Origin of the sequence: Bacillus pumilus (genome assembly GCF_900186955.1) — a bacterium.
In the GTDB taxonomy this organism is placed as follows: Bacteria; Bacillota; Bacilli; order Bacillales; family Bacillaceae; genus Bacillus; species Bacillus pumilus.
The window spans coordinates 171,132-286,474 of sequence record NZ_LT906438.1; the positions used below are offsets into that span (position 1 = coordinate 171,132).

Sequence of the window (115,343 nt, forward strand, 5' to 3'; positions counted from 1 at the left end):
AAGTGCTGAAAGCATCTAAGCATGAAGCCCCCCTCAAGATGAGATTTCCCATTCCGCAAGGAAGTAAGATCCCTGAAAGATGATCAGGTTGATAGGTCTGAGGTGGAAGCGTGGTGACACGTGGAGCTGACAGATACTAATAGATCGAGGACTTAACCTATATTCTAATGTGAAGTTTGAACATTGTTATCTAGTTTTGAGAGAACATTCTCTCCATCAGGTTTGGTGGCGATAGCGAAGAGGTCACACCCGTTCCCATACCGAACACGGAAGTTAAGCTCTTCAGCGCCGATGGTAGTTGGGGGTCTCCCCCTGTGAGAGTAGGACGCCGCCAAGCTTTTTGTTTATATCCTTCCAATGGAAGAAGTTACTTTATCATTCCGCAGTAGCTCAGTGGTAGAGCTATCGGCTGTTAACCGATCGGTCGTAGGTTCGAGTCCTACCTGCGGAGCCATGCTTCCATAGCTCAGTAGGTAGAGCACTTCCATGGTAAGGAAGAGGTCAGCGGTTCGAGCCCGCTTGGAAGCTTTCCTCTAAATGTTAATCTGACAAGGTTTCTCGATGATGAGAAGGCTTTTTTTTATGTCCTTTTTTAATTGCTTGAGGACAAATTAGGGGCCAATTATCGAATTTGCAATAAGTTTGTTATAGCTTCCGCATGACCTAAACGCTGAGAGACAGATTTGATATTAAACCCAGGTATTTTGCCGATTTGATTTATTAGCATAGCAGCATGAGTATGATGCATATCATGCAAATGAATTTTCTTATATCGTGCCTTTTTGCGAATCGCTCCCACCATGTATTTAAATTTGAAAAGGTAGTTGAGAACGCATAATGCTAATTCGTTCAGCTGATGACAGAGCAAGGCATTCCATTGGCCAAGGTTGTGCCACATAAGAGATGGAACGGATCGAAGACAAAAGCAGCTCTTCAAAAAGCATTGAAAAAATGAAAAAAGTAAAGCCCCTGACCATAGAGAACAGGGGCTTTTTGATGTTTATTTTTCATCGTTTGAAAATGCGTGAAGCTGCAATTCTTTTGCATTTGCAACTTTCATTGTTCTTCTTTTGAAGTGCAGTCCCAGCAAGTGGTAATGCTTTAGTGTTCCAAATCGGTGCTAACGCAACTCAACAAATTTCAGTTCATATTGATAAAATGAGTACAGATGCATTGGGAGTTAAAGATGCTAATGGGATTGTAGCGAATCAAGCTATTAAAGACATCGATGTAAGAAGAGAAACATGATTAGTGTAAAACCGTGTGGAAACAACACTTTTTCACATGCCCTAAAAACACTCGATAAAGTAACAGAGAAAAGAAAAAGGATTTTGAGAGAAGGATTCAGGATAGATTGAAGGTCAGACTCTTTATCCTGCGTACCAGTGTTTCCAGCTTGAACCACTAGTTCACGTACACGTTGAAGGATTGAGTGAGTTTCAGTCAATGCACCTTCCGCCCCTTTATATAGGGGTTTTTTTGTTTGTCTTTATTCAGTTCGATGTTTCATTTTATTGATCGTTCTAAAAGACGCTTCATCCAAGTGTTCATCAGGGAAAGATCTCCAGCGATAGAACGTGTAAAGGGAAAGTTTCAAGCAGCTGGCGTACAAGTAGACGTAGTTGGAATGGATATACAAAGTCGAAATCTTGTGAAACAGGTGAATGGTTCTTCATAAGTTTTTTCTGTTTGTTACAATAGAAAGGGTAGAAAGTGAAGGATGGAGGTGGCCGGCATGCTTGTGCGTTTGAACCAAGTGCTCGGCCGGATGATGCCGCTTATTACGCCTATTAGTGTGCTACTTGGTGTTTTATTGGCAGCCTATTTAAAAGATTTTACGTTTATAGTGCCTTGGGTATTTGCCATTATGACATTTTCAGGGAGCTTGTCATCTACTTTTTCAGCTTTAAAGCATACGGTGATGCATCCATTGCCTTTAATTTTATCGTTTATGATTTTGCATGTGCTGATGCCTCTTTATGCTTGGTCAGCGGGGCATTTGATATTTGCGGGCGATTCTATGACGATCACCGGTTTGACTCTTGCGATGGTGATTCCAACAGGTGTGTCTAGTTTAATATGGGCGGCGATGTATAAAGGGAATGTCGGTTTAACGTTATCTATCATTTTAATTGATACATTGCTTTCGCCATTGATTGTGCCAGTAAGCTTGTCACTCTTCGTCGGTACACAGGTCCATATGGACATGGTTGCGATCATGAAAGGGCTGTTTGGTATGGTGGTGCTGCCCTCTATTTTAGGGATGCTCGTTCGTCAGTATGCAAAGCCATCGGTGACGAAAACAATGAGTCAGACCCTGGCTCCTTTTTCAAAATTAGGCTTGTTTGTTGTCGTATCGATTAACAGTTCTGTTGTCGCCCCATATTTGCGTGAACTGGATGCTGCATTTTTTAGCAAAGCAGCGACTGTCTTTTTCATTGCGATGAGTGGGTATGCTTTTGCGTGGTTGATTGGAAAGGTGATGAAATGTACTCAAGGGGAAATTGTGGCCATTGTGTATACGGGCGGCATGAGAAATATTAGTGCTGGGGCTGTGCTTGCTATTAGCTTTTTCCCGCCTGCTGTTGCTGTCCCTGTTGTGATTGGCATGCTGTTTCAGCAAGTACTTGCTGCCTTGTTTGGTTTTTTACTCAATCGATTTGAGCTGAAGGCACCTGCTGTGACTAAATCTTTATCATGAAAAGACCTCCATCTCATAGGATGGAGGTCTTTTTGCGAATTAATAGATGAGATATTTCTTCCGTTTCTTTTCGAACGATTTGAGGTCGTGATGATAGCGTTTCATGATGTGTTTGACAGAAGTACCTTGATTGATTTCTTCTTTGATCCAACCATTCCCGATGAGTTTATCAAAGCTGCCTGTTTGAAGGAACTCAAAGTCTTTTGGATATAAATCATGTATGGCTTTGATGATGGATAACCCTGTTTTTACCGCTTCGAATGAAGAGCGGTCTGTGACGTATAGCTGCACACCGTGTGATAGCTTCCCTGCATGTTTAGAAAAAGTGGGGGTGAATGATACGGGTCTAAATTTCACACCCTTTAGTTTTAATTGATTTAGATGATCTGCTAGCTCATTGCTATTGATATACGGAGCGCCAATGAGCTCGAACGGTTTTGTTGTTCCTCTGCCTTCAGAGACATTTGTGCCTTCAATTAATCCTGTGGCGGGATATACAAAGGTACTATCCACTGTTGGCATGTTAGGTGAAGGAAGGACGAACGGCAGCTTCGTGTCATCAAACGTCATGGAACGCTTCCAATTTTTCATTTTGATGACTGTGACATCAGCATTGATATGAAACTCTTTGTTAAAAAATGTTGCTAGTTCACCAGTGGTCATCCCATGTCTTAATGGTATTGGATAGAGCCCTACAAATGAAGCGTGCTCAGGTTCTAGGACAGGGCCTTCTACTTTTAGTCCGCCAATAGGGTTTGGACGGTCTAGGACAACAAAGGGAATGTTGTTTTCTTTAGCGGCCTCCATCGCATAGGCCATCGTGTAAATATAGGTGTAATAACGAGTGCCAACATCTTGGATATCAAACAGCAAGACATCTACATTTTTGAGCATGTCAGGCGTTGGTTTTCTTGTTTTTCCATAGAGGGAGTAAACAGGAAGACCTGTTTTTTCATCGGTATAGGATTCGACGCCTTCTCCTGCTTGTGCATCGCCGCGCACACCATGTTCAGGTCCATATAGAGCAGTAAGCTTAATATTTGGATGCTCAAATAGGAGATCGACACTGCTTTTCATATTTGCATCAATACCAGTTGGGTTCGTAATGAGGCCGACCCTTTTCCCTTTTAACCATGAAAGGTTGCCTGAGAGTAGTGTTTCAATCCCTGTTTTGACTGCTGCTTTTTTCCCTTTTGTATCTGTTCGTTCTTGGTTTGCGGGGGAGGCGGCGGTCAATGTGCTCATAATGAAAATGCTTGCGAGTATGAAGCTTGCTGTTTTTTTCAAGAGAATCCCTCCTATTTGATCTGTTTCCCTTTCAAGTTGAGTCCATAGCCGAATGGATACAGGGTTTGATTTGGATGAGTGACAGATGGGATATCTACAGGCAGTTTGCCTTTAGGTGATGCAGTGCCAAATATGACTTCTAACCCAGCAGGAATATTTGGCTGGTTGAATTGTCCGTTTGAGTAGCCCTTAAAACCGTAAACAGCTAGTAAGGCATCCGCCTCCTCAAAATTTGCAGCATCGTAAGGGTTTCTTAGGCTCATGATGACCATTTTTTTCTTTTGTGCTGCAGCTTCTTTCATGACAGCACGCGGGAAAGCAGTAGCCCATTTTTTCGGGTCCTGTACATTGTCATCAATCACACCATCATTCACAGCTGGGTCATTTTGGACAACGTATGAGCCGGTAATCACATAGTCAGCATCTTGTATGAGTCTGGCTGTTTCTTTGTTGAAAGTCTTATCTGCAAAAGCAAATGATTGGATACGTACAGGTTTGATCTTTTTTTGTTTGATCAGAGAATCAATTGTGACAGACATGGCTTTTGTTTGATCTTCGTAAGGTGCCATGACCAAGATTTTATCATTCTTTTTAGGCTTGAAGGGTAGGGTCTTATCGTTGTTTTTAAGCAGGGTGATCCCTTCACGCGCCATTTTTTGTTCTGCTTTCCGGTGCGATTTTTTCCCAACGACTTGAGTGGCTTTTTTGATTTTTTTCTCAAGGGTGATAGGTTTTTTGGAAGAAATGATGCCTCGTTTGATCTTCAATTCAAGAATTTTTTCAACAGATTCGTTGATTTGAGACATCGGAATTTCTTTCTTTACAATTGCCTGTTTTACAGCATTGAACACATTCTCAAGGTTTTTCTCAGTTTTAAGAGAGGTGACTGGTGCTGGCATGAGGGCGATGTCGACGCCAGCCTTAATGGCCATCACTACGGCTTCTTCCTGTCCGAAGTTATCTGCAATCGCTTTCATATTTAGGGCGTCTGTTACGACAACTCCTTGAAAGCCCATCTCTTCTTTTAATAAGTGTGTGATGACTTTTTTCGATAAGGTAGCTGGAACCATGATGTCCTCGCCATCTTTTTTGCTTTTATATGTTGTATCATCAATGGCAGGAAATTGAACATGAGCGGTCATGACCATATCCGCACCAGCGTTGATCGCTTGTTGAAACGGATACAGCTCCACCTTTTTAAGACGATCTAGGTCATGTTCTACGAGCGGCAAGCCGTAGTGACTATCGACAGCTGTATCACCATGTCCTGGGAAATGCTTGAGTGTCGAAATAGTCTTCTCCTTTTGAAGTCCCTTCATGGTTTGAAGGCCAAGCCTAGTGACAAGAGCAGGATCAGAGCTAAAGGAACGGACACCAATGACGGGGTTGTTTGGGTTATTATTCACATCTAGCACAGGAGAGAAGTTTGTATTGATCCCTAGTACGTTTAATTCTTTGCCGATGATTTTACCTGTGTCGTATGCATTTTTCTTGCTTCTAGAGGCACCAATCGACATATTTCCTGGGAAATGTGTTCCCTTTTGTAATCTTGTGACGATTCCACCTTCTTGATCAATTGAAATGAGTAATGGAATCTTTGGTGATGCTTTTTGAAATTCATGGGTGAGTTTGACGGTTTGTTTCGTATCAACGACATTCTCCGCAAATAAGATGACACCGCCTAGATGATATTTTTCTACAAGATGGGATACTTCTTTATTCATCTTTGTTAAGCCTGTAGGTGCGGATTCATCTTTTGTTTGCCAATTACGAAAGTCTGGCATAAGCATTTGACCTATCTTTTCATCCAAAGACATGTTTTGTACCATTTGTTTGGCGGTTGAAAGAGGGGCAGAGCTAACCTTTTCCGTTGGAATGGAAGAGGTTAGCAGAGCTAAAACCAAAGCAGCGGGGAAAAGTGCTTTTAACATCGAATTCCTCCTTTTACTTAAAAGATTCGTAGATTGCGGTCATGATGCTTCCATAAGTGCCAGTTGGGAAAAGGTCACCTTCAAATTGATTTGGGTTGGTTTCAGGTGAAACGACAGGCGAATGTTTCTTATTTGTCAGCAAGACGATACCTAAATTATGTTTTGGATCAATCAATGTCATCGTTCCGGTCCAGCCAGTATGTCCATAGGCTTCGTTACTTGCATATTTTCCAAACATCCATTCCATGTCAGTATGACCGTTTTTTCGCCAGCCTAGCCCGTATGTTGGGTTTGTATCAGAAGAGGCTGTAAAGAGATCGATAGAAGCTTGATCAAAGATGGTTGTTTTTCCATAGCCTCCTTTGTTCAGCATGAGCTGGAGCAGCACGGCCATGTCTGATATGTTAGAGAAAAGTCCAGCATGACCAGAGATACCTGCCATTGAGTAATATGCTTTTTCATCGTGGACTTCGCCTAGCAGGGTGTATCTGCGAATGTTTTCAAAATCAATGACACCATCTCGCGAATTACCTAAACGTTCGGTTGCTGCAAAATGCTTCGGTTTAAATCCTTTTTGCAGTGGATTGAACATTGTGTGTTTGAGACCTAGCGGCCGATAGATTGTCGACTCTACATATTGATCAAGAGGCATACCTGTTTTTTTCTCAATGATCATGCCTAACAGCATGTAATCAATGTCACTATAAATGTGCTGGGTGCCTGGTTTGTATTGCAGAGGCACCTTCGGCAGCCATTTCATCGTTGTCTTTCTATCTTGAGAATAAAAGGTGCCGGCTGCTTCTTTGCTATAAAATAAGACACTGGAAGGGAGTCCGGCAGAATGGGTCAGAAGATCTTTTACATGGAGCTGGTCTTTGCCGGTTACCTTTGCATTTGGTTCATCTTTAAAATCTGGCAGGATGGCTTGTATTTTTTCGTTCACATCCAGTTTTTTCTCGTAGACAAGCTTTTGCAGGGCATAGTTCGTCGCATACATTTTGGTGTTGGATGCTAAGTCGAACAGTGTATTCTTTTTCATTTTCTTATAGGATTTGAGTTCGGTTGTGCCTTCGTATTTTTGCCTGTAGCCATAGGCTTTTTGATGGACGATTTTTCCGTCTTTGATAATGATGAGTGCGGCTCCTGGAAATCCTGCTTTGATATCGTTTTGAATCATGTGATCAACCTTCCTAAGCTGCCTAGAAGAAAAACTAACTTGTTCCGGTCGTTTTGCCTTTTTTAAGACGGGATATTCTTCAGGTGCTGTTTTAGACAAAGACGATACAGGATGGGAGCTAGTTGCAAATGTTTGTGCTGGTAATCCAAGGAGCATGAGCAGACTTGTTATTAAGAGAAAGTATTTCTTCAAGAGTTAGACCTCCTATTGCTTATTTTCCTCAAATTCAACAGCCATATCATCATGAAAACCAAATAAGTATGTGAAAATAAATCCAGCGACATAAGCAATAAAGAGTCCGATTAAGTAAAGAAGCATTTGATGTGTGTGAACAATAAAGGTTAATGGGAGACCTGATACACCAATCGCCTTCGTTGCAATTTGGAAGTAGGCTTGAAATGCACCGCCGATTCCAGCGCCAAGACAAGCGGTGAGAAATGGTCGTCCCAGCGGGAGTGTCACACCAAAAATGAGTGGTTCACCAATGCCAAGCATCCCTGAAGGAAGTCCACCCGCGATGGCTCTTTTGAGTTTTTTCTTTTTTGTCTTCATATAAATGGCGAATGCCGCACCTACCTGTCCTGCACCGCCCATAGCGAGAATCGGCAAAAGCGGGTCATCTCCTATGGAATTGATGAGTTCCATATGAATCGGTGTCAGTCCTTGGTGAAGTCCTGTTACAACAAGTGGAAGGAAGGTTGCACCAAGAATAAATCCAGCGAAGATTCCGCCCATATTTAATAGATAAGTTAATCCTGAGGTAATGGCATCCGATATAAATCCGCCGACTGGCATGAAGACAACGTACGTAAAAATGCCTGTAATGAGTAGTGTGATGGTTGGTGTGACGATGATATCAAGTGATTGCGGGACGAATCGTCTGATTCTTGTTTCCACAAGCGCCATAAAGATGGCAGCTAGAAGAACACCAATAAGCCCGCCTCTGCCTGGTAGAATATTTGTGCCAAATAACATAATATCTGCGGAGGCTGGATTAATAATGAGGATACCAGCTAATGCGCCTAATGCAGGAGAGCCTCCGAACTCCTTTGCGGCATTTGTTCCAACTAATATACCGAGATAAGCGAACAAGCCTGAACCAATAACGGTTAAAATGATCGCTGCTTGAGACTTTCCATCAAGCCAGCCCGCTTGCACGATTGCTTTTGTAATCCCTGTAATAAGACCTGATGCAACGAGTGCTGGAATGATAGGTATAAAAATGCTGGCAATTCGTCGCAAGAACAGCTTGAACGGTGTGCGGTTTTTTGTGAAATGGCTTGCTTGTTTTTCTGTGCTTCGTTGTTTAAATCATACGAGCCAGAGGCATTTAGCAGTTGTTCAAATGCACTTGATACTTGGTTGACAACACCAGTACCTAAGATAATTTGTAGCGTTTCTGCCTCAACGACTCCAATGACGCCATCGAGTTCTTTGATTTCATTGATCTGAACTTGTTCATTGTCAATCGGTGTAATTCGGAGACGCGTCATACAATGTGTATGGGAAGAGATGTTTTCAGAACCACCACAGAGAGAAAGAATGTCTTTCGCCAACTGCTGATATTTCGTTTGATGACTCATGTTGAATCCCCCTTTGATTTTCGTTTCATGGAGCGGATGGCATGTCTTGTTTTGTCAATATATTGCGCTGTCTCTTCATATTGATGGGAAGCTAAGCTGAGGAACAAGACATCAATTAAGTAGAGCTGTGCCATTCTAGAGGAAGTGGCTGCACTGCGAAAAGGTGCTTCATTGGAACCGGACGTCGATAGGTGAACGTCACATAAGGCAGAAACGCTTGTTTGACCTGGATGTGTCAATGCAATGGTTTTCACTCCATTGTCTTTTGCGAGCTGAAGGGCTTGAATGATGTCTAACGTTTCTCCTGAAAAGGATATACCGAACACGATGTCATTCTTTCCTGCATTTGCGATGACCGTTGATGCGATGTGCATGTCAGTGAAGGCAGTCGCTGCATAATTGATTCTGAGAAATTTCTGCTGGGCATCCGCTGCGACGATGCCAGATGCACCGACGCCGATAAAATGGATTTGGTTTGCATGCAGCAGTAATTGAACAGCCTCTTCTAATGCCTCTGCATTTAAAATAGAAGCGGTGTCCTTAATCGATTGAATCGAGTTTCCTGCTGTTTTTTTGTCTGTGTTTGTTTGGAGCATGACGATGGCAGTTTTGACTTCTAAGTCTGCCGCTTCAAGCGTTTTCACGGCTTGTTCGTAGGGAGCGTTTGTCACATGTTGAATGATGGTGATGGCGCGTTCTTTTAATTTATGATTGCTGACTTTTACATCAACCATCAGGTTTTCATATACTTTTCCTTGTCTGATCATGACAGAGGTGGAAAGCATATTTAAAATCATTTTATGAGCGGATGCGGCTTTCATTCGTGTTGACCCGGTGATGGCTTCAGGTCCTACAATGACTTCAATGGCGCAGTCTGCCAGTTCGCTAATTTTTGCTTGTTCATTACAGCTGAGGGCTACTGTTTTTGCGCCGATGGATTTAGCGTAGTTTAAAGCGCCGATGATGTAGGGTGTCCTACCGCTGGCGGCGATACCGACGACTGTATCTTTTGATGTCAGGTGAATGTGTACTAAATCCTGTTTGCCCGCTTCTTCACTGTCTTCCACATCTTCGGCAGCATGTGAAAAAGCAGCGTCTCCGCCTGCCATGATGCCGACAATCACATCAGGTGAGACGCTATAGGTAGGGGGACATTCGACAGCATCCATCACGCCAAGTCTGCCGCTTGTCCCGGCTCCTAAATAAACGAGTCTGCCCCCATTTGAGATGGATTCATAGGCGAAGTCACTTGCTGTTTTGACATGTGGTAGGACACGGTTGACTGCTTGAGCGACCTTCATATCTTCTTCATTAATCATTTGGAGCATTTCGAGTGGATCTGCTTGTGATATTCCCATTGTGTTAGGATTTCTTGATTCTGTTGTCAAAGAACGCAATTGAGATGGCTGCATGCGACATTCCTCCTTATTTCTTCATTTTCAGTATATTCAGTATGATATGAAATTTCAACATTATATTTAAATATTGAAATTATATTTCAATTAAAAAGTAGTGCTATTTGAAGGTAAATAGTTAGAAAATAAAAAAAATAAAAATCCCCTTTACAAAAGGGGGACAACCTGTATATAATAACTTTTGTCAGCTTCAAGGAAACAGTCAAACTTGACAAATTGGCCCGTTGGTCAAGCGGTTAAGACACCGCCCTTTCACGGCGGTAACACGGGTTCGAATCCCGTACGGGTCACCATAATGTGGAGGATTAGCTCAGCTGGGAGAGCATCTGCCTTACAAGCAGAGGGTCGGCGGTTCGAGCCCGTCATCCTCCACCATATGCCGGTGTAGCTCAACTGGTAGAGCAACTGACTTGTAATCAGTAGGTTGGGGGTTCAAGTCCTCTTGCCGGCACTGTTTTTACTTTATCAATTCCATATGTGGAGGGGTAGCGAAGTGGCTAAACGCGGCGGACTGTAAATCCGCTCCCTCCGGGTTCGGCGGTTCGAATCCGCCCCCCTCCACCATTTTTGGGCTATAGCCAAGCGGTAAGGCAACGGACTTTGACTCCGTCATGCGTTGGTTCGAATCCAGCTAGCCCAGTTAAGACACCTTTTTCAAAAAGGTGTCTTTTTTTTATGTGAGTAGGCAGAATGTATAACTATTCAAAATATTGTTGAGTTGAGTCAGGAGGCATCAAGAAAGTAAAATATAAGCATGAACAGAAAGGGGATGTACATATGGGAGATCAAAAGAAAGTCACGCTTGTCGGCGTTCCAATGGATTTGGGTCAAATGAGAAGGGGCGTCGACATGGGACCGAGTGCGATTCGGTGTGCAGGCGTAAAAGAAAAATTGGAATCGCTTTCATTTGATGTGGAGGATCTCGGAGATATTCCGGTTGAACAAAGAGATGATGAAAAAGGTTTATATACAAGTGAAAAGCTAAAAAATTTAACGGAGAATGCTGGTGCGAATCAGCTGCTGGCTGAGAAGGTTGACAGTATTGTGCAATCAGGTTCATTCCCGCTCATTTTAGGCGGTGATCACAGCATTGCCATTGGCACACTTGCTGGTGTATCCAAGCATTATGAAAACTTAGGTGTCATTTGGTATGATGCTCACGGTGATTTAAATACAGAGGAAACCTCTCCTTCTGGAAATATACATGGTATGCCGCTTGCAGTCAGTCTTGGCCTTGGGCATGCTGATTTGACGAACATTGGTGGTTATTCTCCAAAATTGAAGCCTGAGAATGTTGTTTTAATTGGTGCTCGATCCTTAGATGAAGGAGAGCGGGCATTAATTAGAGAGAAAGGCGTTAAAGTGTATACGATGCATGAAATAGATCGTTTAGGGATGACAAGGGTGATGGAGGAAGCCATTTCTTATTTAAAGGAAAGAACGGATGGTGTCCACCTGTCGCTTGATTTAGATGGATTAGATCCAGCTGAGTGTCCAGGTGTAGGAACTCCTGTGGCAGGCGGCATCAGTTACCGTGAGAGTCATCTAGCCATGGAGCTTTTAGAGGAAGCGGGTATTTTGACTTCAGCTGAATTTGTTGAGGTGAATCCGGTTTTGGATGAAAAAAATAAAACAGCCGAGGCAGCTGTTGCGTTGATTGGATCATTAATGGGCGAAAAGCTATTGTAGAGCGGGACTTGTTCCCGTTCTTTTTTGTTTTGGATAAATTTAAGGATATATTAAGGTTTTTACTGGTGGATATACGTAACACGCTGTCAAAAATTTGTTACACTATTTTTTAGAGGAGAATGAAACCTTTTGGAAAGAGGTTCGTATACATAAAGACCGGTGAAGGCAGAGGTTGAATATACTATGGACACAATGATTAAAAAGAGAATTAAGCAATTGAAAAAAGGCGACCAGAACGCATTTGCAGACATCGTAGACCTGTATAAAGACAAAATTTATCAGCTGTGCTACCGTATGCTTGGGAATGCACACGAAGCAGAGGATATTGCACAGGAGGCGTTTATTCGTGCCTATGTGAATATTGAAAGCTTTGATGTGAATCGTAAGTTTTCTACGTGGCTGTACCGCATTGCAACCAACCTGACCATCGATCGTATTCGCAAAAAAAAGCCGGATTATTATTTAGATGCAGAGGTGGCAGGAACAGAAGGATTGAATATGTATTCTCAAATTGCTGCTGATGGCATTTTGCCAGAGGAAGAGGTGGTGTCTCTTGAATTATCGAGTACCATTCAGCAAAAAATTCTAAGATTACCCGATAAATATCGTTCGGTCATCGTATTAAAGTATATTGATGAACTCTCGTTAAAAGAAATTAGTGAGATTTTAAATATACCTGTTGGTACGGTGAAAACGAGAATACACAGGGGTAGAGAGGCTCTCCGGAAACAGTTGAGAGACCTTTGAGTGAGGTGATTTTGATGAGCTGTCAGGAAAAAATCGTCCTGCTTATGCATCAGTATTTAGACGGGGACATTGAGCCCCAAGACGAAAAAGAATTAAAAAGCCATCTGCAATCGTGTGAGGAGTGCCGTACTCATTTTCAACAAATTGAGAAATCCATCGCGCTTGTGCAGAGTACATCTCATATAGAAGCACCGACTGATTTCACTGCAAAGGTGATGGCAGGTCTTCCAAAGGAAAAAAAGCGTGTGTCGGTTCAAAGATGGATCAAAGCTCATCCGCTGATGGTGGCCGCTGCCCTCTTTCTCATTTTGATGGGAGGCAGTCTGTTTACAAGCTGGAATACGGATCATAATTTCAGTGTGTCGAAGCAGCCGAATCTCGTCGTTGTAAATGATACAGTGACCGTACCTAAAGGGGAAACCGTAAAAGGTGATGTCACTGTCAAAAATGGCAAGCTGATTGTAGAAGGCAAGGTTGATGGAAATGTCACCGTCGTCAATGGGGAACAGCTGACTGCTTCTGCCGGACAAGTCACTGGTCAAATTAATGAAATTAATGAAGTGTTTGATTGGATTTGGTACAAAATGAAATCTACAGTACAAAATGTGATGCGGGTCATTGGACCAGAGGAGCAAAAGTAATTATACGGGTCGAGAGCAGTCTCTTTAGGGACTGCTCTTTTTCTATATTATAGGTCAGAATGTATGCGAGCTAGCAGGCCAGCCATATATGGCAACTGTTTTCCTTGCTGAAACAAAATGTGATATAATAGCCACGCTATGTATTTACACATAGGCTCTTTTTTTATCAAAAATGCATCAAACGAAGAATAACTGAAAATTCTGGAGGACGAGGAAATGGCTTTAGGGGATATTCCTATTTTGCAGTACCTCGGTAATGCTGTTGATATTCTCGTTGTTTGGTATGTGATATATAAATTAATGATGGTCATCCGCGGAACAAAAGCGGTTCAGCTTTTAAAGGGAATTGTGGTCATTGTTCTCGTCAGGATGGGAAGTGCGTATCTCGGTCTTAACACACTTCAATGGCTGATGGATCAAGCGATTACGTGGGGATTCCTTGCGATCATTATTATTTTTCAGCCAGAGCTAAGGAGAGCGCTTGAGCAGCTTGGGCGCGGCCGTTTCTTCTCAAGAAGCGGGACACCTGTAGAGGAACAGCAGCAGAAAACGATCGAGGCAATTACAAAAGCAATTAACTATATGGCAAAACGCAGAATCGGCGCGCTGCTGACAATTGAGCGTGATACTGGGATGAATGATTACATAGAGACTGGAATTCCTTTGAATGCAAAGGTGAGTTCAGAGCTGCTCATTAATATTTTCATTCCAAATACACCACTTCATGACGGTGCTGTCATTATGAAGCGTGATGAGATTGCAGCTGCCGCTTGTTATTTACCGCTGTCAGAAAGTCCTTTTATCTCTAAGGAACTAGGGACGCGTCACCGGGCGGCAGTCGGAATTAGCGAAGTGACAGACAGCTTGACCGTCATCGTTTCTGAGGAGACAGGCGGCATTTCTGTCGCGAGAAATGGTGATCTCCACCGAGAATTGACAGAAGAAGCGCTTGAAGAAATGCTGATTGCTGAATTTAGTAAGAACAGCAAAGATGCTTCCTCGACCAAATGGTATTGGAGGGGCAAGAAAAATGGATAAGATTTTGAATAATCGCTGGGCCGTAAAGCTTTTTGCATTGGTCTTCGCTTTATTGCTGTATGGTGCAGTCAATTCAGCGCAAGCGCCCACGCCGAAAAAAATCGGTGAATCCTTTTTCCCAACATCGACGACAGATGAAGCGACCTTAACCGATATTCCTGTTAAAGCGTATTATGATGACGAGAAGTATGTCGTCACTGGTGTGCCGCAAACAGTCAATGTGACGATTAAAGGGTCAACGAGTGCTGTGAAAACAGCAAGACAAACAAAGAACTTCGAAATATATGCAGATATGCAGAATTTATCCACAGGTACTCATAAAGTGGAGCTGAAGGCAAGAGATGTATCAAAAGGACTCACGCTATCGATCAATCCATCTGTGACGACGGTGACGATACAAGAAAAAACAACAGCAGAATTTCCTGTTGAAACCGAATTTTATAATCAAAATAAAATCAAAGACGGCTATTCACCTGAACAGCCTATTGTGAATCCGAAAAAAGTCACAGTCACAGGTTCAAAAGACGTGATCGACAAAATTTCTGTCATTAAAGCATTTGTGAACCTAGAGGATGTCGATCAGCAAATTGAAAAGGAAGCGAAGCTCACTGTGTATGATAGCAGCGGGAATGAGCTGCCAGTCGAATTGAGTCCGTCTGTTGTGAATATTACAGTTCCCATCTCAAGTCCAAGCAAAAAGGTTCCGTTTAAAATAGAGCGGACTGGCAGTTTGCCGGATGGGATCAGTATCTCAAGTATTGAGACAAGCCCGAGTGAGGTCACAGTGTACGGCTCTCAAAAAGTGCTGGATTCGCTTGATTTTATTGATGGCGTCAAGCTGGACCTAAGCAAAATCAAAGATGATACGGAGATTGATGCCGACATTCCCCTGCCAGATGGTGTGAAAAAGGTATCGCCCGAAACGGTGAAGATCAAAGTGAAGGTTGCTACAGCTCAAGAAAAAAAGATCGATAATGTACCAATCTCTGTCGTAGGTCTAAGCAAAGATCTCACCTCTGATTTTGTGAGCCCATCTTCTGGACGGCTTACGTTAACAGCAAAGGGATCAAAGAGTGCGATTGATAAACTAAAGGCTTCAGATGTTGAAGCCTATATCAATGTCGGGGACTTGAACGAAGGAACACATGAGGTCACAATTCAAGTGAACGGTCCTCAAAATGTGACGTGGACATTATCGAGATCAAAGGTCAAAGTGAAATTGACTTCTACTGAAACAGAAGATCAGCCAGCGTCTACAAATGATCAGAAGAAGCCATCTTCTGATGACGATGATCAGGAAGAGAAGAGCAAAGAAGAATCCACGCAAGATAAAGCGAAGAAAGAATCAAGTCAAAGACAGCGGATCAAAGAAGATAAAAAAGAGGACGAAGCGGCCTCTTGAATGGTAAAAAAGGAGCGATTGAAACATGGGCAAGTACTTTGGAACTGATGGTGTAAGGGGTGTGGCGAATAGCGAATTAACGCCAGAGCTCGCATTTAAAATTGGGAGATTTGGCGGCTATGTGCTCACGAAGGATAAAGAACGTCCAAAGGTACTCGTTGGGCGAGACACACGTGTATCCGGTCATATGTTAGAAGGAGCGCTCGTTGCAGGCTTACTTTCAATTGGGGCTGAAGTAATGCGTCTGGGTGTGATCTCAACACCTGGAGTGTCTTATTTAACGAAAGCAATGGACGCAGAAGCGGGTGTCATGATCTCTGCTTCTCACAATCCAGTTCAAGATAACGGAATTAAATTCTTCGGCGGTGACGGCTTTAAGCTGTCTGATGAACAGGAGAATGAAATTGAGCAGCTGATGGATCAGCCGGTCGATCAATTGCCACGCCCAGTTGGAGCGGATCTTGGAACAGTAAATGACTACTTTGAAGGCGGTCAGAAATACTTGCAATTCTTGAAGCAGACAGCAGACGAGGATTTCACAGGTATTCACGTGGCGCTTGACTGTGCACACGGTGCAACCTCTTCTCTAGCGACACATTTATTTGCGGATTTAGATGCGGATGTGTCCACAATGGGAACATCACCAAACGGATTGAATATCAATGATGGTGTAGGCTCAACTCATCCAGAGGCGCTTTCTGCTTTTATGAAGGAGAAGGGTGCAGATATTGGTCTTGCGTTTGATGGTGACGGTGACCGTCTGATTGCTGTCGATGAAAAAGGTGATATTGTAGACGGCGATCAAATTATGTACATATGTGCACGTTATTTGAAGGGCGAAGGTCGATTAAAGGATGACACGGTCGTCTCTACGGTCATGAGTAACCTAGGTTTCTATAAAGCGCTCGAGAAACAAGGCATTAAGAGCATCCAAACCGCTGTTGGTGACCGCTATGTGGTTGAAGCGATGAAAAAGGATGGGTATAATGTCGGCGGTGAGCAATCAGGCCACTTGATTTTCCTTGATTACAATACGACAGGTGATGGCATGCTTTCTGCAATCATGCTTGTCAACACACTCAAAGCTACAGGAAAAACATTGTCAGAGCTTGCGGCTGAAATGGAGAAATTCCCGCAGCTTCTAGTGAATGTGAAAGTGTCTGATAAATATAAAGTAGAAGAAAATGAAAAGGTAAAAGCAGTGATTCAAGAGGTTGAAAAAGAGATGAACGGTGACGGCCGTATTCTTGTTCGTCCATCTGGAACAGAGCCGCTTGTACGTGTCATGGCAGAGGCGAAAACAAAAGAGCTATGTGATGATTATGTGACTCGAATTACGGCTGTTGTGAAGGAAGAAATGGGTATTGAGTAATAGATATCAAAGCAAATCGCTAGCAGCGGTTTGCTTTTTTTCGAATAAACGTCATAAATGGATGGTTTTGTACGAATCTTATAGGCGAGGGCAATTTACTGTGTCTTCATACATAGGAGAGCACATCAAAGGTAGAACGTGACAAGCCTCATCGCATATAGTGTAAGGAGGTCTCACTTTCTTGAAAGGGATCACCGGCTAAATTGTGATTGACGGAGGTCAGACCTTATAGTACAATCATCCTTGTGTTACTGGATTTTTTATTCTATCAGGAAAGGCAGGGTAGATGTTCAGAAACTCTCTTATAATTATAGCGCCCGAACTAAGCGATCGGACGAAAGATGCTTAGTTGACGAGGATGGAGGTTATCGAATTTTCGGCGGATGCCTCCCGGCTGATCAAAAAAGAGATCACAGCCGTAAGTGTTTCTTTAAAGCAAAGAGGTGACTCTTTGTACAAAGGGAATACACATGATCTCCCAAATTAAACATGTAGAGAGGGACGAAGAAATGTCCCTTCTATTTTAGTAGGCTTTCTTTGTCCCTTTCACATGAACGGGAGGAAGAATATTTATGTGTGGAATCGTAGGTTATATTGGTCAGAATGATGCGAAGGAAATCTTATTAAAGGGTTTAGAAAAGCTTGAGTACCGCGGGTATGACTCAGCAGGTATCGCTGTGGCAAACGAAGAAGGCGTGCACGTGTTCAAAGAAAAAGGACGTATCGCTGAGCTTCGTGAAGTTGTTGATGCAAACGTAGCATCTTCAGCTGGAATCGGACATACACGCTGGGCAACACACGGTGTACCAAGCCATCTAAACGCGCATCCGCATCAAAGTGCTTCTGGCCGTTTTACGCTTGTTCATAACGGTGTCATCGAGAACTATGTACAATTGACACGTGAATATTTACAAGACGTCACACTAAAAAGCGACACAGATACAGAGGTTGTTGTTCAAGTCATCGAACAATTTGTAAGCAGAGGTCTTGATACAGAGGAAGCTTTCCGTCAAACGCTTCTTCAACTAAAAGGCTCTTACGCAATTGCCCTTTTCGATAACGAAAACAAAGAAACAATCTATGTGGCGAAAAACAAAAGCCCATTATTGGTTGGTTTCGGAGAAGATTTCAACGTTGTAGCTTCTGACGCAATGGCGATGCTTCAAGTAACAAACGAATATGCGGAATTAATGGATAAAGAAATGGTCATTGTCACAAAAGACGAGGTGATCATCAAAAACCTTGACGGTGATATCATGACACGTCCTTCTTATATCGCTGAGCTAGACGCAAGCGACATCGAGAAAGGCACATATCCTCACTACATGTTAAAAGAAACGGATGAGCAGCCGCTTGTTATGCGCAAAATCATCCAAGAATATCAAGACGAAAACGGCAAGCTGTCAGTCGCTGGCGATATCGCAAGCGCAGTAGCAGAAGCAGACCGCATTTACATTGTGGCTTGTGGAACGAGCTACCATGCAGGACTTGTCGGTAAACAATACATTGAAGACTGGGCGAAAGTACCTGTAGAAGTCCATGTAGCAAGTGAATTCTCTTACAACATGCCGCTTCTATCGAAAAAACCGTTGTTCATCTTCCTTTCTCAATCTGGGGAGACTGCGGACAGCCGTGCTGTACTTGTTCAAGTCAAAGAGCTTGGTCATAAAGCATTAACGATCACAAACGTACCAGGATCTACGCTTTCTCGTGAAGCGGACTTCACATTGCTTCTTCATGCAGGACCTGAAATCGCAGTGGCTTCAACAAAAGCTTACACAGCGCAAATCGCTGTTCTTGCGATTCTTGCATCTGTTGCAGCTGAATTAAATGGTCAATCTCTTGACTTCGACCTTGTGAAAGAGCTTGGAATTGTAGCAAACGCAATGGAAGCCCTTGTCGATCAAAAGGATGAAATGGAACAAATCGCTCGTGACTTCTTCACAGTGACACGTAACGCATTCTTTATCGGAAGAGGACTTGACTACTATGTGTGCCTTGAAGGTTCACTAAAACTAAAAGAGATCTCTTACATCCAAGCAGAAGGCTTTGCTGGCGGAGAACTCAAACACGGCACCATTGCTTTAATTGAAGAAGGCACACCGGTCATTGCCCTTGCAACGCAAGAGCACGTGAACCTCAGCATTCGCGGTAACGTCAAAGAAGTCGTTGCACGCGGCGCAAACCCATGTGTCATCTCACTAAAAGGCTTAGAAGACGAAGGCGACCGTTTCGTCCTTCCAGCTGTACATCCAGCACTTGCACCACTTGCATCTGTTGTTCCATTACAGCTAATCGCTTACTACGCAGCACTTCACCGCGGGTGTGATGTGGATAAACCACGTAACCTTGCGAAGAGTGTGACGGTGGAGTAGGTTTAAATAAAATCGGATTTTTTATACCCCTTTAGATATAATTGTCTAAAGGGGTATTTTTGTGTCTAAAGAACTAAATAAAATGAAAGATAGATTCGATAAGATCGTACATGTTTAAGGGAGCGGAATCATTATGAGTGAATATTTAAAAAAGGAGAAAAGGGGAATTATTTTTTTCTTGATTGTTTATATCGCATTGTTTATAAGTTCTTATTTGTTGATTGGTGGTCCTGCCACGGTCGAAGGACCGATTTGTGTATTTCTAGGATTCTGTTTCGTTCAATTTCATAAATATAGATCTTTCAAAAAAGATGCAGGTAATAAAAAGGGAATAGGCATACTAAGAGAGCGGCACCTAGAGAAGGCAATACAGCTTGAATATTTAAAAAAGAAAGAGAGAAGAGCACATGACCAAACATAAAATTTACACAATGAGTTTTGCAAAAGTATATCCTCTCTATATCGCAAAGGCAGAGAGAAAGGGAAAAACGAAAGCTGAAGTCGATACGATTATTTGTTGGTTAACAGGCTACAGTCCAGAAGAGCTTGAGGAACAGGTGGACAAACAGACAGACGTTGAAACTTTTTTTCTGAGGCTCCTGAGCTTCATCCTTCCCGCAATTTAATCAAAGGAGTCATCTGTGGTGTTCGAGTAGAGGACATTGAGGAAGAAACTATGAAAAACATTCGATATCTAGATAAGCTGATTGATGAGTTAGCAAAAGGAAAGACGATAGAAAAGATTTTGCGGGATTCTTCTTGAATATCACAAGCAAGCCCAGTGAACAACCTTCACTGGGCTTTTTTTTATATTTATAGACCATTCGACCAATAAAAATAAAATCCATTTGAACGAATTCTCTCTCCATGTCGTCAAAAGAAGTGATATCAAAACAAATTGGTGTTTGAAAAGGGAGTGGTGTGGATGGATATGAAGATGATTTTACCTCTCATTTTGCTGCAAGCGATTTTAATGGTGATTGGTTTGTTTGATTTGCTGAAAAGAGATCCGTCGAGAATCAGGGGAGAAGTGAAGTGGGTTTGGGCTTTGGTGATTGTGTTTGTGGCGAGTGCCGGTCCTATTGCGTATTTCATTTTTGGTCGTAAACAATCTTAGTAGGGGGGATTTGCTTGAATATGCTGGAGTGTCATGAGCTGACGAAATCGTATGGCCCGAATGAAGTTTTAAAAAATGTCTCGTTTTCTGTTGGGGAGGTTGGATGTGTCGGCTTTTTAGGAGCCAATGGTGCGGGGAAGACAACGACGATTCGGATTTTGACGGGGCTTGCTCGTCCTACGTCTGGCGTCGTGAAGGTGGCGGGTTTGGATGTGACAAAAGACATGGATGACATTAGTCATGTGATTGGCTGTTGTCCGCAGCAGCCTGCATTTTATCAGGATATGACGGGGCAGGAGTGGATGCATTGGGTTGGCGGGTTATTTCAATTAGAGAAAAACATCATTCGATCCAAAACAGAGGAGCTGTTGAAGCTTTGCCGGATATATGAGGCGAAGGATCGTGCCATTGGCAGCTATAGCGGAGGGATGAAGCAAAGGCTTGCCATTGCGCAGGCACTTATCAACAGCCCGAAGGTTCTGATCTTGGATGAGCCTGTGTCTGCACTTGATCCAATGGGAAGGAAAGATGTCCTGACTTTGATTGAGCGTCTAAAGCATGAGATGTTGATCTTTATGTCGACCCATATTTTAGACGACATTGAACGAGTGGCGGATCATATTATCATGATCAACAGTGGAAAAATTGAGATGTCCTCTTCGATGAAACAGATCAAAGAAGACTATATCCAGCCAGTGATTGAATTTCAATTAGAACAACAGAATACGAAACTAGTGGCTTTGTTAAAGGAGCGGGATTGGGTGGAGGAATGCATTGAAACAGGAGACGCTTATCAGGTGCGAGTCAACGATCAACAAATGGCATTGAAGGAGCTGCCTCGTCTCATCACTGAAGCTGGCGGTGTTCTCCTCCATTATCGACTATCTAAGCTGACGCTTGAAGATATTTTCATGAAGGTTGTGACGGCGTGATGATGTTTAAAAAGGAATTTAGGGAGTTATTCACTAGTTATAAAATGTTATTTGTGCCGATTATTTTTACGATTTTAATGATCACACAGCCTATTACGCTTAAAATGCTGCCGGATCTTTTGTCGAAATCAGCGAATCTACCTGAAGGGTCCACATTTTATATACCAGAGCCTAGCGCTGGTGAGGCTTTAGCGAGTGCATTGAGTAAGTTCGATTCGCTTGGCGTTTTTATTCTCATTATGATCGTGATGGGGACGATCGCAGGAGAGCGTGCCTCTGGGGTGACGGCGATGATTATGGTGAAACCGATCAGTCGATTGAGTTACTATGTCTCGAAAATATGCGCCTATGCTTGTTTGACCTTGTTTAGTTTGGTGGTTGCGGTGCTTGCCTCCGTTTATTATGTGGACATCCAATTTGGGCATCTGGATTGGGTCAATGTGGTAAAAGGAACGCTTCTTTATTACCCCAATTTATTGCTGATTGTGGTATCGACCATTTGTGCTTCGGCATTCTTTACGCGTTCCGTCACAGCTGGCGGTGTATCGCTTTTGATCAACCTTATTCTATTTACCGTTCCTTCATTTTATGAGGATACATTAGGGAAGTTTGCGCCTAAAGGCGTGACAAGTGCGGCCGAGGAGATGATTCATAGAGGGACTTATTCGGATCAGGCGCTTACAAGCTTGCTAGGTGTATCGGTATTGATCAGTTTCTTTTTTCTCATCGGATGGTTTCTTTTTAGAAAACAAGAATTATAGCAGGCGGTTGCGATTGTTTCTTCAGGTTTACTATGAGCATAAAAATCTGAATACCGTTGAAAGTTTGATATGATGATAAAAATTGACTGTATTTTCAGAAAAGGAGTTTTTATCAATGAAAACATCACGTAATCCGGAGGCCATTCACCCGCCAGTTGCACCCTACACTCATCAAATAGAAACAACAGGACCACAGCGGTGGTTAACCCTATCAGGTCAAGTGGGGATGGAGGCTGATGGAACCATCCCAGAGAGTTCGTTGGAGCAGCTCGAATTAGCATTAGAAAATGTGAAACGAAACGTAGAAGCGGCAGACATGGCGGTAGAGGACATCACGAAACTAGTATTTTATCTCGTAGGAGAGTTCGATGCGGAGAGCAGAAAACGAATCATGGGGCAGTTTTTAGGTGATCATCTGCCTTGTATGACGATGATTTATGTGGTGGCATTGGCTTCACCTGCTCTTAAGGTAGAGGTGGATACTTGGGCGTGTCAGGAGATTTAATAGGTAAAAGATTGGGTGATTGATGCTCAATCTTTTTTTGTTTTGTGAAATTTTAAGGGTTCTTGTTGAATAAATTATCTTTAACTTGATATTCTTTATATGGTAATATCAGGGTGGATATCGAGCGATCTCATTACATTTACATGTCATCGTAAAAAACATTCAATTAGTTAGCAAGTATCAGGGAGGATAGAGTGTTGTTTCAATCAAACAAAGAATTAAAAAGAAACGCCATTTTTTTCGCAGGGATTGGAGCGGTTTTGTGATTTTAATGATATTGAAATGGTTTTCGATTTCTGCAGACTGGGAGCTGACGTTGATTTTTTGGGGATTGGGGATTTTGTTTTATTTGAAACGTGTGACGCGGAAAGAAGAAAGTCATCATTCATCAATTCATTCGTATGAAACCTAGAATGTATATTCTAGGTTTTTTTATTAAATTTACCTTAAAACGTATGTTTTTACATGGGTGTAGAGACCAATTTTTTAAAAGTGTGGTAGGATAAATATGCTTTTATATTTTCCGAAGGAGCTGTCGTGTTGAAGGGGTCTAGGGTTGAGTTAATTGATAGTTTGCGTGGTTTTAGTTTATTAGGTATTTTGATCGTGAATATGCTTATTTTTCAATATGATTATGATTTTGAGAAAATGTTTGATTCGAGTTTTTGGGGGCAGGAATTTGGCGTTTATGTAACGGAAATTTTGTTCCAGGGGTCGTTTTATCCGATTTTCTCCTTTTTGTTTGGATATTCTTTTATCAAGCTGATTGAATCTACGAAAGCTAAGGGACTCAATACGAATGCCATTGTCGTCCGCCGAGGTTTTGGTCTGATTGTGCTTGGAATGCTGCATTACATCTTTATTTGGAATGGTGACATTCTTCTTTATTATGGAGCTTGTATGCTTTTCTTGATGATGTTTATGAGCAGCCGGATCAAAACAATGCTGATTTGGTCGGGTGTGTTAGGTGCATTGTCATTGGTGGTTTTGCCATATCTGATGACCTTTGTTTATGGAAATGATGATTTGTTAACTGATGTGTATGCGAAGGGTGCATACGGTGATATTTTATTGAGCCGGATTACGATTGAAGACGATATGATGATTGTGACCATTATTATGGCGATCGTGACCATTACGCTGATGCCAATCCTAGGTTTTCTATTCGGTACGATCATGGTGGGTCCATTTGCACTGCTTGGCATGGCTATTGGGAAAAAAGGTCATTTGACAGAAGTAGATCGAGGCATGGCTTATCGTAAAGGCTGGGTTGGGATGATTATCATCGGGCTCGCCTTAAAATGTGCGACGTTCATTGATGCTCCTTGGAGTGAAATGGTGATGACGTTAGGTGCCTATGTTCTGACGATCGGTTATATTCAAGCCTTTATTGTTTTTTACTATTCAAAGGCTGCTCAAGGGTTGAAACGTCTGCTTGCAGGGCTTGGCCGTTTGTCCCTTTCAAATTATTTGGCGCAGTCGATCATTTGTACAACGATTTTCTATTCTTATGGACTTGGTCTATTTGGACAAATGGGATCAATGTTTGGACTGCTGCTCGCTGTCGGACTGTATACAGCACAGCTGTTCATCAGCTATCTCTATTTGAAAAAATGGAGAAGAGGTCCGGTGGAGTGGATGATGGGAAAATGGGTGTATTGGAGAAAAATTTTGTTGGGGAAGGCCGCATAGCTGAAAAGCTGTGCGGTTTTTTAGTTGAGTTGCAATCAAAAAATGGTTGATTATTCTTTCAATGTGTATATAATGTATATATAGTGTATATACAATATTTCGTTCCAAACACTAGTACAGAAAAAAAGAGGTTTTTATATGCAAATTACGATTTCAAACCACTCTAAGGAGCCCATCTATGAGCAAATTACGAATCAAATTAAATCGATGATTTTAACGGGTGAGCTGGCGGAAGGCGCGGCACTACCGTCTATTCGAAAGCTGGCGAAGGATTTGCAAATCAGCGTCATCACAACAAAGCGGGCATATGAAGAGTTAGAGAAGGCAGGATTTATTTATTCGATTGTCGGTAAGGGATCATTTGTTGCCGAGCAAAACCTAGAGGTCATGAGAGAGAAGAAATTGAAGGTGATTGAGGAACAGCTTGGAGCAGTTGTTACAAACGGCAAGGAATTAGGCTTATCTTTTGATGAATTGCAGCAGTTATTAAAGTTCTTGTATGAGGAGTGAGATGAGTGGAGCACGTGATTGAATTCAAAGGAGTATCAAAACGATTCAAGGACTTTTCTGTTCAGAATCTTGATTTACAGGTCAAAAAAGGCTTTGTTACAGGGTTTATTGGAGAAAATGGCGCTGGTAAGTCGACTACGATTAAAATGATTATGAATTTATTAAAACCAGATTCGGGTGAGATTAAAATCTTCGGATTAGATTACCGCACCCATGAAAAAGAGATTAAGGAACGAATCGGCTTTGTTTACGATGCTAACGTTTTTTTCCCAGGATTGAATTTAAAGGACATTAAACGAATTGTGGCACCTGCCTATAAACGCTGGGATGACCAGCTTTTTTATCAATATATTGAACAGTTTGGTCTGCCGTTGAATAAAGCGATCAAAACATTTTCAAAAGGGATGCAGATGAAGGCGTCACTTGCGATTGCGCTGTCGCATCATGCCGAGCTGATTATCATGGATGAACCAACTGCTGGGTTGGATCCGGTCTTTAGAAGAGAGCTGCTCGGCACGTTACAAGAATTGATGATTGATGGAAATCGAACGATCTTTTTCTCGACGCATATGACGACTGATTTAGATCGCATTGCGGATTATATTGCGTTTATACAAAATGGAAGATTGGTCTTTCAACAGTCGATTCATGAGGTGGCGGAGAATTATGCGCTGGTGAAGGGGAGCCTGGATTTATTGGATCGAGACACAGAAAAGGCGTTTATCCATATTCAGCGTACGGCAGCCGGATTTGAAGCATTAACAGATCGGATTGATGAGGTGAAACTTATTTTTGGGGATGCTGTTGTGATTGAACCGGCGTCGCTTGAGGATATCATGTTTTATTTGAAAGGCGGGGTTGCGCATGTATCATTTAATTAAGCGTGATGTGATTTTGCAAAAGAAGCAGTTACTTATTTTTATTCCGTTTATCTTATTTTTTATTTTCATGGATGTCCATCCAGTATTGACGTTTCTAGTCGCTAGTGTCTTCATTCCATTTAACACATACGCTTATGATGAGAAGGCAGAAACGAATATTCTATTAAATTCTTTGCCTTATACACGGAATGAAATTATTGCATCTCGTTATCTTGGTGCCGTTTTTTATATGGTCATTGCGATCGGGCTGACAAGTGTTGCTTTATTTAGTTTTGGGAAGCTGTTTTCGATGACGGATATTGCTCTTGGCAGCGGGTTGTTTTTATTGTTCGCGGCGTGTACGTTTCCATTGTTTTATATCTTAAAGCCTGGTTATATCACAACGGCAGTGCTCATTGGCTTTATCCTATTATCTGCTATGGGACCGCCAGTTGTTCTCTATTTAGCAGAGCAATTCAGTGGGGTCACTGATTTTATGATGAATTTATCGATCCCTATTTTATATACGGGATCAACTGTGCTGATTATGCTCATCTACTTGCTGTCTTGGGGACTTTCTACTGCGATTTACCAGAGGAAAGTGTTCTAATTCAGATGATCACATCATTTTTAGAGAATCATTCATTTTGAGGTAAGACTTTCAAAATGGATGATTCTTATTTTTTTGCATCTGGTGAAATTGACATACAGAAGAAAAGAGGTTATTATTAATTAACATAATGTTAATAATTTTTAACATATTGTTAAATAAATCATCCTTTAAGAAAGGGATTTCAAATGGAGATTAAAAATCGAATTAAGGTATTACGGGCAGAAAGAGACTGGACACAAAAGGATTTGGCAGAGAAGTTAGGTGTGACTCGTCAAACTGTGGCAGCGATTGAAAATGGTAAATATTCTTTGTCTTTAAAATTAGCCTTTCAAATTGCTAGGACATTTGAAGTTGATTTGTATGACGTATTTCAAGAGGTCGACAAGGAGGAACCACAATGATGACGACGATCATTCTTTATTCTTTGATTATCCTTTCTATTTTAAGCACGGCCTTTCAATTTAAGAAAAACCGTGAATATAAACATGATGAACGAGGTCAATTTATTCTAGCGAAAGCAGGAAGTTTTTCTATTGTAGGTGTTGCTTTAGCTTATCTATTAGTTGTTATCATTCAATCTTTAGTCCATCAATTTTCATCTCCAACAGAATGGTTTTATATAGCGATTACTTTTATGTATGTATCAAGTGTTTGCGCAAATACAATCGGCATCATCTATTGTGAAAGAAAATATTAATTTTCATCGAGGGATGTAGGCTAGAGTTCTTCATCATGAAGGGAAGAGAAAACCAATGAAAAAAATATTGAGAATCATGCTGATCTCCATAGGCACCATTATCACGGTCATGGTTGTTTTTCTAGCTACTGTTTATTTTGTAAACCTCATTAGTAATGAACGGGAGAAGGGGAAAATAGAAGCTTATGGGCAAAAGGTCTTGGTGGATGGGAAGCAAATGAATGTGCTCATTCAAGGCGATGGGAAAGAAACGATTGTACTTCTCCCAGGCTATGGAACTGCTTCACCAGTGCTAGATTTCAAGCCTCTAGTAGATGAATTATCACCTTATTATAGAGTCGTAGTGATTGAACCATTTGGATATGGTTTAAGTGACGATACAGATAAAGTACGGACAAGTCAAAACATTGTAGATGAGATTCATGAATGTTTGCAGAAGCTTAACATTAAAAAGTATACGTTGATGGGTCATTCGATCTCTGGCATTTATGGATTAGAATATGTGAATCAATATGAAAAAGAAGTCCAAGCGTTTGTTGGAATTGACAGCAGTGTTCCTAAGCAGGAGGATGCAGATGAATTGCCAGTCTCCAGCTTACAGCTGCTTCATCAATCCGGCTTTTACAGATTGATAGTGAAAATGAATCCAGATCAACTGTTGATGCCTAAAGTGGATGATCAAACGAAAGATCAGATCAAAATGCTGACCTTTCAAAATTTCTTGAATGAAAGCCAAGCTAGTGAGGCAGAAAACTTTAGAAACAATTTTAAAAACGCTCAACGATTACATTTGCCTAAGAATCTCCCCGTTGTTTTCTATCTAGCGGATCAAACGGAGGAAGAAACACCAAGCTGGAAACCAATGCATGAAGATCTACTGAAAAATGTAGATCGCGGAAAAGTAGTTACTTTCAAAGGCGGCCATTATTTGCATCATACGAAATCGAAGGAAATCGCAGCTGATTTTAGAGAATTTTTATCTAACATCGAGAGTCACCGTTAGTAATATACCTTCCCCGCATCATCTAGTTACCCAAGTTTATCGAACAATATTTTCATTTTCTAGTGTTGAAAAATTTACAATTTGTACTTGAAGAGACCGTGTGAGCGGTCTTTTTTTTTATTCTATACAAATCTTTAAGAACAGTTTATAATGAAAAATACAAATATACATACCAACGGTCGGTATGTAAAAGGGGGCGTTTTATTTGGCCAGAAATAAATATCCAGAAAAGACAATCAAGCAAATTTTAGATGTGTCGACGAAGCTGTTTCAGGAAAAAGGATTTGAAAAGACGAGTTTGCAGGATATCATCCAAGAATTGAACATGTCTAAAGGGGCTATTTATCATCATTTTAAATCGAAGGAAGAAATATTACGTGCCGTGATGGAGAGGCAATTTCGTCGAAAGATTGATGTTTCTCAATTAGAATGAACATTCTGATTTTTATTTTTTATGTTGTTTGTTGATGAGGGGGAAGAAAAGTGGCTCAAAAGGAATTAAAGAGAGGGTTAAGTGCCCGCCATATTCAAATGATCGCACTTGGCGGCACGATTGGTGTTGGCTTATTTATGGGGTCAGCCAAGGCCATTCAATGGACAGGTCCATCGGTTCTTCTCGCGTACGCAGTATGTGGTATCTTTATCTTTTTTATTATGCGTGCGATGGGAGAAATGTTATACGTTGAACCGAGTACAGGTTCATTTGCTACATTTGGTCATCAATATATTCATCCGCTTGCGGGGTATATGACAGCTTGGAGTAACTGGTTCCAGTGGGTCATTGTCGGGATGTCGGAAATTATTGCCGTAGGCGCTTATATGAAATATTGGTTTCCAGAGCTGCCAGCGTGGATTCCAGGATTAATTGCGATGATTATTTTGGGAGCGGCCAACTTGATTTCGGTTAAATCGTTCGGTGAGTTCGAATTTTGGTTTGCAATGATCAAGATTGTGACGATTATTTTAATGATCATTGCAGGTCTAGGCATTATTTTCTTTGGATTTGGAAATGGCGGGACGCCTATTGGCTTGTCTAATCTGTGGGCGCACGGCGGGTTCTTTACAGGTGGATTTAGCGGATTCTTGTTTGCATTGTCGCTCGTCATTGCTGCCTATCAGGGTGTAGAGCTGATTGGGATTACAGCAGGTGAAGCACAAAATCCAGAAAAGACGCTGACCAATGCCATCAAAAGTATCATCTGGCGTATTTTGATTTTCTATATCGGTGCGATCTTTGTCATTGTGACAGTGTATCCTTGGGATCAGCTGAATACCCTTGGCAGTCCATTTGTGGCGACGTTTGCGAAAATTGGGATTACAGCAGCCGCTGGTATTATTAACTTTGTCGTCATTACAGCAGCGATGTCCGGCTGTAATAGTGGGATTTTCAGTGCGGGACGTATGCTTTATACATTAGGTGTGAATGGACAGGCGCCTGCTTTCTTCACCAAAATTTCAAAGAATGGTGTGCCGTATTTTGGGACATTCGCTGTGCTGATTGGTCTAGCGGTAGGAGTTGTCCTCAATTATGTTGCGCCACCAAACATTTTCGTCTATGTGTATAGTGCGAGTGTACTTCCTGGTATGGTGCCATGGTTTGTGATTTTGATTAGTCATATCGGCTTTAGAAAGGCGAAGGGATCTGCGCTTGATCAGCATCCATTCAAAATGCCGCTAGCGCCGTTTTCTAATTATCTTACAATCGGTTTCTTATTGATGGTGCTTGTATTTATGCTCATTAATCAGGATACGCGTATTTCTCTAATTGTGGCAATTGGGTTCTTGATTGTAGTAGCGCTTAGCTTTTATGTCTTTGGGATCGGGAAACGGAAGCCGATCGAAACAGCTTCTTCTGATCAAACGGTAAAATAATCAAAGGCCTTGCGGGATGGACCGCAAGGCCTTTTTTTGTTTAGAGTGAAGCTCTTACACGGTTAAAGACATCTGGAAAGTTGGTGAAAAGACCGGTGACGCCGTATTGCAGTAGACGGGTCATATCTGCTTCGTTGTTGACCGTATATGGGTGGAGGAGGAGTCCGTGGCTTCTGACCTGCTGTACGTTTTCAAGTGTCAATGCTCTAAAATTCGGTCCGACACCCACTGCATAAGATTTGATGAAATCGAGCTGATCATCTGTGATGGACGTCATTTGTGTTCTGTCTAATAGCTGTACTTTTGGAAGGCGTGGATCTAATTTCTGTAGTTTTAGCAGGCTGTCTTGACTAAAGGATTGGATAATGACCTGCCCTTTTCTTGTGTGTTTCCCGAGAAGATGATGTTTTTTTAGGGTCGCCAATAGTTTTTCTTCCATTTGCGGATAGATGTCTGGTTTTTTTGTTTCAATATAATAATTTTCTCGTTTACCGAAATAGCGCAGCACTTCATCTAATGTGAGGACTCGCTGTCCGATATAGTTGGCGTTTTGTCTGTCGGGATTGACTTCATTAAACCAAGTACCAGCATCAAGCTGTTTGATTTCGGCAAGTGTGAGGTCTTTGATCCAGCCCGTTCCGTTTGTGGTGCGGTCAACGGTTTCATCGTGCATGACGATGAGATGTCCATCCTTTGTCATTTGAAGGTCGAGTTCGAGGTAATCCGCATTCATCTTTGTGGCGAGTTTGTAAGAAGCCAGGGTATGCTCTGGTGCATACCCTGATGCTCCGCGATGTGCAACGGTTAGAATACGATCTGGAGATAAAAGATGTTCATGTGCTGATACGGTGGTCGGCACCCACGCAATAGACAGTAAAGCAAAAGAGAGCAACAAGAAAGCAAGTAATCTACTTTTCTTCATATTTTATCCTCCTTTTACGGTAACTGCCTCCATCATAAGAAATAGATGTAAAGGGCATGTTGGGCGGATATGAATCTTTTATGTGATTTTCATTAAGCTTGCTCTACGCGCTTCCCTGTATTCCAAGTCATCGCTAGGAAGACAATTGCAAGCACACAAGAACCAACCAATAAAATGAAGCCTCCTGTCCAGTCGTAATGATCCACGACGACGCCCATCATCGCATTGGCGAAGGCAGAGCCGCCAATATAACCGAAGAAGCCTGTGAGTCCAGCCGCAGTGCCAGCCGCTTTTTTAGGAGCGAGGTCAATGGCTTGAAGTCCAATGAGCATGACAGGTCCGTAAATTAAAAAGCCGATGCTGATGAGGGCAATGTTATCGACCATTGGATTGCCAGCAGGGTTTAACCAGTAAACAAGCACCGCAATTAACACCCCAGCCATAAAGAGGACGCCTGCGGGTGCACGGCGGCTTCTAAAGAATCGGTCACTAATCCAGCCGCACAATAATGTGCCTGGAATGCCTGCATATTCATAAAGAAAATATGACCAGCGTGAATGCTCTGGTGAAAAGCCCTTTGCTTCTGTTAAGTAGGTCGGCGCCCAGTCCACGACACCGTAACGGACGAAGTATACAAAGACGTTGGCAATGGCGATATACCAAAGGAATTTATTGTTGAGTACATACTTAAATAAAATCTCTTTCACTGTTAATTCTTTTTCTTGATCTTCATACTGCTGTGCCGGATAGTCATTACGATATTCCTCGATTGGCGGAAGACCAGCGGATTGCGGGGTATCCCGGACGAGAATAATGATCACGAAGGAGACGATAATGGCAATGATGGCAGGGAAGAAAAAGATGCTTTTCCACGTCGCAAACAGCACAATCCCTAAGGTGATGAGCGGTGCAAGAATTCCCCCGCCGATATTGTGAGCGACGTTCCATATGGACATTTTCGTTCCGCGTTCACTAACCGAAAACCAATGCGCCATCGTCCGTCCGCATGGCGGCCACCCCATGCCTTGGAACCAGCCGTTTAAAAACATGAATAAGAACATGATCCATACACTTGACGTCACCCATGGAAATGAGACAAATAGGATATTGATAAGGGCTGATAGAAAGAGTCCAGTGGCTAAAAAGTATCTTGGGTTACAGCGGTCTGAGATCATCCCCATGATGAATTTACTAAAGCCATAAGCGATGGAGACAGCTGCGAGTACAAAGCCTAATTCACTTTTCGTGAACCCTTCTTCCTGTAGATACGGAATAGCAAAAGCGAAATTTTTCCGCAGCAAATAGTAGCCCGCATACCCGATAAAGATGCCTAAAAAGACTTGCAGCCGTAGCCGCTTATACGTCTCGTCTGTTTTGGCATCATCGAGCCTGTCGATATGCGGAGCGGGTTTAAACCATTTGAACATAAAGATCCTCCTCTTGTCGTTGTCCGATTGACTGAAGCAAAAGTACGAGATCAGCGTTTGATCTTGTACTTTTTAAGAGACAAAAGAATTGATAACGCTTTCTTTTGTACTCCCATCATATCGGATGGAAGAGACGTTTATGATGAGGCTTTTGTCATAATTTTGGAAAAACAGTTCATCAAGTAACGAAAAAAATCCGCACAATGGCGGATTTTTTCTTAGCTGTTACAGAGACACATTAATTTTCGCAGATTTCTTTAGTTTTTCAATTTCTTTTTGTACTTCTTTCTGCTTTTCTTGAGATTCTAGCTGTTTTTTAATTTGTGATTTAACCTCTTTGTACTCTGGTGCTTTTTGCTTTTGTTTTTTCATTTCATCAGCGTATTTATCATAGTACGCTTTAACGTCCTTTTCAGAGACGGACACTGATTTGATTTCTTTGTCGACATACTGGCTGTATTTGATGCTGTCGGCAATGTCACTTTTCAGCTGATCCATGGTGAGTCCGCTTTTCTTAAGGGCTTCTTCAAATTGAGCGTTGTCTTTGAATTGTTTCTTTTCTTCTTTTAGCTGTTTATCTACCTGCTTGTCAGAGGCTTTGATGCCCTTCTTCTCAGCATCTTGCAGAATGAGCTCTTGACCTACGAGCGCATCAATGGTTTGTTTCTTGACTGCTTTTGCGCCTTCTTTAGATGTTGGATCCTGACCAGATTGCTGAAGCTGTCCTTGAATAGTCGATAAAGCGCTATTATATTCATTACCTGTGATTTTGTCTTGGTTGACGGTCGCAACGACCTTTTGATCATCGATTTTTTGTGCGTCTAATTTCTTTTGCATCTCTTCCATTTGCTTTTGCTGTTCTTTTTGGTCAGCCTGTGTTGTCTCCTTGCTTTTGGCTGAATCGTTTTGCTTATCTTGTTTGGCATCGTTTGACGAGCAGGCTGCAAGCCCAACAGATAACAAACAAGCGATGAGTGTGTATGATACCTTTTTCATCATTTTCTCTCCCTTCGGTATGAGAACATCTAGTGCGCATTCTAACCGTTTTTTAGGAAAAATAAAACCGTACAGACAATTTGTTAGCGGATTGACATGTTTTTTATCTGTTTGTCCTCATTTTGTCTTCTCATAGTCATCTTGTGACAGACTCAATCGTGGAATAATTGTTCCATCGCTTCGTCGATATTGGTGATTGGCTGGCGGCAGCTGTAGTTTTCACAAATATACACGGTGGTTTTGCCATCGATCGTTTTGTAATTTTTTGTAAAGGGCGCGAGTTTTGCTAATTCCTCCCCTGTTTCGGCAGTCAATATGATATCAAATGGCATGAAGCGTTTTTGAAGCGCCTGTAAAAGCTGTTCTTTTTGAGGGTCGCCGTTTTTTCCGAGAATGATGATTTCTCTTTTCGTTGCATATTGAGCGAGGAGCCCTTGCAGAAACGCTGTGTGCCCGCTTGGATAGGAAGAGACATCGACATAAAAGGCTTTGAACATCTGCTCTAATGTGTCCAGCCAATCCTGACGTCCGGTCAGTCTGCTTAGCATGAGAAGCTGCTTGAGTGCGGTGCTGTTACCAGAAGGCATGGCGCCGTCGTACACTTCTTTTTCTCGAACGATGAGCGCTTCCGCATCTGATCCTGAGAAGAAAAAGCCCCCTTTTTCCTTGTCCCAAAACAGCTCAAACATGTTCTTGGCAATGGCTGTCGCTTTTTCCAGCCATGCTAATTCAAAGGTCGCTTCGTATAAAGACATATACGCTTTTAGCATATGAGCATAATCCTCGATAAAGCCTAGGTGCTTTACGTCACCTTCTCTATATCGGACCATGAGACGATCATGTTGGACGAGGTGTGTTTCTAGAAAAGACATCGCCTGTTTCGCCATACGGATGGCTTCCTCTGCACCAAATACCCTTCCTGCTTTGGCGAGAGATGAGATCATCAGTGCATTCCATGATGTGAGTACCTTGTCATCGACAAGCGGTGCGGGTCGCTGCTGTCTGACAGATTGTAAAATGTGCCGAGCCTCTTGCAGCTTAGACTGAAGCGCATGGTCATCAATCGAAAAAGAGGCTTTGATGTCATCAAAAGAGGTGGAAATGGTATGAGGGATGTTCGCCCCTTCAAAGTTCCCCTCTTCTGTGATGTGATAGATAGCGCAGAATAATGCGCCGAGGTCCTCGCCTAAATGAGTCATGATCTCATCTTTTGACCAAACGTAATATTGTCCTTCTTTCCCTTCAGAATCTGCATCTATCGCTGAATAAAAGGAGCCGCCCGGATTCATCATATCTCGCTTGATAAAGTGGATCAGGCGGTGGACAAGCTTTTCGTATTCAGGTTGTTGAGTGAGCTGATACGCTTCTGTGTAAGCTTCCATCAGCAAGGCGTTATCATACAGCATTTTTTCAAAATGAGGCACAAGCCATTTTTCGTCTGTTGAATAACGAGAAAAACCTGAACCGACATGGTCGTATATACCGCCATTTGCCATTCCATCTAACGTTTTCATGACTGCATATAGCGCATTTTCCTGCCCAGTCCATTCGTAATAGCGCATCAAGAATGAAAGCATATGAGGTGCAGGAAATTTTGGCGCGGAGCCGAATCCGCCGTGCAGCGTATCAAAGCTGCTCATGAGCTGATAATAGGCTTTGTGGATCGCCTCTTGAGTGAGCGTACTTTCTGTCTGCCCTGCTGCTTTGATTCGTAGATTATTTGTCGCCTTCTCTGCCAATGATTCGATATGATCGCGGTCGTTGTGATATGCGTCCCGCAACTGTGTCAGTGCCTCGATGAAGCCAGGACGCCCGTAAGCACTTCTCTTTGGAAAATACGTCCCCGCATAAAAAGGCTTTTGATCAGGCGTGACAAACACATTGAGCGGCCAGCCGCCTTGCCCCGTCATCATCTGACAAACAGACATATACATCGAGTCGATATCTGGACGCTCCTCACGATCGACTTTGATTGAAATGAAATGCTCATTTAAGATGTCAGCGACTTGTTGATCTTCAAAGCTTTCGTGTGCCATGACATGGCACCAGTGACAAGTGGCATAACCGATGCTGACAAGCACTGGCTTATTTTCACGCTTGGCTTTGTCAAAGGCTTCTTGCCCCCACGGGTACCAGTGAACTGGGTTGTGGGCGTGCTGAAGGAGGTATGGCGATTTTTCAGTGATGAGTGGGTTGGGTGTTTGGTTGTTTGGCATGGGTCACCTGCTTTTTCATCATTAGTTTAATTTCATCTTAAATTTCTTAAGGGGTAGAGACTAAGTCAGAATTTGAGTGTATCATTTTGTTAAAATATAGGTTGCTATTTTAGAATGTGGGGAGTTCTGATGTCTAAAAAAACAATGAGCCATTTATCATTACTATGCTTTGTAATAGGTGTTCTACTTTGGGTCCCTAATTGGATATTTGGATATGGAAGCGGAATATGGTTAATGAATTATGTCTTAGGTCCAGTTGGTATTATATTAAGTATTTATGGTAGAAATTATCTTTATACGTTTTTAAACTTGCTCACGACATTTAGTTTCTTTATATTCATGTTTCTTGGGTATCTCTAATTGAGACGCGACATCTATTCGCTTATCTAATACAAAATAATGAGAACGGAGAGATGAAATGGATTATGTTTATCAGAAAAAGGAAAAGAAAAACGGTAATTGTGTTATTTCCGTTAGAGATAGATGGGAGAATTCAATTATTGAATTTGAAAAAAGCAACATCATATTGATATAGTGGTTAATTACCGTAATGATAAAACAACGAAGAATTCAATACCAATAGAGATTTTTGAAAAAGTTTACGATGATCTGCAAAGAGGTAATTGAGGGGATTTTGGTTCCTTCAACTACCTGTTACATTTATATTCGCTTTTCTATTAATAACTTCAATTGATCTTTGCTTAACCAAGGTTACGTTTCTACAATCTCTAATAACACAGCATTTTGATGTAACTTGTCAATTCTCCTCTATTTCTTCACTAACACATATTGTAGGTGTTCTAATTCAAACATAGCGATCAGTTCATCAATGTCTTTAAAAACGATATGTTTCCCAAACCGTTTTTTGCATAGGTCAATTTCTACATCCAATTGATCATCCTTTTCTTTCGTTTCGAGTTCATCTAGACAAGAATAGATTTCGATGGTTTCTCCTGTTGACAGCACTTTTTCAATGAATTGAAAAAGTGCACGAAGAGAATGAATGATTTCTAATTCATAAACAAAAGGATGCGTGAATTTGTTTCTTACCGCTTCATAGACAGGATCTAGATAATCAATGTGAATGCCTTCGAAATCCTCTTCTGTTTCAAATACTTCTATCAAAGGATCTTCTTTTTGATAGGTTTTGTGCTTTTTTTGTATTTTATCAAACAATTTGATATTGAGTTCAGAGAGTGGTTTATAGGTAGGATTTTGACCAATGGTCCCAAGCGGCAGTTCTTTGTTTGATCCAATATAATGCTGTAAAGTCATGGGTTGCCCTCTTTTCTTCAATGATTTCTTGTTCGTTGATTATTTACTTTTTATCAATAAATGGTGGAATGTGCAATTCTTTTCACATTCGTTTTCTACAAAAGAAAAGGGCAAGTCGTTTGACTAAATACCTCTTAGGGTATACTATCTGTCATAGAAAGAATAGAAAGGAGTGCTTATTCATGGAATATAATCAGCAGATGAAGAATCGTCTTCGCCGGATTGAAGGGCAGATTAAAGGGGTTCTTGCGATGATGGAGCAAGGCAAGGATTGCCGCGAGGTGGTCACGCAGCTGTCTGCATCACGTAATGCCATTGATCGGGCAATGGGTGTGATTGTGAGTACAAATCTTGAGCAATGTGTTCGTGAAAGTCTTGAACAAGGCAAGGATACGGAGGGTCTTGTGAAAGAGGCAGTTGAGCTATTGGTGAAAAGCCGGTAAGAAATTCCTCAGCCTTTGGAGGTTGACGGATTTTTTTACTTGATGTAATATACCCTTACCGGTATATGTATATATTTTTTATTTTCTATATACCCCCATAGGTAATTGTTGAAGGAGGAGCAGAATGGAAGAACAGAAAAAACGCACGACGATTGTGTTATTTAGTGGAGATTATGATAAAGCGATGGCAGCTTACATTATTGCCAATGGTGCAGCAGCCTATGATCATGAGGTGACCATTTTCCATACGTTTTGGGGGCTGAACGCCTTACGTAAGGATGAGATGGTACCGATGAAAAAAGGATTTTTAGAAAAAATGTTCGGCAAAATGATGCCGCGCGGGGCTGATCGTATGGGGCTGTCCAAGATGAACTTTGCAGGAATGGGGCCGAAAATGATCAAGCATGTGATCAAAAAGCACAACGCCATGACCTTGCCGCAGCTCATTGAGATGGCAAAGGAGCAGGATATTAACCTCGTGGCATGTACAATGACGATGGATCTTTTAGGATTACAGGAGAAAGAACTATTAGATGACATTCAATATGCCGGTGTAGCGGCATATTTAGCAGAGGCTGAAATCGGACGTGTGAATTTATTTATCTAGTGAGGTGAAGCAGGATGGTGCAGACGATTTTACTCATCATCGTAATTGGATTACTCGTGAGCCGCTTTCTGCCGGTTCGAGGTGTGAAGCAAATGGATGCAGCTCATATGAAAAAGAAGCTGAAAAGCAAAGGTCAACAGCTCATTGATGTGCGCTCTCCCAGTGAATTTCAAACAAATCATATCAAAGGCTTTCAAAACATCCCGTTGTCTCATTTGAAGAAACGAGCTTCTCAGCTTGAGAAAAATGAAGAGGTCTATGTGATATGTCAAAGCGGGATGAGAAGTATGCAGGCGGCGAAAATATTGAAGAAGCAAGGATTTACTCAGATTACAAACATCAAGGGTGGCATGAATACTTGGCATTAAATGCGCAATAAAATATACCCCCATCCCTATATGAAGGAGGATAAGACATGCAGCAACCAACTGTCATTTTAGATGCAAAAGGATTGGCATGCCCGATGCCGATTGTGAAAACAAAAAAACAAATGAATGAGCTTTTACCAGGAGACGTACTGGAAGTGCAAGCTACCGATAAAGGATCAGCAGCGGATCTAGCGGCATGGTCAAAAAGTGCCGGTCACGAATTTTTAGGAACAACAGTAGAAGGTCAGGTGCTTCATCATTTGATTCGTAAGGGCGGAGAACAAGAGAAAGAAGGGAAGTCCATGATTTCGGAAATGTCTTTGGAGACTTTTCAACAGAAAGTAAAAGAAGATCCATCTTTGTTTATTTTAGATGTGCGAGAGCTTGATGAATACGAGGCGGGGCATATTCCAGGAGCTGTTCATATTCCTCTTGGTGAGGTTGAACAACGTGCAGAGGAATTGAGCCGAGAGACGGACATTTACCTGATCTGTCATTCAGGCAGAAGAAGTGAATTAGCTGCGCAAAAGTTAAAAGAAAAAGGATTTCATCAATTGATGAATATCGTGCCAGGCATGAATAGCTGGACAGGAGCGATTGAAAAAAGGAGCTGAATGAAACATGACGGTAACAGCGATGAACGCAGAGCAGTTAACAAAAAAGATCGTGAGCAAGGAACCGCTCTTTTTGCTAGATGTGCGAAATCAAACGGATGTTCAGGATTGGAAGATCGAAGGGGAAGCAATCGTTCATATGAATGTGCCTTATTTTGATCTCCTTGAAGGAGTAGAGGGCATTTTGCATGACATTCCTCATGATCGTGAAGTGTTGGTGGTTTGTGCCAAGGAAGGCTCCTCTATCATGGTCGCGGAGATGCTGTCAGAGGCGGGTAGAACGGTCCATTATTTAGAAGGCGGCATGAAGGCGTGGAGTGAGCATCTAGAGCCAGTGAAGATCGGTGATTTAAGCGGCGGTGGAGGGCTGTATCAATTTGTGCGAATGGGCAAGGGATGTCTGTCTTATATGATCATGTCGAATGGAGAAGCCGCAATTGTAGATGCAGCTAGAATGACGGATGTTTATATTCGTTTTGCTAAAAAGCATCATGTCTCTATAACGCAAGTGTTGGATACTCATCTTCATGCAGATCATATTTCTGGCGGGAAAAAACTGGCTGAACAGACTGGTGCCAACTACTGGCTGCCGCCAAAAGATGCAGAAGAAGTGATCTTTGAGTATCACCGACTTGAAGAAGGGCAGCGCATCACGATAGGAGCGGCTACCATTGACATTCATCCCCTTTACTCACCGGGGCATACGATTGGGTCAACATCCTTTATCGTGGATCATCAATATCTTCTTTCAGGTGATATTTTGTTCGTTGATTCGATTGGAAGACCTGACCTCGCTGGAATGGCGGAGGACTGGGTAGGTGATTTGAGAGAAACACTCTATGACCGATATAGAGCACTTTCGAAAGAATTCATTGTTTTGCCAGCGCATTTCATGATCATGGATGAAGTCAATGAAGACGGAAGCGTTTGGAAGGAGCTAGGCGTTCTATTTGAAGAAAATCATGGACTGAATATTGAAGATGATGACGTATTTAGACAAATGGTCACGAAGAATCTGCCTGCACTGCCAAACGCCTATCAAGACATTCGTCAAACCAATATGGGGAAGCTGAGTCCAGATGATGAAGCGCAGCGTGAAATGGAAATTGGTCCAAACCGTTGTGCGATTCGGTAATGTCCAATAAAATAAGAAGAGAGGAACAATCAAATGACATCAGATCAAATATTAGACGTCACAGGGCTTGCATGCCCAATGCCGATTATTCGGACGAAGAAAAAAATGAATGACTTGACGGAGGGTCAAGTGTTAGAAATACATGCAACAGATAAAGGGGCTAAAGCTGACTTAGCAGCATGGGCGAAGTCAAGCGGACATGAATTGATCACGCAGACGGATGAAGGAGATGTGCTGAAGTTCTGGGTGAGAAAAGGGTCCTAAAGGATGTAGGGGTATCTGCTGAAGATCCCCTTTTCCTTTTGCAAAGGAGGAGACCAGCGTGGATTTTGCGTTTTTGATTACACTTTTTATCATCGGATGTATTGGTTCCTTCTTATCAGGAATGGTGGGGATCGGGGGATCTGTGATCAACTATCCTATGCTGCTTTATATCCCGCCACTGGTCGGTGTGATGGCACTATCGGCACACGAGGTATCAGGGATTGGCGCCATTCAAGTGCTTTTTTCGACGCTAGGTGGGGTATTGGCCTATCGTAAAAGCGGATTTTTACATCGGACTTTGATTATATATATGGGGATCAGTATATTGGCGGGCAGCTTATTAGGCAGTTATGTCTCTCACTTTATGCCAGAGAATGGGATGAATCTCGTCTATGGCTTGCTTGCGATTGTGGCTGTGATTCTTATGCTAATTCCAAAAAAGGGACAGCGTGCAGATGCAGAGGGAGAAGTCACTTTTCATAAAGGACTTGCGGCAGGTATAGCCTTTGTGATTGGCAGTGTTTCCGGGGTGCTAGGCGCGGGCGGAGCATTTATATTAGTACCGGTGATGCTGTCTATTTTAAAAATTCCTGTCCGGATGACGATTGCGTCTTCACTAGCGATTACGTTTCTATCTGCGATTGGCGCATCGACTGGAAAGATATTGACGGGTCAAGTCATGCTTCTTCCTGCGGTTGTGCTGATGCTGGCAAGTTTAATAGCCGCTCCGATTGGTGCTAAGGTCGGTCAGAAAATCAATGCCGTCTACTTGCAATGGGCACTTGCTGTGATGATTACAGCGACAGCGGTCAAAATTTGGCTGGATTTATTATAAAGAAAGGACCAGCAAACGTGTTGGTCTTTTTTATTTGACGTCATCGTGCTCGATATATGTTTCAAGGGCTGGGTGAAACTCTTTTTGATAATGAAGGTTGGGGCATGTTTTTACGACTTTGCCTTGCAGGGCATTGGACTTAGAGACTTCTAATGCTGTTTTACATTTAGGGCAGCGTTCGGCAAACAGTGAGGGCCAGCGCTTCATATATCACCACTCCAGTTAAAGTCTTAAAAACCGACTATATTAATATGAATTATAGGGGATCGTGCTGGTGAGGTCAATGGGTGTTTGGGTCTTTTTAACAAAAAAGAAGCACCGTGAAGGATGCTCAGTATGATGTGAAATTGAAGTTTCCGGCTGATAAGTATCCAGAAACAGCACGACACATAAAAAATGCTATAAAGAAGGGAGCTTCAGATGTCTGCACGATTGATAGAGAAGGTGCCGATGAAAATAGAGAAGAATCACTGAAAAACATACCAACAAAAAGAGGATATGACCGAGACGAGTTCCCTATGGCAATGTGTGAAGAAGGCGGCGCAGGAGCCGATATAGAATACATATCTCCAGCAGATAATCGAGGTGCGGGATCTTGGGTATCTCATCAACTAAGTGAATACGAAGATGGAACGGCCGTATTGTTTGTTGTTGATTAGGGTTATGAAACTTTGAATCAAGCCAAAGCGTATGTAGAATATGACTTTGCAACAATAGGTAACACAAAGAAAAAGAAATGAGGTGAATCATTTGTTTGTAGAGGTAGTAATCAATCTGTATGAAATAGGACTACTCATTCTAGGGGTATCCGCTTTAATGTTAATTAAAGCAAATGAGGAACGAAAAAGAAGCAGGGAGAGCTAGCCTGCTTTTTTATTTTGAATATTTTCTATTGCTCATTTGCTTTTAAAAGTTCTATGATGATGTCGTTTTGTTTCTCAATGTTTTGTAATCTCTTTTCGATCGTGGAACTTGAAATACAGATCACAATGAGAATCTCAATGCCCACAAATAACAAATCCCTCCTAAAGCTCAATTGGGCAATCATTTAATGTCGACTAACATTTGCAACATAGTAACATTAATTGAAATTTATAACTACTTGCGTAATTCTTGTTTGTTTCGCGTGTGAATTTCTATTATCCTTAGTGTAAAAGCGCAGAGGGAGTGTGTGTACATGACCAATGAAAAAAATACAATTACAGCGTTCCATTGTTGGAGAAGGAACGGTGAATTGAAGGTTAAACCAAGGCCTTTCAAGTGGCATATTCCCAAAAGACTAAGAGGACAGATACAACAAGGTGACATTGTCTTGGTTGAATCTCAAGACAAAAAGAAACCTGTCCTAGTAATTGACGTTTCAAGGGAAGAGCTAGAGGAAACGGGGCGCTATTACAAGCGAGTCATCAAGATGCTGGATCGAGTAGATAAAAGGGATGAACAGCCTGCAACATCAGTGCGAGTATAATAGAAATAAACCCCATTCTCATTTTAAGAATGGGGTTTATTTCTTAAAAGGCTGGTAATAATTAAAGCAATAATTGAAAAATTCAATCTTCATTTAACAAATGGTCTAACATAGCTGTACGGTTTTCTAAAAAATATTTGGTAATTTGATAATGCTCAGTCATTTCATAGCGTATTTCCTCTATTTTCTTTCCATCAAAATTTAAAATGGTTGCTTCCGGATATCCTAACAAAATTGGAGAGTGGGTAGCTATTATAAATTGAGAGTTACTCTTTGTAGAAAGGTCATGAATAATCTTCAATAATCCTAACTGCCTTGCTGGAGAAAGTGGAGATTCTGGTTCATCAAGTAAATAAAGAGCACTTTTTCCGTTAAAACGATTATTAAACAAAGATAAAAAGGATTCTCCATGAGACTGCTTATGCAGTGGTGTACCTCCGTAAGGAGCATAAACATCTTCACCGCTTTCTTGATTTAAAGTATCTAAATATGCAGCGAAGTTATAGAAAGATTCAGCTCTTAAAAAGAAACCGTTTGTTAATTTAGGTTGCCAAGATAAACGCAAATAGGAACCTAGTGTAGTCTCATCTATATTATTAGTATACAAATTATTTCTGCCACCACCATTTATATTAAAACCACAACTATCTGCAATAGACTCTAGTAAAGTTGACTTTCCTGATCCGTTTTCACCAACAAAAAATGTTACATTGTTTGTGATTTTGATTTCATCTAAATTTTTTATTACCGGAACACAAAAAGGATATTCATTATAGGACGTCACTTTATCTTTAAGAAAAGTTATTTTTTGTAAAGTTATAATTATTCACCTCTTACTTTTCAAATTATGTAATCGTCAATGAAATCACAGTGATTAATGGATATATGTTTAATTTCTCATACATTTCGGTATCAAGACAAGAAAAAGCGTCCTTTATGTTCAAAGGGAGACTATTACGAGTAGTCTCTTTTTTAATGTAAAAATTCACTCAAATTTAACATGTCAATTGATCAGATATTAAAATATCCTTAAAATTCTAGTAATGTTTACATGATCCATATTAACCATTATTATGGTAAATGTGGACCACGCTAAAAAAGGAATTGGAGGTAATAATATGAAAAAACGAAACGTTATTGTCACATCCTTGTTGTCAGCATCTGTATTATTCACTGGGTTTGGATTGGAGGGAAATGCGCAAGCGAAAGAGGTATACCCTTCTATGAACAATGAAAGAGCCAAGCAAGAAATAGAAGAAATGAAAGCAGAGGGAATGACCTCTGAACAGATTAATGAGCTTTATGAGATGAGCAAAAAGGAGTATGACTCTGTATCTACGGAAGCAAAAGCAGAAGCTATATTCGAAGAGTCGCAGAAAGATATCGATCAATACATTAAAGATGGAGTGATCGATGAGTATCTACCTAAGTACAATGAAGAGAAAGATAAGATGAATGTTAATGCAAAGTCCAAGGCATTAGGAACTAAGGGAGATGTGTTGGTTAGTTATGACTTAAATTCAGGCAGTTCTGCAATTGGCTTGGGACATGCCGCAATTGTCTCTCAAGAAAAAAAACAGACAGTAGAATCTTGGCATAAGCTTTGGAGTCCAATTAAACAGCATGGAGTCAGAAAATACAATAATACATGGGCTGCTAGAAAGAAGGTTTATGGGCTTTGGGTGAAGAAGTCTAATAACACGAAATATATTAATGCGGCTAAATATGCCGAGAAACAAGCTAAAGAGAAGAAGCCATACAATTTGAACTTCTTTGACAAGAAAACTACAAAAAAGTTCTATTGCTCTCAATTAGCTTGGAGAGCTTGGAAAAATCAAGGTCATGATATTGACCATAATAAAAAAGATTCAGTCGTGTCGCCGATGGAATTAGTTAACTCTAACAACACGAAGGTCTTTCATCATAAAAAGTAAGTTAATAAGCAGTCGGGGATTCTCCCCGATTGCTTTGCTTGTTTAAAATTAAAAGGAGATGATTGAATGAAATACTTTAAGTTGCTTTTATCAGCTTGTGCCATAGCATTAATATGTACAGCATGTTCAAAGAAAGAAGAGGTTGTGGGAGACCCTTCTAAGGGAGAATTGAGCAATATGAAAGATAGTAAATTTGCTGTAATTCATTCAAAGATGATGGATAGGGGATGCGAGATAGTAAACTATAACGATACAGGGAGTAAGCTATCAAGCGTGTCATTAAAAGACTGCGTGGGATTCACTTCGTCTACTCAGAGTGATAATAATATGTACTTCTCATCTAATAGGTCTAATTATCATGTATCGATAGATAAGAATAATGGAAAGGTAAAACATCTACAAACAAAATCACTTTCAAAATCTACAGAAGACGAGGGAGCATTTTTTATTAACTATTCGAATGGCTATGTTTTACATGATGTAAACGTTGGCTATGTAGAAGATGGATTAGCAGGAGAGTTAGTTTATTGGGAAGAAGACAGTGAAAGTAAAGAGCAACTCAAATTCAACGGAGAATTGAGGACAGCTATATTTGACAATAAAAAAATATATGCCATTTTGAACAATGATGAAAATATCATATTATCCTCTATAGACCCAAAAAGTCATAAGGATAAAAGAAAGACACTAGACGTTGACTCTGTTTTCTATCCTGAAAACAATGAATCATTAAATAATTTAAACGATAAAGAATTAATGATTGCTCTGAATGACGATGTTGATAGTAAGAAAAACTCTATTCTAATCATACTTGACAAAAAAACTCTCGATACGAAAAGAGAAATTGTAATGGATAAGGGATTCACTATCTACAAGACTCATGTAGATAAAGATAAAATCACGATAATATCCCATGAAGGAGAAGTTAAAATGTTTAACAGAGACTTCAAAGAGATATCGTCTGAAAAAATTCCACTTAATTTTAAATCAGATGACGAACGTTTAGAAGAGGTCAAGATTTTAGACGGCAAGATTTATGCATTGGTAAGAATGTTTGATAGAGATAAGGATGGAGTTATTGGCAGAATTATTGAATATAATATTGAAAGCAAAGACTCTAAAGAGATATCCCTAAAATCTGATAGGGATTGGGAAATGACAAGCTTGGAAGTTGTAAAATAACTGACGAGGAGTGTGGAGTAAATTAACTTACATTATCTTGAACCCATGAGGCTTGTGTTATTCACATTGCCATTATTGTATTTAGCTTGGGGGATTATTGGCTATGTAATCTTTAAGAAGGTTTATGTGGTTTTAACTATCACATTTATAACTTCAACCATTTTTATATTTGCCTATACTGGGTTTGACATGTCAAATATGTATTGGGTAGGGGTGGTGACTTTTTTATGCATGTGCACCTCTGTAATTACAAAAATTATTCGAGACATGTATATTCGCTATAAAAAAGCATAATCAACAAGCTTATGTCCACAAACATAAGCTTTATTTTTGTTTCATACCACTAAAATAACTCAAAATGCTTGTAATAATTAAAGTGATAACTGATGAAACTAACAAAGAAACGCTGATCGCTCCTAACCCTAAACCTTCCCATCCTCCCACAAAAAAGCTTATGAGCAATAAGATGATACTTACCAGCATTAAAACTGATGGAAATCCATACTGGAAAGATGACTTCTTTTTTTAAAAGATTAAAGAAACACCTAGTATAATAACTGTAAGGATGGTTGCAGTAGCCAGAAAGACATTTGTCTTGCCCCCTTGAAAGAAGAACCCTAATGAATAATTATATGTTTTTCAATATCGTACCACTGATTTAAGTTGTTTACAAAAGCAGTTAGTTAAAAAAACGGTTCTATGACAATGGATGTCACAGAACCGTTTCTTTGATCTTATAATGTATTTCCAGCTTCTTTCCCTACACTCGATGTAATCACTTTGTCAGCCACTTCATGTGAGACAGCAGCAGAATGAAAAATTGGTAACGCTAATGCTACAGTTACAAGCATGATGGGAACAAAAATTCTACTCTTCAACATTTAACAATTCCCCTCCTTGAATTAACGACTTTGCTTCAAGTGCTCTTTCATAAAAAACGACAGCAATTTCCAACTGCCTACTTTTATTATAGTATCGCGCAGCTTCAAAAGCTAGTTGGTACACATCTTCGTAAAGATTTTTGCTTTGTATATTGTCAAGACAACGTTTTAACTCTGTGATCGCATTTGGTGTCTTAGATTGAAAATAAAGGCAATATAAAAATTTCATTTCTTCTTCATAAATTTTGTCATTCAGTTGTTGGGCTGCCGAGACTCCTTTCTCATATGTTTCGGCTGCTGGAACAACCTGTCCTAATTTCAAGAGGGTGTATAGCTTGTTAAAATAGGCTTTTGGAACATGTGATGTTTCATTCTTTTCAAAAAGTTCACAAGAAGTATCAAAGTGGGACAGGGCATCTGTATATTTTTCTAAGTGGAAATAACACTTGCCTAAGTTAAAGATCGTAGAGGATATAAGGTATTCGTTTTTCGTCTGCTGTGCAAAAGAATGGGATTTTTCAAAGTAAGTAAGTGCATCAGCGTATTGTAGTTTAGACAGATAATTTCCAGCGATGACTGAATAACACCAGGCTATTTTTTCTTGCATTAATGGTTGCTCTGTAAATAGACTCAATGCTTTATGTGCATACATGACAGAAATTTGATACTGATCTATGTGGTAGTACACTTCTGATAATTTGTAGTAAAATTCAGCCTTTTCAGTAGGGTCTTCAATATCCAGGAGAACTTTTTCAGCAGATTTATAAGAACTGATCGCCTCGTCAAATTGCTTTTTCCTAAATTCGTGCATTCCTTTAAAAAACCAAAAATAAAAATCTAACATCTTTTCAATTTGATCTTTGTCTTCATGAAGTGATTGATCAATCTTATGTTTCTGCTCATTGATCTGAACCATATATTCATCTAATTCTCGGCTAGATAACTTAGGTTTGAGGTAACTTAGCATTAAGTCATGTCGAAAATCCAGCAGACTAAAATATAATAATACGGTTTGATTTTCTTCCATACTGTCAAAGAGTCGTTGAACATCTGCTTTTAAAAATTCTGCATCAGTTATTTGATCTTTTTTGATGGTTGAATACCATTCATTCAGTTTGATCGCCACTTCGTCATAAGTGATAGAAGCACCCATATATATTCCCCCTTCAAATTCCTATAAAACCATTTATATACAATATTTTAACATGTCTAACTATTCTAAAATCGAACATATGCGCTCTATATGTAAATTTTCGGTATACCGCAAAATCAAGCCTACTTTAAGAGGAAAATGAGTGATTCAACATCTAATTCTTTCATATAGTTCTGAGTATCTTGTTCGATCGTTTTTCTTGTATATTTATGTTTATTTGCATTCGCTTTAAGATGGGTTGAATCAGTAAAAAGGACGCGCCCTCCAACCATATCGTGATTGATGGCTTGAAGCACAATCTCGTCAAAAATATCTTGAAAAATCGTTGTATCTTTAAATCGAGTACGACGATTCCAACTAATGGTCGAGTGATGTGGAACGGGGTCATTGATGTTTAAACCTAAAAACCATCTATACGCCATGTTATAGTAAATTTCTTTTTCAAGTTGTCTTTCAGAACGGATACCGTACAGGTATCCGATAAACATCATTTTGAACAAAATAAGTGGATAAAGAGAAGGACGACCTTTATTCTCGCTATAATACGGTTTTACTTTATCTACGATAAATGAAAAATCAATGTACTGATCAATTTTACGAAGCAGGTGATCCTCTTCGACCAGTTGATCTAGCAATACAAATTCGGCTTCGTGCTGAGAAGAATTTCTAGTGTGGAACATGAGAAAAAACACCTTCCTTTAGTATGCTTTTCTCTATTATAAAACGGGGGAATGGAAACTTTAAGGGAAAAAATAAAGCTGTCGAGATTTTCTCGACAGCCTGAGCATCGTGAGGGATGCTTCTCTTTCGTTTCTATTCTCAATAAGCTTTTGCCCAGAAAACCATATCAGATGCTGGCTTTCCGCAGCAGACACATGTATCAGAGACAGATTCCTGTTCAAATGGGATACAGCGTGAGGTCGCCCCTGTTCTTTCTTTAATGTCGTTCTCACAGGCTTCTTCACCGCACCACATTGCTTTGATCAATCTGTTTTCTTCCGCAAGGATTTGCTCGATGTCTGCGATTGTGTGGGCGTGGGATGTTTTTTCATGTAATCGTTCTTTCGCCTTTTCGTACATCGTCCGTTGAATATCTTCAAGCGTGGATGTGATGGTTTGTTCAAGTGCATCTAATGTGACAGCTTGCTTTTCACCAGTGTCTCGTCTTGCGAGCATCACCTGTCCTTTTTCGATGTCCTTTGGTCCCACTTCGACACGTAGAGGAATGCCCTGCATTTCACATTCGTTGAATTTCCAGCCTGGCTGTTTATCGCTTGCATCAATGTCAGCACGTGCGATGCGGGTGAGTCGTTCTTTCAACTCGTAGGCATGATCGAGTACACCTTCTTTATGAGAGGCGATTGGCACGATCCGCACTTGGGTTGGCGCAATGTTTGGCGGAAGGACGAGTCCTCTGTCATCGCCGTGCACCATGATCATGGCACCGATGATTCTTGTGGTGAAGCCCCAAGAGGTTTGCTGGACATGCTCTAGCTTTCCTTCGCGGTTTAAGAATTCAATGCCAAATGCTTTGGCAAAGCCGTTGCCGAAGAAGTGAGAAGTGGCTGTTTGCAGCGCTTTTCCATCATGCATCAGGCTTTCAACTGTATAGGTGAAGCGGGCACCAGCGAATTTTTCCTTCTCTGTTTTTCTCCCTTTAATGACAGGAATGGCAAGGAGCTCTTCGCAAAGAGAAGCGTAGATGTGAAGCATTCTTTCTGTCTCCTCAATCGCTTCTTGCTCAGTCTCATGACATGTGTGTCCTTCCTGCCATAGGAATTCAAGCGTTCTAAGAAATGGACGTGTGGTCTTTTCCCAGCGGACGACATTCGCCCATTGGTTATAAAGCTTCGGTAAATCACGGTAGGAATGAATGATATTTTTGTAATGCTCAGCGAACAGTACTTCAGAGGTTGGTCTGACGCAGAGCCTTTCCTGTAATTCGGATTCACCGCCATGTGTGACCCACGCCACTTCAGGAGCGAAGCCTTCGATATGGTCTTTTTCCTGCTGCAGCAGACTTTCTGGGATAAAGAGCGGCATATACACATTCTCATGCCCTGTTTCTTTGATTTGGCGGTCAAGTTCGTCGCGAATATTCTCCCAGATTTTAAAGCCGTATGGCTGAATGATCATACTGCCTCTGACGCTTGAATAATCGACGAGGCGTGCCTTTGTGACAACATCTGTATACCACTGGGCAAAATCGTCTTCCATGCTTGTGATTTTTTCAACAAATTGTTTCTTTGACATTGCATATTCCTCCTTTTAAAAAACAAAAAAGCTGTGCTTTAAGTTAGGGACCATTCCTGGTGGTACCACCCTAATTTAAAGCACAGCTTTACACTCGATCATGATAACGGTATGAACCGCTGTATGAAACAGAACTAAATCGGCAGGTTCACTTGAAGATGTCAGTAGGAACTTCTCAGCACCGTTCCCTCTCTGTTAAAGGTCAATTCAAGCTACTATTCCAGATCTACGTTGATCAATGTTCGTTGATTTTTCATCAGTTTACCTGTAAATGCAGGAGAAAGCAAGTTGTACTGGGGTTTCTTTTCATGCTGTTCTGAGTGTTTTGTTTGATCGTGAATTTGCAGTCATTTCCTATTTTTATAGCTTGCCAGTTATGTAAGCATATGCTACTATATTTGAAGAAAAAATAGACTTGTATAACCTCAATAATATGGTTTGAGGGTTTCTACCAGGATCCGATAAATCCTGATTACAAAAGCGTGCTTTCCTTTTTTGTAATCAGGGTTTTTTTGTTTGTCTTCACCCTGTATCAAAAGTGAAAGCGATGATATAGAGAAGGGATGTTAGACATGAACTGGAGAGTATATTTATTAGCCGTTTCTACTTTTGCGGTTGGATTAGTTGAGCTTGTGGTCGGAGGCATTTTGCCAAGCCTTGCAGAGGATTTGAATGTATCGCTTGCGACAGCTGGGCAGCTTATCACCGTATTTGCCATTGTGTATGCCATTTCAGCACCTGTGCTGCTGACTGCCACAGCTAAAATTGAACGAAAGCGTCTTTATTTAATCGCGTTATTGGTGTTTACAATAGGGAATGTATTCACATATTTTAGTTCGACCTTTGCCCTTGTCATGATCTCTAGGGTATTGATCGCAATGAGTACAGCGCTAGTGGTGGTGTTATCATTGACGATCACTGCTAAGTTGGTGGAGCCAGCGCATCGTGCGAAGGCATTAGGTCTGATTTTTATTGGGATTAGTTCTTCACTTGTTCTCGGTGTACCGATCGGTATTTTTATTACAGAGAGCTTTGGCTGGAGAGTGATGTTTTTAGGAATCAGTATTTTATCAGCGATATCGATGGTGCTAATTTATTTCCTATTAGAGAAAATGCCTGTTGAAAAAGTGACACCTCTTAGAGAGCAAATTCGTGCTTTAGGGCATCCGAAAATTTTTAGTGCACACTTGATCAGTTTGTTTATGCTTGCAGGTCATTATATGCTTTATTCTTATTTCACTCCGTTTCTAATGGAAGTTCTGCATATGACCCCGTTCTGGATTAGTATTTGTTATTTGGTCTTCGGGCTTGCATCTATTGGCGGGAATGGGTTAGGCGGTTGGCTTAGTGACAAGCTGGGTTCAGGGAAAGCCATTTTGCTGGTGACAATTGCGTTTGCGGTTGTGTTGTTTATCATTCCTTATACAGCGGGTGTGTTTGTCCTCTTTATGATCATGGTTGTCCTATGGGGAGCTCTTAGCTGGGCATTGACGCCTGCCTTGCAGAGCTATTTGATTCAAACAGATCCTGTGACGTCTGATATTCAGCAAAGCTTAAATACATCGGCTTTGCAAATCGGTATCTCAATTGGATCAGCGGTTGGCGGTGTCCTATTTACGATGACCGGTTCATCTGTTGATCTGGCGAAGTTCGGTGCAGTGTTTGTACTGATTGCCTTTAGCTGTGCGGTGATTTCGTTGAAGAGACCACCACTTTATATGGATCGTCAGCATCGTGCTGAATAGCTGCCTCATGATAGGCAGCTTTTTTTATGTTCTATTTTACTCTATTCAAAAACAACCATTTCGCCGATTGGTTGAAAGCCGGCACGTTGGTAAATATTTTTGCCGTCCGCCGATGCTTGTAACAGGACGCGCTTCTGTTTGTTGTCTGTCTGGGTTAGAAGATAATGAAACATGTCACTGCCAAGTCCCTTTCCGCGGTGATCTGCCTTTGTGATGACATCATAAATACCGTAGCTATCGGTTGCTTCGAGTAATAAGCCTGTTGTGACCGGTTTGTGGTCTGCATATCCGACGAACATGCGAGCGCGTGATTGTATAGCTTCAAGCGAAAAACGCTGGAAATAGTTCTCTAAGGCGATAGCCTCCGGTGACTCTTTGAATAGCTCGATAAAGATATTTTTGTAATCAAGCAGTGTCTGGTCATCAAGTACTTCTTTGATTGTAAGTGGTGAAGATGTAGCTGGGTCAATGCCTTCTGTCTGTTCAAGCATCATGATGGTATTGCGTTCAACCTCTTCAAGCTGATATTTCTTTAGTAAATCAGTCCAATCAGGATGAAGCAAGCGGTGATCCACCCATGTGCTAAATAATAGTTTCTGTGACTGCAAGTATTCGATGGTTGCTTTCACTTTTTGCGGATCTTTAATTTGCGCTGATGTCGGTAATAGCAAATTGAATGTGTCTGTCGATATGTGAGTATTGGATAGTACGAAATCGTCCGTTGCGAGGAAGGTTCCGTTCACAGCTGAAGAAAACAGGTGGATCTTTTCTTCTAATTGGCGAATGGCGATGTGTTGTTCGGTTTTCATTAGCTCACCTTTTTCATCAAAAATTGGATGTCATCCCCTATGAATTATAGCAAATAAAAGAAAGAGAAGCTGTGACATCATAGATCATCTAGTAGAAAAGTACATATACCATTTTCGGGTCTTATGACCTATTATTTTTATCGCACTGACATTTCTTTTGACTCCTATCTTAATTATTAGTACCATTTTATTAACCAGTTAAGAGTGGAGGTTCAGATGGAGACTAAAGAGCAGATTGTATTAAAAGCGATTCAAGATCTGATTATTCATAGAGAAAAGAGAAGGAATGATCCAACAGATCCACTGATTACCACGACTGATACACTCAAGCAAGATTGGACACTCACACAGCTTCACATTTTATCGATGATTCAAGCCAATCCAAACGAATCAAATAATACATTTCTTTCTCAACAACTGAAACTATCAAAGCCCGCTATTACAAAAGCTGTGAAAAAACTAATCGATAAAGGCATGGTGGACTATTGCCACCGGCAAGGGGATAAAAAATCTGTCTACTATTCATTGACAGAGAAAGGCACGCAATTGGCGGCGCTGCATGATGAATTACATGAGAAAGCTGTCGCGTCCTACTTAGAATTTCTCCAGCAGTTTCATGAAGATGAATTACAAGTGATTGAGCGCTTTTTGAAGGCATGGAAAGAAAAAATATAGATTAAAAAAACCGAAACCATCGTAGAAAATGAGATGATTTCGGTTTTTTATATGGTAAAATTAACATATATTGACGTTATTCGTGATCATGTTAAAAGGGAGGGAGCTTCTTTGGGGAAAGAAATGATGGAAAATTTTAAAAAGTACGTATTCATAATGCCATTCGTGGGATTGTTTGTCAGCTTGATATTATTTGTTTATTTTTTTGGTATTGCAGGAGCTGGAGAACCGATTTGGGCTACTGCTTTGTATTGTGCTCTGCCCTTTTTGGTGAACACGATATGTTTTTTGCCATTATGTATTTATTTTAAAGTCAGAAAAAATAGTGAGGAACATTCATGATAGTGGTCAGCGCTTGTCTTGCTGGGTTGAAGGTCCGGTATAATGGTAGCCATCGATTAGATCAGCGAATCGAAGAGCTTGTGCAGGAAGGAAAGGCTGTGACAGTTTGTCCTGAACTGCTTGGCGGCTTCTCTACGCCTAGACCTCCCGCAGAAATCATTGGCGGAGATGGACATGATGTATTACGGGGACAGGCTGCTGTTGTAAATGTGCATGGAACTGATGTCACAGAGATGTATGTCAAAGGTGCGAAAACGGCGCTGGAACAGGTTCAGTCTCTGAAAGCAACAGCGGTTGTGCTAAAAGAGTATAGCCCTTCATGCGGGAGCCGAATGATTTACCAGGGAGAGTTTAATGGTAAGACAAAAGCGGGAGATGGTGTGACGTCCGCTTTGCTGAAACAGCACGGGATTCAAGTGTTCTCTGAAGAGGAGGATTGGATTTCGTTGTTTCAATAGGTGGTGCGAATAGAAGGAGGAGTTAGGTTGAAAAAGTGGATCATTGGTTTAGTTGTAGTCATTTTAATAGGAATTGGTATATATTTTATGATCAATGCCAAAACGTACTCATTTAATGATGTGGTCTCGATTGATCAAAATAAGGTGACTTCGATTCAAATTGAGCATGATCATAAACGTGTTGTTTTAGACAAGAAAGAAGACATTCAAAAGCTGTTGAAGGAACTTTCAGATGTGACAGTAAAGAAAACCAATGAAGCCACAAAAGCCACAAAAGAGTCTTATTGGATCAGGGTGTATGAGAATAAGAAGGAAACATACGGTCTGACATTCTATGATCAGGCATATTTAGAGACATATGATTTTTCTAAAAAGAAAGATCAAACAAGCGAATACCAAATCGTTGACGCCAATCAAGTCGATATAGGACAATATATCAAATAACACTAGCGAAAATTCATGCATGATCAATCGAAAATTCGGGTATAGTGCTTGGTAAGCAAAAATGAAGCGGAGGTTTGTTTGATGAGTGGATTAACAGATACAGTCACATTAGCAAACGGAGTAAAAATGCCGAAGCTAGGCTTCGGTGTATGGCAAGTAAAAGATGGGGATGAGGCTGTAAATGCAGTCACAGACGCTCTTGAAGCGGGCTACCGCAGCATTGATACAGCAGCTGCCTATCAAAATGAAGAAGGGGTAGGCAAAGCCATTCAGCAATCAGGCATCTCTCGCGATGATCTGTTTATTACGACAAAGGTGTGGAATCGTGATCAAGGCTATGAAGCAACACTTGAAGCCTTTGAAACAAGTATGAACAAGCTTGGGCTAGATGTATTAGACCTTTATTTAATTCATTGGCCGGTTGAAGGTAAATATAAAGAAACTTGGAAAGCACTAGAGAAGCTGTATAAGGATGGACGTGTTCGAGCCATCGGTGTGTGTAACTTCCATCAGCACCATTTAGATGATCTATTAGAAGAAGCAGAAGTTGTGCCAATGGTTAATCAAATCGAGCTGCATCCAAAGCTGACGCAGGAGCCTTTACGAGACTACTGCAAGGAGAAAGGGATTCATGTAGAAGCGTGGTCACCATTAGGCAGCGGGAAGCTGCTGAACCATCCTGTTCTTCAGGATATTGCGAAAAAACATGACAAATCTGTGGCTCAAGTCATTCTTCGCTGGGACTTGCAGCATGGTATTATCACCATTCCAAAATCTGTGACGAAGAGTCGAATCATCGAAAACACACAAGTCTTCGATTTCGAACTGTCCGCACATGACATGGGCGTCATCGATCAGCTTAATGAAGATGAGCGCACAGGTCCAGATCCAGATAACTTTGATTTTTAATCGAAAGGAAAGCACAGGTGGGATGCCTGTGCTTTTCTTATTGAACGATTTTATGAGGCTGATACGTTTTCAATGACTTGAATGGCATCGACAATTTGCTCTTTGGAATAGTCTCCAATCAAGCAAAAGGTTTCGTCTATACGTGCAGCATGGCTTGCCACTGTTTCTGCGGCTTCTTCCAGCTGAGCTGTGATGCCAAGCTCACGCATATTTCTAGGTAATCCGAGTGTTTCATAAAGCTCAAGTAATTCTTCTACTTCGCTCATTCGATTTTCTGCGGCAAGCTGAACAAGAATGCCATAGGCCACTTTTTGACCATGTAACATATGGTGCGTTTCCTCAATAAACGTCAATCCGTTATGGATGGCGTGGGCTCCTGCCATTCTTCCGTAGCGTCCTCCGTAGCCGCCGACCGTGCCAGCTAATGTAATAATGGTATCCGTTACATCTGCAAATGCTTGCGAAAGCTGACCCGTTTGCAAGCTGTGGACAGCTTCTTCGCTATGGGAAACAAGAATATCCCTCACGTATACCGCCTGTTTTAGTGCTGCATGCACCATGAGCGGCAAGGAATCCTTTGCATTTCGAATAATGGCTTCCGCTTCATACCATTTGGCCAGCGTATCTCCAATCCCACTTTGAAGGTAGGAAAGAGGAGACGAGAGCAAAAATGTATGATCAATGAGGGTGAGGTAGCTGGACCGCTTATGGTAATCGACTCTCATGAAATTCCCCTTTTCATCGTAAATGACGCTAAGAGGTGTAGATGCAGCACATGTCCCCGGGATGGTTGGAACCATGATCACTTCAATTTGAAGAGCCTCTGCTACTGACTTGGCGGTGTCTAAAATCGTGCCGCCTCCGATCCCGATTATCACATCTGCCTCTTGCAGTTCTTCCGCGATTCGAGTGATGGCATTGGGTGAACTGTATCCTTTGTGCTGAACAACAGGCCAATATGGCGGAAGTTTTGTGTACTGTGAAAAAGCATGAAATGAATCATATCCCGTCACGACAGCGGGCGACTGGAAGGATGGAGAAACAAGTGAATCGAGTTCATGATAAATGCCTTTTTGAGAAATAAATTGGTTTGGACCGCTTCTGACGATATCTTCTGGCTGGATCATTGCGTTCTGCTCCTTTACAACATCATATTTCATAAATCATCTCATTTTACTGAAAGTTCTGTCAAATATGAGAAGAAAGACCCTTCCGTTTTATGGAATTGAGCCGCTGTCATTGCCTTTAGGTATGTATTTCCTGTATGATAAAGAACGGTATGTTCTCATTAAATTTAAGAGGTGTTTATATATATGGAAAAACAATATCGTGTCTTACTTTACTATCAATATGTCCCCATCGAGGACCCAGAGACGTTTACAGCAGAGCATCTAGCATTCTGTAAGGAGCTTGGTTTGTTAGGTCGTATCCTTATCTCAGCAGAAGGCATAAACGGAACGGTTTCTGGTACCATTGAGCAAACGGACAAGTACATGCAAGCATTAAAGGAAGATCCGCGCTTTGCGTCTATGCCGATCAAAATTGACGAAGCAGACGGTCATGCGTTTAAAAAAATGCACGTCCGCCATCGAAATGAACTAGTGAATCTGAGCCTTGAAGATGATGTGAACCCGTTAGAATTAACAGGTAAGCATCTTAGCCCGGTTGAATTTTACGAGCAAATGCAATCACCTGATACCGTTGTGATAGATGCACGTAATGATTACGAGTTTGATGTCGGCCACTTTAGAGGGGCAGTTCGTCCTGATATTGAGACATTCCGCGAATTACCGGAGTGGATTCGTGACAATAAAGAGATTCTTGAAGGGAAAAAAATCCTGACGTATTGCACAGGCGGCGTACGCTGTGAGAAATTCTCAGGCTGGTTAAAGCGTGAAGGCTTTGAAGATGTCTCTCAGCTTGACGGCGGAATAGTCACGTATGGAAAAGATCCAGAAGTTCAAGGGAAGCTTTGGGATGGTCAATGCTATGTGTTTGATACTCGTTTAACAGTGCCCGTGAATCAAACAGAGCATGTGGTTGTCGGAAAAGATTTCTTCACTGGTGAGCCTTGCGAGCGTTATGTGAACTGTGCAAATCCTGCATGTAACCGCAAAATGATTGCAACAGAAGAAAGCGAGCATAAATATATGCGCAGCTGCAGCCATGAATGTCGTACAAGTGAACGTAACCTTTATGTGAAACAGCACAACCTGTCTGAAGAAGAAGTGCAAGAAAGACTAGCTGTGATTGAACAAGAACAAGCGATCTCACAAGGATAGAGGGAACCCCCTTTATCCTTTTTTTCTATTCATGATAGGGCTCAGAAGGAAGAGGGATTCATTTCCTCTTTCTTTTTTGTTTTGTTTTTTTCAAAATAAGGGTAAAGGTAGTTATTCAGTCTAATAGATTGCATCATTGAAAAAGCGCTTTCTTAAGAAATAAGCATGTTCGACTATTTCAGAAAATGGAGAATTGAGAGATAATAAAACAGGCGAAAAAATGAACAAAGGTAAATATTTAGTTGAAGAAATATTTGTCAATTGAATGAAAAGTGAGCTGCAATGAAAGAAAGGTGCTTACTTGGGCACATGCTTTGTAATTTAATCGAAAGGTGTTATGAACATGAATCATTTACATCGTAGAATGGGAACTTTCGCTTTAATGATGGTAGGTCTTGGCTCAATCATTGGTTCAGGATGGCTATTCGGTGCTTGGCGTGCCGCTCAAATTGCCGGCCCTGCGGCTATTTTATCCTGGTTGATTGGGATGGTTGTGATTTTATTTATCGCTTTGTCTTATAGTGAACTCGGATCGATGTTTCCAGAGGCAGGGGGAATGGTGAAATATACGCAATATTCACACGGCTCTTTTATCGGGTTTATTGCCGCTTGGGCAAACTGGATCGCCATTGTCTCCGTCATTCCGGTTGAGGCGGTGGCTTCTGTCCAGTATATGAGTTCGTGGCCTTGGGAATGGGCAAAGTGGACAAGCCATTTGGTCACAAAAGGGGTGTTGACGACAGAAGGGCTCATGGTCGCCAGTGTGCTTCTTGTGATTTACTTTCTGCTCAATTATTGGACAGTAGGGTTATTTTCAAAAGCCAATACATTCATTACCGTGTTTAAAATTGTCATTCCAGGATTAACAATTGGTGCGCTCTTATTCGTAGGTTTTCATAGTGAGAATTTTACTTCGGGAACAAGTATTGCCCCTAACGGCTGGGCGAGTGTGCTGACAGCTGTTGCGACATCAGGAATTGTGTTTGCCTTCAATGGCTTCCAAAGCCCGATTAATATGGCGGGTGAGGCGAAAAATCCAGGCCGATCAATTCCGATTGCTATTGTTGGATCCATTTTGATTGCGACTGTGATTTATGTTCTTTTACAAATCGCCTTTATCGGTGCTGTCGATCCGTCCATGATTGTGAATGGATGGGGACATTTGAATTTTAACTCGCCATTTGCTGACCTTGCCATTGCGCTTGGGATTAACTGGCTGGTTCTGATTTTATATGCAGATGCGTTTGTATCACCTTCTGGTACAGGCATTACGTATACGGCGACGACGTCTCGCATGATTTATGGAATGGAAAAAAATAAGTATATGCCAAGTGTACTTGGTCGTCTGCATCCTATTTATGGCGTGCCTCGTCCAGCGATGTTTTTTAACTTAGCCGTATCGTTTATCTTTCTGTTTTTATTTAGAGGCTGGGGTGTACTTGCGGAAATCATTTCTGTTGCAACACTTATTTCTTATTTGACAGGCCCAGTGACTGTCATGACACTGAGAAAGACAGGGACAGATTTATATCGTCCCCTTCGAATAAAAGGACTCAGCATTATTGCTCCTCTCGGCTTTGTCTTTGCGTCATTGACGCTGTATTGGGCGAGATGGCCGTTAACAGGTCAGGTGCTGTTCATTATTCTCATCGGTCTTCCGATCTATTTTTACTATCAAGCAAAAGCGAAGTGGAAAGGCTTCGGCCGCAACTTCAAGGCGGGTGCTTGGATGGTCGTGTACTTACTTGTGATGATGACGATTTCCTGCCTTGGCAGTGACAAATTCGGCGGCTATAACGTCATTCATTATGGCTGGGATATGGCTCTTATTACAGTGGTTTCTTTGCTATTTTATATGTGGGCACTCAAAAGTGGATTTGAAACAGAATTTCTAGAGGATGCGAAAAAAATTAATGATGAGCTGCGTACTTCTTCGCAAGAAGCCGCATCATCCAAAGAATAAAGAAACGGCTGCCTGAATATCATGGGCAGCCGTTTTATTTTGATAAATGTTGCATCACGTGCTGCCTTAGCCAAGTGGTGACACCGCGCAAAACGGCTGCTGTGACAAATGAGATGAGCACATACTTCCAAAGCAGATTCATGCCTTGTCCACTAAGCAAAAACACGATCCCTAGAAAAACGAGTGTGAATAGAAGCACGAATAAAAATGATGCAGACCAGAAAAAAGCCTTCACTGAAGGTCACCTCCTCGGAGTATTGTATGCAGGCAATTGAAGGATCAGACCAGCTATGACGGGGGAGAATTATGGTGAAATCTATTGCAAAAGTCAGATAAAAACACCAAGTGATTTGACAGTTGTGTTAAGATGAGAGCATATTTTGAGTGAAGATTGTGGTTCATAGACGGAGGTGTTTGGGGTTGCAGATACAAAAAGTTCTAAACAATAATGTCATTAGTGTGATAGATGAACAAGGAAAAGAAATCGTCGTCATGGGCAGAGGTATCGCGTTCCAGCGGCGACCCGGGGACCCGGTAGACGAATCGTTAATCGATAAAGTTTTCCGCCTAGAGGATCATTCCGTTCATGAGCGAATGAAAATGCTGCTTCTGGAGGTTCCGTATGATGTGGTCAAGGTAACCGAAGAAATGATTCAATATGCACATACAAAGCTGAACCGAAGATTAAACGAAAGTCTGCATGTATCACTCGCAGACCATATTCATTACGCCATCGAACGATTGAAGAAAAATCATCTCATTGAGAATTCGCTCATTTGGGAGATTAAACGCTTATACAAAGATGAATTTCTTGTGGCAAAGGACTGTCTTGAGATGATTAGAGAGCGTCTTCATATTGAACTGCCTGAGGATGAAGCAGGCTTTATTGCCATGCATATCATTAATGCAGAGCTCAATGAGGACATGAATACAACGGTCAATATTACAAAAGAAGTAAACGCCATCCTCACCATTGTGAAATATCATCTCAATATGGAATTTGATGAAGACTCACTCAACTTTTATCGTTTTCTCACACATTTACGCTTTTTCGTCCAGCGTCTGATAAACGAAACAATGCTTGTCAGCGAAGATCAGGATTTGTATCAGCTGATCAAGGTAAAATATCCGAAGGCATACGAATGTGCAAAGAAAATCGCAGAATACGTCTATCAAACCTATCACCGAGATCTCACATCAGAGGAGATGCTGTATCTATCCATTCATTTGAATCGATTGATCAAACGAGAAAAATAAAGGTAGTTTTTAAAAGAAAGCGTTGACATGAGAAAAGCTGAGTGGTACTATTTGCTCATAAACATAAAAGAATACGGTTTCACAATGATCGTCTTAGAGGATTGTGACTGTTCGGCAGGCAAAACCTAAACGTTCACTGAAAAAGCGCAATAGCAAGTTGCGACTATTTTTGGTGCCCGTTTAGGTTTTTATTTTGCCCAAAAACGTATTTTTTTGAAAAAAAGGGGGTTTTTGTATGAGTTATCGTCAATTAGCAGAAGACATTATCAAACACATTGGCACAGAGAAAAACGTTCATTCACTGGTCCATTGCGCCACTAGACTTCGCTTCACATTAAATGACCGATCAAAAGCAGACAAAGCAGCCATTGAAAAATTAAATGGCGTTGTAACTGTCATGGAAAGCGGCGGCCAATTTCAAGTAGTCATTGGCAATACCGTACCAGAGGTTTATCGAGAGATTGGGGAGTTTACAAATTTATTAGAGGATTCCACTTCTTCATCTGCAAAATCAGGTGGAGAGAGCACAAGCCTTTTCGGAAAATTCGTCGATATTGTCTCTGGTATTTTTACACCACTTCTCGGTGTCATGGCAGGTGCTGGTATTTTAAAAGGTCTACTAGGTATCTGTATCAATGCAAAATGGTTATCACCTGAAGATACGTCGTATCAAATTTTATTTGCTGCGTCTGACAGCTTGTTCTACTTCCTGCCATTACTGCTCGCATTCACTTCGGCGAGGAAGTTTAAAGCGAATCCATTTGTGGCTGTGACGATTGCTGGTGCACTCATTTACCCAACCATTCAAGAATTGTCAAAAGGCGGCGGAGATGTGACCTTCTTCGGTATTCCAGTCGTCTTAATGTCTTATACATCAACGGTTATTCCAATCATTTTGGCAGTGTTTGTCATGGGATATATCGAACGTTTCTTTAACAAAGTCATTCATGAAAGTGTCAAAAACTTTATTACTCCACTGATTTTACTTGTCACGGTTGTTCCGTTGACACTCATTGTATTCGGACCATTTGGTGTGTATGCAGGGAACGGCATTGCCGCTGTCTTGCTGAAAGTATTCTCCTTTAGTCCTACACTTGCAGGTGCTTTAATTGCGATGGCATGGCAGGTTCTTGTGATCTTCGGTATCCACTGGGGTCTAGTGCCAGTGATTTTAAATAATATTGCCGTCCATGGAAAAGATCATATCAAGCCGGCGACTGCGCCAGCTGTATTTTCACAAGCCGGTGCTTCCATCGGTGTTATGCTGAAAACAAAGAATAAAAAGCTGAAATCATTGGCTGGATCGACAGCGGTTTCTGCCGTGTTTGGGATCACAGAGCCAGCTGTATACGGGGTCACGCTTCGTTTGAAAAAACCATTTATTGCAGCCGTTATCTCTGCTGGAGTCGGCGGTGCGATCATTGGTTATTCACAAAGTATTGCGATTGCGTCAGGGCTTCCAAGTTTACTGACACTTCCGATTTTCTACGGACAAGGGTTTACAGGGTTCATCATCGGAATCTCGGTCTCATTTGTTCTATCCATCGTCTTGACTTATTTGATTGGATTTAAGGATCCAGTAGATGAAGATGAAACCCCAGCACCGGTTGCCGCACCAACAATGGAAAACGAACATGGGGTCAAAGCAGCTCATGTGAAAAGTCCTTTAAAGGGTGAGGTAATCAAGCTGGAGGAAGTACAGGATAAGGCATTCTCATCTGGTGCACTAGGAAAGGGCGCAGCCATCATTCCATCAGAAGGCAAGCTGTTTGCACCAGTATCAGGAGTCGTGACAACGGTGTTCCCAACAGGTCATGCGTACGGTCTTACTTCTGAAAGCGGAGCAGAAGTGCTCATTCACATTGGACTTGATACCGTACAATTAGGCGGTCAGCATTTTACCCCGAAGGTCGTACAGGGGCAAACCATTACTGAGGGCGAATTGCTTGCGGAGTTTGATATTGAAGCCATCCAAGCTTCCGGTCTGTCCGTCACAACACCAGTGATTATTACCAATTCAGGTGAGTTTAGCGATATCATAGAAACAGAAGAAAAACAAATCACACCAGGACAATCATTTTTACATCTCGTTTAATCAAGAGGAGGAAGAAATCATGAGATATTCAACACTAGCACCATTTCCAAAGGACTTTTTTTGGGGCGGATCTACATCCGCCTATCAAGTAGAAGGTGCGTGGAACGAAGATGGCAAAGGGCCATCTGTCATTGATATGAGAGCAAGTTACCCTGAAGGAACAACAGATTTTAAAGTCGCAAGCGATCACTATCACCGCTATAAAGAGGATGTGAAGATGTTTGCAGAAATGGGTTTGAAGGCTTATCGCTTCTCTATTGCATGGACACGGATCATTCCAAATGGAGATGGGGAGATCAATCAAAAGGGGATTGAATTCTATCATTCTCTCATCGATGAACTGCGCCGCTATGATATTGAACCAATCGTGACGATGTATCATTTTGATCTGCCTCATGCACTTCAAGTAAAAGGCGGTTGGTCAAATCGTGTGACAGTAGATGCGTTTGAACGGTATGCAAAGGTTCTATTTCAGGAGTATGGTCAGAAGGTGAAATATTGGCTGACCATTAATGAACAAAACATGATGATCTTACATGGATCAGCGCTCGGTACACTTGATGCAAATTTAGAAAATCCGAAAAAAGAACTGTATCAGCAGAACCATCATATGCTCGTCGCTCAGGCAAAAGCCATGACGCTTTGTCATCAAATGTTGCCTGAAGCGAAAATTGGACCAGCGCCAAACATCGCGCTCATTTATCCGGCTTCTCCAAAGCCTGAAGATGTGCTTGCTGCGGCGAATTACAATGCGATCCGCAACTGGCTTTATCTTGATATGGCAGTCTTCGGCCGTTATAACAACCTTGCTTGGGCGTACATGAAAGAAAAAGACATTCTTCCTGTCATCGAAGAGGGAGATATGGATATTTTGAAAAGCGCGAAGCCGGACTTCATTGCCTTTAACTACTACACCTCTCAAACGGTTGAAGCGAGTAAAGGAGATGGCAACGACGAATTTGCACGCGGCGGAGATCAGCATTTGAAATCAGGTGAAGATGGCGTTTACAAAGGCGGCAACAACCCGTTCTTAAGTAAAAATGCGTTTGGCTGGGAGATTGACCCTGTCGGCTTCCGATCAACGATGCGTGAGATTTACGACCGTTATCAGCTGCCTCTTATTATCACGGAAAACGGATTGGGTGCTTTCGACAAATTAGAAGAAGATGGATCGATTCAAGATGATTATCGAATTGACTATTTAGAAAAACATATCGAACAAATCAAATGGGCGATTACAGACGGCGTCGAGGTCTTCGGATACTGCCCGTGGTCTGCTATCGATTTAATCAGCACACACCAAGGGTGCTCCAAGCGCTACGGATTCATCTATGTCAACCGCGATGAATTTGACCTAAAAGACCTGAAGAGAATTCGTAAAAAGAGCTCTTACTGGTATGAAACATTAATTCAGCAAAATGGAGAGAACATCGGGGAGTAACAAATAAAAAAGCCAATCACCTTATGCGGATGGTTGGCTTTTTTTCGTTCACTCTATTGGCAAGATTATATTGTTCGAATTGTTCTAGAATGATAGTCTGATTGTATATTGTAAAAAATGGTTATATATCCATTGTAAGGGAGGGGTTGTTTAAATGATGACGATTCTTTTTCTGTTTTTCTTATTGTTTTTCATTTTTTACGCTTTGAATTATATAGGTCAGAAAATGATTGCGAGGGAAAACCCAATGAACCATGGCGTGATTGTGACTCTATCAGCTGTGGAAGGGATTCTCGTTTTTGTGATTGTTGGTGTTAATGAGAAGTTTCCGTTTTTTTAGAACAAATCACATCTTACTCTCTACTATCATCATACCCCGAATTCAATCTCATTTATAGACTGTTTTCCGCCTAGATCAGGCCGTATACTGTTATACGCAAGTCAAAAACGATAAGGGGTGTGGCTGTATGAACGAGAAGCAACAAGTTTTAGACCCTGGCCCATTTTTTCATGGGACGAAAGCGGAATTGAAGATTGGAGATCTGCTTGAACCGCAGTATTTATCGAATTATCAGGATCAAAAATCAAACCATATCTATTTCACCGGAACATTAAACGCAGCCAAATGGGGTGCTGAATTAGCAAGATCTGATGCGAAAGAGAGAATTTATCTTGTAGAACCGTTAGGCGAGTTTGAAAATGATCCGAATTTGACTGATAAAAAATTTCCGGGTAACCCAACACGTTCTTATCGGTCAAAATCCCCTTTGAAAATCGTCGCAGAATTAGGTTCGTGGCAAAGACATTCCGATGAAGAAATCGATCATATGCTGAGCTCTTTAAAGAAATTAAGTGAAGAAGGGAAAAATGTCATATACGATTGATGATTCTCAATCACACGAAGGCCGCCTCATCAACAGCTGGGCGGCCTTTTGTTTGATCTTATTGAAACAACGCATTCATCAGCTCATCGAATGTTTTTGATTGATTCAGAGAGTGAATGCGGTTTGGATTATCCAGTAAATCAACGGCTTGTTCAAAGAATTGATTCATGCAGGCTGCGTCATCCTTATGAATGGCTAATAAAAAGACAAGTGATACTTGGTTTCCCTGCCAGTCAATCGGCTGTTTTAAGTGTGCGATGGCTACGCAGGATGTGCCTTCATTTGTGATGAGCGGGTGCGGCATGGCAATCCCTTTTCCAAGGTAGGTAGACGACATTTGCTCCCGCTCAAGCACCGAGGACCGAAAAGATGACGATACTAGCTGATACGTTTCTAAACGGCTGCATAGTGTGTCTAATACCTCGTCCTTACTGGATAGGTCAGCGTTCAATAAGGTTAATCGTTCTTGAAAAAACGCCATCAGTTCTTGCGAGGGAGTCCCGTGTCCATTTAATAAATGAATGACCTCATTCACCCGCTGTACATCATGTTTTTCAAAAAAGGCGCTGACCTGTATCACTGGTTTTCCCTTTGATGCAAGCGGGACGGTTGTAATGATGACGTCACAGGGAAGGGTGGTGCTCATGAGATAATCCTGATAGGAATACAGCTCGACGATGTCCAGTTCGTGCTGAAAGGCTGTCTTCAATTTAATTTCAAGTAGTCTTGCCGTCCCTAATCCAGACCCGCACACAATTATCGCTTTCTTTTTTTGCGAGGTATCGAGCTGACTTCTTTCAAATGAAGCAGCGATATGCAGGGCAACATATGCCGCTTCATCTTCATTTGGCGTCCGCACCAGCTGTAAAGCATTCAGCCCGCTGACAGCCAAATCAAACGGGTATGGATAGGACGTTTTGATTTCATGCAACAACGGATTTTGTAAGGATACGCCATATTGGATTCGATTTAATAATGGTTTCATATGAAGCATCAAGTCTTGCTGCAAGATGTTGTCATCTGCAAAGTGGTGACCGCTCATTTTCTCAATGTGCTGTAGAAAGACCGCAACCGCCTGCTGAACTTCCACTGTCGTCTGATGCTGGGCGGCTTCTTTCCACGTTTGATTTGCCAATAGATGCATGACTAAGTAATCTGTTTCATCCTCTGATAAGGTGACATGAAAGGTGTCACTCACCTGCTGTATGATCTTTTGGGCAATTCTCATCAAGACGGGTGATCGTTGTGTACGAGTGGTACTGGCGGGTATCCGCTGGTTTTTTCGTGTTTGCTGAATCGCAATTGCTAAGTGAATGACTAAGTTTTTTAAGGCAATGTCTTTAATGAGCAATGACTCTTGATGCAGGTTCGTCAGGACAATAGATCGAATGGTTTCAAGAGAAATATCGGGAAAATGGAGCTGCTCCCGCTCGGTGATATGAGAAAGTGCAGGCTCTTCTTCAAGGAGTAAGTCTGCATAGCATGTTCTTTTTTGCAATTCGTCTCCCTCAATTTTTAAGCCAAATCCAGGCTTTGACACAAGGGTCATACCGTAACGGGCTAACAGCTCTCGTCCTTTTTTCAAATCACTGCTGACCGTCATGCGGCTGATGAACAGTTCTTCAGCCAGCTGGTCAATTTTTAAGTAATCCTGTTGAAGCAATAGCTTCCTCATGATAAATCGTACACGCTCTTCTGGCATGACGGGGACGAGAGAGCGGGCAGGAAGCTTTTGTTGATGAAGCCAAAGCAGGAAGGCATCTTGGTCACTCGTTAATAGGGTGTATCCCTTTCCGCGGATCGTTTTAATCTTGGCTCCAGCTTCCTTTAATTGCTCATTTGCTTCTTTGATTAAATGACGGATGGAGCGGTCAGATAAGCGAAAAGAGGCAGTGAGCTCCTCCAGCTTCACGAACCCCTTCGTTTCAAATAGCTGCTGAATCAGCTGATAGGTTCGAGGATCTGCCGTCATCATCATTGCGCGGCTCCTTGCGCCTGTAAGGCATCAGTACCAAGAGCGATGGCGCCCATTAAACCTGATAATCCATCAAAGGATGGCTTGGTGATAATTTCATTTAAAGGCTTTGGCAGTTGTAAATACCCATGAAGCCGCTTTTCTGTTTCATCAAGAATGAGCGGCAGCATAGCGGGCTGTTTCATCACACCTCCACCGAGAATGATGCGCTCTGGCGAAAGGGTGAGTAATAAATTGGCGGTCATCTGTCCGAGATAGTAGGCATGAAGTGACCAGGCAGGATGATCCTCTGGCAGCATTTGTGCCAGTGTATGATAGCGCCCTTCTATGGCAGGTCCTGATGCCAGTCCCTCTAAACAGTCATGGTGTATAGGGCAGCAGCCACCGTAGGAATCATGAGGGTGCCGCTGCACTGTGATATGACCCATTTCTGGATGCAGCAACCCGTGAATGAGGCGGTGTTCAATATAGGCACCGCCGCCTATTCCGGTTCCAACAGTGATATAGACCAAAGAAGCAGGCTTTTCTGCTTCAACCGAAAAGCGGGCTTCCCCGAGTGCTGCACAGTTCACATCTGTATCAAGCTTCATCGGGAGTCCAAGGGCTTGTTTTAAAGTAGAAAGGAAAGGGAATTGGCGCCAGGCTGTTTTGGGTGTCTCTAAAATCGTCCCATAGCTTGGGCTTTGTTCTTTTACATCGACAGGCCCGAATGCCCCAATGCCAATGGCATCGACAGGATGCTTTGTAAAGTAATCGATTACTTGCCGGCATGTTTCATCTGGATTACCTGTTGCAAAGGAAGTCGTGTGTTCAATCGTTCCATCTGTTGTTCCGTAGCCGCAGACAAATTTTGTTCCGCCTGCTTCAATGCCTCCAATTCGCATGATCAATGCCCTCCATTAAAGAGGGGCGGAATCCAAATGGACCCCGCCCCTACATGTTCATTTTTTCTTTACAATGTAGGTTTGTACCTGACAAGGTGTGAGCGGTTCAATGTGTAATGATCCATGTTGTGCTTTGAGTATATGTCCTTCAGGTGTTTCGCCTAAATTCGCTGTTTCTCCGTGCTGTAGAGGTGAACTATTGATTGAAGCGGCTGTTTGACGCGTTAAAAATGGATTGAAGAGACGGATGACAATGCCTGTTCCATGCTCTTCTTTTTTCAGAGCGCTTAGAATGGCTCCGTCTGTCTCAATGTCAAGCAGGCTATAAGTAGATTGTAAGTCTTCTTTTTCATCTCGGAAAGAGAAAATTAAACGACCGTTTAAAAAGTCTGCCCGTTCGTAGCATTGAACTGGGGTTGTATACCGCTTGGCAAGCTGCGCTAAGTGTCCCTCGCTGACAGCATTCTTGCTATAGTGCATGCCAAATGAGAACGACAGTGCACCTTGTAGCTGAGCGTCAGGTGTCTCAACAATTTTTTCACCAGATGCGCGTCCTGGACGGTAAAGAAGATTTTCTTTACCCATTTTTCCGAAACAGCGGAAAAGCGTATACGCAATCGTTGTGTAGCTTTCTCCTGTGATCTGGTATTCTCTCACGCAGTCCGTCAATAGAGCGACACCATATGCTTCATCACGAAGTGCAGTAAAGGATTGCATCGGTTCAATGGTGATCGGTTTTTCTTCCCAATGCTCATTGCTCCACCATTCAAGCTCTTGCGTGAGCTCTGTCGGGCGTTCGATGGTTCCAAACTGCTGATCGCTCAGTGATACCTTTGATGCGATGCCTGTATCAAAGAGGACACGCAGACGATGGTCTAACGCATGATTGTCGACATCGACATGAAAACGGATGACAGGCTCATCTTTATTTAATGCTACCTTCACTGTAATCGGGAGTGAAGTCGTGACTGATTGCTGAGAGCGCTCTTCTAAGTCATATGGGACAGTAAGAGTAAGCTGGACGGTGAGCTCTTCTTGCAGGCCGCTTTTAGACACTGTGATGTCTGCTGATGAAAGATCCTTGGATGACACATACAGATCCTCACGCGGCGGGGAATAGTTGTAGGAATCCCCATCGTCTCCATTGTCTTCAAAGATCATTTGCTCAGAGAATGTCCGGCCTGTTTGTTTATCTGTGATCTCCAGCGATCCGTTGTCATTTGCCGCAATGCGGTAATACGTATTTTCAATCGCATGTTCTTCTGTTTGTTCCCATGCAGATTCGCTTGATTCATCGAAAACCATGCTGACTTGTGTATAACCAACGGACGGTAAGTCGGCGGCTTCAATCAGCAGAACAGCTTTCCATACTTGTTTTGGCATGTACACATCTTTACTTGGGTTAAGAGAAATTTGCTGTGCCAACACATAATCTGTGACATCGGTTTTGTTTTTCACTGTGTAGTGAAGCGTTTTTCCATTGGCATCTTTTAGTGTAAAAGGACGTTCTGTGATAAAGGTTTCAACTTCAATAACTTCAGAACGCTTTGAAGGCAGTGTATTAAATAAAGTAAACGTGATTTCTTGCTCTGTTTGCAGTCGAATGGCGATGAGGCGCATGTGTAAGTCCACAAGGTTCTCAGCAATTTCCTTTGCCTGCTTGTAGCGGAAGAAGACATCTTGATTCGTCGTATCACTATTACAGCCGCCAATGCTGTCATGCGCTGCATTTTCAAACATGAGGTACCAAATATCACGAACCGTATCATGCGGATAGTCGTGTCCGAGTGAATAGCTGATCGTGAGGATAGGCTCCATCACATTGACGAGATAGTTTTCAATTTGATTGTTTAAGATTTTTAAATCAGCCCGTGTTGAAAAAATAGATTTGTGAATTCGCATATGCTTCGCATGAATGAGCTCTCCTTTTAAAGTTTCAAAAGACGTCCGCTCTTTTTTCACTGCTGCAATGTAATCTTCTAAACTGCTGATTTGATAGTGGTGCTCGTCCAGTTCATTGGCTTTTTCTAATAAGTCAGGCAGGTTTTTGCGGATCGGTGCCTGGTCAAAGCCATTTGGGAAATAGACATTCTTTGTGGTTGCCTTTGCTTGCAGCGCACCGATTTTTTCAGATAAAAAGGCTTGTAAGTCCTCATCTTTTTCGGGAATATTTCCACCGTAGTAGTAGCCAAATGGCAGGTTCACCGCAAAGACTTCACTGCCGTCAGCCCCTTGCCAATTGAATTCAGTGTGATTCGTCATATGGTCTGAAACGCCGCGCCAAAAAGCTGTATCCACAATGCCGAAGCCGCGGTAAATTTGAGGCATTTGTGCGGATTGACCAAAGGAATCAGGGACATAACCGACTTTCATCACATGACCGAACTGCTGACAGCGTTCAATTCCATATTGCAGGTTCCGTACAATGGATTCACCTGAAATGACGAGCTGGTCGGTTTGGGTATACCACGGGCCGATGATGAGACGTTTGGCTGTGACGAGCTTTTTGATTCGATTCTCATCCTCTGGACGCCATTTGAGGTAATCATCCAGTAAGGATGCTTGGGCATCGAGCATGAAGTAATGGAACCTTTCATCTGTTTCAAGAGTGTCTAAAATGTCCATTACGCTTTTCATTAAGTAGATACGGGAGCGGGAGGTGGTGAAATACCATTCCCGGTCCCAGTGAGTATGTGGAATCACATGTACATTAACAGTCATTGAGTAACGACACCTTTCTTTGTTCAAATTATCCTTCTAGTACAAGGTCAAAATCGTCTTCTTCTTTCTGCTTCTGATCATGTTCCGGCGTTTTTGGTTCTTTTTTCTCAGAGAAATTGACAAGCAGGTTGGCGCCAATACCGATGACGAGTGCGCCAGTGAGAGCTCCAATTAAATAAGCCCACCAGTTTCCGACTGAGAAGAAGCCGTATAGCCCGCCAATTGGCGGCATGATGTCATGGACACCTAATAATGCAGCAACCCCGCTTCCAGCAGCACATGCGACAACATTGAGCGGAATCAATTTCAATGGATTGACGAGAGTAAAAGGGATCGCCCCTTCCGTAATACCGATAATGCCCATGACAAGGCCGCCACGTCCTGCTTCTCTAAAGGTTGGAGAGAAATTGCGTTTTCGAATCAATGTCGCAAGCCCGTATCCAAGCGGCGGAATGACAATCGCAATATTGACGAGAATGGCAGGGAGGTAGACGCCTGATAGGAAGAGCGCGTTACCTGCCATCCAAGCAGATTTATTCACTGGTCCGCCAAGGTCAAAGCCAATCATCGCACCTAGAATGAGAGCGAGTGCGAGTGTGCTTGTCCCGTCAGCGACCATACCTTTGATCCATTCAATTAATGCTGTGTTCAAAGCACCTAATGGCCCGCCCAGCAGAACGGACATGAGAAGTCCAGTTAAGCCAACGGTAATGAGCGGTAAGATGAGCAGAGGAACAAGTCCGGCTGCGGAGCCTTTAATTTGAATTTTTCGTTTCACAAAAAGAGCGACATATCCTGCGAAGAAGCCTGCAATAACGGCACCGATAAATCCAGCATTCGTTGAGCTGGCAAGGGCACCACCGATGAAACCGGCCGAAAGCCCTGATTTATCCGCAATCGAATAGGCGATAAATCCAGCGAGCAGGACGTTCATTAAGCCAATCCCTGTCCAACCAACCTGCTCCATTAAATAGGCGCCGTGCAGTATGCCGCCAGCATCTTTATAGGCGTTTAAATCTGAAACACCAAACCCTAATCCGACTAGTTTCGCCAAACCAACGATAAGGGAGGCACCAATGATTACAGGAAGAATATAAGAAATACCGGTCATGAGATGGCCTTCAATGACTTTTAATTTTGCTTTCATTTTGCTTTGCTCCTTTCTATATGGCATTGCTCACGTTTATTGAGATTCAGATTTTTTCTTTTCAACAAGTGCTACAGCTTTTGTGATGATTTGCTCGGCATTTTTTAAGGCGCGTCCGATCTCGACACGTACTGTGGGAATGCCTGAAAAACGTTCCGCATCGTTGATATGCTGATTGGAGGCAATGATACAAAGGTCTGCCTGTCTTGCTTCCTCTGGTGTAATGCCATTCACCTGTCCCATAATTCCTTGCTGCTCGATTTTGATCTCGTGACCGAGCTGTTTACCCGCATTCTCTAACGCCTTTGCTGCCATTGGTGTATGAGCTAACCCTGCTGGACATGAAGTGACACCGACAATTTTCATTGTGTAATCCCCTCTTTCAATTGTTGTTCAATGACTTCGTAATAATAGTCAGCGGTTTGACCTGGTTGAATCTTTTCGATGAAAGCAGGTTCCATGAGGCTTGTCGCAATGCCTGACAGTAATTTCAGGTGTGTGACATTTGCTTCTTCTAATGGAACGAGCAGTGTAAATAAATAGCTTGTGGGCAAATCGTCAAAGCTTCCCCATTCAATCGGTTGTTCTAACTCTAAAAAAAGAAGTGAAGCCGTTTGAACAGCGGAGCTTTTTGTATGAGGAATGGCGAAGCCTTGCTGAAGTCCTGTTGAGACTTCGTCTTCGCGAGTCAACAAATCTGATAATAACCCCGCCTGATCGTTTGTAATCTGAAGGTCTTCAGCTTTCTCGGCAATGTATTGTAAAATCTCATTCTTTGATCGTCCGTCTACTTGTGTGAAAACATGATCTTTTTGGAACAAGCTGATCCCTTCTCTCTTGTTTGTTAAGCGCTTACAAGTTGATTGTAATGTACTTTTCGACATGGTTAAATAGCATCATTTTCCGTTTGAAATGGCAAAAAGTTTATGAAGCTATTCGTCTTGCTGTCTGTATATCTCAAATCCTAGCTTAAAACGAGTTTAATTATGTAAAAAACAGATTCTACTAAATGCATTTCTGTGATATTCTTCCAAGGTATTACAAAAGATAAGGGGGTCTTTTCATGTTCAAAAAGCAGGTCAAATCATGTGTGATCGTACTCATGGCCATCATTCTCTGTATGGCGGCATTACCTGGATACGAGGCAGCAGCTGCCAGTAAAGGAACAAATGTCAATGAAGCCATTGGGTTAAAAAATGGTGAAGTCATCTCAGGGACATTACAGAATGAAATGGAAGAGTCATGGTACCAAATCACGCCATCAGCACAAGAGGTGGCAAAACATACACATATGAAAATTTCTGTGAAAAGTAAACAAGTATTATCCGTATCGGTCTATCCAAGTAAAGACAGAGCGATGAAGGATGACACTTATTCGAGATATCGTGTGGACACTGCAAGTGGAGAGACAGAGATCGACTTCCCGCATGCATGGTCAGGTCCTTACTTTGTCAAAGTGCTCTATTTAGGGTCGGAGGAAGACAGCCGTGATGAGGAAGAGGATGCGGCTTATACAATCGGGTATAAAGGAGCTAACCTTCCGCCCTCTGAACCCGTTTTCCCTGAAGACGATGAGCCTGGTATCATTATTATTGAGAGAAAGTACGGGCGAGAAATTCTCCAATCGATTCGTACAATCGAAGATAAACGTTTTAATGAAACACCAAATGGTCAGAAGCTGAGCCGTGTGCTCCAAAAAACAAAGCCATTTCTCAAATCGAAGCTCATCAAACAAAAAAATGAGCAGCAAAAGGTATACAATCATCTGCTTACATTAAAGTCACTGCTAAATGACGTAGAGAAAAATGGTGCATTTAGTGGTCATATCGTAACAGAAAAAGAACAACAGGCGATCAGGTCCCTTTTTGATATGCTCAAAGAAGCAAGTCCGGCTTATTTAAAAAAGGAATTAGAAGCCGTCAGTCAAAAAATTGGCATCAATCAGCTTGAAGGAAAATCAGTTGGTTATGTATTAGAGAAACAAAAGCTTGTAAAAGAAGAGAAGGTTAAAACGAATAAGATCATTTTTAAATTAAAGGATGGCCAAACACTTCAATCTGCGAAAAAGAAGATGAAAAGCTATGGCATCCAAGAAAACCGTGTGACATCACAGTCAGTCAGTCCTTTATTTAAAGGAATGTATGTCTATGATGTGCCAGCAGGGCAAGAATCAGCTGGAAAGACTTTAAAAGCAGGCAAAGCTGTCATCAAAAGCACTGCAAGAAAGCTGTCCAGCATGCCGAATGTTGAATTTGCGGAGCCTGTTCAAACCTATCGCGCGCTAAGCAGCGACGCGCAGTATGGTTATCAGTGGCCGCTGAAAAACAGTGCGCAAAACAGCGGGAAAAAAGGCGCTGACGTCAAATTTGAACAAATGAATACACTGATTGGCACAAGCAAAATGAAGCAAACATTAATTGCAGTTGTGGATACAGGTGTAGACAGCCGTTTGACTGATTTAAGCGGGACTGTTCGTACGGACTTAGGTGCGAATCTCATTGGAAGAAACAAAGATGCGATTGATGACAATGGACACGGTACGCATGTGGCGGGCATCATTGCCGCAAAAGCCGATAATCATTACTCGATGGCAGGTCTTAACCAACATACGGGCATCATTCCTGTGAAGGTGCTGGATGCCTATGGCTTTGGAGATACAGAGCATATTGCACTTGGAATTAAGCATGCAGTAGATAAAGGCGCAAAGGTCATCAACATGAGCCTTGGTGGCTACTACAGCCGGGTAATTGAATATGCAATGAACTACGCGGCTCAAAGAAATGTACTAGTGGTTGTGGCGAGTGGAAATGATGGCGTTCCAGAAATGGGCTATCCTGCGACATCAAAATACGCAATGGCCATTGGCGCAAGCAACCGTATGGATATTGCCGCTGAATTCTCAAGCTTTGGTAAAGGACTGAGCATGTCTGCACCAGGATCTGATATTCCAAGCTTAATGCCCGATGGGAATGTCTCATACCTGAGCGGGACATCAATGGCGACACCATATGTGGCCGCGGCAGCAGGATTACTTCTTTCTAAAAATCCAACCTTGAAGCCGAATCAAGTAAGGAATATCTTGCAAAGCACAGCCGATAATATTTCCTTTACTTCTGTTGATGGAACAGATGACGTTTTCTATGATGAAAACGATGAGCCAATTGTCGATCCGAAAATTCCAGGGATCGATTGGATGACAGGACATGGCAGACTGAATGCATTTGCTGCTTTAAGTGCTGTCGAACTGAACGCATCTGTGAGCAAAGTGGAGGATCAGCATCAAAAGGTGACAGGTAAAGCAAAGGCTGGCGCTGCTATTTCTGTGTATAGAGGCAAAACACTGCTTGGAAAAGGCACAGCAGGCAAAAATGGAACCTTTAGCGTGAAGATCAAGCATCAGAACAAAAACAAAGTCCTTCACATTAAGATTTCAAAAGGAAAGGCCGCTACAACGCTCAAAACAGTCGTCAAAAAAGGCAAAGCACCAGCTAAGCCGAAAGTGGGCAAAGTAACGGTTAAAAGTAAAACGGTCAAAGGGACTGCGGGTGCAGGATTGACCATTAAAGTGAAAAATAAATCAAAGAAAGTCATCAAAACGGTAAAAACAAATAACAAGGGCGCATTTACTGCCCAAATAAAACCGCAAAAAGCCAAAACAGTCTTGTATGTGACCGCTTCTGATGTGAGAAAAAGAGAAAGCAAAGCGGTGAAGGTTGTTGTTGTGAAAAAGTAAGAGGAGAGCTTCCCTTTCTAAAGAAGGGAAGTTTCAGCGTGTAGACAAACCCTCGCATTCTTTGTCAGGACTGTGCTCCGGTGCTCACGAATGTCAAATTCGCTCCGCTCCTGTGCTCGCCCTTCCTAGACTGCAAAGGTTTTCTATCACGCTGAAAAGAAGACAAAGGGCTAAAATGAAGATCATTTTAGTCCTTTGTCAACAATCTGGAACTTCCCTTTCTAAAAAAGGGAAGTTTTTTTGCTTGTTACTGGAAAAATACCAATTAATGTCGATAGTAATATAGCAGGAAAAAAAAGGAGGATTTATCGATGAAAAAAATCATGTTTGCTTTCTTTCTATCATTGCTTCTCGTATTCCCAACCTTTGCACATGCAGAGGAAACAGGGGCAGTACCAGCTTCCGTTCAAGTAACAAGTGTCACCGCAGCCGATAGTGGATTAGTGAATTACGGCTATGGCAGTAAATATCGCGTGGGTTCTTATTATCCAGCTACGTTTAAAGGAACACTAAAAGATACAAGTGGAAATCTCATGCCTAATCAGCCGATTCAGCTTTATTTTGAAGCAGCAATTAAATCATATGCTCAAACAGCGACAGGCACAACAGACGTAAATGGACAATTTTCACTGACGTTTCAAGTTCCTGCAGGTGCAGGCTACCAAACATACAATAATGCAGGCTGGTCTACACATTACTACGATATCGTTCCAGTGACGTTCACTTCAAACGACATCAAGCTATCTTCAAATGTCACAAGTGTGTACCATTTGGCATATACATCCCGTTACTAATCTGCTGGAAGAAGCGACTTGGCTGAAGCCTTGTCGTTTTTTTCATAGAAAAAAGGATGTCATCATGTGACATCCTTTTTTTGTTAGCAAACCTGCTGGGCGGCAACCGAAAGAGTCGATAAACAAACACTCATGAGCCGTGACTCCCAGATTCGATCGAGCGTTTACCTTTTAGTTTTGAGCTTTGATGGATAAGAACTTTTACACTTGAACGTTGATCCTTGAACCTTCAGCTTTGAGCTTTTATCAAGGATCATCCAGAGATGATCAGATGAGGAGGGAATGACCTTTCCCTCGGAGGTGTTTAGTTCTATCGATTTTCGGCTCACTAACAAAATTGATTAATCGATCTGTATTTTCGTTAGTGTATTGCTTTCTGACAAGGAAAAATCAACTTCCATTTGAAAATCCTCAATCTCGGTCGAAAGCTTTTCAATCTTCACTCGAAGACGAAGCGGATCGATGATCGTCGCCTCATTTTCAGCGAGGAACGACTTGACGATCTCTTGGTTGGCAGCCGCTTGTGTTTTTCCGTCTTTTCCAAATAGGGTTTCTAAATGCTGGTCGAGCCTCTTCTTCACATCTTCATTGGTTTGTTCTGCTTTGTCTACTAGCTCTGTGTACACCTTTTTCAATTTCCGTAAATAACGAATATCGTATTCTATCGACGTCTTCCGTTCAATCGCTTCTGCCACCGTCATGCTGACACCCGCAACATCAATCGTTGTCGTCGCATTCGACACAACGATGGCTGATTTGATGGCATTCCGGCGTTTGATTAATGCTTGAATCGATTGGTCATCAGCCTTCGCCTTCTTTTCGATGTCTTCTTGATGTTGAAACCCGTGCTGTATATGTTTCCCGATCATCAATCCACCAAGTACGGCTTCATCAACGGTTCGGTTGATTCTCTTATCTAACATTTTCAGTTCACTTAATGCTCTTGTAATGGTCATTTCCATATTAGTGACAACTCCCTTGATTCATCCTGAAAATCATAGATTCCTATCATATACCAAAGTGTGCTTCTTTTACTAGCGATATCCTTTTTTGTCAAATTGTTTTTGATAGAAAAAAACCTGGCGTTATACACCAGGTTCTTCACGTTTTTTCTGAATCAAAGCTGTCACATAATAGGCAGCATAGCAGAGCGCGATGAAAGGAATGCCGCAGATAAGGGCAATCCGCTGATTTGGATCAAAGGCAATGCCAATCACAGAGGCAAGACACAGGAAGAAGGCAGCAATCGGAACCACTGGATAGAGCGGAGTTCGAAAGGAAAGATCATGGAGCTGTCCGCCTTCCTGTAAAAAACGTTTCCGAAACATAAATTGTGAGGCAGCAATCCCCATCCACACGATCACAACGGCCAGTCCAGAGATCGAAACAAGGACAAGGTATACCGTTTCTGGTGCGATGACACTTGAGAACAAAGAAAGAATCCCACCGATCATACTTAAAATCAGTGCGTTCAAAGGAATTCCTTTAGATGTCAGCTTCGCCAGTTTCTTAGGCAGTGTCCGTTCCTCAGAAAGTGACCAGAGCATACGGGATGACGCGTATAGTCCAGAGTTTGCGGCAGATAAGATCGCTGTCAAAATGACAAAATTCATGAAATCTGCGGCATATGGAATCCCGATGCGATCAAACACCACAACAAATGGACTTTTGATCACCCCAGCTTCTTCCACTGGGATCAAGCCGGCTAAGACCACGATCGTTCCAACGAAAAACAAGACAAGACGCAGTACGGTTGTGCGAATCGCTCTTGGAATGGTCTCGTCAGGATTGACGCTTTCACCCGCAGCAATCCCAATTAACTCCGTACCTGAAAAAGCGAAATTGACGGCAAGCATCGTCATTAAAATCGGTAAAAAGCCGTTTGGGAAAAGACCGCCTTCCCCGGTGAAGTTAGAAAGGAACGGAGCGGCCTCACCGCCTTTTAACGGAATCAAGCCAAACATCGCAGCTCCGCCAAGAATAATAAAGAGAATAATAGCCATTACTTTAATGCTGGAAAACCAAAACTCTGATTCTGCAAAAAACTTCACTGTAAAAGCATTGAGTAAAAAGATAAGAAGAGCAAAGACACCGCTCCACATCCAAACCGATGTGTCCGGGAACCACCGCTGCATTAAAAGCCCTGCCGCTGTAAATTCCGATCCGAGCGCGACTGTCCATGTCAGCCAGTAGAGCCAAGCGACTGTGTAGCCTGTGCCGGGTCCAATATATTTTGTTGCATACGTATGAAAGGCCCCTGTAACCGGCATTGCCACAGACAGCTCACCTAAACAGAGCATCACGAGGTACACAATTAATGCCCCGACAAGATAGGCAAGGATCGTCCCCGCGGGTCCTGCTTGATTGATGGTATACCCAGAGCTTAAAAAGAGCCCTGTTCCAATGACGCCGCCTAGAGAAAGCATGAACAGGTGGCGGCTCGTCATTTTTCGTTGATATTGTTGTGACTGATCTTTTGCTTGTTCCATGTCTTCCCGCCCTTTTGCTTAGAAGTATGTGTGATGATTCATGGTGCTATGCTGTGGTAAGTTTTAAGATGTCCGTGATATCTTCTGGGGTCGTCCGGCAGCAGCCGCCGATGATATGCGCGCCGTCTTGATACCATTGATGCGCACATTCACCAAATGTATGCTGAAGCGTATCTCCGCTCCATACCTTTTCTTCAGGATCATATAATTCCCCTGAGTTTGGATACACGACAATCGGTTTGCTCGTCCCCTTTTTCATCTCTTGAATGAGAGAAGAGATAAATTGCGGCGGCGTACAGTTTACACCCACAGCAGCGATCTGTTCATAAGGTTCCAGTGCTTGTACACATTCTCTGAGCAAATCTCCTTCACTAATATGAAGGTCGTCCTTCGCGCTGAATGTAATCCAAGCAGATACACCATTGAATTCATCTTGCAGCAGCTTTGCAATGGCCGTTGCTTCAATGAGACAAGGGATCGTTTCACACGCAAGAATATCTGCACCAGCTTCTACTAATGCCTGAATCCTTGGTCTATGAAAATCAATGAGTGTCTGCTCTGTGAGTCCATAATTCCCTTTATATTCTGAACCATCAGATAAATAAGCGCCGAATGGCCCCACAGATCCTGCAACAAATGGTTTTGTCCGCCCTTTACGACGCGCTTCATCCTGCCAAAAAAGATCGCGTGCCTCTTTTGCTAAAGTGACAGATCGTTTCATTAGTTCAATGGCTTCTTCTTTTGAATAGCCTTTTTCAGCGAAGCCATCAATCGTTGTTTGGTAGCTCGCTGTTGTGGCACAGTCAGCTCCGGCTTTGAAGTAATCCAAGTGTACTTGCTGAATCAATTCTGGCTGTTCAATCAGTATTTTGGCTGACCATAAACTGTCGTTTAAATTGCAGCCCTTTCGTTCAAGCTCTGTTGCAAGTGCACCGTCTAAAATTAAAGGTGCGTGAGCTTGTAAACGGCTTTGAATAGGATTCATCGAATGGAACACCCTCCTTTTTAGTCGGAAATGATGGATATGATATGAGGCAGTAGTTTAAATGACTAAAGTGTTTTTGTCAAGGAGAGGAAAAAGCATGTGACCGCGGAAAAACCCTGAAAACATGCGGGTTTCCATGCATAAACATGCAGTCAAAATAATAGAAAACCAAGTCATTGACAGTCTCTAAAAAGAGATATATATTATGGAAAGGTTCATTTCAGAAAGCTTCGTCAAAAGGCGCTGTCCTTTGATTTTTTTTGTTCAACGACTGTCTTCTTTCGTGCAGAAAGAGGGTTTTTTATATGCTTAAAAAAGGAGGAAAGAAGAAATTGAAAAAATGTGTAAAAGATATCGCAATGATTCTAATTGGTTCTTTTTTATTTGCCGCCGCAGTGAACATGTTTGTCATTCCGCTTGAATTTGGTGAAGGCGGTGTAACGGGGCTGTCCATCATTTTCTATTATTTGTTTGAAATTGCACCATGGCTGACGAACCTAGTGTTTAATGCCATTCTGCTGCTTGTGGGGTATAAATATTTGGACAAGAAGACGACGATTTATACTGTGGTTGCCGTCGCAAGTAACTCCCTATTTTTACACCTGACCACAACATGGGTCGTGAATGTTCACGAATTGATCATTGGGGCCATTTTCGCAGGAATCATTATCGGAATTGGGATTGGTCTTGTGCTAAGAGCAGGCGGTACAACGGCGGGTTCTGCCATACTCGGAAGAATTGCCAACAAGTATTTAGACTGGAACGTGAGCTACGCCATCTTGTTCTTTGATCTGATCGTCGTATTTGCTTCCTACTTTATTATTGGTGCGGAAAAATTAATGTTCACGATTGTGATGCTGTACGTGGCGACAAAGGTGATGGACTTCGTGATAGAAGGGCTTAACACGAAAAAGGCAGTGACGATCATTTCTTCATGCAAAGATGATATTGCCGAAGAAATCAATCACACCTTGGATCGAGGCGTGACGATTTTAAACGGACGCGGTCATTATTCAAAGGAATCGAAGGAAATTCTCTATGCAGTCATTCAAAAACAAGAGCTTATGCGTCTAAAGAAAATCATTAAGAAAATTGATCGAGACGCATTCGTTGTTGTCCATGACGTGCGTGATGTGTTCGGAGAAGGATTTGTGAATATATAAAAACGAAAGGACCCCAAAAGGGTCTTTTTTTTTATATTTATACCTCTTGTCACATGATACTATGTAATGTATAGTATAAATGGTTAGGAGTTGTAATCATGAATGCACAATTAAAAAAAGGTTTACTGGAATTCTGTGTACTGGCGGTATTAAAGAAAGGCGATTCCTATGGTTATCAAATGATTAAAGATATGTCCCATTGTATTGAGATTTCAGAATCGACATTATATCCGATATTAAAGCGATTAGAGCAAAACAATTATGTGGAGACCTATTCCCAGGAACATAATAGTCGATTAAGAAAATACTACCGGATGACAAAAAGCGGCCGTGAGCATATGGCGCAGTTTTTAGCGGAATGGGATCAAGTGATGGCGATTTACGACTTTATTTCTGGAGGACAGGGCAATGAATAAAAAAGAATTTTTAGCCAGCTTAGAGAAGCACCTGCATCGTCTAGGCGAAAAAGAAAGTGATCGGTTCATCGAGTATTACGATGAAATGATCGAGGATTATCAGGAAGATGGATACAGTGAACAGGAAGCGGTCGATCAAGTCGGGCAGCCTGCCATCATCGCTGAAGGGATTTTGAAGGAACAAGGAATCAAAACCGTTCAGGTGCCGACGTTTGGAGAAAAAGCCACAAGGCTCTCCATCCTCATTTTAGGCTTTCCGTTATGGGGTAGTATTCTAGCAACAGTCTTCCTGCTGATTCTTTCTGTGTATATGGTGATTTGGTGCATTCCGCTCGTGACAGGTACAATGACGCTAGTTGGTCTGCTCGGAGGTTTTTGGAGCATCATTGGTTCTCCATTTATCTTTCAGGACGGTTTGCATGTGGTGGTGACGCAGATTGGCGTTGGTATTCTTCTATTAGGTGTCGGATTATTATGCGGCATGGCCACGGTGTATTTGACAAAGCTATTAGTTCAAATGACTATTCAAACCACTAAGGCATTCATGGGAATGTTTAAAAAGAAGGTCGTGAGAATATGAATGTGAATGATTTAAAAAAGCAATGCATCAAATGGGGGATCATCTTCACCGTTGCCGGAGGAATTGTCATGGCAATTGGTTTTGGACTATCGGGCTTTGACCTAGATGCATATCACAACAATGACCAGAACAATGTGTTCCGCACTATCAATTGGAGCAAGCCATAAATGAAAAACCCGCTTATGCGGGTTCAGCGTGTAGACAAACCCTCGCATTCGGTGTCAGTCCTGCGTGCTGGTGCTCACGAATGTCAAATTCGCTCCGCGCCAGTACTCGTCCTTCCTAGACTTCAAAGGTTTTCTATCACGCTGAAAAGAAGACAAAGGGCTAAAATAAAGATCATTTTAGCCCTTTGTCAACAATCTGAAAAACCCGCTTATGCGGGTTTTTTTGCTCTGGCTACAAAGAAGAAATAACAGCAAAGTGCACCTAGTTCACAAAGCATAATAATCAGACCCATTGGAAAGGCTGTTTGGCTTCCGGCTAGTCCGACAAGAGGTGTCATGCAGGCGCCTAGCAGCATTTGTGCCACACCGATGAGTGCGGCTGCACTTCCTGCATGTGCGCCGTGATGCTGCATCGCAAGAGACGGGGCAGAGGTGCCGACAATTCCAACGCTTGAGACCACAAAAAAGAGCGGAATGAGAATGCCATACAATCCTGCATCTATGGAGATCATCAAAAATAAGGTGACGCCGCCTAAGGCAGCTATCAGCAATCCAATGCGAAGAACCTTCTCTTCGCCGATTTTAGCAGCGACGCGGGCAAATACTTGTCCAGCCGTGATGATCCCGAGACTATTCACCGCAAAGGCAGCACTGAATCCTTGTGGAGAAAGGTGAAAAAGCTCCTGGAGCACAAACGGTGAGCCAGAAATATAAGCAAACATCGCTGCGAATACAAGACCTTGGGAGAGGGCATACCCAACAAAGAGACGATCACTCGCTAAAATTTTCATGGCACCAACAATCTGTTGAAAGCCTCCTGTCTGTCTGCGCTCCGCAGGTAAACTTTCTTGAAGTGAAAAAATAGATCTCAGCAGCATCAAGGCCCCGAGGATGCCTAAGAGAATAAATACACCCTGCCATGTGGTAAAGCGTAACATCTGTCCGCCCACAATAGGTGCCGCTGCCGGAGCAACCCCGTTGACCAACATGAGCAGTGCAAAGAATTTCGTCATTTCTGAGCCTTCATAATGATCTCGCACAATGGCTCGTGCAATGACAATGCCTGCTGAACCAGCGAGTCCTTGAATCAATCTTAAGAGGATGAACATCCAAATCGACGAGACCACCGTACATAAAAGAGAGGCGGCGATAAAAATGATTAAGCCGATCATCAGCGGTTTTCTTCTGCCGATCGTATCACTAATAGGACCTGCAATCAGTTGTCCAAGCGCGAGTCCAATCAGACAAGCCATCAGACTTAATTGGGACAAAGCAGTGCTTGCTTCAAAATCTCGTGCAATATGAGGCAATGCAGGTAAATACATATCCATTGCAAGCGGTGCAAGGGCGGTTAAAGAACCAAGCAATGCAGCAAGGAGAAATCGGTTTTTTTTCGATTCTTGGGGATAAGATAAAGAACTCATATGACATTACACTCCTCGTATACTTCCTCAAAACAGCATAATGAATCGAGCGTCCCTTTTCAATGGAAATTTTCAAAGAGGATTCCGTGCAAAATAATTGATCTTTCGAAGGAGACTCTTTACATTGAATGAGTAGAGAAAAGAACAAGGTCATCGACATGCAGTATTTGCATGATACGTATATCTGGCAATTAAACAACAGGAGGTGCTGACATGGAGCAGCAAGAGCTGATCATTCGTCAAGCAGTCAAAGAAGATCATGAGGCCATTAGACACGTACTAATCAAATCCTATTCACAGTATGAGCCTCAATTTACAGAGGAAGGCTGGCAAAATTATTCTGCTGCGCTTGCAGCAGCTGTAGATAATCCAAACATGGAGCTGATGCTTGTGGCGGAGCTTGAAGGTCAGGTCGTAGGGACGCTTCAAATGTTCCGGTCATCAGCGCAAGCGTATGACAAACCCGAAATGGGCATTACTTCAGCCATCGTCCGGTTTTTAGGAGTAGATCCCGATGTCAGAGGAAAAGGAATTGCAGAGTCATTGTTACGTAAAAGTATTGAGCTCACGCAATCATGGGGCGAAAATGTTCTGTACCTTCATACCTCTGATAAAATGCAGGCTGCCATTCGTCTTTATGAAAGAATGGGCTTTGAGCGTGCACTAGATAAAGAATTTGTGAATCAAAATGGGACGCATGTTAAAAGCTATCAATATGTCATCCAGAAAGAACAACCAGCTGGTTCATCACATCACGCATAATAAAAGGAAGAGCACGTCCTCGATGGACAGCTCTTCTTTTTTTATTTACGCCCACAGTATAAGCGCCCAATATGATATCCCCCACGAGATTAAACCGAACATAACAAAGAATTTTAACATGCGCTCATAAGGAGATAGCCTTCGTTCTCTTCGTTTTCACCAGCCGCCTATATAGGGCAAAGCCGCAAAAAATGAGGATGATTTGTCCAAGCTGTGTAAGGTTTTCAAGAATCGTGATTCCGTTCATTTATTTCACCTCATCAATAAGTCTTCCATATGTGAATGCAGCAACCCTTTATTTTTTCAAAAAAAATCGGTGTATACTGGAAAGAGAGAATCTAGATGCAAGAGGGAGTTGTGACATGGTGTTTTCGCTACATGCGGATCGGTGGGATGAAGTAATCGAGAGAAAAATCAAATACGATCAGAAGATTGTGGAACATACTTGTCAGCTGTTAGACGCACAGGGACAGCAGGCTGTGCTGTTTCACAAGATTGAAGACACGTTTACGATGAGGGCAGGTGATGGTGCTCTGACGATTCCAAAAGGGAGCTATACGACCGCTTATTATTGGAAGGATCGTCCTTACAATATGTATTTCTGGAGAGATGATCAAGGGAAGGAACTAGGTTCTTATTTTAATATTGTGGGGAATACATCGTTCAACGGCCAGCTGGTCATGTTTGAAGACCTCATTGTTGATCTTCTCGTTCTTCCGAATGATGATTTTTTTGTATTGGATGAAGATGAGTTGCCAGAGAGTTTAGTGGATTTTGAACAAGGTTCAGTGCACCGAGCATTAGAGAGTGTGATGGCTTCGTTAGAAAACATACTTGATCAAGTGAGGGCAGATGTTGATGGAAAATATCATCACAGCTTGTTTGCACCGCTGTTAAAATAGAAAAAAACGATTCCTTTCAGCGAGGAATCGTTTTTTCTGTTACACCTTGATACGGTTTAATCGTTTTTGTAAACTGGTTTTCGTTTTAGAAGCTTTTAGCTGTTTGACAGCGGTTTGCGCTACTGCTTTTGTTTTCTTAGTTCGTTTGGTTTCCGCCTTTTTGACCTTTTGTTTGGCGTCTGTCACTTTCTTTTGATAGGCGACCTGTTTTTTGACTTTGTCGAGCCGATTTTGCAGGCTTGTTTTTTCTTTGCCTTTGTTTAACTTTTTGATGGCCGCTTGTGCGCTTTTAATGGCGCCTTGTGTTTTGCTTTTTTCGGCTGTTTGAACCTTTGCACGTGCCAAGCGGATATCAATGGTTCCTTGTACCTTTTTCACCCGTTCAGTGAGTGCTGTTTTTTGTTTACTTGCAGTGAGTCGGCCAATTTTCGTTTTGGCTTGATTGACATCTGCCTGCTTTTTAGATGTTTCGGCTGTTTTGACAGCGCTAGTCGCAGCCTTCAAAAAGCTTGATTGTGGTATATATTGCACGCGGCCATAGCCGAATTGTGGATCTTTTCCTTTTGCGCCAAGATCCACTGTATAGCTGCGCAATAAGGTGCGAAGCTGAACATTTGTTTTCTTCGGATGAAGCTGCTTCAACAGTGCCAGCATGCCTGTGACATGCGGTGCGGCTTGTGATGTACCTGTTGCATACCAATATTCATTTTTTAAATAAGTGCTGATGACGTTCTGACCAGGGGCAGAAAATTCAATACCTTTCCCTGTATTTGAGATAGAAGCGAGTTTGTCTTTGTCCGTCGTTGCAGAAACGGCAATGACGCTATTGTAGGCGGCAGGATAGCTGATATGATTCTTCTTCCCATCATTCCCGCTTGCAGCGACCACAAGCAGTCCTCTTTTGTATGCTTCATCCACTGCTGAACGCAAAATAGGGATATTGTCTTCAAAACCTAGACTTAAATTCATAATATCCATCTTGTTGCTAATGGCCCAATCGATTCCTCGAAGCAGACTGTACAAGTCGCCTTCTCCCTTTTTATCTAACACTTTCACGGCATACAGCTTCGCGCCAGAAGCGACGCCGACTGTGCCGTAATCGTTATTGAGGGCACCAATCGTTCCTGCGACATGTGTGCCGTGTCCTTCATCATCTTTATAGGAGGAAGTGTAGTTCACGAATGATTTACCGCCGGATATCTTTAAATCCTCATGTGGAGAAATACCAGTATCCAAAACGGCTACCTTCACATTTTTCCCCGTGACGCCTTCTTTTATCGCTTGCTTTACATTCAGCTTTTGCAGGTTGTAAGATTTTTGAACCAATGCATCCTGATTCGTAGAGGCAGCGGTTTTTTTCATCGTAGAAGAAGCGAGTTTGACCTTTATGTTTTTTGAGACATACGCGATGTTGGGATCTTTTTTGAGTGACGTGACCGCTTGTTCATCTGCTGTCACAGCGACAGCGGGAAGATGTATGTACTGTGCGTTCACTTTTTCACTTTCTTCAATCGCTGTTTGCTTTCCTTTTTGGTTTTTATAGACGATGATGACATCTGTTTCTTTTGGCGGTGCAGCTGCCTGCGATTGGTAAGGCAAGGCAGTTGTCAACGCAAGAAGAAACGCGATGACTACGAATATTTTCTTTTTCAAGGCGATAGCCCCTTGCATACGATGACCTCCGTCTTTTTTTTTTCTATTATATCGGAGAAATGAGAAGGATGGTTAGAAGAATCATATTGTTTGTCAGAAAGTTTTTTTTACAAGTAACCTGAAATTGAAATTCATACAAATCTAGTAGACAATAGAGAGAACATAATAAGAGAAAGTAGGATATGCTGATGAACGTAAAAGAGTATATGACGTATGATGCGATTGGCTTGGCGGCACTTGTACGGAATAAGCAGGTAACGCCAGACGAGCTTGTACAAGCTGCATTTGCTAGATTGAATGAGGTCAATCCTGAACTAAATGCGTTGATTCAGACAAGACAAGATCAAGTATTAAAAGAAATCAAGACATTACATACGAGTCAGCCGTTTGCGGGCGTTCCATTTGTACTGAAAAATATATCGCAAGGGCTGGAAAATGAACCGCTGACAGCAGGAGCTGCATTATTAAAGGATGTAAAGGCAAAAACGGACTCCCACTTTGTCCAGCGATTGAAGCAGGCTGGATTTCTCATGATGGGACATACAAACACACCAGAATTCGGATTAAGAAATGTAACAGAACCTGCTTTACATGGTCCAACGAGGAACCCTTGGCATCCTGACTATTCTCCTGGCGGTTCAAGCGGCGGGACGGCAGCAGCTGTTGCGAGCGGCATCGTACCTGCTGGTGGAGCAAGTGATGGTGGAGGGTCCATTCGGATTCCAGCATCCTTTACAGGTTTGTTCGGTCTCAAACCAACAAGAGGAAGAACGCCGGTAGGACCAGGCGCAGGAAGGCAGTGGCAAGGGGCATCCATTGACTTTACACTTACAAAAACAGTGCGGGACAGTGCAGCCCTTCTTGATCTGCTTCAAGTCATTCAGCCTGAAGCGGCTTTCCAAACGCCATTATACGACGGCAGCTATCAAGAAGATCTAGTGAAACGTACATCTTCTATGCGAATTGCTTACAGTGTAGAATCTCCAGTTGGTACGAAGGTCAGTGAGGAAGCGAAGCAGGCGGTGCAGCAAACAGTGAAATGGCTGAGTGATCAAGGGCACCAAGTAGAAGAAGCAGGGCCTGCAATCGATGGGATTCATCTGATGCAGCAATACTACGTCATGAACAGCGGAGAAATGTCTGCACTATTCACGTCCTTGAATCGTTCATTAGGACGTCCAGTCAATCCGGAGGAAACAGACATCGTGGCATGGGTGTTGGCAGAGGCTGGCAAGAATGTAACCGCTGCTGCTTACACAGAAAGTCTTGATGCATGGGATATGGCGGCTGCACAAATGGCGTCATTTCATCAAACCTATGATCTCTTTGTGACACCAGCGACTGCCTATTCAGCTCCTAAGGTTGGTGAGTTGATGCATTCGAAAGAAGAAATCACAGAACTTTTACGTGTGTCATCTCTCTCAATGCAAGCGCAGCAGGATCTCATTTATGACATGTTCTTAAAGAGTCTGACCTACACACCATTTACACAGCTTGCCAACTTAACGGGTCAGCCTTCTATGAGCGTTCCTGTTCATCTCACTAAGGCGGGCATGCCTTTAGGGGTACAGGTCACAGCACCTAAGGGGAAAGAGGATTGGCTGCTTCGGCTTGCAGCAGAGATGGAGACATCCTCGATTTGGAAAGGAACAAATCAACTCATACGTTGAAACGACATTGGTCTATGGAGGGAAAGGAGTGTCACACGTGAGTACGAAGGATAGAATTATTCAAACGGCCGCACTTCTTTTACGCAAACAGGGGTATCATGCGACAGGATTGAATCAAATCATTAGAGAGAGCGGCACGCCTAAAGGATCTCTTTATTATTATTTTCCAAACGGAAAAGAAGAGCTAGCCATAGCAGCCGTTGAATATATTAGTCAAAAGGTCATCAATCGAATTGAAGAAAGCTTTGCCTATTCGGATGATCCTTATATCGCCATCGACCGCTTTATGACAAACATCATCCGGGGATTTACGGAGCAAGAAAATGAAAGAGGCATTCCGATTGTCTTGCTGGCGGCAGAATCCAAGCCAGAACATACGCAGCTTCATACTGCATGTAAACAAGAAATGATCCGCTGGCAAAAGCTTGTGAAAGAAAAGCTCATGAACAGCGGATATGAAGAAAACAAAGCGGATGAGCTGGCTTCTCTCCTTCATTCAATGGTGATTGGGGGTCTATCGATGACCACCGCACTCAAACAAACGACCCCGTTAGAACATGTGAAATGTTACCTTAGACACTTATTTATGCGAGAAGAGTAAAATCTCTCGCATATTGTCTATCTATTATATCAATTGGTCTATATAATAAAGATAGTCAATTAGTCATGAGGAGTGATGGGATGTCGGAGCAACCGCAATCGATCAAGCAATCCGAAGGAACCTCTTTTTATACCGTGTCTGGTTCAGGGAAACTGTATGGGCTGGAAAATCAGCTTGTTCATGTGCTGGCAGAAGTAAATCAAACGAATCAGCTGTTTGAGCTTGTCTTAATCACAGGTGGGAAAGGAGCTTATTTTCCACTTCACTGTCATGAGCACTTATTTGAAACCATTTTTGTGCTGGAAGGAAAGCTTGAAGTGATCTTGGACGGTAAAAAATATATGGTCACAGCCTTCGATTATATTCATATCCCACCCAAAACGATCCATGGCTACAGAATGCATAGTCACAAAACAAGATTTATTTCATATACGTTGGGCGGACAAATGACAGATGTCTATCAGCAAATTGGGAAAAGGCTTCAGCGGAACGAATGGCCGATGACCGATCATGCTTTCGATGCAGACAGCTTTGAACAAGCTGAAAAAGAAAGCGATCTCATATTGATGCATGGTATCCGGCAGCTGTCAAATACAACTAAGCCCTCCGTTTTATTTCATAGTCAGCTCCCTCAGGCGGTGCAGCCCTACGTATTAGAGGCTGGTGAAGGGAAGCAATACATTATTGATGGTCAGCTTCATGAGCTGATCGCAACAACAGAAACAACTGGAGGCGGGTTCAGTCATTTTGTGATTGAAGGCGCGAAGGGAAAGTATTTTCCTCCGCATTATCATCAAGTACATACAGAAGCACTCTATTGCGTTGAGGGAAAAATGAATCTTCAATTGAACGGAGAGGATATATGCCTGATGCCGGGTGACTTTGCCTATATACCGCCGGATACAATTCACTCTTATAAATTCGTGTCCCATTCTAATAAATTTTTGCTTTTACTGCTCCCTGGAAAGATTGAGCAGTTGTATGAGCAATTTGAAGAATCACAAAGCCCGAGTATATGTCCTTATTTTATTCAAGAAGGGAACTTAATGATTGATCGAGAGACTTCCTCTCAATATGATTTGGTCTTTATCGAAAAAGGATAAATATGTAACGCGTTACACATGGTTGAATAAGCGCCTGTCGAACCGATCGACGGGCTTTTTTGTTTTTTAATAATCCTGATCTGATGCATGAACCATCCATTCAAGGTGAAGCTATGTACAGATGATTTTCGCTAAAGGAGGAAATGCATGTGAGAGCTGTTACTTATCAGGGGAAAAATAGCATTGCAGTGAAGAAAGTAGATGCGCCATCTATTCAAGATCGGGAAGATGTGATCATCCGAATGACATCAACAGCAATTTGTGGATCTGATTTACATTTGTATCAGGGGAATTTCCCGCTTCCAATCGGCTACGTGATTGGGCATGAGCCAATGGGGATTGTGGAGGAAGTTGGCCCGGATGTCACGGCAGTAAAAAAGGGAGACCGTGTCGTTATTCCATTTACCGTTGCATGTGGTCAATGCCAATATTGTCATCACCACTTAGAAAGCCAATGCGACAACTCAAACCCGCACTACGATTCGGGTGGACTTTTTGGATATAGTGAGAAATATGGGAACTACCCTGGAGGACAGGCAGAATATTTACGCGTGCCTTTTGGGAACTACACTCCGTTTAAGATCCCAGATGATTGTGAGCTGGAGGATGAACAATTGCTGTTCTTATCGGATGTTCTTCCAACTGCTTATTGGAGCGTGGAGCACGCCGGTGTGAAAAAAGGTGATACGGTCATTGTGTTAGGCTGTGGACCTGTTGGGTTAATGGCACAGCAATTTGCATGGCAAAAAGGGGCAGAACGTGTGATTGCGGTCGATTATATTGATTACCGTCTGCGACATGCAAAGCGGATGAGTGGCGTAGAAGTATTTGATTTTACAGAAGATCCCGACATGGGAGAAACATTGAAGGAGCTCACCAAGGGCGGAGCGGACGTTGTGATCGATTGTGTCGGAATGGACGGGAAGAAGTCGCCGCTTGAAAAAATTGAGCAGAAGCTCAAGCTGCAAGGCGGAACAATTGGACCGATTCAAATTGCCACAAAAGCCGTCCGTAAATGTGGAACGGTGCAGATGACGGGTGTGTACGGAGGCCTATATAATATGTTCCCATTAGGTGCCTTTTTCGCAAGAAACGTCACCCTGAAAATGGGGCAGGCCCCGGCGAGAGGCTACATGTCAAAGCTCTATCAAAAAGTGACAACCGGTGAAATTGATCCTAAAGCGATCATCACACACCAATTGCCGTTAGATGATGCCGCTCATGCATATCACATATTTAATGATAAGAAGGATGATTGTATAAAGGTCATCTTAAAGCCATAAAAAAGAAGGCTTAGGTTTATCCCTAAGCCTTTAATGTGTGCTCGTCCATCATTTTTTCGATTAATTCAAAAAATGTTTTTTTATCTTCTTCTGAAAGGTTGTCGAACAGCTGATTGACAAGCAGCTGGCGGTTGTCGATCATTTGTTTTGCAATTTGTTCACCTGATTCAGAGAGTTCAATCCATACAGTACGGCGGTCATTATTATTTCGAGAGCGGATAATCAGCCCTTCATCTTCTAAGTGATTGAGAGCGGTTGTTGTTGCAGAGGGAGATAATGAAACTTCCTGCAGAATATTTTTCACAGTACATGATTGATGACGATAAATGATGCGTAAAATAAACCCTTTCACATTCGTGACGTTTTTCGGGATGTTCTCTTCATCTATTTGTTTCGTCGCCTTTAAATACTTTGTCAGCGCATGGTCTAATAAACTTGCCTCTAGCTCGAAATGTTGCATTCTCCATACCTCTTTTCCTATTGCATTCGCATTTTCCGATCAATTACTAGGTCTATCTTATCATAATAGTTATCATCATTTAAACCAAAATGGAAGACGGCTATAAAATTACCTATATTATCAATTAATATAAAGAACAATTCCAAATTGAAATGATTTTACTTTCAGCTGGTTTTATTTTAGAATGTGAATGAGATAAAATCTGCCAACCCATTCACTGGAAATTGGCTATTGTAAATCAAACGTTTGGAGATGAAGATATTGAATACATTACAGGCATTACTTAACGACAGAATGGAACGCTCTTCACAAATTGAAGCGGTAACTGGCGGGGGTGTGTCTTATACATTTGAAGAATATGCAAAGCGTATTGACCAGCTCGCTCATTACTTACATCAAAAGGGGATTCGAAAAGGGGACCGTGTTTGCTTTATTTGTCAAAACCATCATCACTTTTCAACGATTATGCTGGCAGCCATTAAAGCAGGTGCAGTCGCAGTTCCGCTTAGCTGGCAGCTTACTTCTTTTGAGCTGGAAGGTATTTTGAAAAAAGCAGAGCCAAAGGCTTTATTTTTTGACCGTGAATTCCGTGACATCATTGCGGCAGTGAATGTGTCTTTAGAAAATTGCCTGATGGTGGAATCCGGTGTCAATGCGAAAACAACACAGCTGTTTGAAGACATGTTGGCTTCAAATGATGGAAGTAACCTTGCTGAAGAGGTATCAGAAGAGGATCTAGCGATGATTTTATTCACCTCTGGGACAACGGGAAATCCAAAGGGCTGTATGGTCGGACATGGACGAATCTATCAATTTTTAACAAGACATGGGAATCGAGGATTCGATCTGAAAGGAAAACGGTACTTGGCGAGTCACCCTCTGTATCATATGAGTTCGATTAATCATCTAATCGCAGCTGCGATTGAAGGATATACGCTTGTCTTCTTACATGATGCAACACCGAAGCGCATTTTAGAAACGATTGAGAAAGAAAGAATTACGTTCATGATGGCTTTCCCATCAGCTTACACGTACATGCTAGAAGAAATGAAACGCGGTTCGTACGATCTTTCATCTTTTGAAATTGCGATTTCTGGCGGTACGAAGGTGCCGGTACGCTTAATTAAAGATTACAAAGAAGTAGGCATTCAGATGATGCATGGCTATGGAAGTACCGAAGCATGGGTTGTGAGTGCGTGGCATCCAGCGATGGGCGAGGATAAAATGGGCTCTGCAGGTAAAGTGGATCCGGATGTAGAAGTGAAAATCATGCACCCTGAGACAGAGGAGACATTGCCAGCTGGAGAAATTGGCGAAGTCGTTATGAGAAGCCCATTCTATTTTCTAGGCTACTATCATCAGCCTGACGCTACAGAGAAGGTGCTGAAAGATGGCTGGTTCCATATGGGAGATGCAGGCTATCTAGATGAAGACGGTTTTCTTTTCATCACAGGGAGATACAAAGATGTGATTCTGTACGGTGGGGATAATATCTACCCTGACCAAGTAGAAGAGGTCATTGATCAAATTCCAGGTGTGATTGAATCAGCTGTCATTGGGGTGCCAGACGAATTATATGGTGAAGTGCCAAGTGCGTATATCGTAAAAGACGATTCTGTCGATTTTTGCGAAGAAGATGTGGTGAACTATTGCCAGGAACGTTTGGCAGATTACAAAGTGCCCTCCATTCATTTCACACAGGAGCTGCCAAAAAACAAGCTTGGTAAAATCATGAAGAAAGATTTACGTGAATTGGTTGTGAATGCGTAGTACCTATTCTGCTATAATGAAATTTGAATGATTTTTTGTTTTTCTAACGTTTTGGAGGGAAAGGGTTTGCGACATATTCTACGTAAGAAACACATTCACGATTTGTTAGAACAGAGCAGGCAGCAAAAGGTAAAGAAAACGCTAGGCGGGCTCGATCTCACGCTCCTTGGTATAGGGGCAGTGATCGGCACGGGGGTCATGGTGTTAACCGGAATTACAGCGGCTAAGGATGCAGGGCCGGCTGTCATTTTTTCCTTTGCCATCGCAGCGATTGTGTGCAGTTTGGCAGCACTTTGCTATGCAGAAATGGCTTCAGCACTGCCTGTATTCGGCAGTGCGTACATTTATTCATATACAACGATGGGTGAGCTTGTCGGGCATCTAATGGGATGGACGTTATTGTCCGTTTATATGCTGACTGCTTCAGCTGTCGCCAGTGGCTGGTCGAGCTATTTCAACAGCTTGCTTGAGGGGTTTGGAATTTCGATTCCCCATCAATTTTTAGCGGGACCTGAACAAGGCGGATATATGAATCTGCCAGCCATTATCATTGCCTTACTGATTGCGTGGATCTTATCTAGAGGAACGAAGGAAAGTAAAAAATTCAATAATATCATGGTGTTTGTGAAACTCGGTATTATTGTTCTTTTCATTGTAGTAGGCGGGTTTTATGTACAGCCATCCAATTGGCAGCCGTTCATGCCGTTTGGTGCAGAAGGCGTCATTGCTGGTGCTGCTGCTGTGTTTTTTGCCTTCTTAGGATTTGATGCGATTTCTGCTTCTGCAGAAGAGGTGAAAAATCCACAGCGGAACCTGCCAATTGGCATTATTGGCTCATTACTCATTTGCACGATCATTTACATTGTCGTTTGTTTGATTATGACAGGTATGGTGCACTATACAAAACTGAATGTCACAGAGGCGATGTCCTATGTCTTGCAAAGTGTACATCAAAATAGTGTAGCCGGTATTATTTCTGTCGGTGCGGTCATTGGATTGATGGCTGTGATTTTCGCCAATAATTATGCAGCAACTCGAATTGCCTATGCAATGGGACGAGATGGTCTTTTGCCGAAAGTGTTTTCGAAAACAAACAAAAGCGATACGCCTGTTGCAAGCATATGGATGATTGGCGGCATGACAGCTGTTATTTCAGGGTTTATTGATTTAAAGGACTTGTCCAATTTAGCGAATATCGGTGCTTTATTGACGTTTGCAATGGTGAGTTTATCTGTCCTCATTTTGAGAAAGACACATCAGCAGCTTGAGAGGGGATTCCGGGTTCCATTTGTGCCGGTCTTGCCGATTATTTCAATGGGCTGCTGCTTGTTCCTTATGTTCAACTTACCAGGCCGGACGTGGCTTTACTTTGGTGTTTGGCTGTTAATCGGTGTTTTCATGTACGCAGCGTATTCAAACAAACATAGTGAATTAGCGAAATCTTCATGAGAAAAAGGTGCAAATCCGTTGACGATTTGTGCCTTTTTTCATACGATTTGGGATAAGCTATAAAAGAGAAGATGGACGGAACAAGAGGAGGATGAGGGGTATGATTAGTGTTAGTCCTTATATTGTGGTAGACGATGTGAAGGAATCTCTTCAATATTATCAAGGGATTTTTGGCGGTGATATTCATATTTTAAATGAACATCAAGACCGTGTGCTGCATGCAGAACTGCACCTTGGAGAATCGCTGCTTCACTTTTCAGATACGTTTGACCGCACACCAAAGCCCGAGAATCTCAGATTGATTATGCAGTTTGACAATGAAGAAGAACTAAAGGCTGTATATGAAGCGCTAGAAGCTGATGGAGATGTACTGGTCGAATTACAGGATACGTTCTTTGGCGCCCTTCACGGGCAAGTACAGGACCGCAAAAATGGGTTGATCTGGGTGCTGAATTATATGAAATAAACCAAGACCTTCACCTTCGTGAAGGTTCAGCGTGTAGACAAACCCTCGCATTCGGTGTCAGTCCTGCGTGCTGGTGCTCACGAATGACAAATTCGCTCCGCGCCAGTACTCGTCCTTTCTAGACTGCAAAGGTTTTCTATCACGCTGAAAAGAAGACAAAAGGCTAAAATCAAGATCATTTTAGCCCTTTGTCAACAATCTGGCCCTTCACCTTCGTGAAGGTTTTTTTGGGAGTGCTTTTATTTTCTGAAAAATGGGAAATATGCTATGTTGGAAGAATAAAGAACAAGGAGAAAGGTGGCAAAGGGATGGAGCAAATTGAATTTCAATCAATCCAAACAAATGGTGTAACACTTCACACAGCAATAGCTGGACCTGAGGATGGCCCGCTGCTTATACTGCTGCATGGATTTCCTGAGTTCTGGTACGGCTGGAAGAACCAAATTATGCCCCTAGCCGAGGCAGGCTATCGTGTCGTCGTTCCTGATCAAAGGGGCTACCATCTAAGTGATAAGCCAGAAGGAATCGAATCCTATGTATTAGATCAACTGAGAGATGATATTGTAGGGCTGATTAAGACGCTTAGTCCGAATCAAAAGGCGATTGTGGGTGGTCATGATTGGGGCGGAGCAGTTGCTTGGCATTTGGCATCCACACGTTCTCAATATGTAGAGAAACTAATCATTGTCAACATGCCGCATCCGCGGGTGATGATGAAGGTTCTTCCATTTTATCCCCCGCAGTGGAAGAAGAGCTCCTATATCGCATTCTTTCAGCTTCCGAATGTGCCAGAGGCAGCTCTTCAGGAAAATCACTTTCAAAAGCTGGATGAAGCCATTGGGCTGACTGCAAGACCCCATTTGTTCACGAAGGAAGATGTATCAAGCTATAAGCTGGCTTGGACGCAGCCAGGTGCCATGACCTCAATGCTGAATTGGTACCGCGCCATCAAAAAGGGCGGCTTTGAAAAGCCGATATCAAAGCGCATTTTAGTACCTGTTCGCATGATCTGGGGGATGGAGGACAAGTTTTTAAGCAGAAAGCTGGCGAAGGAAACGATGAAGATTTGCCCAAATGGACAACTAATTTTTGTTGATGATGCTTCTCATTGGATCAATCATGAAAAACCAGAAGTGGTGAACAAACTCATACTCGAATTTTTGAACTAAAGAAAGAAGCTCTGATCAGAGGGGGAAACTCACTCTTGTCCCCATAGAAAAAACACCTCCATGTTTTTTCGGATCACAACGATCCGTTTTCAAACTTGAAGGTGTTTTTTATTTGTCTCATCTTATGGGGTCAGTCCCAAGAGGACCAGAGCTTTTTTGATTTAACCGATTCGATTCTTTTTCAACGAAGCAGGTTCGTCGTCCCAGCATTCAATTTTCTCATTGTTTGGAACGACATTTTTATAAAAGACAGGATCCTTGCCTTCTTTTTTCTGTCTCGTATAATCCTTCAATGCTGCAAAGGCGACCTTAGACAGCATGGTGATGGCGATGAGGTTGACGATGACCATGAGTCCCATGAAGAGATCGGCTAGACCCCACACGAGAGGAACAGTAGCAACTGCACCGAAAAGAACCATTCCAATAACGGCAATTCGATAAATGTTAAGCCAAACTTTGTTGGCTCCAAGGAATTCAATGTTCGTTTCGCCGTAGTAATAGTTACCGATTAATGTACTAAAGGCGAATAGGAAAATCATGATAGCAAGGAATCCAGAGGCCCATGGTCCAATGCGCTGACTGAGTGAAGCCTGTGTTAATTCAATTCCTTGCAGGTTCGTTGTTTTGTATGCATCAGAGAACAGGACAAGGAAGGCTGTGCTTGTACAAATAATTAATGTATCTGTTAACACGCCAAACGCCTGAATTAATCCTTGTTTTACAGGGTGACTTGTCACAGCTGTTGCTGCTGCGTTAGGTGCACTACCCATACCAGCCTCATTCGAGAAAAGACCGCGTTTAATCCCTTGTAATAATGCGCCGCCTAATGTTCCACCAGCAAACTGTTCAAACCCGAAGGCGTGTTTCACAATCGTACTGATGACACCAGGAAGTTCAGTGATATTTGTCACAATAACAAAGAATGCAATTCCGATATAGGCTAGAGCCAGCACAACGACAATGTATTCAGAAGCTTTTGCAATGGCTTGGATTCCCTTGAAAATAATTGCTGCAAAAATAACAGCCATCACAATACCGACTGTTAAACGGTCTAATCCAAAGGAGTTTTCAAAAGCGACAGTAATTGTATTTGATTGCACCGCATTAAAGACGATTCCAAAAGAAATTGTAATCAGAATCGCAAATAAAATTCCCATCCAGCGCTTGTTTAACCCTTTTTCCATGTAATAAGCAGGTCCACCGCGGAATCCTGTTTTATCTTTCACTTTATACACTTGGGCTAATGTACTTTCAACAAAGCTTGAGGCAGAACCGATAATGGCTACGATCCACATCCAGAAGATTGCGCCAGGTCCACCAATTGCAATGGCGATGGCAATCCCTGTAATATTCCCTGTTCCTACACGTGCCGCCATACTGATGGCAAATGCTTGGAACGGTGATATCCCTTCTTTTTCTTTTCTTCCTTCTTTCAGGACACGCACCATTTCTTTAATCATTCTCACTTGCAGGAAGCGTGTTCTATATGTGAAGTAGACACCAACTCCAAGTAACAGAGCAATGACAATATAAGTCCAAATAAAATCATTTGTATGTGTTAAATAAGATAGCAAAGCTTTTTCGTTCATAACATCACCTCTTCGAATTCATGACTGTTCATTTTAAAAAATACTGAGATCCCACTCTTTTGCGAGCTTTTTCAGCATCATGACACCGGTAATACTATTTCCGCAATCGTCAATGGCGGGACCATAAATGCCGATTCCGCAGCCTGTTTGAAATGGGAATTCTCTTCTTGCGCTTGGCGGAACGCAAGCCATAATTCCTCCAGACACACCACTTTTGGCTGGAACGCCTACGAAAGCAGCAAAATTACCAGACGCATTATACATGCCGCATGTCAGCATCAATGCCTTTGTTAGTCTTGCGATATCCTTTGGAATGACTTGGACCTGTTTAAAGGGATGATAGCCATCACTTGATATAATCAGCCCAATCAAGGCGATGTCCTCTGTTGTAACCTCGATGGAACATTGCTTTAAGTACACTTCTAATGTGTCCTCGACATCTGATTCTAAGTAATTGGTTTCTTTTAAGTAATAAGCAAGAGCACGGTTGCGGTGCGCAGTTGCCCATTCTGATTGATAAACCTCTTCATTAACAGAGGGACGCTTACCTATTAAGTTTTCGATTAAATCGAAAATATATGCTAGCTTTTCTGTAGAAGTCTTTCCGGGAAGGATGGAGGATACGGTAATAGCTCCAGCATTAATCATTGGATTAAAGGGCTTCCCTGGTTTATGCATCTCAAGACGGTAGATGGAATTAAATGCATCACCAGTTGGCTCTACATCTACCCGGTCCAAGACGTATGGTACGCCTCTTCCTAAACAGGCAGCTATAAAGCTGATGACTTTTGAGATACTTTGCAGGGTAAAGGGAACGTCCCAATCACCATATCGTACAGATGATCCGTCTGGGCCTATCACGCTGATACCAAGTTGAGAGGAATTCACTTTTCCGAGTGCTGGAATGTAGCCAGCATTCTGTCCGTTTTTGTAATACGGACGTATTTCTTCTGCCCATTGATTAACAGAAGACTGGCATGCGTGTTGTGTATTATTAGAAATTGCTGTTTTCATACGATTCCTCCAATCAAAAATCAAAAAGTACCCTATTGAATTGGCGGATGACAAAAAATGCGATCAAATAGGCACGAAAACATGTTACACATCTTCAAAGAACTTGTCATGCGCTGCTTGTACCACTCCTTTACACCTAAATATATGTTGAAATGAAGGCTTTGGCGGCGAAAAAACAAAAAGGGTTTTTAGTGAAAATTCAGAAAACGCTTACATAGAGTTTCACTAAAATTGTTCATTCAATTTATCTTGGAAACTACACAATCTGACGAAAATCTACAGAAAAACTTACAAATAAAAATCGGTTTGTCGATCATTGTCTAAACAATTCCCATTATTGTAGACAATCACCAAAATGCTGAATAGCTGAAAGGTCACCATGGCGCCTCGGTGAATAGTCATAAAAAAGGATTTTGAGGAAAGAAGGAGCCGTAAAAATTATTTTTTTGTACGTTGTGAAGAAAAGAGTCTCCTTGTATACTGTGGCTATGCAAAAAGGGGAAGGGATGTCAGTCATTTGAGTTTAAACCAGCTTGTTAAAAAAGACGCATTCATATTAATTTTTATGGTGGTTATTGTGCCGCTTGCAGGAGAACTGAAGTTTTATCCTGTGAATGAAACGTTCCGGATCAGCTTTGGGGCACCTGCGTTTTTCTTTTGTTTATTACTCTTAAGGAAATCTAGACCGTTCTTGCCCGGGTTTTTAACAGGCGCAGCCATTGTGCTTTTTCGAGTAGGTTTAGATCTGATGCAGCATCATGCTGATCTCGCTACATCATTTTATCAGCAATTCCCAAGTTTCTTTTTTTATTTTACATATGCTTTCTTGTTCTTTGCCGTCCGTACGGGACGTTTTAAACAGCGTTCTATTTTTATTGGGATCATTGGTCTCATGATTGAATTAGTGGCTGATTTTGTTGAGCTGTTTGTACAATTTTTAGTGTTTGATACGACGATGACGCTATCAAAGCTGAGTGATATGTTTCTCATTGCGTTTGCTCACAGCTTTGTCGTAATCAGCTTTTTTAATATGATGAAGCTGTATGAGGCACAATCAAGAGAGAAGCAGATCATGAAACAAAATGAGCATATGATGATGGTCATTTCAAATTTATATGAAGAAACGGTTCATTTAAAGAAAACGTTAAAACATACAGAGCATATTACGCAAGAATCATACAGGCTTTACCGTCTCTTGCATGAACACGAAGCAGGGAAGAAAGTGAGTCAGGAGCTGTTGAAGCTCGCAGGAGAAATCCATGAGGTGAAAAAGGACAATCAACGTATTTATGCTGGGCTTTCGAAGCTGATTTCTAAGGAAAATATGCAAGACTATATGAAGGCGGAAGAGCTCGTTCAAATTGTCCTTCGCATTCAAGAAAAGTATGCGCTCTCTCTAGGGAAAAACATCTCCTTTACATCTGATATAAGAGGCATTCATTTGCATGATTATCATGTGTTCATTTTCTTATCGCTCATTAATAATTTAATGGCAAATGCGGTTGAAGCCATAAAGGATGACGGAATGATCTCACTCGTATTGAAAGGAAGTCATGATAAAATAGAGATTCGGATTGAAGATGATGGCCCGGGGATTCCTGAAAAAATGAGAGAAATAGTATTTGATCCAGGCTATACTTCTAAATTTGATGCATATGGAACACCATCAACTGGGATTGGCTTATCCTATGTGAAAGAGCTGGTTAAAGAGCTTGGCGGTACAATTAAAATCGAACAAAGAGAAACAAAGGGAACGGCTTTTCAGCTACTCCTTCCTATACAAAATTTAATACAGAGAGGGTGAGTGTATGCGATTTTTCATTGCAGATGATGATCGTGCAATACGCTCGATTTTAGGTCAAATCATAGAAGATGAAGATTTGGGAGAGGTCGTGGATGAAGCCGATGACGGAGTGGGATTAGAAGCACATTCATTGAACCTAAAAAAAATAGACATCCTTCTGATAGACCTTTTAATGCCTGCTAGAGATGGCATTCAAACGATTCGTCATATTCACCCTGAATTCAAAGGTAAAATCATGATGATTTCCCAAGTAGAGGCGAAAGAGATGATGGCAGAAGCCTATGAATTAGGGATCGAATATTATATTCATAAACCTGTCAATCGAATTGAGATCGTCAGTGTGATTCGAAAAGTCATAGAGCGGATCAAGCTGGAGAAATCGATTTACGATATTCAAGCTTCCCTTCGCCATGTGCTGCCGTTAGAGCCAGTGACTTCTCATAGCACAACGGGTGCTGGGTTGAAGAAAAGGACGATGAAAGAGGCGGGGGAATTTCTCTTATCCGAACTAGGAATTGTTGGAGAGAGCGGATCTAAGGATTTACTAGAGATCCTGATCTACTTATATGAAACACAGTCAGCCAATTCTCATGAGGTCAATTTCCCGCCGCTAAAGCAGCTCTTTATCAAAACAGCGGAGAGGAAGCTGGATCATGGGGCGACCGATGTAGAAGTGATGAGGGAAGTGAAAGCGGCAGAGCAGCGGATTAGACGCGCTATTCATCATTCCTTGAATCATTTTGCTTCACTAGGATTAACAGATTTCTCGAATCCTAAGTTTGAGCACTATGCGTCGAAGTTTTTTGACTTTACCGATGTCAGCCAAAGAATGAAAGAAATGCAGAAGACCTCTTCATCCACAGGATCAACGGGCAGAGTCAATACGAAGAAGTTTGTTCAAATCTTTTATTTTGAAGCAAAGCAGCTATTTGAGGGAATGAGCTGAAGAAAATCTATTGGAATGATTGGAGAAAATAAACAGAAAAAGACCGCTATTCCTATGATCTGTCGTGATCTTCAAGTATCTTTATTATTTAACTGATCATTCTGATTTTTCTTTTTTCTTGAAAATAAAACTCTCTTGTGCAATCGTTTGTTAAAATAGTGAAGTTAGACTAGAATGTCGGAGGTTTTATTTTGGGAAAAATTAAACGAAATGCGCTCTGCCCATGCGGAAGCGGAAAAAAATATAAACATTGCTGTGGTCAAAAGTCAGGCGGAGAACAAACGTCTGAGCTTGTGTTTAAGGAAGCTGTACAAGTTCAAAAGGATTTAATGAATTACGCATTCTCTAAACATCAGAGAGCCATCAATCAATTCATTAATGAGTTTTCTTTTCTTGCAGATATGGATAAAGAAACGCAACAAATCTCAGTCTTTCATTTGAGTGTATGGGGCATCTTCTTCCGTCCATTAACGGATCAGAAAGAAACCATCTTCCAAGAATTCCTGACAAAGAAAGCGGAGGATATTACCCGTCCGAAAACAAAACAAGTGGTTCAATCATGGACAGACATGGAGCCATCTTTGCTTTTATTAAATGAAAAAACGGACGAGTCTCTTTACTTTGAGAATATGGTGACAGCTGAAAAGGTTGAAGTAGATGTAAAACCGGATCAAACAGTGCTGCCTGAAAAGGGAAGTCTCGTGCTTGGATTCCCTGTTCAATTTGAAGAAAAAGCAGAGTTTTTCATTCAATATACGATGTTTGCGAAAGAGTTTACAGATACGCTTCTTCTTCAAGTACGTCAGCTTGTTGAAGCATATGAGGCAAATGGAGGAACGCGCAGCACATTTATGAGAGAATCATTCCCTGACGTGTTGAAGTGCATGTTTGCAAAGCAAGAAGTAGAAGAATCAGAAACATCTGCTGAAACAGAAGGCGATACAGGTCTAACAGCAGATCGCATGGACTGGGCAAATGACGTTCAACTGGAAACAGCTAAGCTGATTGAAGACGGAATGAAGGAACACGGGGACCAAAGCTTGACTGATGGCGCTTTAACTGTGTGGAAAGCCTATTGTGATCAGAAATCACCTGTGATCCGTAAAGCAGCATCATTTGCTGCGGGAATCGAATATTACATTCACTCACTTGCAAGCGATGCCCCGCTTTCTCAAGCGCAAATAGCGAAAAAGTATGGCATTAGTGCGTCTACTGTATCGAGCCGTTTTAAAGATATTGAAAAAGCGGTGAAAGAAGAGCAAGAGGCGACTGTATAGCATCAGAAAAGACGCGGCACCTTCATTGGGCCAGCGTCTTTTTTAGTTCATGATTATCTTGTTTTAATAAAACCGCTCATGTACTGCGATGTATTGTAATCGTTAAGGTCAATTTTCCACTGACCATCCCCATTACGTTTCATTTTCACTTCGTATTCAGCCGGGCTGGAGACTGGAGGAAGCTTTTCGAATTCAGATGCGTACAAGTTTAAGCTTTTCTTATACAATTCTTCTTTAGAGCGGATCTTGCCGTTGTAAAACTCGTCTCTTTGCTTGTCCAGCTTGTCTTTTAAGTTAGAAGCATCAATGCCTGTTACTTGAGCGACAACCTTCGCCTCGTCATTAGAGATGGTTTTTACACTTGTTTCTACTTTGGTTTTATCCTTCATGGTGTCTTGAATCCGTTTGTACATAGACAGGATATCACGGTCACTTACTTCATTGCCGTACATCCCAGCGCTTCTTTTGAAGTCTTTTACGAACATGTCGTGGTATTTATTCACGACATCGGATTGGTTGTCACCTGTTAAATCTGCAAATTGATCGTTCTTTTTGTCAAATACAATGATATCCGTATAAGCGGATAGCGCTTTTGCAGGGTTATCCAGCTTTTTCGCTGTATCCAGTATTTTGTTTCCATCTAGGTCGATTTCGATCGAATCACTGTTTTTCTTGATGCTGTCTTGGTACACGAACTGATATTTTTTCCCTTTGTCTACTAGGAAATAAAGAGCACCTGATTGTGATTTTCCTTTGTTCAATGAACCAAGGTCAAGACGGTCTTTACTGCCGTAAAATTTTAAATCAGATACTTTGGCATCGTCCTGATAAAGGGAGAAGTCAGAGCTATATAATGATAGAGCTTTGTCACCTTTGTTTGTAATCGTCAGGTTGATTTTTAGCACCAATTCATTGTCTCTTAGCGTAGTTGTTGAGTCTTCTGGTAACGTATATTCGTAGCTATCGACTTTTACCTCTGCTGTTTTTGTTGATTTTTGATCAGTGTTGCTTGATTTTGCTGAGCTCTGGCAAGCTGCAGAGATGATCATCACGAACGAAATCATGAGGAGTGCACTTATTTTTTTAAGATTCACAGTTGATGCTCCTTTGCTTTTCTTTCGTCATTTCATTCCCGCTATCTGACTATGAAAAAAGAAACAGATAGGATGGTATATTCGGGTGTTGCAGGGGAAAATCTCCTTATGACGATTTGCACTTTTCATTCTATCGAAATTCAATCATGATGAGGAATAGGTTTTAGTCCCTATCTTTGAAAGAAATTTACACAAAAGCCAATAATAAAAGGAAATTCGTAAGTCTAATATACCGGTTAATAAGAATTGATTTGTAGATTTATGATCGGTTTTAAATGTTTTTTACGTAAAAATCTTGAAGTGAGGGTGTTGCTGCTTCAGAGAGCAGGATACTTGAATGTTGGAAAGGGTTCGTGGGAAAATAAGGATGATTAAGCAGATAAGGGAGATGAGCTTTTGAAAAAGGTAACGCTTGGACGAACTAATTTACAGGTGAATCCGATAGGGCTTGGTACGAACGCGGTAGGTGGACATAATTTGTTCCCGAACCTGAGTGAAGATGCCGGACGAGAGCTTGTGGAGACAGCTCTTGATCAAGGTGTCAATTTCTTAGATTCTGCTTTTATTTATGGACTGGGCCGTTCAGAGGAATTGATTGGTGAGATTATTGCCAAAAGAGGCGGTAGAGAAAACCTTGTCCTTGCGACAAAGGGGGCTCATAAAGAAGTAAACGGACAAATTGAATTGGATAACAGCCGAGACTTTTTAAGAGAGCAGGTCGAAAATAGCCTGAAACGACTGCAAACAGATTATATTGATTTATACTATATGCATTTCCCGGACGGCCGGACACCGCTGGAAGAAGTAGCAGGCACATTAAAGGAATTGAAGGATGAAGGGAAAATCAGGGCCATTGGTGCATCAAATCTTGATTTTGAACAGCTTCAAGCCTTTAATCGAGATGGCTACTTAGATGTGCTTCAGTCGGAGTATTCTTTGCTGAAACGTGAGGCAGAGCAGGATCTTCTCCCATACTGCGTCGAGCATCGTATTTCCTTTATTCCGTATTTCCCGTTGGCGTCAGGTTTGTTGACTGGTAAATTTACGAAGGATGCCACATTTGATGATATTCGAGCAAAAGATCCGCTTTTCCAAGGCGAGGCGTTCCTTCAAAACCTCGAAAAAGTAGACAAGCTGAAGGCAATTGCACAATCAAAGAACGCCGAAACGGCACACGTTGCACTCGCTTGGCTTTTAGCACAGGACGGCATCGACGCCATTATTCCAGGTGCAAAACGAGCTGAGCAAGTTCAGCAAAACCTAAAAACAAACGAAGTTCAATTAACAAAAGAGGAAATCAATCAAATTGACCACATTTTCTCTTAATCAAAAAAGGTGCTTGGCTGCACCTTTTTTTTATGACATCGTGAGAGGGATTTTGATGACAAGCCGCAAATGTGGAGAACGGTAAGTGAAATCAAGAGTACCGTCTGCCTTTTCAACAAGCTGATGAATGATATACGTGCCCATTCCTTGATGATCCCCGCCTTTTGTCGAGCGGCCAAAGTTTTTAAACAAATGGTCTAACACGTGTTTTTCCATTCCTTTTGTGCTGTTCTCACAATGGATTAAAAAGAGCCCGCTCCGAATAGAGGTCGTAATCGAGATGCTGCCCTCTTTCCCGGCTTGCTTCGCTTCAATCGCTGCGTCTAGGGCATTATCAAGTAAGTTTCCAGTGAAACTAACCTGATCCGCCTTAGAAAAGGGAAGCGATGAAAAAGGCGCTTGAAGGTCTAGAGAAAGGTCGATGTCCTCTTTTTCAGCCCGTTGGAAAAAGGAATGCAGGGTTGAGGCCAAATAGGCATTTTCTCCTTTCATCCAAGGGAAATGTTTTACGTATTGCTGAATCAAATCCTTGATCTCGTGCTCGTCGTTCGACGCGGAAAAGGCATTTAAATGTCTAGCTGTTTCATGATGTTTACTGCGCAGCTCAAGCAGCAATTCATTGGTTCTTGATTCTGCATTGATCAGCTCTTGAAGCCGCCCGTTTAATCGTTTCTCCGTCTGCATCATCTTCAATGAAAGGATATCTGTTGTCATGATGATGATCAAAACTAAAAGAGAGCTCAATCCATTTCCTTGCGTCAGAAAAAGGGAAAGACCTGCACAGGTAAAGAGCACAAAAGCGCCCAACATCACATAACCACTCACCTGAGGCAAAAACCTTTTGTATATGAAAAATGTATAAAGACAAATCACACAAAAAGTGAGGAGCCACAGCACTCCTGATGATAGCGGCAGAATAGCTTCAGCAGCTGCATGAAACGCAAGACCTAGCCATATGAGAGCATACATGCGGAATCCAAGATAGAAAGCGTTCACGTTCGTTCTCCTTAAAAATAGTATTTCTTAAAGTATTCTAATTGCTGCTTGGTTATCATGGCTTTTTTATCTGTACCTTCAAAAGACACGATAAATGAATTTTTGGCATACGCCGAGAAGTTCTTAATGTAATGAATATTGATGATAAACGATCGGTGGGAGCGGATAAAATCTTTTTCAGCTAGATCGCCCTTTAACTCGTTTAATGTCTGATATGTTTGGATATCTCCTGTTGTTGTGACAATGGTGGTTGACCTGCCTGTTCGCTCAACAAAAATGACATCCTTCTTTTGCAGCACATGAATATCTGACTGCTGTTTAATGAGAAGCCGTCCATGAATGCTTTTCTCCTGCTTGGTGGACATGTAGCGTTCTAAGGATTTGGCAATTCGATCGGCTTGGTAGGGCTTCATAATATAATCGTGAACATTTAAATCAAACGCATGGACCGCATATCCGCTGTTTCCTGTCATAAAGACAACATCGACATTCAGTGCATGAGAGTGAATGAGATCCGCTAATTCATAACCGGACATTCCGGGCATTTCAATGTCTGCGAACAACAGATCAATATCTCCTTTTTTGACCTTCTCGTAAGCATCCTCTGCTGACTGCGTGACAAAGACAATCTCCACAGTCTCCATTCTGCCTACAATGGCATGCAGTTTTTCTAAATCTACTCGGTAATCGTCAACGAGACCTACTTTTATCATAAAAATCACCTATGACTCATCGTATTATTTGTCTATTTTATCATTTGTTTTTTAAAATAGATCATTTCAAGACAGAAAAAGGACGTTTCGCGACATTTTTATGTCAGGGAAGCGTTATTTTTTCTATCATAGACTTAGAAAGTTGAAAGGGGCGAACCACATGATTACTCTCAGCGATTGCAGCTGCTGGTTTAAAGATAAGAAAAAAGTCGTGAAAGCGATGAAACATATGACGTTCTCCGTGAAGGAAGGGGAAGTCGTTGGCATCCTAGGAGAAAATGGTGCAGGGAAAACCACGTTATTACGCGCCGTAGCCACATTGTTAGAACCTACGCACGGATCAGTCACTGTCGCAGGCTTTGATACGGTGAAAGAATCAACGGAAGTGAAAAAGCGAATTGGTGTCTTGTTTGGCGGTGAGACAGGGCTTTACGATCGTTTGACGGCACGAGAAAACCTTGAATACTTTGGCAAATTGTATGGCTTAGATCAGCATGAAATCAAAGCAAGAATAGAGGATTTGGCAAAGCGTTTTGGGATGAGACAATATATGGATCGAAAGGTGAAAGGATTCTCAAGAGGAATGAAACAAAAGGTGGCGATTGCCAGAACCTTGATTCATGATCCTGACATTATTTTATTTGATGAGCCGACAACAGGCTTGGATATTACATCAAGTAATATTTTCAGAGACTTTATTCATCAGCTCAAGCAGCAAAATAAAACCATCCTTTTTTCAAGCCACATCATGGAAGAAGTCAGCCAGCTTTGTGACAGTGTCATGATGATTCATCAAGGAGAGCTTGTGTATAAAGGGACACTTCCAGAATTATATACACAGGAACAAAGTGATGACTTGAACTATATCTTTATGTCGAAGCTCGCTAGGGGGATTTCATAATGTGGAAAACCGTATTCTTAAAAGAAATGACAGATGCGCTAAGAGACCGAAAAACGCTACTCTTAACAGTGCTGATTCCTCTTTTGACGATGCTTGGACTGGTGTTCTTTTATGAAAGCATGATTGCAGATCCAGGAGATGAAACCTATACGGTCGCAGTGAATGAAAAGCTTCCAACTGAAATGAATCAAATGATCAAAGAGGTTAAAAACCTCACACTTGAAACATTTGATGACCCGCAGCAAGCTGTCAAAGATGGAAAGGCGAATGCTTATCTGGAAATGCCGAAAGAGGCAGACGACATGCTTCAGCATCAACAATCATTTGCGATTAAAATTCATGGGTACACAACAGATGATGATTCGGTGATAACGGTTCAAATGCTGCAATCCTTACTGGAGCAGTATCAAAACCAAGTCGTAGAAAAGCGTTTAGCCGCTGATCAAATCAATACGTCTGTTGTTCATCCATTTCAGGTGCAGGCTGTTGATGTAGAAGAGGGCGATGAAGGAGAAAATGGCATGACCTCTATGCTTTTGTCGATTCTCCTTCCGATGATTTTGGTGACCTCCGTCATCTCAGGTGCTTTGCCAGCTGCTCTTGATATTGTAGCGGGTGAAAAAGACCGAAAATCCATTGAAGCGTTGTTCCTGACACCTGCCAGCAGACTCCAAATTCTCATCGGAAAATGGCTGGCTGTCTCCATGTTCGGGATTTTAAGTGGAATTGTGGCGATCGGCATGCTGCTTTTATCCACGCTGCTCTTTACAGAAAAGCTAAAACAAGCACTGAACTTTGGTGATCAAATGTGGAGTATTATCGGTGTCATGTTTGCGGCGCTCATCATCTTCTCCTTCATGGTATCGATGATTGAACTGCTACTCAGTGTCGTTTCAAGCTCAGTGAAAGAAGCGCAATCGTACATGTCCATGATCATTACATTAGGTGTGATCCCAATGTTCTTTACCATGAGAGCAGGTGCTACGCAGCTAGATACGTATTACTTTGCTGTCCCATTCCTCAATATTCATGCGCTCTGTAAGCAATTGATGTTTGGAATCATTGATCCGATGGCCGTCACTCTGACACTCGGCTCCTCAGCCCTCGCAGTCGTCATCTTGTTTGTCATCGTGAGAAGCTTGTTTATGAAAGAAAAATGGATGCTTGCAAAATAAAGAAAGTAAAAACTTGTAGATTTTATCTGCAAGTTTTTTATATCCAGAGATTTATATAAAAGAGATTCACGATCGGGTGAAAGGAATGGCATAATGGAAGGGGGAACTTACATTATTATCCTAATTTATTTAAAGAGGTGATTCGTTTATGTCTTATCAAACAGAAGACGATGATGTGCTAGAGCTATGTAATATATATGCTCAACAAACACACCATTTTGAAGCTTTTATTTTGGGAAACAGGAAAGGGTTATTGGAATTAAGAAAAGCGATAGATGAGGCATTAGAAACGGGTAGTTCCGTTGCACATTTATATCCATCTGATTTTGAAGGATATGAAACGTATGTTGCTTTAGTAGACGACGAACAAAAGTTTGAGAAATTAATGGATCCTTATGTAGAGGAATACGGACAAGAGGAGGATTCGGTTGATCCGGTTGAGGTGATAAAAGAGTATGAAGCTGTAAAAGAAAATTCTTCATAATAGACCGTATCTTGCTTTCTGTGCTGTAATTCGGAATTAAATATAGGATCAAACGAAAAACGTTAACAAAAAACCCCCGGCATCGGGGGTTTTTCCTTAGTTCTTGATGAACTTTTCAACCAATGAGCTTGTTTTGTAATCGTTCAAATCAAGTTTCCATTGGTCGATGTCATTTTTCTTCATGTTGACTTCTACTGTTTCTTCAGAAGATGATGGTCCTAATTTTTTGAACTCTTCTGGGTAGATCGAGAGTAGGTATTTTTGAGCTTCATCGTAAGAAGCTGAACGGTTTTTGCTGTAGAACTCAGTCGCTTTTTCTTTTAAACGATCGACAAGCGGGCTTGCATCAATTGGTGTAAGAGTTACAGTCACAACAGCTTTATCACCACTGATCGCTTTTGTTTTTGTTGATACTTTTGATTTTTCAGCTAATGTTTCTTTCACAGCTTTTAGAAGCTTATCAAGGTTTTCGTCCTTCGCTGAGCTAGAAGAAATACCTGATGACGTGATGTAGCCTTGTTTGAATGATTTATCAAATTGGTTGACTACAGTTGATTTGTTATCACCTGTTAGTTTTTCGAACTCGTCGTTATTCTTACCGAAAATCATCACATCAATATAAGAAGAAAGAGCTTTTGCAGATGCTTGAAGTGTATCTGCTTTTTTCATTAAGTCTTTACCTTTAATATCGAATTCTAGTGTTTTGTCATCTTTTTTAGAACCACTACCTGGCTCATTGTACACAAGCTGATAGTCTTTGTCTTTATCAACAACAAAGAAAAGACCGCCTTTTGATACTTTGTCTGCATTTAGAGAGCTTGAAGATAATACTTCATTGTAGTCATCTGGAGAGATCGTAGACACCTGTGAGTCATCTTGATAAAGCGTAAAGTTGCTTTTGTCAACATTTAGAGGCTCTTTGCTGATATTTTTTACAGATACGTTCACTTTTAGTACATACTGATCATCCTGTACAGATGTATCGTATTGAGGTGGTAATGTGTACTCAGCACTTTCTACCTTTACCTCTGCTGCATCAAGAGATTTTGTATCTTTTTCCTTTGCAGCTGACTTTTCTTTTCCACCACTACAAGCAGCAGCGACAACAGTGACACATAAGATCAGAAGAAACAGGGATAATTTCTTTTTAAACATGACGTGTTTTCCTCCTCGGGTTTATGATGAATTTCATTGAAAAGCTTTAGTTCATATCATTCTTTTTGCACAAAAAGAAAAATACTGTATGTTTTTTACTGTAGAATGAAGCGAAAGTACTGTCAATACTTCAGTGCGTTTCTAAGGTCGCACAGCTTCAAGTAGTAAAAATGACACTAAGTTGAAAGGAGAAACTTGTAAAATATGATTTGATGTCTCCTGTAAAAACTCAATATTTTATATTTTAAGGTTTTGAGTCGGATTGTTGAATAGGTTCAAATGACTGTTTTTGATGCTGGTGTCGCAATTAGAAGGATTTTTATGACTTGTAAGTGAGTCTATAGTAATGAATATTTTTTCCTGTAATGTGCATGATCACTAGGTTTGTGTGTTGTTGGCAGAGAGACACATGTCCAGCAAAATGTTGAGGTGTTTAGACAGGCTCTCGACACGGAATGTGTCTTTTCCCTTCAAAATGGCAGTCATCTACACAGAAACCCTACATAAAATAAAAGAGAAACGAATGGAGGTGGATGTATGGCAGTGGTAAGAGCGACAAGCTCTGATATTGACCTCATGGCCAGACTGCTGAGAGCGGAGGCAGAAGGTGAAGGGAAGCAAGGGATGCTGCTTGTAGGAAATGTGGGCATCAACCGGTTGCGTGCCAACTGCTCTGACTTTAAAGGGCTGCGTACGATTCCACAAATGATTTATCAGGAGCATGCATTTGAAGCAGTCACGCATGGTTATTTTTATCAACGAGCACGAGAAACAGAAAAAACACTTGCACGGAGGAATATTAACGGAGAACGATTTTGGCCAGCAAAATTCAGCCTTTGGTATTTTAAGCCGCCTGGTAATTGTCCACCGACATGGTACAATCAGCCGTTTGTGGCAAGGTATAAGTCTCATTGCTTTTATCAGCCAACCGCTGAAACTTGTGAAAATGTCTATAACACCTTTTAGCTTGATGAACAGCACAATCCTCTTAGTCAACGATTGCAGAGGATTGTGTTTTTCTTTTTTTCAAAATGGGTAACCATTGTGTATCAACAAGATGAAGCACGTGATAGGAGGAAATAAAGATGTATCAAGATTTAAAAGGGAAAACAGCCATTGTCACAGGTTCTTCAAAAGGAATCGGACAAGCCATCGCATTACGATTTGGACAAGAGCAGATGAATGTGGTTGTGAACTATAAAGGTGATGAAGAGGGTGCTGAAGAAACGGTCCAAGCCATTCAGCAGCGCGGAGGTAGGGCGGTGAAAGTACACGCAGATGTCTCCAAAGAGGAAGGAATTCAATCCATCATGGATACAGCACTGGAGCATTTCGGAACAGTCGATGTGTTCGTCAATAATTCAGGCTTTAATGGTGAAGAAGCGATGCCGCATGAGATGACGCTCAAGCAATGGCAAAAAGTCATTGATGTCAATATCACAGGCGCCTTTTTAGGGGCAAAGGCCGCAATTGCCTATATGATGGAGCATGACATCAAAGGGTCTATTTTAAATATATCCAGTGTCCATCAGGAAATACCGCGCCCGTTCAATGTTCACTATTCCACTTCCAAAGGCGGAATGAACATGATGACAAAAACGCTGGCTCTTGATTATGCAGAAGCAGGGATTCGGATCAATGCAATTGCACCAGGTACAATGGCGACCGAATCGAATGATGATTTGCAGGATGAACAGAAAAAACAAAAGCAGCTTGAAAAGATTCCGATGAGAGCATTTGGTGAACCGAAGGAGATTGGGTCCGCTGCTGCATTCCTCGTATCTAAGGAAGCTTCGTATATCACAGGCACCACTTTATTTGTAGATGGAGGAATGACGCTTTACCCTTCTCAAATCAATGATTAATCCAAAAAAACATCCGCCCAATTAGCCGGCGGATGTTTTTTGTTCGTAGCGGTGTGCGGCTTTGGCTGGTTTGCCGAGTAGTATCGGGTATTTGCTTAGGAAGGAGATACATGGCACCATAAGCAGCAATGTTCCGATCGTGTAAAAGAGAGTCCAAGAGAGCTGCGCTGTATCTGCAATATTGATGCCAAGCCCATAATAAACAAATGCTTTCATGATATCGATGCCGGCAAATTGCAAGACAAGAATAACAATGGAATTTCGTCCGAGATACGTCAAAATAGGGGACGTTTTGAATTTAAAGCTTAAATAAATCACGGCAGCTGAACCGAGCAGTGCACATGCATAGAAAAGAAAGAGATCACCATAGTCGTTCACGCGCATATCGACACGCGAATTAAAGCTTTGCATGTAAGCCGTCAGTACAAGCAGGCCTGTACATAGAAGAAGGGTTGGGTCTGTTTTTAATTCCACAAACCATTGCTTTGCCAAAAATCCGATTGAATAAAACACAACAGCCGTCAAGGCGACATTGGCATTCCACGGCAGACTTTGGTCTAAAAGCAAGGTTGAGGCATATCCAGCACCTCCGAAAAGGACGGTCAGTAAGATCAAGACAGCAGGTTTCCCTTTTGTCAGACGGTGCATAAAGAAAAAGATCATTTCCACTAAAAAGAGTGTCGTTAAAAACCAGATGGCTGGGTTATGCGTGAGTCTAGCTTCATCTGCATTGGATATAAAAATACCTGTAAACGGAACGAAAGGGTCAATATCCGTTTGTCCCTTAAAGGCAAAAAAACGAGTAACGGTGAACCAAAAAACATACGTAATAATGGAGAAATAGAGATAGGGCAAGAGTAAGCTCTTGGCTTTCTTCTGAATAAATGACAGAGCAGGGCGTGAGGATGATCGAAACATCATGCCGGATAGTAAAAAGAAAAGCGGCATATGAAAAGAGTAAATGAATTGCTTGAACGAATCTGGAATGGGCACATGCGCCATGACCACGAGTAGAATACCGATCCCTTTAGCCGCATCGACCCATTCGAGTCTCTTATTCATGGCCTGTCATCTCCTTCCTTCTAGCGTCGTAAACGGTTCTTTTATATGTACCTCTACTATATAAAAGGTACACCCCTTATGCGTTTACAGTTCGCTAACGATTAGAAGACACATTTGCGATCAGATGACAGGCGGAAGGATTTTGACATCTTGATGTTACATTTCCCATTTCAGCCCTTTGGCTTCAAAATAAATCGGCGATTCGTTTGAAGGAGCGCTGTTTTTCGATCGGATCAAATGAATTGTTTAGAATCATGATGTCATCCGTTTGATAGCGTTCCATCAATATAAGTAATTGCTCTTTCACCGTTGCCTTTGAGCCGACGATCATCCGCTGGCGGTTTAGTAACACTTTTTTCTTTTCCTGCGAGGTGTAGTGATAGGTACTGGCTTCTTCTATAGAAGGTACGCGGCTGTCTAGTCCTTTTTCAACACGCAGCAGCCATAAATCTGTACTGCTGGCGATCCGTTCGGCCTCTTCATCGGTTTCACTACAAATGACAAACACGGCAAACATAGCGTGCGGCTGGGTGGAAAAGACAGATGGAGAAAAGTGAGACCGATACGTCTCAAATGCTTGTTTGCCGCGTGCAGGGTGGATAAAGTGACCAAAAATATAGTTGATCCCAAGTTCCGCTGCCTGCATGGCGCTATTTTCTCCTAGACCAAGCAGCCAAACCGGCGGATGAGCATCAACAAGCGGAGAAGCCTTGACTCCTGCATGCGGGTGCCCAGAAGGAAGGCTGTCTGATAAGTAAAATAGAAGATCCTTCAGCTGGCGGTCAAACTGAGACAGGTCTTTATGCACGCCGTCTGTCAAAGCCAGTCTCGTCCTTTCAATCCCGCCCGGAGATTTACCGACACCGATTTCAATTCGTCCAGGATACAGAGCCTCAAGCTGCCGGGTGACCTCTGCTACTTTAAAGGGGCTGTACTGCGGAAGTAAAATGCCGCCAGACCCGGTACGTAAGGTCGATGT

The 115,343-nt window shown here is 42.0% G+C and carries 109 protein-coding genes, 7 tRNA genes, 2 rRNA genes, 9 pseudogenes and 1 riboswitch (2 of these 128 cut by a window edge); of the genes and pseudogenes, 84 read left to right on the plus strand and 43 right to left on the minus strand.

What is annotated here, in order from left to right; translation table 11 throughout:
* From CKW02_RS00975 to CKW02_RS20100, 5 genes are all read left to right on the plus strand, one after another.
* A 23S ribosomal RNA gene (locus CKW02_RS00975) occupies window positions 1–160 on the plus strand; it begins 2,771 nt to the left of the window's first position.
* Between the two features lie 61 nt (window positions 161–221).
* A 5S ribosomal RNA gene (rrf, locus tag CKW02_RS00980) occupies window positions 222–337 on the plus strand.
* Window positions 338–379: 42 nt separating this feature from the next.
* Window positions 380–454: transfer RNA gene (locus tag CKW02_RS00985), tRNA-Asn, on the plus strand.
* Between the two features lies 1 nt (window position 455).
* A tRNA-Thr gene (locus tag CKW02_RS00990) sits at window positions 456–528 on the plus strand.
* A 576-nt stretch (window positions 529–1,104) separates the two neighbouring features.
* Window positions 1,105–1,248, plus strand: coding sequence for a hypothetical protein (locus tag CKW02_RS20100; protein ID WP_003217075.1), 144 nt, complete (start codon window positions 1,105–1,107; stop codon window positions 1,246–1,248).
* A gap of 100 nt (window positions 1,249–1,348) precedes the next feature.
* On the opposite strand, the pseudogene CKW02_RS01000 reads toward CKW02_RS20100, so the two are convergent.
* A pseudogene (locus CKW02_RS01000) lies at window positions 1,349–1,471 on the minus strand (flagellin N-terminal helical domain-containing protein); the annotation flags it as partial.
* 12 nt (window positions 1,472–1,483) lie between these two features.
* Between CKW02_RS01000 and CKW02_RS01005 the strand changes: the two are divergent.
* Window positions 1,484–1,678 (plus strand): hypothetical protein, encoded by a 195-nt coding sequence (locus CKW02_RS01005; RefSeq protein ID WP_003217130.1) that lies wholly within the window; start codon window positions 1,484–1,486, stop codon window positions 1,676–1,678.
* 57 nt (window positions 1,679–1,735) lie between these two features.
* The gene (locus CKW02_RS01010) at window positions 1,736–2,701 is read left to right on the plus strand and encodes a bile acid:sodium symporter family protein (RefSeq protein ID WP_003217244.1); all 966 of its coding nucleotides are present in this window, start codon (window positions 1,736–1,738) and stop codon (window positions 2,699–2,701) included.
* Between the two features lie 39 nt (window positions 2,702–2,740).
* On the opposite strand, the gene CKW02_RS01015 is transcribed toward CKW02_RS01010, so the two are convergent.
* From CKW02_RS01015 to murQ, 6 genes and pseudogenes are all read right to left on the minus strand, one after another.
* Window positions 2,741–3,988: an exo-beta-N-acetylmuramidase NamZ family protein gene (locus tag CKW02_RS01015; protein ID WP_003217003.1), complete on the minus strand. Its 1,248-nt coding sequence runs from the start codon at window positions 3,986–3,988 to the stop codon at window positions 2,741–2,743.
* Window positions 3,989–3,999: 11 nt separating this feature from the next.
* On the minus strand, window positions 4,000–5,919 hold the full coding sequence (locus CKW02_RS01020; protein ID WP_003217263.1) for a glycoside hydrolase family 3 protein: 1,920 nt from the start codon (window positions 5,917–5,919) through the stop codon (window positions 4,000–4,002).
* Between the two features lie 13 nt (window positions 5,920–5,932).
* Window positions 5,933–7,288 (minus strand): penicillin binding protein PBP4B, encoded by a 1,356-nt coding sequence (gene pbp4b / locus CKW02_RS01025; RefSeq protein ID WP_003216891.1) that lies wholly within the window; start codon window positions 7,286–7,288, stop codon window positions 5,933–5,935.
* A 12-nt stretch (window positions 7,289–7,300) separates the two neighbouring features.
* Window positions 7,301–8,679: pseudogene (locus tag CKW02_RS01030) on the minus strand (PTS transporter subunit EIIC).
* Entirely contained in the window at window positions 8,676–9,206 is a 531-nt protein-coding gene (locus CKW02_RS20395; protein WP_231953225.1) for a MurR/RpiR family transcriptional regulator, read from the minus strand. Before CKW02_RS20395 ends, CKW02_RS01030 begins: the two are co-directional and overlap by 4 nt.
* Window positions 9,183–10,091: pseudogene (gene murQ, locus CKW02_RS20400) on the minus strand (N-acetylmuramic acid 6-phosphate etherase); the annotation flags it as partial. The pseudogene murQ and the gene CKW02_RS20395, both read right to left, overlap by 24 nt.
* A gap of 221 nt (window positions 10,092–10,312) precedes the next feature.
* Between murQ and CKW02_RS01040 the strand changes: the two are divergent.
* The 27 genes and pseudogenes from CKW02_RS01040 (at window position 10,313) to CKW02_RS01175 (ending at window position 29,920) form a co-directional block, all read left to right on the plus strand.
* Window positions 10,313–10,387 (plus strand) — tRNA-Glu (locus CKW02_RS01040).
* Window positions 10,388–10,393: 6 nt separating this feature from the next.
* Window positions 10,394–10,469, plus strand: a tRNA-Val gene (locus CKW02_RS01045).
* A 3-nt stretch (window positions 10,470–10,472) separates the two neighbouring features.
* Window positions 10,473–10,545: transfer RNA gene (locus CKW02_RS01050), tRNA-Thr, on the plus strand.
* A 28-nt stretch (window positions 10,546–10,573) separates the two neighbouring features.
* Window positions 10,574–10,658, plus strand: a tRNA-Tyr gene (locus tag CKW02_RS01055).
* 4 nt (window positions 10,659–10,662) lie between these two features.
* A tRNA-Gln gene (locus CKW02_RS01060) sits at window positions 10,663–10,734 on the plus strand.
* A gap of 137 nt (window positions 10,735–10,871) precedes the next feature.
* The gene (rocF, locus tag CKW02_RS01065) at window positions 10,872–11,783 is read left to right on the plus strand and encodes an arginase (RefSeq protein WP_003217274.1); all 912 of its coding nucleotides are present in this window, start codon (window positions 10,872–10,874) and stop codon (window positions 11,781–11,783) included.
* A 183-nt stretch (window positions 11,784–11,966) separates the two neighbouring features.
* The gene (sigW, locus tag CKW02_RS01070) at window positions 11,967–12,530 is read left to right on the plus strand and encodes an RNA polymerase sigma factor SigW (protein ID WP_003217112.1); all 564 of its coding nucleotides are present in this window, start codon (window positions 11,967–11,969) and stop codon (window positions 12,528–12,530) included.
* Between the two features lie 14 nt (window positions 12,531–12,544).
* Window positions 12,545–13,171, plus strand: a complete 627-nt coding sequence (rsiW, locus tag CKW02_RS01075) for an anti-sigma-W factor RsiW (protein WP_003217249.1) — start codon at window positions 12,545–12,547, stop codon at window positions 13,169–13,171.
* 216 nt (window positions 13,172–13,387) lie between these two features.
* Window positions 13,388–14,209, plus strand: a complete 822-nt coding sequence (cdaA, locus tag CKW02_RS01080) for a diadenylate cyclase CdaA (RefSeq protein ID WP_003217057.1) — start codon at window positions 13,388–13,390, stop codon at window positions 14,207–14,209.
* On the plus strand, window positions 14,202–15,611 hold the full coding sequence (locus tag CKW02_RS01085; RefSeq protein WP_003217031.1) for a CdaR family protein: 1,410 nt from the start codon (window positions 14,202–14,204) through the stop codon (window positions 15,609–15,611). Before cdaA ends, CKW02_RS01085 begins: the two co-directional genes overlap by 8 nt.
* Before the next feature lie 25 nt (window positions 15,612–15,636).
* Entirely contained in the window at window positions 15,637–16,983 is a 1,347-nt protein-coding gene (glmM, locus tag CKW02_RS01090) for a phosphoglucosamine mutase (RefSeq protein WP_003217219.1), read from the plus strand.
* 572 nt (window positions 16,984–17,555) lie between these two features.
* The gene (gene glmS, locus CKW02_RS01095; RefSeq protein WP_003216893.1) at window positions 17,556–19,358 is read left to right on the plus strand and encodes a glutamine--fructose-6-phosphate transaminase (isomerizing); all 1,803 of its coding nucleotides are present in this window, start codon (window positions 17,556–17,558) and stop codon (window positions 19,356–19,358) included.
* Between the two features lie 133 nt (window positions 19,359–19,491).
* Window positions 19,492–19,779: a hypothetical protein gene (locus CKW02_RS01100; protein WP_003216991.1), complete on the plus strand. Its 288-nt coding sequence runs from the start codon at window positions 19,492–19,494 to the stop codon at window positions 19,777–19,779.
* A pseudogene (locus CKW02_RS01105) lies at window positions 19,766–20,121 on the plus strand (DUF2200 domain-containing protein). Before CKW02_RS01100 ends, CKW02_RS01105 begins: the two are co-directional and overlap by 14 nt.
* A gap of 162 nt (window positions 20,122–20,283) precedes the next feature.
* Window positions 20,284–20,475: a PLD nuclease N-terminal domain-containing protein gene (locus CKW02_RS01110; protein ID WP_003217265.1), complete on the plus strand. Its 192-nt coding sequence runs from the start codon at window positions 20,284–20,286 to the stop codon at window positions 20,473–20,475.
* A gap of 14 nt (window positions 20,476–20,489) precedes the next feature.
* Complete coding sequence (locus CKW02_RS01115) at window positions 20,490–21,407, plus strand: ABC transporter ATP-binding protein (protein WP_003217202.1); 918 nt, start codon at window positions 20,490–20,492, stop codon at window positions 21,405–21,407.
* Complete coding sequence (locus CKW02_RS01120; protein ID WP_080550343.1) at window positions 21,404–22,168, plus strand: ABC transporter permease; 765 nt, start codon at window positions 21,404–21,406, stop codon at window positions 22,166–22,168. Before CKW02_RS01115 ends, CKW02_RS01120 begins: the two co-directional genes overlap by 4 nt.
* Window positions 22,169–22,283: 115 nt before the next feature.
* Window positions 22,284–22,673, plus strand: a complete 390-nt coding sequence (locus tag CKW02_RS01125; protein ID WP_003217194.1) for a RidA family protein — start codon at window positions 22,284–22,286, stop codon at window positions 22,671–22,673.
* 540 nt (window positions 22,674–23,213) lie between these two features.
* The gene (locus tag CKW02_RS01135; RefSeq protein WP_034620740.1) at window positions 23,214–24,365 is read left to right on the plus strand and encodes a DUF418 domain-containing protein; all 1,152 of its coding nucleotides are present in this window, start codon (window positions 23,214–23,216) and stop codon (window positions 24,363–24,365) included.
* A 138-nt stretch (window positions 24,366–24,503) separates the two neighbouring features.
* A complete protein-coding gene (locus tag CKW02_RS01140; protein WP_003217079.1) occupies window positions 24,504–24,875 on the plus strand; it encodes a GntR family transcriptional regulator in 372 nt (123 codons plus the stop codon).
* A 5-nt stretch (window positions 24,876–24,880) separates the two neighbouring features.
* Window positions 24,881–25,756, plus strand: coding sequence for an ABC transporter ATP-binding protein (locus CKW02_RS01145; RefSeq protein ID WP_003216953.1), 876 nt, complete (start codon window positions 24,881–24,883; stop codon window positions 25,754–25,756).
* Window positions 25,740–26,345 (plus strand): ABC-2 transporter permease, encoded by a 606-nt coding sequence (locus tag CKW02_RS01150; protein ID WP_003216994.1) that lies wholly within the window; start codon window positions 25,740–25,742, stop codon window positions 26,343–26,345. Before CKW02_RS01145 ends, CKW02_RS01150 begins: the two co-directional genes overlap by 17 nt.
* A 188-nt stretch (window positions 26,346–26,533) precedes the next feature.
* On the plus strand, window positions 26,534–26,749 hold the full coding sequence (locus tag CKW02_RS01155; protein ID WP_003217221.1) for a helix-turn-helix transcriptional regulator: 216 nt from the start codon (window positions 26,534–26,536) through the stop codon (window positions 26,747–26,749).
* Entirely contained in the window at window positions 26,746–27,045 is a 300-nt protein-coding gene (locus CKW02_RS01160) for a hypothetical protein (protein ID WP_003217102.1), read from the plus strand. The genes CKW02_RS01155 and CKW02_RS01160 overlap by 4 nt, the downstream gene beginning before the upstream one ends.
* Window positions 27,046–27,100: 55 nt before the next feature.
* The gene (locus CKW02_RS01165; protein ID WP_003217041.1) at window positions 27,101–28,048 is read left to right on the plus strand and encodes an alpha/beta fold hydrolase; all 948 of its coding nucleotides are present in this window, start codon (window positions 27,101–27,103) and stop codon (window positions 28,046–28,048) included.
* Window positions 28,049–28,253: 205 nt separating this feature from the next.
* Window positions 28,254–28,451: pseudogene (locus CKW02_RS01170) on the plus strand (TetR/AcrR family transcriptional regulator); the annotation flags it as partial.
* An 80-nt stretch (window positions 28,452–28,531) separates the two neighbouring features.
* On the plus strand, window positions 28,532–29,920 hold the full coding sequence (locus CKW02_RS01175) for an amino acid permease (RefSeq protein WP_003216910.1): 1,389 nt from the start codon (window positions 28,532–28,534) through the stop codon (window positions 29,918–29,920).
* Between the two features lie 40 nt (window positions 29,921–29,960).
* Here the strand turns inward: CKW02_RS01175 and CKW02_RS01180 are convergent, their stop codons facing one another.
* The 5 genes and pseudogenes from CKW02_RS01180 to CKW02_RS20410 all read right to left on the minus strand — a co-directional run.
* On the minus strand, window positions 29,961–30,842 hold the full coding sequence (locus CKW02_RS01180) for a glycerophosphodiester phosphodiesterase (RefSeq protein WP_003217121.1): 882 nt from the start codon (window positions 30,840–30,842) through the stop codon (window positions 29,961–29,963).
* Window positions 30,843–30,934: 92 nt separating this feature from the next.
* The gene (gene glpT, locus CKW02_RS01185) at window positions 30,935–32,269 is read right to left on the minus strand and encodes a glycerol-3-phosphate transporter (RefSeq protein WP_003217195.1); all 1,335 of its coding nucleotides are present in this window, start codon (window positions 32,267–32,269) and stop codon (window positions 30,935–30,937) included.
* Between the two features lie 225 nt (window positions 32,270–32,494).
* Entirely contained in the window at window positions 32,495–33,265 is a 771-nt protein-coding gene (locus tag CKW02_RS01190; protein ID WP_034620738.1) for a SurA N-terminal domain-containing protein, read from the minus strand.
* Window positions 33,266–33,417: 152 nt separating this feature from the next.
* Window positions 33,418–34,905, minus strand: a complete 1,488-nt coding sequence (locus CKW02_RS20645) for a thioredoxin domain-containing protein (RefSeq protein ID WP_308218263.1) — start codon at window positions 34,903–34,905, stop codon at window positions 33,418–33,420.
* Between the two features lie 84 nt (window positions 34,906–34,989).
* Window positions 34,990–35,481: pseudogene (locus tag CKW02_RS20410) on the minus strand (thioredoxin domain-containing protein); the annotation flags it as partial.
* Between the two features lie 418 nt (window positions 35,482–35,899).
* Here CKW02_RS20410 and CKW02_RS20415 point away from each other — a divergent pair.
* Window positions 35,900–36,108: pseudogene (locus CKW02_RS20415) on the plus strand (hypothetical protein).
* 141 nt (window positions 36,109–36,249) lie between these two features.
* On the opposite strand, the gene CKW02_RS01210 reads toward CKW02_RS20415, so the two are convergent.
* Window positions 36,250–36,756, minus strand: a complete 507-nt coding sequence (locus tag CKW02_RS01210; RefSeq protein WP_003217126.1) for a hypothetical protein — start codon at window positions 36,754–36,756, stop codon at window positions 36,250–36,252.
* A gap of 182 nt (window positions 36,757–36,938) precedes the next feature.
* Between CKW02_RS01210 and CKW02_RS01215 the strand changes: the two genes are divergently transcribed.
* The 7 genes from CKW02_RS01215 to CKW02_RS01245 all read left to right on the plus strand — a co-directional run bounded on the left by CKW02_RS01215 (window position 36,939) and on the right by CKW02_RS01245 (window position 41,022).
* Window positions 36,939–37,199 carry a metal-sensitive transcriptional regulator gene (locus CKW02_RS01215; RefSeq protein ID WP_003217059.1) on the plus strand — a complete coding sequence of 87 codons (261 nt, stop codon included), beginning with the start codon at window positions 36,939–36,941 and terminating at the stop codon, window positions 37,197–37,199.
* A gap of 124 nt (window positions 37,200–37,323) precedes the next feature.
* Window positions 37,324–37,806, plus strand: coding sequence for a DsrE/DsrF/DrsH-like family protein (locus tag CKW02_RS01220; protein ID WP_003216959.1), 483 nt, complete (start codon window positions 37,324–37,326; stop codon window positions 37,804–37,806).
* A gap of 14 nt (window positions 37,807–37,820) precedes the next feature.
* Window positions 37,821–38,174 carry a rhodanese-like domain-containing protein gene (locus CKW02_RS01225; protein WP_034620735.1) on the plus strand — a complete coding sequence of 118 codons (354 nt, stop codon included), beginning with the start codon at window positions 37,821–37,823 and terminating at the stop codon, window positions 38,172–38,174.
* A gap of 47 nt (window positions 38,175–38,221) precedes the next feature.
* Window positions 38,222–38,788 (plus strand): sulfurtransferase TusA family protein, encoded by a 567-nt coding sequence (locus tag CKW02_RS01230; protein WP_003217082.1) that lies wholly within the window; start codon window positions 38,222–38,224, stop codon window positions 38,786–38,788.
* Window positions 38,789–38,795: 7 nt separating this feature from the next.
* Window positions 38,796–39,923, plus strand: coding sequence for an MBL fold metallo-hydrolase (locus tag CKW02_RS01235; RefSeq protein ID WP_003217038.1), 1,128 nt, complete (start codon window positions 38,796–38,798; stop codon window positions 39,921–39,923).
* Between the two features lie 33 nt (window positions 39,924–39,956).
* A complete protein-coding gene (locus tag CKW02_RS01240; RefSeq protein WP_003216954.1) occupies window positions 39,957–40,187 on the plus strand; it encodes a sulfurtransferase TusA family protein in 231 nt (76 codons plus the stop codon).
* A 58-nt stretch (window positions 40,188–40,245) separates the two neighbouring features.
* Window positions 40,246–41,022 carry a sulfite exporter TauE/SafE family protein gene (locus tag CKW02_RS01245; RefSeq protein WP_003217157.1) on the plus strand — a complete coding sequence of 259 codons (777 nt, stop codon included), beginning with the start codon at window positions 40,246–40,248 and terminating at the stop codon, window positions 41,020–41,022.
* Between the two features lie 30 nt (window positions 41,023–41,052).
* On the opposite strand, the gene CKW02_RS20215 is transcribed toward CKW02_RS01245, so the two are convergent.
* On the minus strand, window positions 41,053–41,229 hold the full coding sequence (locus CKW02_RS20215; RefSeq protein ID WP_003216908.1) for a hypothetical protein: 177 nt from the start codon (window positions 41,227–41,229) through the stop codon (window positions 41,053–41,055).
* Window positions 41,230–41,378: 149 nt separating this feature from the next.
* Between CKW02_RS20215 and CKW02_RS01250 the strand changes: the two are divergent.
* A pseudogene (locus CKW02_RS01250) lies at window positions 41,379–41,681 on the plus strand (NucA/NucB deoxyribonuclease domain-containing protein); the annotation flags it as partial.
* 518 nt (window positions 41,682–42,199) lie between these two features.
* The gene (locus CKW02_RS01255) at window positions 42,200–42,490 is read left to right on the plus strand and encodes a DUF5839 family protein (RefSeq protein ID WP_034620732.1); all 291 of its coding nucleotides are present in this window, start codon (window positions 42,200–42,202) and stop codon (window positions 42,488–42,490) included.
* Between the two features lie 82 nt (window positions 42,491–42,572).
* Here CKW02_RS01255 and CKW02_RS01260 read toward each other — a convergent pair whose 3' ends face one another.
* Complete coding sequence (locus tag CKW02_RS01260) at window positions 42,573–43,310, minus strand: AAA family ATPase (protein ID WP_034620729.1); 738 nt, start codon at window positions 43,308–43,310, stop codon at window positions 42,573–42,575.
* A gap of 298 nt (window positions 43,311–43,608) precedes the next feature.
* Here CKW02_RS01260 and CKW02_RS01265 point away from each other — a divergent pair, with 298 nt between their 5' ends.
* The 3 genes from CKW02_RS01265 (at window position 43,609) to CKW02_RS01275 (ending at window position 45,900) form a co-directional block, all read left to right on the plus strand.
* A complete protein-coding gene (locus tag CKW02_RS01265; protein WP_003217246.1) occupies window positions 43,609–44,424 on the plus strand; it encodes a hypothetical protein in 816 nt (271 codons plus the stop codon).
* A 66-nt stretch (window positions 44,425–44,490) separates the two neighbouring features.
* Window positions 44,491–45,606, plus strand: a complete 1,116-nt coding sequence (locus tag CKW02_RS01270; protein WP_003217125.1) for a hypothetical protein — start codon at window positions 44,491–44,493, stop codon at window positions 45,604–45,606.
* Window positions 45,607–45,651: 45 nt separating this feature from the next.
* A complete protein-coding gene (locus CKW02_RS01275) occupies window positions 45,652–45,900 on the plus strand; it encodes a DUF2651 family protein (protein ID WP_144472471.1) in 249 nt (82 codons plus the stop codon).
* Between the two features lie 30 nt (window positions 45,901–45,930).
* Here the strand turns inward: CKW02_RS01275 and CKW02_RS20420 are convergent, their stop codons facing one another.
* The 5 genes and pseudogenes from CKW02_RS20420 to proS all read right to left on the minus strand — a co-directional run bounded on the left by CKW02_RS20420 (window position 45,931) and on the right by proS (window position 49,893).
* Window positions 45,931–46,089 (minus strand): YesK family protein, encoded by a 159-nt coding sequence (locus CKW02_RS20420; RefSeq protein WP_080550340.1) that lies wholly within the window; start codon window positions 46,087–46,089, stop codon window positions 45,931–45,933.
* Window positions 46,090–46,340: 251 nt separating this feature from the next.
* A complete protein-coding gene (locus CKW02_RS20110; RefSeq protein ID WP_003216938.1) occupies window positions 46,341–46,487 on the minus strand; it encodes a hypothetical protein in 147 nt (48 codons plus the stop codon).
* Window positions 46,474–47,640 (minus strand): Rap family tetratricopeptide repeat protein, encoded by a 1,167-nt coding sequence (locus CKW02_RS01285; RefSeq protein WP_003217146.1) that lies wholly within the window; start codon window positions 47,638–47,640, stop codon window positions 46,474–46,476. The genes CKW02_RS20110 and CKW02_RS01285 overlap by 14 nt, the downstream gene beginning before the upstream one ends.
* Window positions 47,641–47,792: 152 nt before the next feature.
* Window positions 47,793–48,320, minus strand: a pseudogene (locus tag CKW02_RS01290) (transposase); the annotation flags it as partial.
* A 139-nt stretch (window positions 48,321–48,459) separates the two neighbouring features.
* Window positions 48,460–49,893 (minus strand): proline--tRNA ligase, encoded by a 1,434-nt coding sequence (gene proS / locus CKW02_RS01295; protein ID WP_003217275.1) that lies wholly within the window; start codon window positions 49,891–49,893, stop codon window positions 48,460–48,462.
* A gap of 395 nt (window positions 49,894–50,288) precedes the next feature.
* Window positions 50,289–50,388, plus strand: a riboswitch (purine riboswitch).
* A 77-nt stretch (window positions 50,389–50,465) separates the two neighbouring features.
* Between proS and CKW02_RS01300 the strand changes: the two genes are divergently transcribed.
* A complete protein-coding gene (locus CKW02_RS01300; protein ID WP_003217034.1) occupies window positions 50,466–51,638 on the plus strand; it encodes an MFS transporter in 1,173 nt (390 codons plus the stop codon).
* A gap of 41 nt (window positions 51,639–51,679) precedes the next feature.
* On the opposite strand, the gene CKW02_RS01305 is transcribed toward CKW02_RS01300, so the two are convergent.
* Window positions 51,680–52,447 (minus strand): GNAT family N-acetyltransferase, encoded by a 768-nt coding sequence (locus CKW02_RS01305; RefSeq protein ID WP_034620726.1) that lies wholly within the window; start codon window positions 52,445–52,447, stop codon window positions 51,680–51,682.
* A 216-nt stretch (window positions 52,448–52,663) separates the two neighbouring features.
* On the opposite strand from CKW02_RS01305, the gene CKW02_RS01310 reads away from it, so the two are divergent.
* The 5 genes from CKW02_RS01310 to CKW02_RS01330 all read left to right on the plus strand — a co-directional run bounded on the left by CKW02_RS01310 (window position 52,664) and on the right by CKW02_RS01330 (window position 55,275).
* Window positions 52,664–53,122, plus strand: a complete 459-nt coding sequence (locus CKW02_RS01310) for a MarR family transcriptional regulator (protein ID WP_003216997.1) — start codon at window positions 52,664–52,666, stop codon at window positions 53,120–53,122.
* A gap of 111 nt (window positions 53,123–53,233) precedes the next feature.
* Entirely contained in the window at window positions 53,234–53,464 is a 231-nt protein-coding gene (locus CKW02_RS01315) for a hypothetical protein (protein ID WP_003217258.1), read from the plus strand.
* Window positions 53,461–53,922: a 2-thiouracil desulfurase family protein gene (locus CKW02_RS01320; protein WP_003217083.1), complete on the plus strand. Its 462-nt coding sequence runs from the start codon at window positions 53,461–53,463 to the stop codon at window positions 53,920–53,922. The genes CKW02_RS01315 and CKW02_RS01320 overlap by 4 nt, the downstream gene beginning before the upstream one ends.
* A 27-nt stretch (window positions 53,923–53,949) precedes the next feature.
* Entirely contained in the window at window positions 53,950–54,366 is a 417-nt protein-coding gene (locus CKW02_RS01325) for a DUF5301 domain-containing protein (protein WP_003217036.1), read from the plus strand.
* An 81-nt stretch (window positions 54,367–54,447) separates the two neighbouring features.
* Entirely contained in the window at window positions 54,448–55,275 is an 828-nt protein-coding gene (locus CKW02_RS01330) for an aldo/keto reductase (protein WP_003217230.1), read from the plus strand.
* Window positions 55,276–55,325: 50 nt separating this feature from the next.
* Here the strand turns inward: CKW02_RS01330 and CKW02_RS01335 are convergent, their stop codons facing one another.
* The gene (locus tag CKW02_RS01335) at window positions 55,326–56,399 is read right to left on the minus strand and encodes an iron-containing alcohol dehydrogenase family protein (RefSeq protein ID WP_034620792.1); all 1,074 of its coding nucleotides are present in this window, start codon (window positions 56,397–56,399) and stop codon (window positions 55,326–55,328) included.
* A gap of 189 nt (window positions 56,400–56,588) precedes the next feature.
* Between CKW02_RS01335 and trhO the strand changes: the two genes are divergently transcribed.
* Both trhO and CKW02_RS01345 read left to right on the plus strand, forming a co-directional pair.
* Window positions 56,589–57,557, plus strand: coding sequence for an oxygen-dependent tRNA uridine(34) hydroxylase TrhO (trhO, locus tag CKW02_RS01340; RefSeq protein WP_003217237.1), 969 nt, complete (start codon window positions 56,589–56,591; stop codon window positions 57,555–57,557).
* 343 nt (window positions 57,558–57,900) lie between these two features.
* The gene (locus CKW02_RS01345; protein WP_003217018.1) at window positions 57,901–59,520 is read left to right on the plus strand and encodes a glutamate/serine transporter AimA; all 1,620 of its coding nucleotides are present in this window, start codon (window positions 57,901–57,903) and stop codon (window positions 59,518–59,520) included.
* A gap of 34 nt (window positions 59,521–59,554) precedes the next feature.
* Here the strand turns inward: CKW02_RS01345 and CKW02_RS01350 are convergent, their stop codons facing one another.
* On the minus strand, window positions 59,555–59,755 hold the full coding sequence (locus CKW02_RS01350) for a hypothetical protein (RefSeq protein WP_003217268.1): 201 nt from the start codon (window positions 59,753–59,755) through the stop codon (window positions 59,555–59,557).
* Window positions 59,756–59,940: 185 nt separating this feature from the next.
* Between CKW02_RS01350 and licT the strand changes: the two genes are divergently transcribed.
* The 4 genes from licT (at window position 59,941) to arr (ending at window position 65,197) form a co-directional block, all read left to right on the plus strand.
* Window positions 59,941–60,777 (plus strand): BglG family transcription antiterminator LicT, encoded by an 837-nt coding sequence (licT, locus tag CKW02_RS01355; RefSeq protein ID WP_003217030.1) that lies wholly within the window; start codon window positions 59,941–59,943, stop codon window positions 60,775–60,777.
* 235 nt (window positions 60,778–61,012) lie between these two features.
* Window positions 61,013–62,872: a beta-glucoside-specific PTS transporter subunit IIABC gene (locus CKW02_RS01360; protein ID WP_003217262.1), complete on the plus strand. Its 1,860-nt coding sequence runs from the start codon at window positions 61,013–61,015 to the stop codon at window positions 62,870–62,872.
* Window positions 62,873–62,891: 19 nt separating this feature from the next.
* Window positions 62,892–64,313 carry a glycoside hydrolase family 1 protein gene (locus CKW02_RS01365; protein ID WP_003217071.1) on the plus strand — a complete coding sequence of 474 codons (1,422 nt, stop codon included), beginning with the start codon at window positions 62,892–62,894 and terminating at the stop codon, window positions 64,311–64,313.
* Window positions 64,314–64,780: 467 nt separating this feature from the next.
* Window positions 64,781–65,197, plus strand: a complete 417-nt coding sequence (gene arr, locus CKW02_RS01375) for an NAD(+)--rifampin ADP-ribosyltransferase (protein ID WP_003217208.1) — start codon at window positions 64,781–64,783, stop codon at window positions 65,195–65,197.
* A 58-nt stretch (window positions 65,198–65,255) separates the two neighbouring features.
* Here the strand turns inward: arr and CKW02_RS01380 are convergent, their stop codons facing one another.
* The 6 genes from CKW02_RS01380 to CKW02_RS01405 are packed head-to-tail and all read right to left on the minus strand — an operon-like array spanning window position 65,256 to window position 72,745.
* Entirely contained in the window at window positions 65,256–67,175 is a 1,920-nt protein-coding gene (locus CKW02_RS01380) for a BglG family transcription antiterminator (protein ID WP_003216960.1), read from the minus strand.
* On the minus strand, window positions 67,172–68,056 hold the full coding sequence (locus CKW02_RS01385) for an ROK family protein (RefSeq protein WP_003217073.1): 885 nt from the start codon (window positions 68,054–68,056) through the stop codon (window positions 67,172–67,174). The genes CKW02_RS01380 and CKW02_RS01385 overlap by 4 nt, the downstream gene beginning before the upstream one ends.
* A gap of 57 nt (window positions 68,057–68,113) precedes the next feature.
* Complete coding sequence (mngB, locus tag CKW02_RS01390; RefSeq protein WP_034620722.1) at window positions 68,114–70,777, minus strand: mannosylglycerate hydrolase; 2,664 nt, start codon at window positions 70,775–70,777, stop codon at window positions 68,114–68,116.
* Between the two features lie 28 nt (window positions 70,778–70,805).
* On the minus strand, window positions 70,806–71,924 hold the full coding sequence (locus CKW02_RS01395) for a PTS fructose transporter subunit IIC (protein WP_003217114.1): 1,119 nt from the start codon (window positions 71,922–71,924) through the stop codon (window positions 70,806–70,808).
* A gap of 36 nt (window positions 71,925–71,960) precedes the next feature.
* The gene (locus CKW02_RS01400; protein ID WP_034620720.1) at window positions 71,961–72,290 is read right to left on the minus strand and encodes a PTS fructose transporter subunit IIB; all 330 of its coding nucleotides are present in this window, start codon (window positions 72,288–72,290) and stop codon (window positions 71,961–71,963) included.
* The gene (locus tag CKW02_RS01405; RefSeq protein ID WP_034620718.1) at window positions 72,287–72,745 is read right to left on the minus strand and encodes a PTS sugar transporter subunit IIA; all 459 of its coding nucleotides are present in this window, start codon (window positions 72,743–72,745) and stop codon (window positions 72,287–72,289) included. The genes CKW02_RS01400 and CKW02_RS01405 overlap by 4 nt, the downstream gene beginning before the upstream one ends.
* A gap of 242 nt (window positions 72,746–72,987) precedes the next feature.
* Here CKW02_RS01405 and CKW02_RS01410 point away from each other — a divergent pair, with 242 nt between their 5' ends.
* Window positions 72,988–75,657 (plus strand): S8 family peptidase, encoded by a 2,670-nt coding sequence (locus CKW02_RS01410; RefSeq protein WP_003217254.1) that lies wholly within the window; start codon window positions 72,988–72,990, stop codon window positions 75,655–75,657.
* A 311-nt stretch (window positions 75,658–75,968) separates the two neighbouring features.
* Window positions 75,969–76,451: a hypothetical protein gene (locus CKW02_RS01420; protein WP_003217020.1), complete on the plus strand. Its 483-nt coding sequence runs from the start codon at window positions 75,969–75,971 to the stop codon at window positions 76,449–76,451.
* A gap of 341 nt (window positions 76,452–76,792) precedes the next feature.
* On the opposite strand, the gene CKW02_RS01425 is transcribed toward CKW02_RS01420, so the two are convergent.
* The 3 genes from CKW02_RS01425 to mmuM form a co-directional block, all read right to left on the minus strand.
* Complete coding sequence (locus CKW02_RS01425) at window positions 76,793–77,413, minus strand: hypothetical protein (RefSeq protein WP_003216967.1); 621 nt, start codon at window positions 77,411–77,413, stop codon at window positions 76,793–76,795.
* A gap of 123 nt (window positions 77,414–77,536) precedes the next feature.
* Complete coding sequence (gene mmuP, locus CKW02_RS01430) at window positions 77,537–78,940, minus strand: S-methylmethionine permease (protein ID WP_095117735.1); 1,404 nt, start codon at window positions 78,938–78,940, stop codon at window positions 77,537–77,539.
* A 46-nt stretch (window positions 78,941–78,986) separates the two neighbouring features.
* Window positions 78,987–79,925, minus strand: a complete 939-nt coding sequence (gene mmuM / locus CKW02_RS01435; RefSeq protein ID WP_003217053.1) for a homocysteine S-methyltransferase — start codon at window positions 79,923–79,925, stop codon at window positions 78,987–78,989.
* 332 nt (window positions 79,926–80,257) lie between these two features.
* On the opposite strand from mmuM, the gene CKW02_RS01440 reads away from it, so the two are divergent.
* The 4 genes from CKW02_RS01440 to CKW02_RS20220 all read left to right on the plus strand — a co-directional run bounded on the left by CKW02_RS01440 (window position 80,258) and on the right by CKW02_RS20220 (window position 82,251).
* Window positions 80,258–81,088: a YitT family protein gene (locus CKW02_RS01440; RefSeq protein WP_034320763.1), complete on the plus strand. Its 831-nt coding sequence runs from the start codon at window positions 80,258–80,260 to the stop codon at window positions 81,086–81,088.
* A gap of 98 nt (window positions 81,089–81,186) precedes the next feature.
* Entirely contained in the window at window positions 81,187–81,504 is a 318-nt protein-coding gene (locus CKW02_RS01445; RefSeq protein WP_003217253.1) for a PadR family transcriptional regulator, read from the plus strand.
* Window positions 81,497–82,084 carry a DUF1700 domain-containing protein gene (locus CKW02_RS01450; RefSeq protein ID WP_003217090.1) on the plus strand — a complete coding sequence of 196 codons (588 nt, stop codon included), beginning with the start codon at window positions 81,497–81,499 and terminating at the stop codon, window positions 82,082–82,084. The genes CKW02_RS01445 and CKW02_RS01450 overlap by 8 nt, the downstream gene beginning before the upstream one ends.
* Entirely contained in the window at window positions 82,081–82,251 is a 171-nt protein-coding gene (locus CKW02_RS20220; RefSeq protein WP_003217225.1) for a hypothetical protein, read from the plus strand. Before CKW02_RS01450 ends, CKW02_RS20220 begins: the two co-directional genes overlap by 4 nt.
* A 209-nt stretch (window positions 82,252–82,460) precedes the next feature.
* On the opposite strand, the gene CKW02_RS01460 is transcribed toward CKW02_RS20220, so the two are convergent.
* Window positions 82,461–83,675, minus strand: coding sequence for a multidrug effflux MFS transporter (locus CKW02_RS01460; RefSeq protein ID WP_003217029.1), 1,215 nt, complete (start codon window positions 83,673–83,675; stop codon window positions 82,461–82,463).
* Between the two features lie 213 nt (window positions 83,676–83,888).
* On the opposite strand from CKW02_RS01460, the gene CKW02_RS01465 reads away from it, so the two are divergent.
* Window positions 83,889–84,437, plus strand: coding sequence for a GNAT family N-acetyltransferase (locus CKW02_RS01465; RefSeq protein ID WP_003217027.1), 549 nt, complete (start codon window positions 83,889–83,891; stop codon window positions 84,435–84,437).
* A 362-nt stretch (window positions 84,438–84,799) separates the two neighbouring features.
* On the plus strand, window positions 84,800–85,339 hold the full coding sequence (locus tag CKW02_RS01475) for a DUF402 domain-containing protein (RefSeq protein ID WP_003216999.1): 540 nt from the start codon (window positions 84,800–84,802) through the stop codon (window positions 85,337–85,339).
* A 39-nt stretch (window positions 85,340–85,378) separates the two neighbouring features.
* Here the strand turns inward: CKW02_RS01475 and CKW02_RS01480 are convergent, their stop codons facing one another.
* On the minus strand, window positions 85,379–86,992 hold the full coding sequence (locus CKW02_RS01480) for a S8 family peptidase (RefSeq protein WP_231953214.1): 1,614 nt from the start codon (window positions 86,990–86,992) through the stop codon (window positions 85,379–85,381).
* Window positions 86,993–87,180: 188 nt separating this feature from the next.
* Here CKW02_RS01480 and CKW02_RS01485 point away from each other — a divergent pair, with 188 nt between their 5' ends.
* From CKW02_RS01485 to CKW02_RS01500, 4 genes are all read left to right on the plus strand, one after another.
* A complete protein-coding gene (locus tag CKW02_RS01485) occupies window positions 87,181–88,662 on the plus strand; it encodes an amidase (protein ID WP_034620783.1) in 1,482 nt (493 codons plus the stop codon).
* Between the two features lie 37 nt (window positions 88,663–88,699).
* Window positions 88,700–89,263 carry a TetR/AcrR family transcriptional regulator gene (locus CKW02_RS01490; RefSeq protein WP_003217172.1) on the plus strand — a complete coding sequence of 188 codons (564 nt, stop codon included), beginning with the start codon at window positions 88,700–88,702 and terminating at the stop codon, window positions 89,261–89,263.
* 80 nt (window positions 89,264–89,343) lie between these two features.
* Entirely contained in the window at window positions 89,344–90,366 is a 1,023-nt protein-coding gene (locus CKW02_RS01495) for a quercetin 2,3-dioxygenase (protein WP_003217252.1), read from the plus strand.
* Window positions 90,367–90,515: 149 nt separating this feature from the next.
* On the plus strand, window positions 90,516–91,649 hold the full coding sequence (locus tag CKW02_RS01500) for a zinc-dependent alcohol dehydrogenase (RefSeq protein ID WP_003217107.1): 1,134 nt from the start codon (window positions 90,516–90,518) through the stop codon (window positions 91,647–91,649).
* Between the two features lie 22 nt (window positions 91,650–91,671).
* Here CKW02_RS01500 and CKW02_RS01505 read toward each other — a convergent pair whose 3' ends face one another.
* Window positions 91,672–92,109 (minus strand): MarR family winged helix-turn-helix transcriptional regulator, encoded by a 438-nt coding sequence (locus CKW02_RS01505; protein WP_003217154.1) that lies wholly within the window; start codon window positions 92,107–92,109, stop codon window positions 91,672–91,674.
* A 261-nt stretch (window positions 92,110–92,370) separates the two neighbouring features.
* On the opposite strand from CKW02_RS01505, the gene CKW02_RS01510 reads away from it, so the two are divergent.
* The 4 genes from CKW02_RS01510 to CKW02_RS01525 all read left to right on the plus strand — a co-directional run bounded on the left by CKW02_RS01510 (window position 92,371) and on the right by CKW02_RS01525 (window position 96,963).
* Window positions 92,371–93,879 carry a class I adenylate-forming enzyme family protein gene (locus tag CKW02_RS01510; RefSeq protein WP_003216982.1) on the plus strand — a complete coding sequence of 503 codons (1,509 nt, stop codon included), beginning with the start codon at window positions 92,371–92,373 and terminating at the stop codon, window positions 93,877–93,879.
* 66 nt (window positions 93,880–93,945) lie between these two features.
* A complete protein-coding gene (locus tag CKW02_RS01515) occupies window positions 93,946–95,328 on the plus strand; it encodes an amino acid permease (RefSeq protein WP_003217256.1) in 1,383 nt (460 codons plus the stop codon).
* Window positions 95,329–95,428: 100 nt separating this feature from the next.
* Window positions 95,429–95,794 (plus strand): VOC family protein, encoded by a 366-nt coding sequence (locus CKW02_RS01520; RefSeq protein WP_003217104.1) that lies wholly within the window; start codon window positions 95,429–95,431, stop codon window positions 95,792–95,794.
* 308 nt (window positions 95,795–96,102) lie between these two features.
* On the plus strand, window positions 96,103–96,963 hold the full coding sequence (locus CKW02_RS01525) for an alpha/beta fold hydrolase (RefSeq protein ID WP_034620713.1): 861 nt from the start codon (window positions 96,103–96,105) through the stop codon (window positions 96,961–96,963).
* Between the two features lie 161 nt (window positions 96,964–97,124).
* On the opposite strand, the gene CKW02_RS01530 is transcribed toward CKW02_RS01525, so the two are convergent.
* Both CKW02_RS01530 and CKW02_RS01535 read right to left on the minus strand, forming a co-directional pair.
* Window positions 97,125–98,552: an alanine/glycine:cation symporter family protein gene (locus CKW02_RS01530; RefSeq protein WP_095117736.1), complete on the minus strand. Its 1,428-nt coding sequence runs from the start codon at window positions 98,550–98,552 to the stop codon at window positions 97,125–97,127.
* Window positions 98,553–98,585: 33 nt separating this feature from the next.
* The gene (locus CKW02_RS01535; protein WP_003217260.1) at window positions 98,586–99,566 is read right to left on the minus strand and encodes a glutaminase; all 981 of its coding nucleotides are present in this window, start codon (window positions 99,564–99,566) and stop codon (window positions 98,586–98,588) included.
* Between the two features lie 517 nt (window positions 99,567–100,083).
* Between CKW02_RS01535 and CKW02_RS01540 the strand changes: the two genes are divergently transcribed.
* The 3 genes from CKW02_RS01540 (at window position 100,084) to CKW02_RS01550 (ending at window position 103,593) form a co-directional block, all read left to right on the plus strand.
* Window positions 100,084–101,370: an ATP-binding protein gene (locus tag CKW02_RS01540; protein ID WP_003216917.1), complete on the plus strand. Its 1,287-nt coding sequence runs from the start codon at window positions 100,084–100,086 to the stop codon at window positions 101,368–101,370.
* 4 nt (window positions 101,371–101,374) lie between these two features.
* Window positions 101,375–102,316: a response regulator gene (locus CKW02_RS01545; protein WP_003217000.1), complete on the plus strand. Its 942-nt coding sequence runs from the start codon at window positions 101,375–101,377 to the stop codon at window positions 102,314–102,316.
* A 191-nt stretch (window positions 102,317–102,507) separates the two neighbouring features.
* Window positions 102,508–103,593: an SEC-C metal-binding domain-containing protein gene (locus CKW02_RS01550; RefSeq protein ID WP_003216955.1), complete on the plus strand. Its 1,086-nt coding sequence runs from the start codon at window positions 102,508–102,510 to the stop codon at window positions 103,591–103,593.
* 53 nt (window positions 103,594–103,646) lie between these two features.
* Here the strand turns inward: CKW02_RS01550 and CKW02_RS01555 are convergent, their stop codons facing one another.
* Window positions 103,647–104,687, minus strand: a complete 1,041-nt coding sequence (locus CKW02_RS01555; protein ID WP_003217135.1) for a DUF4352 domain-containing protein — start codon at window positions 104,685–104,687, stop codon at window positions 103,647–103,649.
* A 396-nt stretch (window positions 104,688–105,083) separates the two neighbouring features.
* Here CKW02_RS01555 and CKW02_RS01560 point away from each other — a divergent pair, with 396 nt between their 5' ends.
* Window positions 105,084–106,013 carry an aldo/keto reductase gene (locus tag CKW02_RS01560; protein WP_034620710.1) on the plus strand — a complete coding sequence of 310 codons (930 nt, stop codon included), beginning with the start codon at window positions 105,084–105,086 and terminating at the stop codon, window positions 106,011–106,013.
* Between the two features lie 30 nt (window positions 106,014–106,043).
* Here the strand turns inward: CKW02_RS01560 and CKW02_RS01565 are convergent, their stop codons facing one another.
* Together CKW02_RS01565 and CKW02_RS01570 are read right to left on the minus strand one after the other, a co-directional pair.
* Entirely contained in the window at window positions 106,044–107,009 is a 966-nt protein-coding gene (locus tag CKW02_RS01565; protein WP_003216878.1) for a sensor histidine kinase, read from the minus strand.
* Between the two features lie 11 nt (window positions 107,010–107,020).
* Complete coding sequence (locus CKW02_RS01570; RefSeq protein WP_003217099.1) at window positions 107,021–107,722, minus strand: LytR/AlgR family response regulator transcription factor; 702 nt, start codon at window positions 107,720–107,722, stop codon at window positions 107,021–107,023.
* 160 nt (window positions 107,723–107,882) lie between these two features.
* Here CKW02_RS01570 and CKW02_RS01575 point away from each other — a divergent pair, with 160 nt between their 5' ends.
* The 3 genes from CKW02_RS01575 to CKW02_RS01585 all read left to right on the plus strand — a co-directional run bounded on the left by CKW02_RS01575 (window position 107,883) and on the right by CKW02_RS01585 (window position 110,282).
* Window positions 107,883–108,623: an ATP-binding cassette domain-containing protein gene (locus CKW02_RS01575; protein ID WP_003217123.1), complete on the plus strand. Its 741-nt coding sequence runs from the start codon at window positions 107,883–107,885 to the stop codon at window positions 108,621–108,623.
* Window positions 108,623–109,798: an ABC transporter permease gene (locus CKW02_RS01580; RefSeq protein ID WP_003216965.1), complete on the plus strand. Its 1,176-nt coding sequence runs from the start codon at window positions 108,623–108,625 to the stop codon at window positions 109,796–109,798. Before CKW02_RS01575 ends, CKW02_RS01580 begins: the two co-directional genes overlap by 1 nt.
* Before the next feature lie 148 nt (window positions 109,799–109,946).
* The gene (locus CKW02_RS01585; RefSeq protein WP_003216896.1) at window positions 109,947–110,282 is read left to right on the plus strand and encodes a hypothetical protein; all 336 of its coding nucleotides are present in this window, start codon (window positions 109,947–109,949) and stop codon (window positions 110,280–110,282) included.
* Window positions 110,283–110,378: 96 nt separating this feature from the next.
* Here CKW02_RS01585 and CKW02_RS01590 read toward each other — a convergent pair whose 3' ends face one another.
* Window positions 110,379–111,437 carry a DUF4352 domain-containing protein gene (locus tag CKW02_RS01590; RefSeq protein ID WP_003217128.1) on the minus strand — a complete coding sequence of 353 codons (1,059 nt, stop codon included), beginning with the start codon at window positions 111,435–111,437 and terminating at the stop codon, window positions 110,379–110,381.
* A gap of 537 nt (window positions 111,438–111,974) precedes the next feature.
* On the opposite strand from CKW02_RS01590, the gene CKW02_RS01595 reads away from it, so the two are divergent.
* Together CKW02_RS01595 and CKW02_RS01600 are read left to right on the plus strand one after the other, a co-directional pair.
* Window positions 111,975–112,403: a cell wall hydrolase gene (locus CKW02_RS01595; RefSeq protein ID WP_003217242.1), complete on the plus strand. Its 429-nt coding sequence runs from the start codon at window positions 111,975–111,977 to the stop codon at window positions 112,401–112,403.
* 119 nt (window positions 112,404–112,522) lie between these two features.
* The gene (locus CKW02_RS01600; RefSeq protein WP_003217170.1) at window positions 112,523–113,302 is read left to right on the plus strand and encodes a glucose 1-dehydrogenase; all 780 of its coding nucleotides are present in this window, start codon (window positions 112,523–112,525) and stop codon (window positions 113,300–113,302) included.
* Window positions 113,303–113,323: 21 nt separating this feature from the next.
* Here CKW02_RS01600 and CKW02_RS01605 read toward each other — a convergent pair whose 3' ends face one another.
* Together CKW02_RS01605 and CKW02_RS01610 are read right to left on the minus strand one after the other, a co-directional pair.
* A complete protein-coding gene (locus CKW02_RS01605) occupies window positions 113,324–114,364 on the minus strand; it encodes an acyltransferase family protein (protein ID WP_003217250.1) in 1,041 nt (346 codons plus the stop codon).
* Between the two features lie 184 nt (window positions 114,365–114,548).
* Window positions 114,549–115,343, minus strand: the 3' portion of a protein-coding gene (locus CKW02_RS01610; RefSeq protein WP_003217206.1) for an LLM class flavin-dependent oxidoreductase. The gene runs 198 nt beyond the window's last position; 795 of the gene's 993 nt are visible here — the last part of the coding sequence; its start codon lies beyond the right edge, outside the window; its stop codon occupies window positions 114,549–114,551.

Excerpts from the sequence above, each read along its gene's own strand:
- CKW02_RS01190 (WP_034620738.1), bottom strand. The coding sequence starts at position 33,265 with ATGAAAAAGGTATCATACACACTCATCGCTTGTTTGTTATCTGTTGGG.
- CKW02_RS01605 (WP_003217250.1), bottom strand. The coding sequence starts at position 114,364 with ATGAATAAGAGACTCGAATGGGTCGATGCGGCTAAAGGGATCGGTATT.
- CKW02_RS01225 (WP_034620735.1), top strand. The coding sequence starts at position 37,821 with ATGGTGCAGACGATTTTACTCATCATCGTAATTGGATTACTCGTGAGC.
- CKW02_RS01445 (WP_003217253.1), top strand. The coding sequence starts at position 81,187 with ATGAATGCACAATTAAAAAAAGGTTTACTGGAATTCTGTGTACTGGCG.
- CKW02_RS01585 (WP_003216896.1), top strand. The coding sequence starts at position 109,947 with ATGTCTTATCAAACAGAAGACGATGATGTGCTAGAGCTATGTAATATA.
- CKW02_RS01235 (WP_003217038.1), top strand. The coding sequence starts at position 38,796 with ATGACGGTAACAGCGATGAACGCAGAGCAGTTAACAAAAAAGATCGTG.
- CKW02_RS01180 (WP_003217121.1), bottom strand. The coding sequence starts at position 30,842 with ATGAAGAAAAGTAGATTACTTGCTTTCTTGTTGCTCTCTTTTGCTTTA.
- CKW02_RS01425 (WP_003216967.1), bottom strand. The coding sequence starts at position 77,413 with ATGGAAATGACCATTACAAGAGCATTAAGTGAACTGAAAATGTTAGAT.
- CKW02_RS01530 (WP_095117736.1), bottom strand. The coding sequence starts at position 98,552 with ATGAACGAAAAAGCTTTGCTATCTTATTTAACACATACAAATGATTTT.
- CKW02_RS01505 (WP_003217154.1), bottom strand. The coding sequence starts at position 92,109 with ATGCAACATTTCGAGCTAGAGGCAAGTTTATTAGACCATGCGCTGACA.
- CKW02_RS01485 (WP_034620783.1), top strand. The coding sequence starts at position 87,181 with ATGAACGTAAAAGAGTATATGACGTATGATGCGATTGGCTTGGCGGCA.
- CKW02_RS20220 (WP_003217225.1), top strand. The coding sequence starts at position 82,081 with ATGAATGTGAATGATTTAAAAAAGCAATGCATCAAATGGGGGATCATC.
- CKW02_RS01535 (WP_003217260.1), bottom strand. The coding sequence starts at position 99,566 with ATGAAAACAGCAATTTCTAATAATACACAACACGCATGCCAGTCTTCT.
- mngB (WP_034620722.1), bottom strand. The coding sequence starts at position 70,777 with ATGACTGTTAATGTACATGTGATTCCACATACTCACTGGGACCGGGAA.
- CKW02_RS01010 (WP_003217244.1), top strand. The coding sequence starts at position 1,736 with ATGCTTGTGCGTTTGAACCAAGTGCTCGGCCGGATGATGCCGCTTATT.
- mmuM (WP_003217053.1), bottom strand. The coding sequence starts at position 79,925 with ATGAATCCTATTCAAAGCCGTTTACAAGCTCACGCACCTTTAATTTTA.
- CKW02_RS01100 (WP_003216991.1), top strand. The coding sequence starts at position 19,492 with ATGAGTGAATATTTAAAAAAGGAGAAAAGGGGAATTATTTTTTTCTTG.
- CKW02_RS01345 (WP_003217018.1), top strand. The coding sequence starts at position 57,901 with ATGAATCATTTACATCGTAGAATGGGAACTTTCGCTTTAATGATGGTA.
- glmM (WP_003217219.1), top strand. The coding sequence starts at position 15,637 with ATGGGCAAGTACTTTGGAACTGATGGTGTAAGGGGTGTGGCGAATAGC.
- CKW02_RS01240 (WP_003216954.1), top strand. The coding sequence starts at position 39,957 with ATGACATCAGATCAAATATTAGACGTCACAGGGCTTGCATGCCCAATG.
- CKW02_RS01575 (WP_003217123.1), top strand. The coding sequence starts at position 107,883 with ATGATTACTCTCAGCGATTGCAGCTGCTGGTTTAAAGATAAGAAAAAA.
- CKW02_RS01125 (WP_003217194.1), top strand. The coding sequence starts at position 22,284 with ATGAAAACATCACGTAATCCGGAGGCCATTCACCCGCCAGTTGCACCC.
- rsiW (WP_003217249.1), top strand. The coding sequence starts at position 12,545 with ATGAGCTGTCAGGAAAAAATCGTCCTGCTTATGCATCAGTATTTAGAC.
- CKW02_RS01210 (WP_003217126.1), bottom strand. The coding sequence starts at position 36,756 with ATGACTTTACAGCATTATATTGGATCAAACAAAGAACTGCCGCTTGGG.
- CKW02_RS01495 (WP_003217252.1), top strand. The coding sequence starts at position 89,344 with ATGTCGGAGCAACCGCAATCGATCAAGCAATCCGAAGGAACCTCTTTT.
- CKW02_RS01140 (WP_003217079.1), top strand. The coding sequence starts at position 24,504 with ATGCAAATTACGATTTCAAACCACTCTAAGGAGCCCATCTATGAGCAA.
- mmuP (WP_095117735.1), bottom strand. The coding sequence starts at position 78,940 with ATGGAACAAGCAAAAGATCAGTCACAACAATATCAACGAAAAATGACG.
- rocF (WP_003217274.1), top strand. The coding sequence starts at position 10,872 with ATGGGAGATCAAAAGAAAGTCACGCTTGTCGGCGTTCCAATGGATTTG.
- CKW02_RS01085 (WP_003217031.1), top strand. The coding sequence starts at position 14,202 with ATGGATAAGATTTTGAATAATCGCTGGGCCGTAAAGCTTTTTGCATTG.
- CKW02_RS01520 (WP_003217104.1), top strand. The coding sequence starts at position 95,429 with ATGATTAGTGTTAGTCCTTATATTGTGGTAGACGATGTGAAGGAATCT.
- glpT (WP_003217195.1), bottom strand. The coding sequence starts at position 32,269 with ATGTTCAAATGGTTTAAACCCGCTCCGCATATCGACAGGCTCGATGAT.
- CKW02_RS01020 (WP_003217263.1), bottom strand. The coding sequence starts at position 5,919 with ATGTTAAAAGCACTTTTCCCCGCTGCTTTGGTTTTAGCTCTGCTAACC.
- CKW02_RS01230 (WP_003217082.1), top strand. The coding sequence starts at position 38,222 with ATGCAGCAACCAACTGTCATTTTAGATGCAAAAGGATTGGCATGCCCG.
- CKW02_RS01305 (WP_034620726.1), bottom strand. The coding sequence starts at position 52,447 with ATGAAAACCGAACAACACATCGCCATTCGCCAATTAGAAGAAAAGATC.
- CKW02_RS01220 (WP_003216959.1), top strand. The coding sequence starts at position 37,324 with ATGGAAGAACAGAAAAAACGCACGACGATTGTGTTATTTAGTGGAGAT.
- CKW02_RS01465 (WP_003217027.1), top strand. The coding sequence starts at position 83,889 with ATGGAGCAGCAAGAGCTGATCATTCGTCAAGCAGTCAAAGAAGATCAT.
- CKW02_RS01400 (WP_034620720.1), bottom strand. The coding sequence starts at position 72,290 with ATGAAAATTGTCGGTGTCACTTCATGTCCAGCAGGGTTAGCTCATACA.
- CKW02_RS01365 (WP_003217071.1), top strand. The coding sequence starts at position 62,892 with ATGAGATATTCAACACTAGCACCATTTCCAAAGGACTTTTTTTGGGGC.
- CKW02_RS01395 (WP_003217114.1), bottom strand. The coding sequence starts at position 71,924 with ATGAAAGCAAAATTAAAAGTCATTGAAGGCCATCTCATGACCGGTATT.
- CKW02_RS01270 (WP_003217125.1), top strand. The coding sequence starts at position 44,491 with ATGAAATACTTTAAGTTGCTTTTATCAGCTTGTGCCATAGCATTAATA.
- CKW02_RS01110 (WP_003217265.1), top strand. The coding sequence starts at position 20,284 with ATGGATATGAAGATGATTTTACCTCTCATTTTGCTGCAAGCGATTTTA.
- CKW02_RS01255 (WP_034620732.1), top strand. The coding sequence starts at position 42,200 with ATGACCAATGAAAAAAATACAATTACAGCGTTCCATTGTTGGAGAAGG.
- CKW02_RS01580 (WP_003216965.1), top strand. The coding sequence starts at position 108,623 with ATGTGGAAAACCGTATTCTTAAAAGAAATGACAGATGCGCTAAGAGAC.
- CKW02_RS20645 (WP_308218263.1), bottom strand. The coding sequence starts at position 34,905 with ATGAGCAGCTTTGATACGCTGCACGGCGGATTCGGCTCCGCGCCAAAA.
- cdaA (WP_003217057.1), top strand. The coding sequence starts at position 13,388 with ATGGCTTTAGGGGATATTCCTATTTTGCAGTACCTCGGTAATGCTGTT.
- CKW02_RS01590 (WP_003217128.1), bottom strand. The coding sequence starts at position 111,437 with ATGTTTAAAAAGAAATTATCCCTGTTTCTTCTGATCTTATGTGTCACT.
- CKW02_RS20420 (WP_080550340.1), bottom strand. The coding sequence starts at position 46,089 with ATGCTGGTAAGTATCATCTTATTGCTCATAAGCTTTTTTGTGGGAGGA.
- CKW02_RS20215 (WP_003216908.1), bottom strand. The coding sequence starts at position 41,229 with ATGAAGCGCTGGCCCTCACTGTTTGCCGAACGCTGCCCTAAATGTAAA.
- CKW02_RS01600 (WP_003217170.1), top strand. The coding sequence starts at position 112,523 with ATGTATCAAGATTTAAAAGGGAAAACAGCCATTGTCACAGGTTCTTCA.
- arr (WP_003217208.1), top strand. The coding sequence starts at position 64,781 with ATGAACGAGAAGCAACAAGTTTTAGACCCTGGCCCATTTTTTCATGGG.
- CKW02_RS20110 (WP_003216938.1), bottom strand. The coding sequence starts at position 46,487 with ATGTTGAAGAGTAGAATTTTTGTTCCCATCATGCTTGTAACTGTAGCA.
- CKW02_RS01420 (WP_003217020.1), top strand. The coding sequence starts at position 75,969 with ATGAAAAAAATCATGTTTGCTTTCTTTCTATCATTGCTTCTCGTATTC.
- CKW02_RS01380 (WP_003216960.1), bottom strand. The coding sequence starts at position 67,175 with ATGATGATGACGGCAGATCCTCGAACCTATCAGCTGATTCAGCAGCTA.
- CKW02_RS01545 (WP_003217000.1), top strand. The coding sequence starts at position 101,375 with ATGCGATTTTTCATTGCAGATGATGATCGTGCAATACGCTCGATTTTA.
- trhO (WP_003217237.1), top strand. The coding sequence starts at position 56,589 with ATGGAAAAACAATATCGTGTCTTACTTTACTATCAATATGTCCCCATC.
- CKW02_RS01285 (WP_003217146.1), bottom strand. The coding sequence starts at position 47,640 with ATGGGTGCTTCTATCACTTATGACGAAGTGGCGATCAAACTGAATGAA.
- CKW02_RS01330 (WP_003217230.1), top strand. The coding sequence starts at position 54,448 with ATGAGTGGATTAACAGATACAGTCACATTAGCAAACGGAGTAAAAATG.
- CKW02_RS01360 (WP_003217262.1), top strand. The coding sequence starts at position 61,013 with ATGAGTTATCGTCAATTAGCAGAAGACATTATCAAACACATTGGCACA.
- CKW02_RS01215 (WP_003217059.1), top strand. The coding sequence starts at position 36,939 with ATGGAATATAATCAGCAGATGAAGAATCGTCTTCGCCGGATTGAAGGG.
- sigW (WP_003217112.1), top strand. The coding sequence starts at position 11,967 with ATGGACACAATGATTAAAAAGAGAATTAAGCAATTGAAAAAAGGCGAC.
- CKW02_RS01300 (WP_003217034.1), top strand. The coding sequence starts at position 50,466 with ATGAACTGGAGAGTATATTTATTAGCCGTTTCTACTTTTGCGGTTGGA.
- CKW02_RS01320 (WP_003217083.1), top strand. The coding sequence starts at position 53,461 with ATGATAGTGGTCAGCGCTTGTCTTGCTGGGTTGAAGGTCCGGTATAAT.
- CKW02_RS01450 (WP_003217090.1), top strand. The coding sequence starts at position 81,497 with ATGAATAAAAAAGAATTTTTAGCCAGCTTAGAGAAGCACCTGCATCGT.
- CKW02_RS01150 (WP_003216994.1), top strand. The coding sequence starts at position 25,740 with ATGTATCATTTAATTAAGCGTGATGTGATTTTGCAAAAGAAGCAGTTA.
- proS (WP_003217275.1), bottom strand. The coding sequence starts at position 49,893 with ATGTCAAAGAAACAATTTGTTGAAAAAATCACAAGCATGGAAGACGAT.
- CKW02_RS01385 (WP_003217073.1), bottom strand. The coding sequence starts at position 68,056 with ATGCGAATTGGAGGCATTGAAGCAGGCGGAACAAAATTTGTCTGCGGC.
- CKW02_RS01275 (WP_144472471.1), top strand. The coding sequence starts at position 45,652 with ATGAGGCTTGTGTTATTCACATTGCCATTATTGTATTTAGCTTGGGGG.
- CKW02_RS01595 (WP_003217242.1), top strand. The coding sequence starts at position 111,975 with ATGGCAGTGGTAAGAGCGACAAGCTCTGATATTGACCTCATGGCCAGA.
- CKW02_RS01460 (WP_003217029.1), bottom strand. The coding sequence starts at position 83,675 with ATGAGTTCTTTATCTTATCCCCAAGAATCGAAAAAAAACCGATTTCTC.
- CKW02_RS01155 (WP_003217221.1), top strand. The coding sequence starts at position 26,534 with ATGGAGATTAAAAATCGAATTAAGGTATTACGGGCAGAAAGAGACTGG.
- glmS (WP_003216893.1), top strand. The coding sequence starts at position 17,556 with ATGTGTGGAATCGTAGGTTATATTGGTCAGAATGATGCGAAGGAAATC.
- CKW02_RS01475 (WP_003216999.1), top strand. The coding sequence starts at position 84,800 with ATGGTGTTTTCGCTACATGCGGATCGGTGGGATGAAGTAATCGAGAGA.
- CKW02_RS01265 (WP_003217246.1), top strand. The coding sequence starts at position 43,609 with ATGAAAAAACGAAACGTTATTGTCACATCCTTGTTGTCAGCATCTGTA.
- CKW02_RS01160 (WP_003217102.1), top strand. The coding sequence starts at position 26,746 with ATGATGACGACGATCATTCTTTATTCTTTGATTATCCTTTCTATTTTA.
- CKW02_RS01410 (WP_003217254.1), top strand. The coding sequence starts at position 72,988 with ATGTTCAAAAAGCAGGTCAAATCATGTGTGATCGTACTCATGGCCATC.
- CKW02_RS01570 (WP_003217099.1), bottom strand. The coding sequence starts at position 107,722 with ATGATAAAAGTAGGTCTCGTTGACGATTACCGAGTAGATTTAGAAAAA.
- CKW02_RS01525 (WP_034620713.1), top strand. The coding sequence starts at position 96,103 with ATGGAGCAAATTGAATTTCAATCAATCCAAACAAATGGTGTAACACTT.
- CKW02_RS01165 (WP_003217041.1), top strand. The coding sequence starts at position 27,101 with ATGAAAAAAATATTGAGAATCATGCTGATCTCCATAGGCACCATTATC.
- CKW02_RS01310 (WP_003216997.1), top strand. The coding sequence starts at position 52,664 with ATGGAGACTAAAGAGCAGATTGTATTAAAAGCGATTCAAGATCTGATT.